The organism is Dickeya dadantii NCPPB 898, assembly GCF_000406145.1.
GTDB classification, from domain to species: Bacteria; Pseudomonadota; Gammaproteobacteria; order Enterobacterales; family Enterobacteriaceae; genus Dickeya; species Dickeya dadantii.
In genome coordinates this window covers 2,039,832-2,155,174 of sequence record NZ_CM001976.1, presented here as the reverse complement: position 1 = coordinate 2,155,174, position 115,343 = coordinate 2,039,832, and the positions used below count along the sequence as shown (strand labels likewise).

Genomic DNA, 115,343 nt, shown 5'->3' with positions numbered 1-115,343 from the left:
GGGAAATCAGCTCATAACTTTTATAGAAATTTATTATTGATATTTAATGATTTTTTATATAGTCACCCGACTGTGCACATACCACGCCTAGATCAGGCTTAATGATTAAATTATTCTTTTTTATGTATCGCCGTATAGGGGAAACATGTGGGCCGGACAGAAAAAGCGCATCAATGAAAAGTACGTCAGGCAAGAAGCCGTGGGGAAATGATCGATAACACATTGTTGTGACAAAAAATAGCACCCGGCAGGGTGCTATCTATGAAAAAGGCGTTACAGCTGGTTAATCAGCCATAAATGTTGGCGCGATCGCGTAATTCTTTACCTGGTTTAAAATGAGGAACGTATTTACCTTCCAGTTCCACTTTCTCACCAGTTTTCGGATTACGGCCCACACGCGGTGCACGGTAGTGGAGTGAAAAACTGCCAAACCCGCGGATTTCGATGCGATCACCGCTGGCCAACGTTGTGGCCATCTGTTCCAACATCTCTTTTACCGCATCCTCAACCACCTTGGCCGGGATATGAGATTGCTGTCCAGCAAGTCTTTCGATAAGTTCAGACTTGGTCATGATTCCTCCAAGCATGTGGTTAGTTAATGCCACGTTAACTTACTACCGTTTGAGGCCGAGCGGCAAGCATCGCCGCCGCCCAACCCACCATCATTACTCGCCTTTTGCAGCTTTGAAAGCTTCCGCCATGGCGTTAGAGAAATTGCCTTCTTCCTGTTTGTTGTTAACAGAAGCGATAGCATCTTTCTCGTCAGCTTCATCCTTGGCACGGATGGACAGGCTGACAACGCGGTTTTTGCGATCAACGCCAGTGTATTTGGCTTCGATCTCATCACCCACGCTCATAACCAGCGTTGCGTCTTCGATGCGGTCACGGGAAGCTTCAGAAGCGCGCAGGTAACCTTCAACACCGTCAGCTAATTCAACTGTAGCACCTTTGGCGTCAACCGCGGTGACTTTACCTGTAACAATTGCACCTTTCTTGTTAACAGACAGGTAGTTGTTGAACGGGTCTTCAGCCAGCTGTTTCACGCCCAGGGAGATACGCTCACGCTCGGCATCAACCTGCAGAACCACAGCAGCGATTTCGTCGCCTTTCTTATATTCGCGAACGGCTTCTTCGCCAGCTACGTTCCAGGAGATGTCAGACAGGTGCACCAGACCATCGATGCCGCCATCCAGACCGATGAAGATACCGAAGTCAGTGATGGACTTGATCTTGCCTTCTACGCGGTCACCCTTGTTGTGGGTTTCAGCGAACTGCTGCCACGGATTGGCTTTGCACTGTTTCAGGCCCAGGGAGATACGACGACGTTCTTCGTCGATGTCCAGAACCATAACTTCCACCACGTCGCCCACGTTAACCACTTTGGACGGATGGATGTTCTTGTTGGTCCAGTCCATTTCAGATACGTGTACCAGACCTTCAACGCCTTCTTCGATTTCTACGAAGCAGCCGTAATCAGTCAGGTTGGTTACGCGACCAGTCAGCTTGGTGCCTTCCGGATAGCGTTTAGCGATAGCAACCCACGGATCTTCGCCCAGCTGTTTCAGGCCCAGGGATACACGGGTACGCTCGCGGTCGAACTTCAGCACTTTAACAGTGATTTCGTCGCCCACATTGACGATTTCGCTCGGATGCTTAACGCGTTTCCAGGCCATGTCGGTGATGTGCAGCAGGCCGTCAACGCCGCCCAGATCGACGAATGCACCGTAGTCAGTGAGGTTCTTGACGATACCTTTGACTTCCATGCCTTCCTGCAGGTTTTCCAGCAGCTGATCGCGCTCGGCGCTGTTTTCAGACTCGATAACGGCACGACGGGAAACAACAACGTTGTTGCGTTTCTGGTCCAGCTTGATCACTTTGAACTCAAGCTCTTTGCCTTCCAGATGCAGGGTGTCACGTACCGGACGGACATCAACCAGAGAACCCGGCAGGAATGCACGGATACCGTTCAGCTCAACGGTGAAACCGCCTTTCACTTTACCGTTGATAACACCGGTAACAGTGGCGGATTCTTCGTAAGCTTTTTCCAGCATCAGCCATGCTTCGTGACGTTTAGCTTTTTCACGGGACAGCAGAGTTTCGCCGAAGCCGTCTTCTACCGCATCCAGAGCTACGTCTACTTCATCACCAACCTGGATTTCAATTTCACCCTGCGCGTTTTTGAACTGCTCTACCGGAATGGCAGATTCAGATTTCAGGCCGGCATCAACCAGGACAACGTCCTTGTCAATAGCAACCACAACGCCACGAACGATGGAACCCGGGCGGGTTTCAATTTCTTTCAGGGATTCTTCAAAGAGTTGAGCAAAAGATTCAGTCATGTTGATAATCTTTGGGTTTTTAAATTTAACGTCCATCTGGCTTCCTGCTCGATGGGGTTGTTTCACATCCCCGCCACATCCTTGCGGCGAGGTAAAAAAACAGTATCAGGCCAGTTGAGGCAATATCTGGCGCACATACGCCAACGCCTGCCCGACCACTTCGTCCAGTGTCATATGCGTGGAATCCAACACCAGTGCTTCCGGTGCCGGCACCAGCGGCGCAACCGGTCGATTGCGGTCACGCTCGTCACGCTCTTTAATCTCGGACAAAAGACGTTCAAAGTTAACATTAAAGCCTTTCGCCTGCAACTGGAGCATGCGACGTTTAGCGCGTTCTTCCGCACTGGCATCCAGGAAAATTTTCACTGGCGCGTCAGGGAACACCACCGTTCCCATATCGCGGCCATCGGCAATCAGCCCCGGCATTTCGCGAAACGCTCGCTGACGACGCAACAGCGCCTCACGCACCCGCGGAAATACGGCCGCCTGAGACGCCGTATTGCCCACTTCCTGAGTACGAATCTCATTGCTGACATCTTCGCCTTCCAGGATAACTTTCAGTTGCCCGTTTTCCGGCACAAACCGCACATCCAGATGCGACGCTATCGGCACCAGCGCCTCTTCGGAGGCAATATCCACCTGATGATGCAATGCTGCCAACGCCAGCACACGATAAATCGCGCCTGAATCCAACAGATTCCACTGCAGCGCGTTAGCCAGCGCCTTGCACAGGGTTCCCTTGCCCGCACCTCCTGGCCCGTCAACCGTAATTACCGGTGCAGTCACCGCCATCTCTTACTCCTTACCAAACAGGGAAATCGCATGTCATTGCAGACAATACAATAAGTCATTATACCCCGCCGTGGCAGCAAGCGTGAAATTAAAGACTTATTACTGCAAGAAGATCGGGCAAATATTGTGATACTCAGAGTATAACGCTAAATGTTGACGCACAGAGCCATATCGCGGACCTGCGCGTCAGAACATCAACAGAGTCAGAACATTAGCCGTATCAAAAATCAGCCGTGCTGACTCAGACGCTCCAGTTGCAGGAAGTAATCCGGGAACGTTTTGGCGGTACATTTAGGGTCGAGAATGGTGACCGGCGTGTCAGACAACGCCACCAGCGAGAAGCACATCGCCATACGGTGGTCATTGTAAGTGCCGATTTCAGCGGCTTTCAGCTGCGTTGGCGGCGTAATGCGGATGTAATCATGCCCTTCTTCCACCTCGGCGCCGACCTTGCGCAGTTCCGTCGCCATAGCTGCCAGACGATCGGTTTCTTTCACGCGCCAGTTATAGATGTTACGCAGCGTCGTCGTCCCACCCTCGGCAAACAGCGCGGCAGTGGCGATGGTCATTGCCGCGTCGGGGATATGGTTCATGTCCATATCGATGGCGTGGAGATTACCGCGCTGACATTCGATATAGTCGTCACCCCAGCGGATCTCCGCGCCCATTTTCTCCAGCACGTCGGCGAAACGGATATCGCCCTGCACGCTATGACGGCCGACGCCGGTCACACGTACCGTTCCCCCCCGAATAGCCGCTGCCGCCAGAAAATAAGATGCGGACGAGGCGTCGCCCTCCACCAGATAGTGCCCAGGCGACTGATAATGCTGATTACCGGCGACCACGAAAGTCTGGTAATCGTTATTGATCACCGTGATGCCGAAGGTTTCCATCATATGCAGGGTGATGTCGATATAAGGTTTGGAAACCAGATCGCCTTTAATGCTGATGCGCGTATCCTGCACAGCCAGCGGCGCCGTCATTAGCAGCGCAGTGAGAAACTGGCTGGATACCGAACCATCTACACTGATATCTCCACCTATAAAGCCCCCTTGCAGGCGCAACGGCGGATAATTTTCCTGCTCCAGATAGTCGATACGCGCGCCCCCCTGCCGCAACGCATCCACCAGGTGACCAATCGGACGTTCTTTCATACGCGGTTCGCCGGTCAACACGATATCGCCATCAGTCAGGCACAGCGCGGCGGCCAGCGGGCGCATCGCCGTCCCGGCATTCCCTAAAAACAGTTCCAACGGCGTAGACGCCGTTAATGCGCCCCCCACCCCGACGATTTCGCACTCTGTGCGGCTGTCCGACAGGCGATATTCAACACCCAGCGCGCTCAGCGCATTGAGCATATGACGGACATCGTCGCTGTCCAGCAGGTTGGTCAGGCGAGTGGTGCCTCTTGCCAATGCCGCCAGCAACAACGCACGGTTGGAAACACTTTTGGAACCCGGCAGATTGATCGTGCCGTTAATCAATGAAATCGGTTGTAGGGTCAGGGATTCCTGCATGTGAAACATGTTCTCCAAGAGTTAACACAAAAACCCCGGCCAGATAACCGGGGTTTAAAATCAGAAGCAGCACGTTATCGCGCTATATTTATCAGCCGTGGCGACGCTCAAAGTCGACCATGAATTCCGTCAGCGCTTTTACGCCATCCAGCGGCATAGCATTGTAGATGGACGCACGCATACCGCCTACGACACGGTGGCCTTTCAGCGCGTGCAAACCGGCAGCCTGGGCTTCCTGCAGGAACACCGGATCCAGGGCGGCATCAGCCAACTGGAACGGCACGTTCATACGGGAACGGTTGGCCCGCACCACATCGTTACGATAGAAATCACTGCCGTCGATCGCGGCATACAACAGATCGGCTTTGGCCTGATTACGTTTTTCCATCTCCAGCAGGCCGCCCTGCTCTTTCAACCACTTGAACACCATACCGGACAGATACCAGGCAAAGGTCGGCGGCGTGTTGAACATGGAATCGTTATCAGCCAGGGTTTTGTAATCCAGAATCGACGGCAGTTCACGGCGCGCCTTGCCGAGCAGGTCTTCACGCACGATAACCAGTGTCAGACCGGCTGGCCCTACGTTTTTCTGCGCACCGGCGTAAATCACGCCATAGCGACTGACATCCAGCGGGCGGGAAAGGATGCTGGATGAGTAATCCGCTACTACGATTTTGTCGCCGAAATCCGGCGTTTCTTCAATCGCCAGGCCGTCAATGGTTTCATTCGGGCAATAATGGACATAGGCGGCGTCATCCGACAGCGCCCACTCACGCATCGGTTGCACGCCGCGCAAACCGTCAACGCGGGTTTTCACGTCAATGACGTTAGGGGTAAGGTATTTTTCAGCTTCCTTGACCGAGCTGTGCGCCCAGTAGCCGCCATCGATATAGTCGGCTTTGGTGCTATCGCCCAGCAGGTTGAGCGGAACCGCCGCAAACTGCGCACGCGCACCGCCATGACAGAATAGCACTTTATAATTCGAGGGGATTTTCAGTAAATCACGCAAATCCTGCTCAGACTCGCCGGCCACTTGCATGAACTCTTTACTGCGGTGGCTGATCTCCATTACCGATGTACCCAGCCCATGCCAGTTGCACAGTTCCTGCTCTGCACGACGCAACACTTCTACCGGTAACATGGCCGGACCGGCACTAAAATTAAAAACCTGAGTCATTTCCCCTCACCACCTATAAATAGCGACCTGTCTAAGTCGCATCAGTTTACCCTGCTATCGGTTTTATCACTCGTTTTTCCTGCCTGCAACGCTTATTGCCCCTGATGTCCGAAAACTTGCGCACTGGTTCGCCTGTTATCGTCCCCGGCGATACATCTGTTACATCGTCGTCGGAACGCGCCGCGCAATACGCAACATGCAGGATAGAGTCAGCACACAAAACCACGTATGATGCAGCCTTCTCATCACACATTCAGGTTCGAACCATGACCCAAACGTTTATCCCAGGCAAAGACGCCGCCCTGGAAGATTCCATCGCCCGTTTTCAACAGCAGCTCCTCAACCTGGGGTTCAACATCGAAGAAGCCTCCTGGCTGAATCCGGTGCCCAACGTCTGGTCGGTACATATTCGTGACCGCGACTGCGCTCTGTGCTTCACCAATGGCAAGGGCGCGACCCGGAAAGCCGCGCTGGCTTCCGCGCTGGGCGAGTACTTCGAACGTCTGTCCACCAACTACTTTTTTGCCGATTTCTATCTGGGCCAGCAGATCGCTGAAGGTGACTTCGTGCATTACCCTGACGAGAAGTGGTTCCCGCTTCCCGAGGACGACAGCCTGCCGGAAGGCATTCTGGATGCACGTCTGCACGCCTTTTATGACCCGGAGCAGCAGTTGATCGCCAGCGATCTGGTGGACCTGCAATCAGGCAATCACCACCGCGGTATCTGCGCCCTGCCGTTTACCCGTCAGTCCGACCAGCAGACGGTTTATATCCCGATGAACATCGTCGGCAACCTGTATGTGTCGAACGGCATGTCCGCCGGCAATACCCGTAATGAAGCGCGGGTTCAGGGCTTGTCTGAAGTATTCGAACGTTATGTGAAGAATCGTATTATCGCCGAAGCGATTAGCCTGCCGGCGATTCCGGCCGAGGTGCTGTCACGTTATCCAGGCGTGGTGGAAGCCATTGCCACGCTTGAGCAGGAAGGTTTCCCGATTTTCGCCTACGACGCCTCTCTCGGCGGCCAGTACCCGGTGATCTGCGTTGTGCTGTTCAACCCGGCCAATGGCACCTGCTTTGCCTCGTTTGGCGCCCATCCGGATTTCGGTGTGGCGCTGGAGCGAACCGTCACCGAATTACTGCAAGGCCGGGGGCTGAAAGACCTGGACGTGTTTACGCCGCCAACCTTCGATGATGAGGAAGTGGCGGAGCACACCAATCTGGAAACTCACTTTATCGATTCCAGCGGTCTGATTTCCTGGGATCTGTTTAAAAATCAGGCAGACTATGCGTTCGCCGACTGGAACTTCAGCGGCACCACCGAGCAGGAGTTCGCAACGCTGATGGCGATCTTCAATAAAGAAGACAAAGAGGTATATATCGCGGATTACGAACATCTGTCGGTTTACGCCTGCCGTATTCTGGTTCCGGGTATGTCGGACATCTACCCGGCGGAAGACCTGTTGCTGGCGAATAACAGCATGGGTGCGCATCTGCGCGAAACCCTGCTGTCCTTGCCAGACAGCCAATGGGAAAAAGCGGATTATCTGGCCCTGTTGCAACAACTGGACGACGAAGGACTGGATGACTTTACCCGCGTACGCGAACTGTTAGGAATAGCGACCGGCAAAGACAACGGCTGGTTCACACTGCGTGTTGGCGAACTGAAATCCATGCTGGCCCTGGCAGGCGGAGACCTGGAGCAGGCATTGAGCTGGGCGGAATGGTCACTGGATTTCAATCAGTCGGTCTTTGCGCCGGCGCGCAGCAATTATTACCGTTGTCTGCAAACGCTGCTGCAACTGGCACTGGAGCCGGAACGCGATCCCGCCCAGTACTACGATGCGTTCGTACGCATGTACGGGCAGGACGCCGTCGGCGCAGCAAGCGCCGCCATTGCCGGCGAGCAGTGCTTTTACGGCCTGTTCACCATCGATGCCGACCTGAAAGCACTGCCGGCCCACCAGTCGTTGCTGGCTGCTTATGAGAAATTGCAACGCGCTAAGCGCCAGCACTGGCAGGTAAAATAAGCCTGAACTGTAGACGACCGGATGATCTTTCGTCATCCGGTCAGTCCTGCCGCCCAGGCAAAGGCTGCATTCCCTATCTGTTTTTTCACAGCATTACCATTAAACAGCCAGATTGATGTTATTCGAAGCCTCGCCAATTCCCTTATTTTTATATGGATATAGGGTATCGCTACGTAATATATATTTTTATAAAAGCCTCATTGTTACCAAATAGTAAATGGCAAATTAAATAATATAAAACTCACGTATAGAATCACTACAAAAACTTATTTTATTTAACGCTAAATAGGTAAATCTCGCCCCTCAATTCAACTGTTTTTGTAATTTTTAAAAAATATTTTTTAATATAAATCAAAAATTTAAATCAAAAACACCCTATAAACCCGCTCCTGATCAGCCTAATAAATTCCAGCGGTATGATCCACGTCAAATTATGCCGAATAACCCTTTGTTAGTATCTCACCGTAGATAAATTTTAAGAGAGAGTTAGTGTGAAAGCTGACAACCCCTTCACCCTGTTATTACCGCCGGCGATGGCGAAAGTCGCTGAAGATGCCGGTGTCTATAAAGCAACAAAACAACCGCTTACTGCGTTTTTTCTGGCGATCACCGCCGGCGTGTTCATCTCAGCTGCATTCGTTTTTTATATCACCGCCACCACAGGTTCTTCATCCATGCCGTATGGTATGGCTAAACTGGTAGGAGGCATCTGCTTCTCTATGGGGTTGATGCTGGTGGTTGTCTGCGGCGCAGATCTGTTTACCTCTACCGTGCTTACCGTGATTGCCAAGGCCAGCGGCCGTATTACCTGGAAACAGTTAGGGTTAAACTGGCTCAACGTTTATTTCGGCAATCTGATCGGAGCCTTATTTTTTGTGGCGCTGATCTGGTTTTCCGGTGAATACATGGTGGCGAATGGGGCCTGGGGGCTGAATGTACTGCAAACGGCTAACCACAAGCTGGAGCATACGTTTGTTGAAGCGTTGTGCCTCGGGATACTGGCGAACCTGATGGTCTGTCTGGCGGTCTGGATGAGCTACTCTGGTCATACTCTGACTGACAAAATGCTGGCCATGATCCTCCCGGTCGCTATGTTCGTCGCCAGCGGCTTCGAGCACAGTATCGCCAACATGTTCATGATTCCAATGGGAATTATAATTAAGGACTTCGCTCCGGATGCATTCTGGCATGCTGTCAGCATGACGCCGGGCCAGTTTGAGCACTTAACCGTCAGCAACTTTATTGTCGATAACCTGATTCCTGTCACGATCGGCAACATCATTGGCGGTGGATTGCTGGTAGGGTTGACTTACTGGGTCATCTATTTGCGCGGTGGAGATCAGCACTAAGCTGCTGTCGGCCGCAACGTCGGGTTATAAAAATCCAAATCAAAGGTAGGTGTAATATGACCGAACTTAATCAGAAACTCGCCCAGGCTTGGGAAGGTTTTAGCAAAGGCGAATGGCAGAATGGCGTCAACGTACGTGACTTCATTCAGAAAAACTATGCGCCGTATGAAGGTGATGAATCCTTTTTGGCTGGTGCTACCCCGGCAACGACTAAACTGTGGGATGCCGTTATGGAAGGCATCAAACAGGAAAACCGCACTCACGCGCCGGTTGACTTCGATACCAATGTAGCGGCCACCATTACCTCTCATGATGCCGGTTATATCAACCAGAAACTGGAACAAATCGTCGGTCTGCAGACCGATGCGCCATTGAAACGTGCGCTGATTCCGTTCGGCGGTATCAAAATGGTTGAAGGCTCCTGTAAGGTTTATGGCCGTGAACTGGATCCGCAACTGAAAAAAATCTTCACCGAATACCGTAAAACCCATAACCAGGGTGTATTCGATGTTTATACACCGGATATCCTGCGCTGCCGTAAATCCGGCGTACTGACCGGTCTGCCGGACGCTTACGGCCGTGGCCGTATCATCGGCGACTACCGTCGCGTTGCTCTGTACGGTATCGACTACCTGATGGCGGACAAATTCGCCCAGTTCACTTCCCTGCAGTCCAAACTGGAAAACGGTGAAGATCTGGAAGCGACTATCCGCCTGCGTGAAGAAATCGCTGACCAGCACCACGCTCTGTCGCAAATCAAAGAGATGGCAGCGAAGTATGGCTGCGATATCGCCGGCCCGGCAACTAACGCCAAAGAAGCGGTTCAGTGGACTTACTTCGGCTATCTGGCTGCGGTGAAATCTCAGAACGGCGCCGCCATGTCCTTCGGTCGTGTCTCCACCTTCCTGGATATCTTCATCGAACGTGACCTGAAAGCAGGCAAAATCACCGAACAGGACGCTCAGGAACTGATCGACCATCTGGTGATGAAACTGCGTATGGTGCGTTTCCTGCGTACCCCGGAATACGATGAACTGTTCTCCGGCGACCCGATCTGGGCAACCGAGTCTCTGGCGGGTATGGGTCTGGACGGCCGCACGCTGGTTACTAAAAACAGCTTCCGTTTCCTGAACACCCTGTACACCATGGGGCCGTCTCCGGAACCGAACATGACCATTCTGTGGTCTGAAAAACTGCCGCTGAACTTCAAGAAATTCGCCGCTAAAGTGTCTATCGACACCTCTTCTCTGCAGTATGAGAACGATGACCTGATGCGTCCGGACTTCAACAACGACGATTACGCGATCGCCTGTTGCGTCAGCCCGATGGTAGTCGGTAAACAAATGCAGTTCTTCGGCGCCCGCGCTAACCTGGCGAAAACCATGCTGTACGCCATCAACGGCGGCGTGGACGAAAAACTGAAAATGCAGGTGGGTCCGAAATCCGAACCGATCAAAGGCGACGTGCTGCACTTTGACGAAGTGATGGATCGTATGGATCACTTCATGGACTGGCTGGCTAAGCAGTATGTCACCGCGCTGAACATCATTCACTACATGCACGACAAGTACAGCTATGAAGCTTCACTGATGGCGCTGCACGATCGTGACGTGTTCCGTACCATGGCGTGCGGTATCGCCGGGCTGTCCGTAGCGGCTGACTCCCTGTCCGCTATCAAGTATGCCAAAGTGAAACCGGTTCGTGACGAAAACGGTCTGGCTATCGACTTCGATATCGAAGGCGAATACCCGCAGTTCGGTAACAACGACTCGCGCGTTGATGACCTGGCTTGCGACCTGGTTGAACGTTTCATGAAGAAAATTCAGAAACTGAATACCTACCGTGGTGCTACGCCGACTCAGTCCGTACTGACCATCACCTCCAACGTGGTATACGGTAAGAAAACCGGTAATACCCCGGATGGTCGTCGCGCTGGTGCGCCGTTCGGACCGGGTGCCAACCCGATGCACGGTCGTGACCAGAAAGGCGCTGTCGCTTCTCTGACTTCTGTGGCTAAACTGCCGTTCGCCTACGCGAAAGACGGTATTTCCTACACCTTCTCGATTGTGCCTAACGCGTTGGGTAAAGACGACGACGTGCGTAAAACCAACCTGGCAGGCCTGATGGATGGTTACTTCCACCACGAAGCCAGCATCGAAGGCGGTCAACACCTGAACGTCAACGTGATGAACCGTGAAATGCTGCTGGATGCGATGGAAAACCCGGAAAAATATCCGCAGTTGACCATCCGTGTATCCGGTTATGCCGTTCGCTTCAACTCGCTGACCAAAGAACAGCAGCAGGACGTCATTACCCGTACTTTCACTCAGTCTATGTAATTACATGTCTGTCTGAAAAGGCGTAAACTAAAGGCTCCACATCGGTGGGGCCTTTTTATAGCGGGTATCCTGCCCGTCTCCCTTGTGGGCCGCCGCAAGCGGCGTTAAAAATTTCTCCCGGAAATTTTTTCACCACTCCCGCCGGAATAATCAGAACCTGTTTTGTCAGCCGGCTACCGAATCCCGGCTGGCGGGCTGACAAAACAGATTCGACGCAGAGCGAATGCTGTGGCCGTCCGCGCCGCAGCTCCGCTACTGCGCTCACGAAGGCCGCTATTTCTCGGCCCAACCTGGAGAAACCTTGCATGTCAGTTATTGGTCGCATTCACTCTTTCGAATCCTGCGGTACCGTAGACGGTCCCGGTATTCGCTTTATCACTTTTTTTCAGGGTTGCCTGATGCGTTGCCTCTACTGCCACAACCGCGACACCTGGGATACCCATGGCGGCAAGGAAGTTACCGTAGAAGAATTGATGAAGGAAGTGGTGACCTATCGCCATTTTATGAATGCGTCCGGCGGCGGCGTAACGGCATCCGGCGGCGAGGCCATTCTGCAGGCAGAATTCGTTCGTGACTGGTTCCGCGCCTGTCACGAGCAAGGTATTAATACCTGTCTGGACACCAACGGTTTTGTCCGCCGTTACGACCCGGTTATTGACGAACTGCTGGACGTGACGGATTTGGTGATGCTTGACCTTAAGCAACTCAACGATGAGGTGCACCAAAATCTGGTCGGGGTATCTAATCACCGTACGCTGGATTTTGCCCGTTATCTTGCCAAGCGTAACCAGAGAACCTGGATTCGCTATGTGGTGGTCCCCGGCTGGAGCGATGACGACGCTTCCGCTCACCAGTTGGGGGAGTTCACTAAAGACATGCACAACATTGAAAAAATCGAGCTGTTGCCTTACCACGAACTGGGCAAACACAAGTGGACGGCTATGGGCGAGGAGTACAAGCTGGACGGCGTCAAACCGCCCAAAGCAGACACCATGGACCGCATCAAGTCTATTCTGACCAGTTATGGTCACAAAGTGGTGTACTAACCCCCCCTGTCCTCGGTGAAGAATGGCGCCGGTTGAATCAGCGCCGAATGCGCCTCTCTACCGAAGCTATTTTTTCGCCAGCCAGCGTTAACGTCAGCCGCAAACGATCACCGGCTGGCGTTGATCATCGACACCCTGCAATCTACCCGCCAAATATCGGCCGATAACTCGTGACCAAGCCGCCTTTCTAAAATATCCATGCTTACCACGCGCCACAATCAGCGAGATAGTATGTCTGAAATTCCACGCCTTTTGAGGCACAGTGTTTTATGTTCATCGCTCGCGTGGAATGACTGGCCTTGCTTTACTGTAACCTTGTTTTGTCGTGCTTTTTTCTTCCCGCAACAATCAGAAGCAAACTCACGGCGGAGAAACAAATAATCATAGATATTATATGGCAGGCAATAGTATACCCAGCCCGATGCGGCATACTGAAAAAGAACCTAGGTGTCGTGCATAAGCCACATTATTGCAGTGCGAATACCGCCCAAATCGAGCGGCTTGCGCGTACCATAAAGGGAAAATACATTGAATAAAATCGATTTATTTCAATGCTAACAGTTAAAATGGCTATGTGTTCAGGGGCACATTCATTATGCGGCTCGACAAACTGGAAATTCGCTGGCTGAAACTATTCTGCAAAATTGTTGAGAAAAAAGGCATCACCAACGCACAAGACGCCACCGGGCTGAGCCAGCCGGTACTAAGCCACTACCTTTCCCGGCTGGAAGACACGTTGGGGTTGATTTTGTGTGAACGCGGCCGCGGTGGTTTCTCGCTAACTACCGAAGGTGAAGTGGTCTATCAGGAAGCGCGATCGGTGATTGCCACGCTGGATGACTTCGCCAACCGTCTGGCCCGCATCAAACATGAACTGATAGGCGAGGTGCGGATTGGTTGTCTGGATAATATCGTTTCTCATCCGGATCAAGCCGTTGCGCTGGCAATTCGCCGCCTGTTCGAGCTAAGTCCCGATGTCTCAATGAACCTGAGCATCAGCGACCATCATGCCCTGATGGAACGACTGCGCAACAGCGAGCTGGATGTGGTATTAACGGTTCTGCCGGCCGATGCGCCGCCGGATCTTTTCTTCCAGCCCGCATTTATTGAGCACAGTTCATTTTACGCCGCCGTTGAACACGCCGAACGCATCGAACAAGAGTGGCGCAACGGCACTCTGAACCCGAAACGGCTGCTGATTAGCGGTTACCCCATAAGTGAAGTCTGCAAACAGCTGGGGCCAGTAGCCAAACAGGGGCAACAGAGCATAGTCTGTAACGAGGAAGGTTGCATGCTACTGATTCTGGCCGGCACCCATGTAGGTTTTCTGCCGGACCACTACGCTTCTCGCTGGGTACAGGAGGGGAAACTGACCGCCATCGCGCCGGATAGCCTGCAACTCAGCAGTATTTTTTATCTGGTCCGCAATGCCAAACAGCGGCTGAGCCCGGTCGCCGAAGTATTGTGGAACAATATCGTTGAGGCCGGGCAACTTTCCCTGACCGGCCGTCGTCGCCAGTCATGAAGTAGTCGGACCTGAAATCACGCGCTCACACCGCCAGCGGCCGGGGATGATGATCGGCTTTCTTCATCAATATGATCAGGTATCCCAGCGATACCGCCGCAATAAGTACGAACAACAACTGGTCGGAATAAGTCTGCATCAGCATTGCCGCCAGGCTCGGGCCACACAGGCTGCCGATGGTATAACTGAGCAACAACGCCTGATTCATGGCTACCAGCTCGCTGGGCGCCACCTTTTCACACGCCCACGACATCGCCACCGGATATAACGTGAACCCGGCGGCGCCGAGCAGAAACAGCGACGGAGCCATGCTGTATCGCCCCGGAGCCAGCATGACCAGCGAGCCGAGAATGACGGCGAAAACCAGCACCCGCAGTACCGATAATCGCCCATAACGATCCGCCATCCGCCCGACCGGCCACTGCCCGAGGATGCCGGCGCTGATCAATAACGCCATCCAGTAGCCGACGTTAGCATCGCTCATGCCCTGATGGGCCAGATATAGCGGCATCAAGCCATACAAGGAGCCAAGAATGATCCCGGAAATCACGCATCCCTGAATGCCTAGTCGGGCGGTACGATAACGCAACATGCGCCAGACATTGACGCGCTGAGTGACGGGCTGCGGCGGCGGAATGCGGGCAAACAACAGCGGCAGCACCGCCAGCAGCGTCAACGCCACCAGCCAGGGCAAAATGCTGAATAATGCGGTTGGCACCATCCCCAACAGCAGTTGCCCTACTACGCTGCCCAGATAGTAGGCCATCATGTAAGCAGCCAGCAGTTGCCCCCGGTTGAGCGCATTACCACTGCACAACAGCGCGCTTTCCACTATCACCCAAATCAGCGCGCAAGCGACACCGGCGACAAAGCGCCACAGCATCCAGCTCCCGACATCCGGCGACAACGCCAGCGCTGCGGTCGCCAGCCCAAACATCAGGGTAGCCAGATAATAACTGCGGTTAAAACCATAGAGCCGAATCAACCCGCCAGCCACCAGCGTTCCCAGCAAGTTGCCGCTAAAATAGGCCGAACCTACCACGCCGACCTGCCAGACCGGCAATTGACGATCATTGAGCCATAACGGCACCAGCGTATTCAAAACGGCCAGACAAACAGTAAGCAGCAACAGCCCGCAGAGCAGCAGTAACACCGGGCGCGTATAGGTTGACATGGAGAGACAAACCGGAAAGAGAGGATATTTTGCGCGCATCATGCCACTGGCAATGGCAAAGTCAATCGCCTTGTTATCCGCTGCCGCACAATTTGCTCATCTGTCGATACAGGTTCGTTTCAGCGGCGAGAAACCCGTTTCCATTCCAGGTTGCTATCGAACCATTCCGCCAGAAAATCCACCAATGCCCGCAGTGCGGACGGCATACGTTCACGGGAGTGATAAACCGCATAAATGTCCAGTTCCTGTGGTTGTACTTCGGGAAACAGGGCAATAAGCCGCTTGCTGGCGATCAGATCCGTGACGGAATAAACCGGTTGCAGACTTACGCCTGCGCCATTCAACGCCGCCTCCAGCAACATCAGCGAGTCATTGGCGCTGAAACTGCCGCTGACCGGTATCGCCACGGCCTCAACTTTGCGGGTAAAACGCCACAGGCTCTTGCCAAAAAAGGAATAGGTCAGGCAGTTATGCACCGCCAGATCCTCCACACGCTGCGGCGTGCCATGTTCGGCCAGATAGGATGGCGCCGCGCACACCACCGACGGGCATCCCCCCAGCCGGCGGGCGATGAGCCCCGAGTCCAATTGGCTGGTAATGCGAATCGCCAGATCGATACGCTCCTCGATCAGATTCAGGGTCTGACTCGCCACCTGCAGGTCAACGGCCGTCTTGGGATAACGCCGCAGATAGGTGGTGATCGCCGCCACCAGCGTCGTTTGCGCCAGTGACGGGGAGCAGGTCAATCGCATTAGCCCGGAGGGTTCCTTTCTACCGCGGGAAGGCATCTCCAGTTTTTGCGACACCGCAATCAATTCACGGCAGTGCCGCAATACCGCCTCACCCTCGCTGGTCAGGCTCAGTTGCCGGGTGCTGCGATGTAATAATCGGGCTTCAGCCCAGCGTTCCATTTCGGCCAGATAGCGCGTCACCATGGCGCGCGACATCTCCAGCGCCTGCGCCGCCCCCGTTAGGCTACCCTGCTCGGTTATGGCGACAAAGACCTGCGCAGCGGTAATTCTATCCATCATTCGTCCGTTTTATGCAACAAAGCTGTCCGGCAGACAGAGTTTTTCTTTACTAAAATGAAATTTACCATGACGCCATCTTATTCAGAAAGGTGTATTACCATGTTAAAACAAACCCTGCTCGCCACCCTATTCGCTTCCATGGCGTTTTCCGCCTCCGCTGCCCTGAAGATGGAGGTTTACAACCCCGGTGAAAAATCAGTCTTCCCGGTATCGTCTGAAATCATTACCGGTGAACATGATGCCTTGCTGATCGACGCCCAGTTCCAGCGTAACGATGCCGAAAAGCTGGTGGAAAAAATCCGCGCCACCGGAAAGAACCTGAGAACCATCTATATCAGCCACAGTGATCCGGATTTTTATTTCGGACTGGATGTGCTGAAAGCCGCATTCCCTACCGCGCAGATCGTCGCTACGCCGCAGACCATCTCCGCCATCAACGCCACCAGGGACAAAAAGGTGGCTTACTGGGGACCGATTCTGAAAGAGAACGCGCCAAAACAGGTCGTGGTGCCGCAGGCACTAAACGCGGACCATTTGACACTCGAAGGCAACGCGATTGACATCGTTGGCCTGAAAGGCGCAACGCCGGACCGCACTTTCGTCTGGATTCCTTCGCTGAAAGCCGTCGTCGGCGGCGTGCATACCGCGGCGAATATCCATGTATGGGCAGCGGATACCCAGACGGTTACCTCGCGTCAACACTGGCTGGCGGATCTGGACGCGATCGATAAGCTTAAACCGACTACCGTAGTGCCGAGCCACTATCTGCCGAATAAAGACGGCTCCGCGCCCTGGTCGCCGAAAAATGTGAAATTTACCCGCCAGTACCTGAAGACCTTCGAGAAAAACGTCCCATCATCGGCCAACAGTACAGCGCTGGTCGAAGCGATGAAACGCGCCTACCCGGACCTCGGCGAGGCCGCCTCGCTGGAGCTGGGCGCCAAGGTCATCAAAGGCGAGATGCAGTGGCCCTGAGAACCAACAGGCAAAAACCAGAGGCGACCGTCAGCGGTTCGCCTCTGGCTCGGGGCGGGTCACTTTTCTTTCAGGTTTGCGATCCCTGATCGCAGAACGGGTGCAGAAAATTACGTCATCGCCTGCTAACTCTCAGGAAATAGACAATAATTAAGGCAGAGCGCCACACGGCGATAATAACGGGCTGCCATTCCCACACTCTCTCGGAAAGGCGCGTGGCGCGATAACCAGTCTCTTTCCCTTTTCTGATGTGCCCGACACCCCGGGCAACATACGGAGCGTATGAATGAACAGGCTACACTACATCTTCGACCCGCTGTGCGGTTGGTGTTACGCCGCAGCGCCGTTAATCCATGCAGCCCGTAAAATCGAAGGGTTGCCTGTTGTGCTGCACGCCGGCGGCATGATGACCGGACCGAACCGACGCCGCATTACCCCGGAATGGCGGGATTATGTTCAACCGCATGACCGCCGCATTGCCCAGATGAGCGGTCAACCGTTTGGCGATGGCTATTTCAACGGCCTGCTCTGGGACGTGACGGCAACGCTGGACTCTGAACCGCCAACGACAGCGATTCTGGCGGCGGAGGAACTGGGCGGCCGGGGACTCGACCTGCTTGAACGCCTGCAACGCGCCCACTATGTCGAGGGTCTGCGCATCTCCGACCCTCCTGTCCTGATGAAAATGGCGGTAGAAATCGGTCTGTCGCTGGACGATTTCGAAAACGCGTGTACCCACTGGCGCGGTCTGCCGACTCGCAAACATATCGAAGAGAGCCGCCAATGGCTTACCCAGTCGGGCGGTGCGGGTTTTCCGACGCTGGTCTTCGCGGTAGACGATATCTTCACCACGCTGAATATTGCTCCCTGGCTGGGTCGCCCTGACGACTGGCATGACTACCTGGTAAAACTGGTGGCAGACAATCAGTAAGCTGCGCCCAACCCGCTTTTCCACCACGACCACGCGATTGGAAACAGCGGGTTGCCTGTACCGCTGGCAAAAAAATACAGCCACACGGCAGAAAGAAAATGGGTTTTAGTCCTCTCTTTTTGTCGCCGCCCGCGGTGTGACATCGCAGTATTTCCCCCCTGCCGACAGGACGTTCCCCATGATTCGTGTTCATCATTTGAATGGCTCCCGCTCACAGCGGGTTTTATGGCTACTGGAAGAGCTGGATGTCCCTTACGACGTCATCAATTATCAGCGCAACAAAGCCACCCTGCGCGCCCCACATGCCTTGCGGGATATTCATCCGCTGGGGAAAGCGCCGGTAGTTGAACACGATGGTCAGGTGCTGGCGGAAACCGGTTTAATCCTGGAATATTTGGTGGCCACATTTGGCCCGCAGCTGGCTCCGCCGAGCGACAGCCCAAACATCTGGCGCTATCGCTACTGGATGCACTACGCTGAAGGTTCGCTGATGTCGGCCATGCTGCTGAAACTGGTCGCTCACAAAATGGGACCTTTTGGCTGGCCGATTCGCGGCATGGTCAGCACCCAACTCAATCTGCACTATGGATTTTTGGAACAGGAAGTCGGAAAATTTCCCTGGCTGGCAGGCGATGCGTTTTCAGCCGCGGACATCATGATGGGATTCCCACTGGATATTGCCGCCCAGCGCGGCTGGCTCACCCCGTCACACGCCAATCTCTGGCGCTTACTCGAAGCGATGCGGGCGCGGCCTGCCTGGCAGCGCGCCGCCCGCTACGGTTAACAGCGACATACCGTGACTGTCCCTATTCGTCATGGGATGCGCAGCGAGCCGTGTATTTCTGCAAACCAGACGCCGACTCGCCATCAGACATTGTACCGACGGTATTGCCAGCAGGCTGTAAAGACAACATTCAATCAAGCACAACCCACTCCAAAAACACCGTTCGATAACAACGCTATTCAATAAAACAATGCTTTTTCCATCTGGATTAGCTGGAAGCGTGCCTGCCAATCCTGCAGCGTGATGCGGGTTAACCGCGCCACGCCCTGATAAAACGGGTGACGACAGTGACACTCCAGCAAATCCAGATAGCGCATCGCCCAGGGAAGCAAATGCTCGGTAAGCAATTCCGACAGGCTGTCCGGCTGATTCTCCGCACACCACGCTGCCAGCATCAGCATCAGGCCAATATGGTCCTCCGGCTCGTGCCGATCGCAACGCGGCTCTATCCCCAGCTCTCGCAACCAGCGGCGCAACGCCAGTGTCGAATCACCAAACAACACGTTTTGCCGGTCAAGGTATACCGACCCCCAGGGCGGCGCCGGCACGCCCTCGCCGCTGTTGAATAATCGCCGCCAGGCCACCGACAACGTTTCATCGTAGCCCGGCTGCAAGCCAAGCTGAATTTGCCGGGCGGCAATGGCAATATCAGCCCGGTTTCCACACGGCCATGTCTGTTGCCACATCTGATGTCTCAGGCGTTCAATACACGCTACGTTGTGTTCATCATCCGGCGCGTAATAGAGTAAAGCGCCTAGCAACCGCCCGGTCAGGCTAACGATATGTCTTGGCATAAATCACCTCGTTGACTCTGTCTTCAGGAGGTTTCCCCCCTTGCTCTCATCCTGCCACCACCCGTTCTTTCCTCAGTTGAGTCAGCTCCGGCCAGTGCAACGACAAAAAACTTAGAACCCTGCGAGCCGGCGCTCCATAAGAGGATGCCTGAATCCTCTTATCCATACCGATATCCGCGCGGAATCAGACAATTCCGCGCGCTATGACCGCGGCGAGGTGTGATTTCAGCCATAAAAAAAGCGCCCCGAAGGACGCTTTAACGAGAGAGTAAACGCTGTCGAGGTTGATGGCGTTACCCGATAAACTGCAGGCCATTCATATACGGGCGCAGCACTTCCGGCACTTCAATTCGGCCATCAGCCTGCTGGTAGTTTTCCAGCACCGCGACCAACGCGCGCCCGACCGCCAGACCGGAACCGTTCAGGGTGTGCACCAAACGGGTTTTCTTATCACCCTTGCTGCGACAGCGCGCCAGCATGCGACGCGCCTGAAAATCCCCACAGTTAGAGCAGGAAGAGATTTCACGGTAGGTATTTTGCGCCGGCAGCCAGACTTCTAAATCGTAGGTTTTGCAGGCGCCAAACCCCATGTCGCCGCTGCACAGCAGCACCTTGCGATACGGCAGTTTCAGCAGTTGCAGCACTTTCTCCGCATGGCTGGTTAATTCCTCCAGCGCCTGCATGGAATCCTCCGGACGGACGATCTGCACCATTTCCACCTTATCAAACTGGTGTACACGTATCAGACCGCGCATATCCCGACCATACGACCCGGCCTCAGAGCGGAAACACGGCGTGTGTGCGGTCAGTTTGATCGGCAGCGACTCTTCATCCAGAATTTCGTCACGCACCAGATTGGTTAACGGCACTTCCGCGGTAGGAATCAACGCGTAGTTACTGCTTTCCGCTTCTTCTTCCAGCGGGCGGGTATGGAACAAATCCTCTTTAAACTTAGGTAACTGCCCCGTGCCATACAGCGTGGCATGGTTGACCAGATAAGGAACATACGCTTCCTCATAGCCATGCTCGGCGGTATGCAGGTTGAGCATGAACTGCGCCAGTGCGCGATGCAGGCGGGCAACCTGACCTTTCATCACCGAGAAACGGGCACCGGTCAGTTTTACCCCAAGCGCCATGCTCAGGCCACCGGTCAGTTCCCCTAAATCCACATGGTCGCGCACCGGAAAGTCAAACTGACGCGGTTCGCCCCAGCGCATCACTTCCTGATTTTCCGAATCATCTTTACCAGGCGGGACACAATCATCCGGCATGTTGGGAATCATCAGGGAAATCGTTTCAATGTCATTCAGCACCTGCTGCAATTCAGCTTTGGCTGCGTCCAGTTTCTCGCCCAATTCATTTACGTCGCGTCGCAACGGTTCAATGTCTTCCCCACGCGATTTAGCCGCTCCGATCTCTTTCGATCGGGAGTTACGTTCTGCCTGCAAATTTTCTGTTTCAACCTGAAGCACTTTACGGCGTTCTTCCAGCGTACGCAGCGCTTCCACATCCAGTTTAAAATTTCGGCGAGCCAGTAATTTTTCGGCAACTGCGTCTAGCTCATTACGCAGTAAATTGGGATCGAGCATGCTAGTCCTGTGCTTGTATTATTAAGGGGATATTGATAATTACAGGGCGCCGACAGCGGCGCCGTGCAGCAGAAAATCTCGGAATAACCTTACCGCAACGTTAATGCTAGCGGTAGCGTTTTGTCGGGCTATTTTGATCCTGAGCAGCGAGCCAGGCCAGCTTTTCGCCAATCTTGGCTTCCAAACCCCGCGAAGTCGGCTGATAGTAGTGCGTTTCTGCCATTTCAGGCGGGAAATACACTTCACCGGCGGCGTAAGCGTTATCTTCATCATGCGCATAGCGATATTCGGCGCCCAGCCCCATCTCTTTCATCAGGCGGGTTGGCGCATTGCGCAAGTGCTCCGGCACGTCGTAATCCGGCTTCTCGCGGGCATCATGCATCGCCGATTTAAACGCGGTATACACCGCATTACTCTTCGGCGCACACGCCAGATAGACTATCGCCTGAGCGATGGCGCGCTCTCCCTCCGCCGGACCGACGCGGGTGAAACAATCCCAGGCGGCAATCGCTACCTGCATCGCCCGTGGATCGGCGTTGCCCACATCTTCAGACGCGATAGCCAGCAAACGCCGCGCGACATACAAAGGATCGCCACCGGCGGTGATGATACGGGCATACCAGTACAAGGCGGCATCCGGCGCCGAACCGCGCACCGATTTATGCAGCGCGGAAATCAGGTCGTAATAGCGATCGCCTTTGTTGTCGAAACGGGCGCTACGTTCACCGGATACTTCCTTCAGCAAGGCCGATGTCAATACGCGTTGGCCGCTGGCGTCCACTTCCGCCATATCGGCCATCATTTCCAGTAGATTCAGCGAGCGCCGGGCATCGCCGTTTACCAGCTCAGCCAGCAGGCGGCGGGTGTCGTCCGGCAGAACAATCTGCTGCCCGCCCAGCCCCCGTTCCTTGTCCTGCAACGCCTGATCCAGCACCTGCTCGATATCGTCGGCGCTCAGCGCCTTAAGCAGATAGACACGAGCACGGGACAACAGCGCCGAGTTCAGTTCAAACGACGGGTTCTCAGTGGTGGCGCCAATAAAGGTGATGGTGCCGTCTTCAATGTGCGGCAGAAAGGCGTCCTGCTGGCTTTTATTGAAGCGATGCACTTCGTCCACAAACAGGATGGTACGGCGCCCGGCATCCCGGTTCTGGCGCGCACGCTCAATCGCCTCGCGAATTTCCTTGATGCCGGAGGTCACGGCGGAAATCCGCTCCACATCGGCCTGCCCGTAACGACCAATCAACTCGGCCAGCGTCGTTTTTCCAGTCCCCGGCGGCCCCCACAGAATCATGGAGTGAAGTTGCCCCGCTTCAATCGCGCGCGGCAGCGGTTTGCCAGGCCCCAACAGATGCTGTTGACCGATATATTGCGCCAGCTTGGCCGGCCTCATCCGCGCGGCCAGCGGCTGGAACTGATTACTGGAAAAATCGAGTGACAGGTTGCTCACACACGCCTCACTGACGCTGGTCGTCCACCGCTACGCCTTTCGGCGGCGTAAAGCGGAACTTCGCGGCATCCGCCTCGCCATTTTGCTGATTCTTCAGCGTATAGGCGCTGCGCTGCCCATCCTGTTCGGTGGCGGTAAATCCATGGATCGTGCCGTCGCTGCTCACGTTGATGGAAAACTGTTTCAGATTGCCGTTAGCCGCGCGGGGAGTCAGGTCGAAGTCATCCCCTTTCTGGCTCACATTGTATTTACCCCAGTCTTTCGGATCGTTGCGGGTAATCAGAATGAACGGCGTATTGCCAGTCGCATCCTTCACCCAGGTTGCCGTCACCTGTTCGACGAACGGGTTATAAAACCACAGTGTTTTACCATCGGACACCAGCGTACTTTCGTCCGGTGAGGTAGTTTTCCAGTTAAACAGATTCGGGCGTTTTACCCACAGTTCACCAGCGCCTTCCTGCACCGCAGCACCATCATTGGCGGTGACTTTTTGCGTGAAGCTGGCGTGGAAGCTGTTCACTTTACTCAAACGACTCTGTAAATCACCGGCCGCATCGGCATAGACTACGCCGGAAACCAGGCTGGTCAGTAAACAACCAGCTATCAATCCTGTTCTTATCATACAAAAAATCCTTTGCGTGCTCTTACCGCATCGCGGCTCCCGACGGGAGCCGATTTCAGTTGAACGCTACTTCAGTTAAACGCTGCTTCAGTTGAACGCTAATGTAGCCCAGCCGGGCATGGCATGACAGGCGAATTGTCTGTTATCCAATATTTTTACGCTTCTTTGCAGGGACATACACCGCGCCGAACATTACTCCATCGGCGGCGGCGCCAGCACCTCGCGATTGCCGTTATGGCCAGGAGCGCTGACAATGCCCTGCATCTCCATCTGCTCGACAATGCGGGCCGCGCGGTTATAGCCGATGCGGAACTGACGCTGCACCCCGGAAATCGAAGCGCGACGTTTTTCCACCACAAAAGCCACCGCCTGATCAAACAGCGGATCCAGATCTTCGTCGCCATCAAAGCCAAGGCTGCCGCCCTCGCCGTCGTCATCGCCGCTGATAATGTTATCGATATACTCCGGACGACCGCGCGCCTTCCAGTCCTGTACCACGGCATGCACTTCCTGATCGCGTACGAACGCGCCGTGAACACGAATCGGAATTGAGGAGTTAGGCGCCATGTACAGCATATCCCCCATCCCAAGCAGCGACTCCGCACCGCCCTGATCGAGGATAGTGCGTGAGTCGATCTTGCTTGATACGGTAAAAGCGATACGGGTAGGAATATTGGCCTTGATAAGGCCAGTAATGACATCCACCGACGGGCGCTGCGTCGCCAGCACCAGATGAATCCCGGCGGCGCGCGCCTTCTGAGCCAGACGAGCGATCAGCTCTTCCACTTTTTTGCCCACCGCCATCATCAGGTCGGCGAACTCGTCCACCATCACCACGATATACGGCAGCTTTTCCAATACCGGCGGCTGAGTATCCATGCTGTCACCCGGCTTCCAGAACGGATCAGGCACCGGACGTCCCATCGCTTCCGCCTGCATCACGCGCTCGTTATAACCGCTGAGGTTACGCACGCCAAGCGCCGACATCAGCTTGTAGCGACGCTCCATCTCCCCCACACACCAGCGCAAAGCATTGGCGGCGTCTTTCATGTCCGTCACGACTTCGGTAAGCAGATGCGGAATCCCCTCATACACCGACAGTTCCAGCATTTTCGGGTCGATCATAATGAAACGCACATCCGCCGGCGTCGCCTTGTACAGCATGCTGATAATCATGGCGTTGACGCCGACCGACTTACCGGAACCGGTGGTACCCGCCACCAGCAGGTGCGGCATTTTCGCCAGATCGGCCACCACCGGCTGCCCGGAAATGTCCTTACCGAGCACTATCGCCAGCGGCGAAGCGTTGTCGCGGAATCGGTCGCAATCCAGCACTTCCCGCAGGAATACCGTCTGGCGATGACGATTTGGCAGCTCAAGACCGACGTAGGGTTTGCCGGGGATAACCTCAACAATACGCACCGCCACGACCGACAATGAACGCGCCAGATCTCTGGCCAGATTGGAGATGCGGGCCGCCTTGACGCCCGGTGCCAGATCCAGCTCAAATCGCGTGATCACCGGCCCCGGGTGGTAATCCACCACCGTGGCTTTGACGCGGTAATCCGCCAGCCGGGTTTCGATCAGGCGCGCCATGTCATCCAGCGCGTCACGGTCCACCGGCGCGTCGTTCATGGAAGGCGGCGTCAGCAGGTCCAGCGACGGCAATGGCGTCGTCGGTTTATGCAACGGCTGATCATTACGCATCAGGAACGGGTGAATCAGGCTGTCCATAATTGACGACGGCGATTCGGCTTCCGCTTCATATTCAATCGGTGCGACGGTCTGCAACGCAGACGATTGAACGTACCGCGGTTCATCCGGGAAACTTTCCTGCGGCGGCAGCGTAAACAGCGGCTCTACCGGACCGTCATCCACCAGATCGGCAAAGGGCGAAATGGCGAAGGCGCTGTCCAGCGGGGACTCGGTTTTAGGCTTCAGGTCAGGCTGTCTGGTTTCTGCAACAGCGGGCGTCAGCGCGGGCGGTTCAGCCGCAAAAATCGCCGGCTCATCCTGCTTCGTATCCAGCTCACGCTCTTCTGCGTAGCGGGAACGCTGCATGTCGGCAAAATCACGCGCCAGCTGTGCCTGCAACAGCGTTTCCTCATCTTCTTCATGATCGGGATAGCTCTCGCCGTAGCGTTCGCGTTGCTGGTCGGCAAACGCCTGCCGCAACGCCGCGTCTTGTATCAACGCATCTTGCTCATCCTCAGGCAGCGCCGTCTGCGCGGTCTCGTCGTCCGGCAAAGGCGCGTGCGCGGCAAATGGCGTCAACGCGCCGGTTTGCTCAACGTGGGTGGACTGCGCCTGTTGCTCCGCCTCACGGGCCTGCTGTTCGGCCAGTCGCTGCGAAGGCAGTTTGATCCCGTACGATGCCAGTTCACGGCGGGTGGGAATACGCACCGGATTTGGTCGCGGCAATTCCGGCCCCATACCACGCTTGACCTGCGGGTTGTTGTCTTCATCGGTGGTAAACGCCGGCATGAACAGCGTCGCATTCTGCGATTCCGATTTCGGTGCCGGGGCAGCTTCAGCGCTTCCCGAAACGATCGTCGCCGCCGTGACCGCCGCAGCAGCCGTACGGGCGATGCGATCGTCAGCCTGCACGGTCAGCGGTTGCCAGTCAGGCAATGGTTCAGACAGTGATGAAGCAAGGTTAACTGGCGCGGGCATGATTCCCGCGGACGCCGGCGTCAACGGCGATACCGCCGAGATATCAACCCCCGGTCTGAATTCAGGCGCAGGCGTTGCAACCGGCGGAACATAGGATTCAGGCTCGGCGAACGGCGTAACGGCTATCGGTTCAGGATGTGGCTTCAATACCGGCTCCGCATCAGGCGCTGCCGCAGTGGCAAATGCACGCTCACTCGCCTCGTCTGCAGTCGGCATCTCGGCGGCTACTGATGCGGCGGCGGCAACCGCGCCTGACGTCGCCGTCACGCCCGGGGCGGAAAACAGCACGTCATCGTCATCTTCCTCTGCCGATGACGATGATGACGATATAGCAGCGGGTTCTGTTTCGTGAGGCGCGGCTGTACGATGGGCGTCTTTTCGCGCCTCTGCCGGTGATTCATCAATATCTTCGTCGTCATCGTCGTAAAGATAGTCATCTTCACGCCGACGGCCGGAAAACAGCGTCAAACACCCCATCACCCCGGCGCCGAGTTTTTCTGCGATCGTCAACCAGGACCAGCCGGTGAACAGCGTCAGCCCGGCGGCCCAGACGCACAGCAGAATCATGGTGCCGCCAATGTTATTGAAGCGCGGAATCATCGAGCTACTGAGCAAACTGCCCAGCACCCCGCCGGAGGCAAAATAGTAGATGTCATCCACGTTGAGCGCCGCCAGCCCGCACGAGGTCAGAATCAGGGCCAGCGTGCCGATCAGGCGCAGTGAAAGGGTAAAGTAATCCAGCGTGGCGCGTTGGCCGCGCTGGCGATGAATCACCCAGCACAACGACACCATCACCACGGGAATGGCATATGCCAGTACGCCGAAAATGAAAAACAGGGTGTCCGCCAGCCAGGCGCCTACCCCGCCCCCCAGATTGTGAATCGGTTCATGCCAGGCGGTTTGCGACCAGCTAGGATCCGAGGGACTGAAACTCAGCAGCGCCACCGCCAGATAAATGGCAAAAAGCACCACAACGATTAACATCGCTTCCAGTAAACGTCGACCCGCGCTGAGTTTTTTCAGCGTGACGTCTTTATCTTCTGTATATTCCTGGCTCAAGCGTCTCTCCAGGTTCCCTGTAAATGTTTCATGATAAAGCGCCGAGTCTTCCCCGGCGCCATACTGTACATATTCACAGGAGTGTAGCTGAATTTATCGGGTTATGCACCCTTGCCGTCAGCGGGTCTTGATGACCAGCCGGTTGCTTTGCTTCACTTCTTCCATCACCACATAGGTGCGGGTATCGTTTACGCCCGGCAGACGCAACAGCGTTTCTCCCAGCAACTTACGGTATGCCGACATATCCGGCACGCGGGTTTTGAGCAAATAGTCAAAATCCCCGGAAACCAGATGACACTCCTGAATTTCCTCAAGCTTCTGCACGGCTGCGTTGAACTGTTCAAACACATCCGGCGCGCCGCGGTTGAGGGTGATCTCGACGAACACCAGCAATGACGCATCCAGATAATGCGGGTTCAGCAGCGCGGTATAACCATTGATAAAACCCTGTCGTTCCAGACGACGAACGCGCTCCAGACAAGGAGTTGGCGAAAGGCCGACTCGCTTGGAAAGCTCCACATTGGAGATACGTCCATCTTTTTGCAATTCGTTCAGGATATTGCGATCGATACGATCAAGATCTTTTCCCGGACGTTTTTTCGTGTCTACCATTCTTATTGTCTCTCTTCATCCTTCCCTGTTTAACCGCTGTCTCTGACCAACCTCAATGTACCAGAGCCACCCCTAAAGAAGACCCCTGCCTTTTGTAGTGTGTTCATTAACTGTTCCGACCGCGCCTCCCGGAAACCTCGTGAAACGCCGGTTATCCATCGGCAGACAACGCCGCCGCTCTAGACCCCAAACGCATAAAAGCCGGAGCATTTAACTATTCACATACAAAATATTTCCTCTTCCAAGGATGTTTTCGCAAAAGCGCAGCCGATTGTCAAAGTAAAACAATTAAAATCAGAAGAAAGTGCCAGATTCGCGCCTGACGGTCTATTCGGGCAGCGTTTTCACACGTTACCCGCCCGCCGTCAGGTTATAAGCGGTCCCCTGTCAACCTTTCGTAACGATTGAACCGATAGCCAACAACATTCCGCCACACTTTTTTTACGCAGGTAATTTCCTTACAATTGGTTATGTCGTCCGTTCGAGTGAATGAGGAACTCATGAGCACTGCCAAACACCGTAAATTATTGATTCTGGGTTCAGGCCCGGCAGGCTATACCGCCGCGGTCTACGCTGCGCGGGCAAACCTAAATCCGTTACTGATCACCGGTATGGAAAAAGGCGGTCAGTTGACGACCACCACCGAAGTGGAAAACTGGCCCGGCGACCCGGACGATCTGACCGGTCCGTTGTTGATGGAGCGTATGCACGCCCATGCCGCCAAATTTAATACCGAAATCGTCTTTGATCACATCACGCGCGTCGACCTGCAGACCCGCCCGTTCCACCTGTTCGGCGACAGCGATGAGTACACCTGCGATGCATTGATCATCGCCACCGGCGCGTCCGCCCGCTATCTGGGATTGCCGTCCGAAGACGCGTTCAAAGGGAAAGGTGTTTCCGCCTGCGCGACCTGCGATGGTTTTTTCTATCGTAACCAGAAGGTCGCGGTAGTCGGCGGCGGCAACACGGCGGTGGAAGAAGCGCTGTATCTGTCCAACATCGCCGCCGAAGTAAATTTGATCCACCGTCGCGACAGCTTCCGCGCGGAGAAAATCCTGATCGACCGCCTGATGGCCAAGGTCAGCAGCGGCAATATCGTGCTGCATACCAATCGCACGCTGGATGAAGTGCTGGGCGACGATATGGGCGTGACCGGCGTGCGTCTGCGCGACGCCGCCGGCGACGCAACCGAGCAGTTGGATGTCGCGGGTGTGTTTATCGCTATCGGCCACAGCCCGAATACCGCCATATTCGGCGATCAGTTAGAACTGGAAAACGGCTACATCAAGGTGCAATCCGGTATCCACGGTAACGCGACTCAAACCAGTATTCCCGGTGTGTTCGCCGCCGGGGACGTCATGGACCACATCTATCGCCAGGCGATTACCTCCGCCGGCACCGGTTGCATGGCGGCACTGGACGCCGAACGTTATCTGGACGCCCTCGTCAAGTAAGCTCTGATTACCGTTAATGCCAACCCGGACGTGATCGCGTCCGGGTTTTTTATTGCCGTTGGTCATTGCAAAAATTGATCGACACCCTATTCCGTCGTCTGCTTTTCGTTTGCACAACCCCGCCGCCGCGGTAACATGGCGCATCGCAGCCGTTACGCTCACAATTGTGTTAAGTGGCGGTTATATAAGCGTTATTTTCATGTATCAACTGGAAGCGATCGGCACCTGATGAAAGATACCCGACAACGAGAACTGACCCGCTGGCTGAAACAGCAAAGCCGTCTGGCGCACCGCTGGCTACGACTATCACTGATGCTCGGCCTGGCAAGCGGCCTGCTGATTATGGCGCAGGCCTGGTTACTGGCCTCACTGCTGCACGCCCTGATTATCGCCCACACGCCGCGCAACGAATTGACCACAACGTTTTTGCTGCTGGCGATGACATTCGTACTCCGGGCATTGATCAACTGGATACGGGAACGCGTCGGTTTTCGTTGCGGTCAGACGATTCGCCAGCATATCCGCCAGCAGGTGCTGGACCGGCTGCAGCAACTGGGCCCGGCCTGGATTCAGGGGAAACCGGCCGGCAGTTGGGCCACGCTGATACTGGAGCAGGTGGACGATATGCACGATTACTACGCCCGCTATCTGCCCCAGATGTATCTGGCCGTGCTGATTCCGGTGCTGATCCTGATTATCGTGTTTCCGGTGAACTGGGCCGCGGGGGTGATTCTGTTCGCCACCGCGCCGTTGATTCCGCTGTTCATGGCGATGGTCGGCATGGGCGCCGCCGACGCCAACCGCCGCAATTTTCAGGCGCTGGCCCGGCTGAGCGGTAATTTTCTTGATCGACTGCGCGGTCTGGATACCCTGCGCCTGTTCTATCGCGGCGAGGCGGAAACCGAACAGATTCGTCAGGCGTCGGAACAATTTCGCAACCGCACCATGGAAGTGCTGCGCATGGCCTTTCTGTCTTCCGGCGTGCTGGAATTCTTCGCTTCAATTTCGATCGCGGTGGTAGCGGTTTATTTCGGGTTCTCCTACCTCGGCGAATTGAATTTCGGCAGCTACGGCGTCGGCGTCACGCTGTTTGCCGGTTTTCTGGTGCTGATTCTGGCGCCGGAGTTCTTTCAGCCGCTGCGCGATCTCGGTACGTTTTACCACGCTAAAGCCCAGGCGGTCGGGGCGGCGGAAGCCTTGCACCGTTTCATGACGGCCGAAAACGAGGAAACCGGCGCCGGCACCCGCCCATTTCAAAGCGATACGCCGGTCACACTGATAGCCCATGAGCTGATTATTCTGTCACCCTCAGGCAAAACGCTGGCAGGGCCGCTTACCTTCAAACTGGACGCCGGGCAACGGGTCGCGCTGGTCGGTCCCAGCGGCGCCGGGAAAAGCTCGCTACTGAACCTGCTGCTGGGTTTCCTGCCCTATCGCGGCTCGCTGACGATCAATGGCGAAGAGTTGCGTACCCTGTCGCCCGCGTCATGGCGGCAGCACCTGAGCTGGGTGGGACAAAATCCCCATCTGCCGGAACCCACGCTGCGCCAGAACGTACTGCTGGGTCGCCCGGAAGCCAGCGACCATGCACTGCAACACGCGCTTGAGCGTGCCTACGTGCATGAATTTCTGTCACTGCTGCCGCAAGGGCTGGACACACCGTTGGGCGACGGCGCCGCACGGCTGTCAGTCGGTCAGGCCCAGCGAGTCGCCGTGGCTCGCGCCTTGCTGCATCCATGCCGATTATTGATGCTGGACGAACCCTCAGCCAGCCTTGATGCACACAGCGAACAGCGGGTCATGAGCGCGTTGAGTGAGGCGTCGCGCGCTCAGACCACGTTGCTGGTGACCCATCAACTGAGCGAAATTCGGGACTATGACGAAATCTGGGTCATGGCCAACGGCCAGTTGGTCCAGCAGGGTGACTACCTCACCCTAAGTCAGGCCGCCGGGCCGTTTGCCGACTTACTGGCGCAGCGCCGGGGAGAACTGTGAGATGGAAAAGATTCGGGCAATGCAGGTACTAAAACCCTTTCTGGCGCTGTATCGCCGCCACCTGTTCCGGCTTGGACTCGGTGTTGTGCTGGCCATTCTTACTCTGCTCGCCAGTATCGGTCTGTTGACGCTGTCAGGCTGGTTTCTGGCGGCCTCGGCCGTCGCCGGTCTGGCCGGGCTGACCACGTTCAACTATATGCTGCCGGCGGCCGGGGTACGCGGCGCGGCGATTCTGCGTACCGCCAGCCGGTACTTTGAGCGACTGGTGAGTCACGACGGCACCTTCCGCGTTCTGCTGCATCTGCGTGTGTTCACCTTTAGCCGCATCCTACCGCTGGCGCCCGGCGGGCTGATTGGTTTTCGTCAGGCCGAGCTGCTCAACCGGCTGGTGGCGGATGTGGATACGCTGGACCATCTCTATCTGCGGGTAATCTCGCCGCTGGTAAGTGCGCTGGCCGTGATTCTGGCGCTGGCTTATGGTTTGAGCTGGCTGGATACCTCACTGGCGCTAACGTTGGCCGCCATTATGCTGGCGTTGCTGGTGCTGCTGCCTCTGACGTTTTATCGTGCGGGACAGCCGATCGGCGCCGACCTGACCGCACTGCGCGCCCACTACCGGGTACAACTGGCCACCTGGATTCAGGGGCAGGCCGAACTGGCGGTATTCGGCGCACTGGCGCACTTCCGCCAGCAGTTGGAAGTCCTGGAGCAGCGCTGGTTTGAGCGACAACGCCAGCAGGCCGGGCTGAGCGCGCTGTCGCAATCCATCATGATTGCCGCTGGCGGCTTGACCGCCACCTTATTGCTGTGGCTGGCCGGCGGCGGCGTTGGCGGCGATCATCAGCCGGGCGCGCTCATCGCGCTGTTCGTGTTCGCCTCCCTCGCCGCTTTTGAAGCGCTGGCACCGGTCGCAGGCGCATTCCAACACATCGGGCAAGTCGTCGCGTCGGCGGCACGAGTCGATCAGCTACTGAAATTGCATCCGCCGGTTGTCTTTCCGTCTCAGGGCCCCGCGCAATTGGAACAGATTCAGCTTACGCTGGATAAAGTGAGCTTTACCTACCCGGAACAAACTCAACCGGCGCTGAGCGATATTTCGCTGACGCTTGCGCCGGGAGAGCATGTCGCGCTACTGGGACGTACCGGTTGCGGCAAATCGACACTGCTGCAATTGCTGACCCGCGCCTGGGACTGCAGCGCCGGCGAAATCCGCCTTAATGATACGCCGATCGCCGCCTACCCTGAGTCTGCGCTACGCGATGCCATGAGCGTGGTGCCGCAGCGGGTGCATATCTTCAGCGCGACGCTGCGAGAAAATCTGCGGCTGGCGGCTCCCACGGCCAGCGACGAGCGGTTGCAGGCGGTGCTAACGCAGGTCGGGCTGGAGAAATTGCTGGAGGATCAAGGGCTAAACGCCTGGCTGGGCGAAGGGGGTCGACAATTGTCCGGCGGCGAACAACGCCGTATCGGCGTGGCGCGCGCGCTGCTCCACCCGGCGCCGCTGGTATTGCTGGATGAGCCGACCGAAGGGCTCGACGCCGATACCGAACAGCGCATACTGCAGCTATTGCGTCAGCATTGTCTGGGTAAGACCCTGATCGTCATTACCCATCGGCTGAACGGGCTGGAAAGTATGGACCGGCTGTGCGTGATGGATGGCGGACAATTGGTGGAACAGGGGTCGCATCATAGCCTGATGGCGTTGCAGGGACGCTACTGGCAATTTCATCAACACCTGTAGGCCGAGGTGCGCATGCTGTTGTATGAGCTGTCCCCGTTTTCGCTGCAGTTTCCTAACCCGGAAACCGCGCTGCGGGATCCCAACGGTCTGCTGGCCTACGGCGGCGATCTGTCGCCCGAACGCCTGCTAAGCGCCTACCGTCAGGGTATTTTCCCGTGGTTTTCACCGGGAGAACCAATCCTGTGGTGGTGTCCGGATCCGCGTGCGGTGTTGTTCCCGGCACAGTTCCACCTCAGCCGCAGCATGAAAAAGTTCATGCGCCGCACCGATTATCGGGTCACACTGAACCAGGCGTTTGAAGCGGTGATTTCCGCCTGTGCCAGCGAGCGCGAGGAAGGCACCTGGATTGGCAGGGACATCGTGCACGCCTATATTCAGTTGCACCGGTCCGGGCTGGCGCACTCGGTCGAGGTCTGGCGTGGCGCCGAGTTGGTCGGCGGCTTGTACGGCATCGCTCAGGGCGCGCTGTTTTGCGGCGAGTCAATGTTCAGCCGGGCGGATAACGCCTCCAAATACGCGCTGGCAGCGTTTATGCAGCATTTTGTGCGCCACGGCGGGCAGTTGATTGATTGCCAGGTGCTCAACGACCATACTGCCTCGCTGGGTGCCTGTGACATTCCCCGACGCGAGTTTCTGCACGCATTGGATCGGCTGCAACAGACCGCATTAATCGACGGTTGCTGGTATCCGCAACCCCTTGATGCTCCGGTTGTCGACACCCCTCCCGCAGGGGATAAATGAGCGGCAGCCACTTACGCGCCTTTACATAATGAGGGTTTTTCGGCATTATCTTGCCGGTTAAAAACTAAGGTAATTAAACCTAGAGGATTCGATGGCCAAAGAAGACAATATTGAAATGCAAGGCACCGTGCTGGATACGCTGCCCAACACCATGTTCCGCGTTGAGCTGGAAAACGGGCACGTGGTTACCGCTCATATCTCCGGTAAAATGCGTAAAAACTATATCCGCATCCTGACGGGTGACAAAGTGACTGTGGAACTGACCCCGTACGACCTGAGCAAAGGCCGCATTGTCTTCCGTAGCCGTTAACAGCCACGTCATCGCCTGAGGCGATGCGTCCGGATGTTTGCCTTTCTGCCCTTACCTTTCGGTGAGGGCGTTTGCATTTTAAGGGTATTCGTTACTTACCCGCCTATCAATTCAGACGATGCGACGCGCCATCGCCGAATTCAGTGATGAACGATTCAGTGATAAACGACATGAAAAAGGGCATCTGACGATGCCCTTTTGCGTTGTTAGCGTGACGACGTATTCAATTCACTCAGTGAACCGCGCCTTCGGTTTTGGTCTTCTGTGCGCTCAGGAAGCGATAAGTCAGCTGCTGGGCAGCTTTATCCAGTTCTACCTTCACGGAGCCGCCGTCTACCAGCGAGCCGAACAGCAGCTCATTGGCCAGCGGTTTCTTGAGGTTTTCCTGAATGACGCGCGCCATCGGTCGCGCGCCCATCGCCTTATCGTAGCCTTTTTCCGCCAGCCAGTTGCGCGCTTCTTCGCTGACTTCCAGTGATACGCCTTTGGCATCCAGTTGCGCCTGCAGCTCGACAATAAACTTGTCCACCACTTGCTGAATCACTTCAGCAGACAGGTGGTTGAACCAGATAATGCCATCCAGACGGTTGCGGAATTCCGGCGTGAAGACCTTTTTGATCTCTTCCATCGCATCGCTGCTGTTGTCCTGCTGGATAAGACCAATAGACTTACGCTGGGTTTCCCGCACCCCGGCATTGGTCGTCATCACCACGATCACATTGCGGAAGTCCGCCTTGCGGCCGTTGTTATCGGTCAGCGTGCCGTTGTCCATGACCTGCAACAGCAGGTTGAACACATCCGGATGCGCCTTCTCGATCTCATCGAGCAGCAGCACCGAATGCGGATGCTTGATCACCGCATCGGTGAGCAGGCCGCCCTGATCGTAGCCCACGTAGCCCGGAGGCGCGCCGATCAAACGGCTGACCGTATGGCGCTCCATGTATTCAGACATATCGAAGCGCAGCAGCTCAATATCCAGCGCTTTCGCCAGTTGTACCGTGACTTCCGTTTTCCCGACCCCGGTCGGACCGGCGAACAGGAACGACCCGACCGGTTTGCGTTCATGCCCCAGACCGGCACGGCTCATCTTGATGGCTTCAGTCAGCGCCTCAATGGCTTTATCCTGCCCGAACACCAGCATCTTCAGACGATCGCCCAGATTGCGCAGCACATCACGGTCGCTGGCGGAAACGGTTTTCTCCGGAATGCGAGCGATGCGGGCGACAACCGCTTCAATATCCGCCACATTGACGGTTTTCTTGCGTTTGCTCGCCGGCAACAGACGGCAGCGGGCGCCGGCTTCATCGATCACGTCGATCGCTTTGTCCGGCAGATGGCGGTCATTAATGTATTTCACCGCCAGTTCTACCGCCGCACGAATCGCCTTGGCGGTATAGCGCACGTCGTGGTGCGCTTCGTATTTCGGCTTCAGACCGTTGATGATCTGCACCGTCTCTTCCACGCTCGGCTCGGTGATGTCGATTTTCTGGAAGCGACGCGCCAGCGCGCGATCTTTTTCGAAGATATTGCTGAATTCCTGATACGTGGTGGAACCAATCACGCGAATCTTGCCGCTGGACAGCAACGGCTTGATCAAGTTGGCCGCATCCACCTGGCCGCCGGAAGCCGCGCCAGCGCCGATAATAGTGTGGATTTCGTCGATAAACAGAATGCTGCTCTTATCCTGCTCCAGTTGCTTGAGCAGCGCTTTAAAGCGTTTTTCGAAGTCGCCGCGGTATTTGGTACCGGCCAGCAGCGAACCGATATCCAGCGAATAGAGCGTACAGTCGGCCATCACCTCCGGCACGTCACCCTGCACGATACGCCAGGCCAGCCCTTCGGCGATAGCCGTTTTCCCTACGCCGGATTCGCCCACCAGCAACGGGTTGTTTTTACGGCGACGGCACAGTACCTGAATGGTGCGCTCCAGTTCGCTGTCGCGGCCAATCAGCGGGTCGATGCCTCCCACCCGGGCAAGCTGGTTGAGATTTGTGGTGAAGTTTTCCATACGCTCCTCCCCGCCAGCCTGTTCTTCGTTAACCGGATTTTCCGGGTTTGCCGCCGGACCGGACTCCTCTTTGCGCGTACCGTGGGAAATGAAATTCACCACATCCAACCGGCTGACGTCGTGTTTGCGCAGCAAGTAGGCCGCCTGAGACTCCTGCTCGCTGAAGATGGCGACCAGCACGTTGGCGCCGGACACTTCGCTGCGCCCGGACGACTGCACGTGGAACACCGCGCGCTGCAGCACCCGCTGAAAACTTAGCGTCGGCTGGGTATCCCGTTCTTCATCATTTTGCGGCAGCGTAGGCGTGGTCTGTTCGATGAAAGTTTCCAGTTCCTGACGCAGAACCGTCAGATCAACCGTACAGGCTTCCAATGCCTCTCGTGCGGAGGGGTTGCTGAGCAGCGCCAGCAACAGATGTTCCACGGTCATAAACTCATGCCGGTGCTCGCGCGCTCTGGCGAAAGCCATGTTGAGACTGAGTTCCAGTTCTTGATTGAGCATAGGCACCTCCCCCAATAAATTGCCCTATTCAGGCTTTTTCCAGCGTACAAAGCAATGGATGCTCGTTCTCCCGGGCATAACGGTTCACCTGCGCTACCTTGGTTTCAGCCACCTCGGCGCTGTAGACGCCGCAGATGGCCTTGCCCTGATAGTGAACCGTAAGCATCAGTTGCGTTGCACGTTCAATATCATAAGAAAAGAACTTTTGCAGAACGTCAATAACAAATTCCATCGGCGTGTAATCATCGTTGTTAAGTATCACTTTATACATCGATGGCGGCTGTAAGGCTTCAGCATTATGTTCTTTGGTCAGGTCGTCGGTCTGTGTCCCGATACTATGATTTCCCATCTTCTATCCAAATCAGTTCTGATACTTATCCGCTGACTGTTTTCACAGCAGCATGCCTGATTTTTATTGTATCACCGCCCGGTCAAAATCGCTCAGCCCCCCCAAACGCGCCCTTCCTGATATTAACGGCAATAAAAGCCGCCGATAGCGTTACCTGTATCAAATTTTCACAAACCTGCAGCAAAGTGTCGGATTTGGATGCTTGACGGCAAGGGCGATTTCACTAGAGTGTAGAATTGGATTGATGCTGATTTAATCAATTTGGTTTTGCCTTAACCCAATAACCTCACCTTAGAGAACACTCTAGCGAAGGATGAAGATGCATGGAGACAGGTACTGTTAAATGGTTCAATAACGCCAAAGGCTTTGGCTTTATTTGTCCCGAGAGCGGCGGTGAAGATATCTTCGCCCACTATTCAACTATTCAGATGGACGGCTACAGGACGCTGAAAGCAGGCCAGGTGGTGCAATTCACCGTGCACCAGGGGCCGAAAGGAAACCACGCCAGTCTGATCGTGCCGGTAGCCGGCGAAACGGTCGCCTGAATGTTCACCCCACGCTTTCCGGTCTTTCTCCTTTAATTACTGTGACCAGGTCAAACGAGTCCAATGCCGGTCGCCGGGCGACCGGCATTCTTTATTTCCTCTTCACGCGACAGGTCTGTTCAGTCGTTTAACATGCCTAATCCGCCCGCCCACGCGCCAACCACAATACCCGCGAAAACATACCGCGAATCAATGGCGGGATGGCTGACTCCCCCAGAGACGCCGCCTCCAGCGCCACTTCAATCGCCAGATCCGGTTTGGATGTTCGGTGAATCGCTTTGGTGATGACTTTGGCCGCCGACAGCGGCACCGGTTCAGGTAACTGCGCCACCCGGTGATAAACCTGACTAAAGCCGTTACGATACATGAAATGCTCCATATCTAGCGCCGGCAGCACGGTCAAATGGTCGCGTTCGGACTCATTCTGCGCTTGCAGCAGGCTACGGGCCGTGGCGGCGTATTTTTTCCCGGCGTCATCGCCATCCACCAGCACATGCCATTCGATGCCCATACGATAGGCGAATTTCAGCAGCGGTTTCAGCCCCACCTGAGCAAACTCGATCACCCTCACCCCTTCCGCTTCGAAGTGATGCCCGCATTGGCGCGCCAGTTCATTGAGCATCCAGACTTCGGTTTCGCCTTCCACCAACAGCCAGCAACGCGCGAATAGCGACGCCGGACGATTAAACCGAATGTGGAAGGTAATGCGGCGGCTATCTTCCTGGGTCATGCCCTGACGGCCGATACGGTAAGTAGCGACCTTCGCCGATTCGCGCACCAGACGGCAAACCTGTTCTACCGGCACCAGCGACAGCAGTTCGCCGGAATTGGTAGTGGTGATTTTTTGCAGCGGCAACTGCGTCAGCAGCCCCCACGCCACCGACAGCATGATCGGGTGCAGCCGGGTTTCCGGGTCTTCAATCAGCAGCAACGGACGGGCGTGCGGATCAAGCGCCGCGGAACCCTTGGCCTGCAGCAGGGTAGAAAACAGCTCCAGCAGGATAATACGGCGACTACGGCTGTTGGGGCCGGAAATCATGCGGTTGATGTTATCCAGCGAGCGCCATGCCCGACCATTGCCTGCGCGCGCGTGGCGATGGTGGCGCCGATCGTTCGGATCCGCGCCCTGTTCGGAAAAATAGTGCTCGACCAGTTGGCGCATCGCCACCAGCCCCTGTCGCAACTCTTGGTTAGTCAGCCGGTTGGGATTTTGCGCCAGCTCACGCACCAGCGTCTCAAACTGGCGCGATAGCCGATCGTTATCATCGATTTGCGGCATCAACGTGCCGGTGCGGAAACGGCGAATAAAACGGGCGTCGCGTAGCCGCAGCACCGGATGCAGGCGAATCACTTCACCGGCCAGCCAGTCGATATTGTCCAGCGGCAGCGCCTGACCATTGGCATCAAGAAAGCTGCGCCAGGTAAAGATCGCCTGACTTTCATCCATTTCCCCTTCCAGCCGATAGAAAATGCGATGCAACCGCCCTTCGCCCTTGATCCAAACCGGCGATAACGAACGGTAACGGGGAGCCAGATGGTGGCCGGGCGCAGATTCACAGAACGTGAAGATTACCTGCAGGTGACGCTCGCGGCTGGTTTCGTCACCCGGCGTAAAATGAAAATCCTGCAAATCGAAGTGATAAAGCGGCGGCGACGGCGTCAGCAACAGCGAGAGCGCATCCAGCAGGCTGGACTTACCCCAGGCGTTTTCGCCTATCAGCACGGTATTCTCGTCCAGCGTCAGCGACAGTCGGTTAATACCACGGAATCCAAGAATCTCGACTCTTTCCAGATACATCCGTGCCTCCTGATCTGTGGTCTTCTCACGAGAATGACGATAAAAACGCGGCAGGGTCAAGCCCTACGCCTCGGATCTGCCTCGCGACGCATAAAAATGCCCTGTGAATGCGAGTGATTGTCATCCACAAGTAAAATTGCGCTAAATCAACTTCGCCTTAAATTGCCTATAAAAGATCTTTTTAGACATCGGCAACCGTTCTATGCTTTTAAACAAGCATTATAAATGCAACTTTAAAAAAGGAAGCCATTATGTATTGTGTGCAATGTGAACAGACCATCCGGACCCCGGCCAGTAACGGCTGCGCCTACGCGCAAGGCATGTGCGGCAAGACCGCCGAAACTTCTGACCTGCAGGATCTGCTGGTCGCCGTACTCCAGGGGTTGTCTGCCTGGGCGTTGCAGGCACGCGCACTGGGCATCATCGACCACGAGATCGACAGTTTTGCTCCCCGCGCCTTCTTCTCTACTCTGACTAACGTGAACTTTGATTCACCGCGTATCATCGGCTATGCCCGCGAGGCGATTCGTCTGCGTCAGGGGCTGGCAACCCGCTGCCGGCTGCTGGACGCCGCTATCGCGGTCGACCATCCGATGGCGGAACTGCAACTGGCCGGCGACGACATCCCGACGCTGCAGCAACAAGCTGCCGAGTTTGCGCTGAATAAAGATAAAGCCGCTATTGGCGAAGATATCCACGGGCTGCGCATGCTGTGCTTGTATGGCCTGAAAGGCGCCGCTGCTTATATGGAACACGCGCATGTGCTGGGGCAGCACGATGACGCACTATATGCCGACTACCACGCGTTTATGGCCTGGCTCGGCACCGCGCCCACCGATGTCGATACCCTGCTCGGCAACGCGCTGGCTATCGGCAAAATGAATTTCGGCGTGATGGCGATACTGGATCAGGGGGAAACCTCCGCCTACGGTCATCCGCAGCCGACTCAGGTTAACGTACGCCCGGTGGCGGGCAAAGCGATTCTGATTTCCGGCCATGACCTGAAAGACCTGCGTATGCTGCTGGAACAGACCGAAGGCACCGGCATCAATATCTACACCCACGGCGAAATGCTGCCGGCGCACGGCTATCCGGAACTGAAGAAATTTTCCCATCTGGTCGGCAACTACGGCAGCGGCTGGCAAAATCAGCAAACCGAATTCGCCAAATTCCCCGGCCCGATCGTGATGACCTCCAACTGCATCATCGATCCGAATGTCGGCCAATACACCGACCGTATCTGGACCCGCAGCATCGTCGGCTGGCCGGGCGCGCAGCACCTCGAAGGCGATGATTTCAGCACGGTGATCGCGCAGGCGCAGCAACTGCCGGGGTTCCCGTACAGTGAAATCGAGCACCTGATTACCGTCGGTTTCGGCCGCCAGACCCTGTTGAGCGCCGCCGATACGGTGATTGATCTGGTCGCCAGCAAGAAACTGCGCCACGTCTTTCTGGTCGGCGGTTGCGACGGCAGCCGCACCGAACGCAGCTACTACACCGATTTTACGCTCAACGTACCGCAAGACTGCCTGATCATGACGCTGGCCTGCGGTAAATACCGCTTCAATAAACTGGACTTCGGCACGCTGGAAGGCTTGCCGCGTCTGCTGGATGTCGGTCAGTGCAACGACGCCTACGCCGCCATCATGCTGGCGGTCAATCTGGCGGAAAAACTGGGCTGCGGCGTTAACGACCTGCCGCTGAGTCTGGTGCTTTCCTGGTTTGAACAGAAAGCCATTGTCATCCTGCTGACGTTGCTGGCGCTGGGCGTGAAAAATATTTATACCGGTCCGACGGCACCCGGTTTCCTGACCCCGTCGCTGCTGGCGATTCTGAACGAGAAGTTCGGCATGCGCGCCATCACCACCGTGGAACAGGATCTCAAAGACATCCTCACCGCCTGATTTTTTGTTGACCTTCGCCTTCCGCCGCCGTATGGCGGAAGGTTGTTATGGAGACCGCCATGACCATGCCTACCCCGCAGTGCCCTAACCGCATGCAGGTGCACTCTCTTCATCAGGAAACGCCGGATGTATGGACGCTTTCCCTGATCAGCCATGACTTTTATCCCTGGCAGCCCGGCCAGTACGCGCTGGTCAGCATCGCCAACAGCAGTGAAACGCTGCGCGCTTATACCCTGTCTTCTTCGCCCGGACTGAGCCCGTTCATCACCTTCACGGTACGTCGGCTGGAAAACGGCACCGGCTCGCGCTGGCTGACCGAACAGGTGAAGCCCGGCGACTATCTGTGGATCTCCGATGCGCAAGGTGAATTCACCTGCACCCGCGCCGTCAGCGACCGTTACCTGATGCTGGCGGCAGGCTGCGGCGTTACGCCGATCATGTCGATGACGCGCTGGCTGCTGGTCAATCGACCGCACACGGATATTCAGGTCATCTTCAATGTCCGCTCCCCGCAACACGTGATTTTCGCCGATGAATGGCAAGCACTCCGCCAGCGTTACCCACAGCAACTACGGTTGACCCTGATGGCGGAACAGCAGGCTGAAGCCGGTTTTCTCAGCGGCCGCCTTACTGAGTCAGTACTGTCGCAACAGGTGCCGGATCTCGCCACTCGCACCGTGATGACCTGCGGCCCGCAACCCTATATGCAGCAGGTGGAAACGTTTTGCCTGCAGGCCGGCGTTCCACGCGATCGTATCTTCAAGGAACAGTTCGGCGCGCCGGATAGCACCGTGGACGGCGATGGCGAACAGCTCACCATGACTATCCGCCATACGTTACAGCAGTTGAAAGTTCCGGTCGGCATCAGCCTGCTGGCTGCGCTGGAAAGCCACCAGTTGCCGGTGAACGCCGCCTGTCGCGCCGGCGTGTGCGGCAGTTGCAAAACCCGTATTCTCAGCGGCAGTTACACCACCACCAGCACCATGACGCTGACGCCCGACGAAATTGAAAGCGGCTATGTGCTGGCCTGCAGTTGCCAGTTACAAGGCGATGTCGAACTGGTCTGATTTTCCCGCCCATCCTTGCCATGCGGCATACATCACGCCCTGAATCCACCCCGCATTTTCGTTAAGAAATCGTTAAAGCGGGGTTTTTCCTCCTTCTGCTTCCAGTTATATTAGGCTGTGTCATGTATATTACGAGGCACAGCCTACGCTGTATTAAATGTGCATAGCCAAAATAATTCGAGTTGCAGGACAACACGCTGGCGTATTGAAAAACGCCAGGCGTTGGCCCTCTAGGGCAAGGCTCATTTTGAGCCTTGTAACGCGGCAACCGAGTGAATCCCCAGGCGCTTACATCAGTCAGTGATGGGGGAACGTGGACAGCCAACGTACCTGCAACTTGAAGTATGACGGGGATATTGTGGGTGTGAACATCGACAGGGACACCGCTGCAGTTTCAATCGCGCTGTTGTAGCAGGAGCAAACACCATCATGACCATCAGACCCGCCCCGATTCTTATCCTTGGCGCCAGCGGCTACATTGGCCGTCACCTCCTCACACGCCTCAGCCAGCAGGGTCAAACGGTGATTGCCGCCTCGCGTCACATCGATTCGCTGGCGGCCCTGAATCTTCCCGGCATACGCTGTGAATACGTTGATCTGATGAAACCATACACGCTGCCTGAAGGATTATGGCAGACAGACACGCTCTATTATCTGGCGCACAGCATGGGCGACGGCGCCGATTTTCTGGAGCGGGAATACCAGTCGGCGCAAAACCTGCGTCAGGTACTGCGCACCAGCCGGATCCGGCAGATCATCTATCTCGGTTCGGCGCAGGCTGAGAGTCACCCGTCCACCCATATGCAGGCGCGCAAACTGACCGGCGACATACTGCGCAGCAGCGGCATTCCGGTCACCGAACTGCGCGCCGGCATTATCGTCGGTCCCGGTTCCGCCGCATTCGAAATCCTGCGCGATATGGTGAACAATTTGCCGGTGCTGACGCCGCCGCGCTGGGTGCGGTCGAAATCCGCGCCGATTGCACTGGAAAACCTGCTCACCTACCTGACGGAACTGAGAAATTACCCGGCACAGAGCCATCGGGTTTTTGATGCCGCCGGACCGGAATACCTCAGCTATCAAGCCCTGTTTGAACGTTTCATTCGTATTACCGGCAAACGTCGTCTGTTGCTGCCGATTCCGGTGCCGACCGGGCTGGTATCGGCCTGGTTTCTGAGTATGGTGACCTCGGTTTCCGGTTCCACCGCACGGGCGCTGGTGCAGGGGTTGCGACACGATCTGCCGATGGACGACGGCGAACTGCGCCGCCTGATTCCCCAACGGTTGATTGGGTTTGATGAAGCGGTGCAGACCACGCTGGCCGATGAAAAGGCCGCGGCGCAACACCCTGACTGGGGATATGACCCGGATGTTCAGGCGCGCTGGCAACCTAATTACGCGTTCTACCCCAAGCAGGCGGGTTACAGCCACAAAACCGGCGCCAGCAGTCAGGCACTGTGGCAAATCATCCAGCAGGTCGGTGGCCGGGAAGGCTATTTTTACGCCAACCTGCTGTGGGCTGTTCGCGCCCGAATAGATGATTTATGCGGCAATCAGGTAATTTACCGCCGTCCGGAGCGAACCGAGTTGATGGAAGGCGACTTCGTCAACGGCTGGAAGGTGATCCGGGTCAGGCATCATCAGCAACTGGTACTGCTGTTTGGCATGAAAGCACCCGGACTGGGGCGACTGGCTTTCTCTATTGACGATCGTGGCGCGTATCGGGTGCTGGACGTTCGCGCCTGGTGGCACCCTGCCGGCAGCAGCGGGCTGGGTTACTGGTTCCTGATGATGCCCGCGCATCTGTTTGTGTTTCGCGGCATGGCGCGCCGTATCGCCGCACTGGCGCAGGAGGCCGAACATCGGGACATCGTTCGTCTCCCCCACAGCGATTAAACCCTTCGTCTTCTTCTTTCAACTTCTTATTTCTACAACCTCAACCTCGGGGGGCAGGTTATCGAGCGGCCCCCACGCCACCGCGGGGCGCTGCGCCGTATTTCTCCAGCAACGCATCGGCAATCGCTTCGGTTTCCGCATCCGCCTCACCGTCATAGCGCTGCTGCCGGAAGTGCATCTGAAATGCCGCCACCACCTGTTGCTGCTGGCTCGCGGTCATCTCCGGGCTAACCTCATAACCATAACGCGCCAGTTTATCCAGCAGTACATTTCTTTCCACCGGTGCATATTCCTGCCGCCCCTTAAGATAAAAATGGACCCGCTGCGGTTCCGGCCAGGCGCCAATCCCCGCCATCGCCAGTTGATGCCAGGGAAACAGCGGTCCCGGGTCGACCTTGCGCTGGGGAGCAATATCGCTGTGCCCTACCACATCCTGCGGCGCAATATGGTAACGGGCGATGATGTCCCGGGCGAGGTGGGTCACCAGCGTAATCTGTTGCGGGGTATAAGGCTGCCACCAGCGTGTACCGGACGCCGTTTGCCGCCAGCCGGGGTTTACCTGCTCGATGCCGATAGACGTCGCGTTCAACTGACTGTAGCCACGCCAGTAACTAGTGCCTGCATGCCAGGCCGTCTGCGACTCCGGAACCAGTTTCCACGCCACGGGCTTGCCATTAACCTGCAGCGGATAAGCCGGCACCAGATAATGTGCGCTGACCCGTTCGGTAGTGAGCTTTTTCAGCGAATCGCCAAGATTTTCCGCCGTATAGTGAAACACCAGAAAGCGGACCCGCTCCCCCCGACTGACAGCCGGAGACGACTGATCCAACAGGTAATCGCCCTCATCGACATAGCGTTCGCGGTTTTGGCAGCCTGCCAGCAGTGTCAGCGCCATCAGCGCCACGCTCCGCCATACCAGCCTGCGGGTCATGATCGGCGCACCACAACCGCGGTGCCGCTGACGGACACCATCAGCATGCTGGCGTCCTTACCCACGGTTTCATAATCGATGTCGATGCCGACCACGGCATTCGCTCCCAATTCCTGCGCCTGCTGTTGCATTTCACGAAACGCAATCTGCCGGGCGTTGCGTAACTCTTTTTCATAGGCGCCGGAACGGCCGCCGACGATATCGCGGATGCCGGCAAAGAAATCCCGAAAGATATTGGCGCCAAGGATCGCTTCGCCCGTCACCACGCCGCAGTAGGTTTCAATGACTTGCCCTTCCAGGGTTGGTGTGGTGGATAATTGCATCATGCCTCCTCGCATCAGATGTTCGACAGACAGATTGGTTACTACATTTTCACAGCCTTATTACGCTTTTATAGCAACGCCTGCCACTAAAAAACCTTTTCAAAACACAACCGTCATTAATCACACTTTTCAGCAACGCCACCCCGCTACCGTCGAGGTTTGTTATGCCTGAAGATTGTCCGCCGCAGGGCGGCTGTCACCCTGACAAATCCGCCCGCCGCTGCGGCAAAGCGCGATTTTGTGCTAAAATATCAACAATAAGTCGTGTATTCGCAAATTTTAACCCACGACGATTGCATAACTATTCTGCCGAAGCTACCATTTGCGGCATCAATGTCTATTCAATTATTGCGCATGAGTATTCAACTAAACAGCATTAACTGTTTCTATGGCGCACATCAGGCGCTGTTCGATGTCACCCTTGATTGTCCATCCGGCGAAACGCTGGTGTTGCTCGGCCCCAGCGGGGCCGGTAAAAGTTCGTTATTGCGGGTGCTGAACCTGCTGGAAACACCCCGCTCCGGCACCCTGAACATCGGCGGCAATACCTTTGACTTCAGCCAGACGCCCGGCGAAAACGCCATTCGCGAACTGCGCCGCAATGTCGGCATGGTGTTCCAACAATACAATTTGTGGCCGCATCTGACGGTGCAGCAGAATCTGGTCGAAGCACCCTGCCGCGTACTGGGTCTGGGCCGTCAGGAGGCCAGTGAACGAGCGGACAAACTGTTGCGCCGCCTGCGACTGAGCGACTTCGCCGATCGCTACCCGTTACATCTCTCCGGCGGCCAGCAGCAGCGCGTCGCCATCGCCCGCGCGCTGATGATGGAGCCGCAGGTGCTGCTGTTTGACGAGCCGACCGCCGCGCTCGATCCGGAAATTACCGCTCAGGTCGTCAGCATTATTCAGGAACTGAGCGAAACCGGCATCACCCAGGTGATCGTCACCCACGAAGTCGATTTCGCACGTAAAACCGCCAGCCGCGTGGTGTACATGGAAAACGGCCGCATCGTGGAACAAGGCGACGCCTCGCATTTTACCCAACCACAGACCCCGGAATTTGCTGGCTATTTATCTCATTGATAGATAAGGATAATAATATGAAAAAGTTGTTCGTTGCCGCCCTGCTCGGCGGATTAAGCCTTTCCGCTGGCGCAGCTGAAACTATTCGTTTTGCCACTGAAGCGTCCTACCCTCCGTTTGAGTCGGTGGACGCCAGTAATCAGATCGTCGGGTTCGATATCGACCTGGCCAACGCGCTGTGCAAACAGATCCAGGCCACCTGTACTTTCAGCAATCAGGCATTCGATAGCCTGATCCCCGGTCTGAAATTCCGCCGTTTCGATGCGGTGATCGCCGGTATGGACATCACGCCGGAACGTCAACAGCAGGTGAGCTTCACCCAGCCGTACTATGAAAACTCGGCGCTGTTCATCGCTCAGAAAGGCAAACTGGCCGATATCGCCGCGCTAAAAGGCAAGCGCGTCGGGGTACAGAACGGCACCACCCACCAGAAATTCCTGCTGGACAAGCATAAAGACATCACCGTAGTGCCGTACGACAGCTACCAGAACGCGGTGCTGGACCTGAAAAACGGTCGTCTGGATGCCGTCTTCGGCGACACCGCCGTCGTGAACGAGTGGTTGAAACAGAACGAGAATCTGGCGTCGGTAGGCGACAAGGTGACCGATAAAGACTACTTTGGCATCGGTCTGGGCATCGCCGTTCGTCAGAACAACGACGAGCTGGTGAAGAAATTCAACGATGCGCTGAACAACATCAAGCAGGATGGCACCTACCAGACCATCTACAAGAAATGGTTCCAGCAGTAAGCCGACTAAGACCTAATGACTGAATTCCAACCTCTTGCAAGCGCCGCCGGGATGACCGTCGGCCTTGCCGTTTGCGCCCTGGTGCTGGGGCTGCTGCTGGCGATGCTGTTTGCCCTGTGGGAAACGGCGCGCTGGAAAGCCGTCAGCGCCTGCGGCACCGCTGTCGTCACTCTATTGCGCGGCCTGCCGGAAATTCTGGTGGTGCTGTTTATCTATTTTGGCTCGTCGCAGTTGCTGTTGATGCTCTCTGATGGTTTCACGCTTCATCTCGGCTTGACGCAGGTGCCGGTCAAACTGGCTATCGATAACTTTGAAGTCAGCCCGTTTCTGTGCGGCGTCATTGCGCTGTCGCTGCTGTATGCCGCTTATGCCTCGCAGACGCTGCGTGGCGCACTGAAAGCGGTGCCGCGCGGCCAATGGGAGTCCGGGCAGGCGCTGGGGATGAGTAAAAGCGTGATTTTCCGGCGGCTAATCATGCCGCAAATGTGGCGTCATGCGCTGCCGGGGCTGGGCAATCAGTGGCTGGTGCTGCTAAAAGACACCGCGTTAGTCTCGCTGATCAGCGTCAACGACCTGATGCTGCAAACCAAAAGCATCGCCACCCGCACTCAGGAACCTTTTACCTGGTACATGATCGCGGCCGCTATCTATCTGGTGATTACCCTGTTGAGTCAGGCGATCCTGAACAGGATTGAAGTACGCGCCACGCGCTTTGAACGGAGGCCGTCCTGATGCTGGGCTACATTCCTGAACTGCTGAACGGGTTGCATACCAGCCTGCTGCTGACGCTGGCCGCGCTGCTGCTGGCGTTGGTGCTGTCGCTATTGCTGACGGTGATCCTGACGCTGAAAACTCCGATAGCGTCGCAGATAGCTAAAGGCTATATCACCCTGTTTACCGGCACCCCGCTGCTGGTGCAGATCTTCCTGATTTACTACGGTCCCGGTCAGTTCGCCGCGATCCGCCAGATCGACTGGCTATGGAATCTGCTGTCTCAGCCGTGGCTGTGCGCGGTCAGCGCGCTGGCGCTTAACAGCGCGGCCTATACCACGCAATTGTTCTACGGTGCGGTACGCGCGATTCCAGACGGACAGTGGCAGTCCTGCGCCGCGCTGGGCATGAATCAGCGCCAGACGCTGCGCATTCTGCTGCCGTTTGCGTTCAAGCGCGCGCTCTCTTCATACTCCAACGAGGTGGTGCTGGTGTTCAAAGGCACCTCGCTGGCTTACACCATTACGTTGATGGAAGTGATGGGCTACGGCCAGTTGCTGTACGGTCGCACCTATGACGTGCTGGTATTCGGCGCGGCAGGTATCGTCTACTTATGCGTCAATGGCCTGCTGACGCTGCTGATGCGTCTGGTCGAACGGCGCGCGTTGCGTTTCGAACAGCGTAATACCTAAATCATCAGCGAGCATGACCTAATTACTGATTACGCCGGCGTTCATGCCGGCGTTTTTTATGCATAAAATTTATTTTATTCAGCCGGTTCGCTGATTTAAATTTGCTTTATTTTTATTTAATTATCCTAACCACGCGTCGTTACCGCTATTCACCCACAAACCAAAATGAATTTATAATCATATTATTTGCATATAAATACATTTAATGGCATGGTATCGTCATCCTTTTCAACGACCATGACGTTGATAAACATAAGTTAATCTGGAGTACTCCATGAAAAAACTCGTCCTTGCTGCGCTGCTGGCCGGCACCGCTTTTAGCACAATGACCTTGAGCGCCATGGCGGCTGACACCATCCGCTTCGCTGCGTCGGCGACGTATCCGCCGTTCGAATCGCTGGATGCCGGCAACCAAATCGTCGGGTTTGATATCGATCTTGCCAACGCGCTGTGCAAACAATTACAGACGACCTGTAGCTTCACCAATCAGGCGTTTGACAGCCTGATCCCGGCGCTGAAATTCCGCCGTTATGACGCCGTTATTTCCGGAATGGACATCACGCCGGAACGCAGCAAGCAGGTGGCGTTTACCCAACCGTATTATGCCAATTCGGCGATCGTCATCGCTCAGAAAGGCAAGTTTCACTCGCTGGCTGACCTGAAAGGCAAACGCATCGGCATGGAAAACGGCACAACCCACCAGAAATTCCTGCAAGATAAACACCCTGAAGTGAAAACCGTCCCGTACGACAGTTACCAGAATGCGCTGATCGACCTGAAAAACGGCCGTCTGGACGGCGTGTTCGGCGATACCGCCGTGGTGAACGAGTGGCTGAAAACCAACCCGGACCTGGCTACCGTGGGCGAAAAAGTCACCGACCCCACCTATTTCGGCATCGGGCTGGGTATTGCGGTGCGCCCGGACAATCAGGCGCTGCTGGAAAAACTGAACGGCGCGCTGAACGCCATCAAAGCCGACGGGACCTACCAAGCCATCAACGACAAGTGGTTCCCGCAGCAGTAAACCTGCCCTTATTTTCATGCTGCTGTTTTCACGCTGCCGGTTGCCGCCGGCAGCATGTCGCCACGCCGCTTCTCGATTTTCGCCCGTCTCGCATTTTGTACTTATCAAATCCTCTGCAGATTGATTTAATAGCGTTTTCCTCTTACCAGCCCTTCACCTTCAGGCAGGAAAACGATGTCGCTGGATTTTTCAACATTGAAACGCATCCCGAAAGGGGTATGGGTATTGGGCGGCGTCAGCCTGTTGATGGACATTTCATCGGAAATGATCCACAGCCTGCTGCCGTTATTCATGACCACGGTTCTCGGCACCAGTGTGGTCTTCATCGGATTGATTGAAGGGTTGGCGGAAGCGACCGCGCTGATCATCAAAGTGTTCTCCGGCGCGCTCAGCGATTACCTCGGTAAACGCAAAGGGCTGGCGCTGCTCGGATATGGTCTGGGCGCGGTCAGCAAGCCCCTGTTTGCGCTTGCGACCTCATCCGGTCTGGTGCTGGGCGCCCGCCTGCTCGACCGGGTAGGCAAAGGCATTCGCGGCGCGCCGCGCGATGCGCTGGTCGCAGACGTCACGCCGCCCGATATTCGGGGTGCAGCGTTTGGCCTGCGTCAGTCGCTGGATACCATCGGCGCCTTCGCCGGTCCGCTGCTGGCGGTCGCGCTAATGTTGCTGTGGCAAGACGATTTTCGCGCCATCTTCTGGGTGGCGTTCATCCCCGGCGCGATGGCAATTGCCCTGCTGTTTTTCGGTCTGCGCGAGCCCGAACACGCCGGTGCAGCCAAACGCACCAACCCGATCCGGCGCGATAACCTGAAACGCCTGTCCGCACAGTACTGGTGGGTGGTCGGCCTGGGTGCGGTATTTACGCTGGCGCGCTTTAGTGAAGCCTTTTTGGTGCTGCGCGCGCAGCAGGTCGAGATTCCCATAGCGTTGATTCCGCTGGTGATGGTGGCGATGAATCTGGTTTATGCCTGTTCCGCCTATCCATTCGGCAAGCTTTCCGACCGGATGGATCATCATAGCCTGCTGAAAATGGGCCTGCTGGTGCTGATTGCCGCCGATGTGGTGCTCGCCATCAGCCAGCACTGGCTCGGCGTAATAGTCGGCGTCGCGTTATGGGGCGTACACATGGGAATGACGCAGGGGTTGCTGGCCGCCATGGTGGCGAACACTGCGCCGGCGGACCTGCGTGGAACCGCCTACGGTGTCTTCAACCTGATAAGCGGCGTGGCGCTGCTGCTGGCCAGTCTGGGCGCCGGGATCCTGTGGGACGTCTGGGGCGCGGCCTCTACCTTTTACGCTGGCGCGCTGATCTGCCTGATCACGCTGGCCGGTATGGCGCTGATGCCGCGCTCCCTGTTATCACGTTAAGCGGTCATCACGGTAAACTCTCATTGAGTTAAACACGTCGTTGCAGCAGAGCCAGCACCTCATAGTGCGCGGTATGCGGGAACATATCGAATAGCTGCGCCTGCTGTATCTGGTACGCCGGCAGGCGCGCAATATCTCTCGCCATACTCTCGGCATTGCAGCTGGAGTACAACAGATACGGCGGCGCCATACGGCTCAGGTAATCGCACAATTCGGCGCCGATGCCGCGCCGCGGCGGATTGACGATCACCAGATCCGGCGTCTGGGCTTCGCCAACGGCAAAGCAGGTAGAGTCCAGCGCGGCAAAACTGACGTTGGTCAGCCCCAGTTGCGCCGCCGAACGTCGGGCACAGGCGATGGCCTCCGGGCTGATCTCAATGCCGGTGAGCGGCGTATCCGTGCTGGCGCAATGCAGACCGAATCCGCCCACCCCACAGAACAGATCCCACAGACTGCGCATCGGCAAGCCCGACACCCACTGCCGGGCGGTGTCATACAACGCGACCGCCACCTGTGGATTGGTCTGGAAGAAACTTTGCGGCCGGATATACAGCGGTACCTGATTGAAGCGCTCTTCCAGCGCCTGCGCCTCCGTCAGCGGAATCTCCTGCTCCCCTTCCAGTATCGCCTGATGGACAGGCTGAATATTCGCCGATATCACCGCCAGCTGCGGCAACTGCTGCTGTAGCCAGGGCAGCGCGGCGCGCAGTTGCGCCAGCTTGGTTTCGGAGCGCAGCACAACGCGCAGCATGAAGCGACCGCTCAGAGTGCTTTGCGTCAACAGTAGGTACTTCAGTTCCCCCCGACGTCGGGCGACGTTATACGGGGTCAGCCCGGCGCGGGCGATGAACGCTTTCAATACGCTAAACACCGGCGCAAAACTGTCGGGATACAACGGGCAGTCGCAGAGATCCACCGCCGAACCGTCACGGTGCAACATCCCCAGCAGCGGGCGTTCGACGCTGCCGCTGACCACCATCTTGGCTTTATTGCGAAAAGCGGCTTCCGCCGAGGTTACCGGCGCCAGCCAGCGCTGAACCGGATGCGCGGCCAGCAACCCGAGCAGATGCTGCTGCTTATCGGTTACCTGCTGCGGGTAGGCGGTTTCCAGCCATTGACAGGAGCGGCACGAGCCGTCGTTATAGCGGGCACATTGCATGGAAAATCTGAAATCTATCGTCAACATCAAAAGGGGCGCTGATTGTATCACCCCCGCGCGGGAAAGTTAGCGATAGCGCATAAAAGTTAGCGATAGCGCATAAAAGTTAGCGATAGCGCGTAAAAGTTAGCGATAGCGCGTAAAAGTTAGCGATAGCGCATAAAAGTTAGCGACAGCGAATAAACGTTAGGGATGGCGCGTAAAAAAACGCTGGCTGCGCCGGGGTAGAAACAGGAGCAAAATCAGCAGAAAGTCCGGCAGCCGCTGCATCAGCAAATGATGCAGAATTTCACCGACGCCGTCGCCGCTGACATGAAAGATCGGCGGCAGAAACTCCACCAGCGACGCCGTCAGCATGTAGATTGTCACCAGACACTGGGTCAACAGGAAACACCAGCGCCCCCAGTTCAACCCGCTAAGCACCGCGAATCCACAGCGGATTTCAAGACACACCACCAACAGCGCGGCCAGCAGCACCAGCGTGCTGTCCCACTGTTTGGCGCTGCTGCTGAGCCAACCGCCAAAGCCGCTTAGCCCCAGTTCGCTGATGGTCAGGACGATACCCAGACAGCGGGTGGCGATAATCGCCGAACCCGCCACCATGATGGCAACCGGGGCGAACATGCCCCGCTGCAGCAGCTCCCGCTTACCGTACAGTATGATTGCGCTCCCCCTGAAATCACCACGTCACCAGAAAGTATGGCGGCGTGGCGAAAATTGGCAAATCCAGGACGGAAGCGCCGCTGCCGTCAGCCGCGTCTTGCTTTTTGCAAATCGCGCTGACGCTGCTTTTCCGCCCGGGCCATAAACCACCAGGCAATCAGACCGATAATGCCTACCACCAACAATATCAGGGATGCCAGCGCGTTAATCTGCGGGTTAACGCCCATTCTTACGCTGGAAAAGACCAGCATCGGCAAGGTGGTGGCGCCGGGACCGGAAACGAAGCTGGCAATCACCAGGTCATCCAGCGACAGCGTAAAGGCCAGCAGCCAGCCGGAAACCAGCGCCGGCGCAATCATCGGCACGGTAATGATGAAGAACACTTTCAGCGGCGTCGCGCCCAGATCCATCGCCGCTTCTTCAATCGAATGATCCATCTCGCGCAGACGGGCGCTGATAACCACGGTGACATACGCCGAACAGAAGGTGACGTGCGCCAGCCAAATGGTCAGCATACCGCGTTCCGCCGGCCAGCCGATGGCCTGCGCCAGCGACACAAACAGCAGCAGCAGCGACAGCCCGGTGATCACGTCCGGCATCACCAGCGGCGCGGTCAGCATGAAGGCAAACCCGTTGGAGCCGCGGAAATTGCCGAAACGCACCATCACCACCGCCGCCAGCGTTCCCAGCACCACCGCCATGGTGGCCGACGCCGCCGCGATAGTCAGGCTGAGCACCACCGCGCTGATCATCGCAGAATCCTCGAACAGCGCGCTGTACCACTGGGTGGACCAGCCGGCCCACACCGTCACCAGACGGGAGCTGTTAAAGGAATAAATCACCAGCATCAGCATCGGCGCATACAGGAAACTGTATCCCAGCACCAGAATCAGTGTCCGCCACGGCGAACGCACGACCGGTAAATTGTTCATGCCTGATCCTCCGCGGCTTTATTCTGGTGTTTATGGAACCAGATGATCGGAACAATCAGCAGGAACAGCATCACCATCGCTACCGCCGACGCCACCGGCCAGTCGCGGTTATTGAAGAACTCCTGCCACAGGATACGGCCGATCATGATGCTGTCCGGCCCGCCCAGCAGCTCGGGAATCACGTACTCGCCGACGGTTGGAATAAACACCAGCATCGACCCGGCGATGATGCCGCCTTTAGTGAGCGGCACAATCACGCTAAAGAAGGTCCTTACCGGGCGCGCGCCCAAATCCAGCGACGCCTCCACCAGCGAATAATCAAGGCGGGTCAGCGCGGTGTAAATCGGCAACACCATGAACGGCAGATAGGAATAGACCACGCCGATGTATACCGCCAGATTGGTATGCAGAATTACCAGCGGCTGATCGATAACCCCCAGCCAGAGCAGGAAATTGTTCAGGATGCCGTTGTCTTTCAGAATCCCCATCCAGGCGTACACGCGGATCAGGAACGAGGTCCATGACGGCAGGATCACCAGCAACAACAGAATATTGCGGGTGGACGACTTGCTGTGTGCCACCGCCCAGGCCATCGGATACCCTACCGCCAGGCAGCATAGGGTAGAAATCGCCGCAACCTTCAACGATTGCAGGTAAGCGTCGATGTACAGCGGGTCGGACAGCAGTTGCAGGTAGTTGCCGATATTCAGGCTGATTTGCAGCCGGTTCTCCGCCCACTCCAGCAAATCGGTATAAGGCGGCACGGTGCGCGCCATTTCCGCGAAACTGATCTTAAAGACGATCAGGAACGGCAGCATAAACAGGCACAATAACCACAGATACGGCAGCGCAATCACCAGTTTACGGCCATGCGCCAGACGCAGCCGCGCCAGCGTGGCCCGCAACGGGCTCATCGGCTGACCCGGCGGTTCATGTTGTTCAGATAACATCGCCATTGCGTCTTCCCCCGTTATACCGTCAGCACCACACAGCTGTCCGCATCCCAGCACAGGCGGACTTCATCCCCCCAGGTGGGCGAACCTTTGCGGAACCGGTCGGCGTTTTGCAACTGGGCGCTGATGGTCTGACCGCTGTTCAGCCGGACATGGTAAATAGAGAGATCGCCCAGATAAGCGATGTGCACCACTTCGCCCACGGCGAAGTTGCAGCCGTCCGCCGGCACGTCGTCGCACAGCATGATCTTTTCCGGACGCAGCGCGATATAGACCGGCACGCCGTCCACCACCGAAACATCCGAGTTAACTTTAAGCGGATGCACCAGCCCCGGACTCTGCAAAATCAGCGCATCGTCCTGACGCTCTTTCAACAACCCGTCGAACATATTGACCGAGCCGATAAACTCGGCGCTGAAACGACTGTTCGGGTTTTCGTAGATCTCTTCCGGCTCGCCGATCTGCACGAATTTTCCGCGGTTCATGATGGCGATACGGCCCGCCATGGTCATGGCTTCTTCCTGATCGTGCGTGACCATCACGCAGGTCACCCCTACCCGCTCCAGGATGTCGACCACTTCCAGTTGCATACGGTCACGCAGTTTTTTATCCAGCGCGCCCATCGGTTCGTCCAGCAACAGCAGCTTAGGGCGTTTAGCCAGACTACGCGCCAGCGCCACGCGTTGACGCTGCCCGCCGGAAAGCTGATGCGGCTTACGCCCGGCAAATTCCTGCATGTGTACCAGCGTCAGCATCTCTTCCACGCGATCTTTGATTTCGCCGCGCGACAGCTTGTCCTGTTTCAGGCCAAAGGCGATATTCTTCTCCACCGTCATGTGCGGGAACAGCGCGTAAGACTGAAACATCATGTTGATCGGGCGCTGGTAAGGCGGCACCAGAGACAGGTCCTGCCCGTCCAGCACAATCTGCCCCTGAGTAGGCTGCTCAAAACCCGCCAGCATACGCAGCAGCGTGGATTTGCCACACCCCGAGGCGCCCAACAGGGCAAAAATCTCGCCTTTATAGATGGTCAGGCTGACATCATCAACCGCGAACTGGCCGTCATAAGATTTGGTCAGGTTACGCACTTCCAGCAACGGCGTGGCCGCTTTCTGAGGCTTGGGCTGGGGGCGGGGAATCGCTTCGTTCACTTAATATTGCTCTCCGGCAGAAGCAGAACAAAGTCGCAGCCACATGACTGCGACACAAATAGCACAAACAGGCGGGGTTGAGCCGCCTGTTGCATGAAGTGGAATCAAAGGTGGCGGTTATTTCCCGCTTTTTACCTTGGTCCACGAGCGTGTAATCACGCGATCGATTTTCGGTGACTGCACCTTGAGCGTAAACAACTTGGCACGAATATCCGCAGGCGGATAGATGTTCGGGTTGTTACGCACCTCTTCTTTCACCAGCGCCGTCGCTTCCTTGTTAGGGTTAGCGTAATACACATGGTTACTGACGTTGGCAATCACGTCCGGTTTCAGCAGATAGTTGAGGAACTGATAGGCTGAATCCAGGTTTTTGGCGTCTTTCGGAATCGCGAACACGTCAAAGAACGCCAGCGCCCCTTCCTTCGGAATGCTGTAGCTGATGTTTACGCCGTTTTTCGCTTCTTTGGCACGGTTGGCAGCCTGCATGACGTCGCCGGCCCAGCCGATAGCTACGCAAATATCGCCATTAGCCAGATCGTTGATGTACTGGGACGAGTGGAAATAACGCACGCTCGGACGCAGTTTCAACAGCAGGTCGGTGGCGTCTTTGGTGTAATCGGCTTCATTGGTGCTGTTCGGATTTTTGCCCTGGTAGTTGAGCACCGTGGCGTAAATCTCAGCCGGTGCGTCCAGGAAGGAGACGCCGCAGCTCTTCAGCTTTTCCAGGTTTTCCGGTTTCAACACCAGATCCCAGCTGTTGACCGGCGCGTCTTTGCCCAATACCGCTTTGACCTTATCCACGTTGTAGCCGATACCGGTGGTGGCCCACAGATACGGCACCGCATATTTATGGCCCGGATCGTGTTCCTCGATCAGCTTCATCAGCTCGGGATCGAGGTTTTTGTAGTTCGGCAGTTTGCTTTTATCCAGCGGCTGGAAGACACCGGCGCTGATCTGGCGCCCCAGGAAGCTGGCGGAAGGAACCACCAAGTCGAACCCCGTGCTGCCGGCCATCAGTTTGCCTTCCAGCACCTCATTGGAGTCAAACACGTCATACACGACTTTAATACCGCTCTCTTTCTGGAAGTTTTCCAGCGTGTCCGGCGCGATATAATCAGACCAGTTATAGACGTGCAGCGTTTTCTCTTCCGCAGATGCGGTGACGGACGCGGCCATCATTAAGCCGGTTAACACACCCGAAAGCCATTTTTTACGTTGGGTGAACATCCGTTCCTTCCTCCATACCAGGGGGTAAATATAGGGGGGTGAATGTACGGTGCCCGGGAACAACACCGCTCTTTGTTGCTCCGGACGCAGAATCACGACGCGATGAATGGCTATGCACCCGCTTTTTCATCGTTAAAACACAACCAGCCGCGACGTTATTCTCTGAACCATACAGAAATAAAGCATAACCGCACAGTTACGCCTGTTCCATACCGGAACACAAAAAACAGGTTTTATCGATTATTTATTCACAATTTATCTATGTGCTGCGTCTTGAAACCATAAATGCAGAAAAACATCTGGGTTAGGCGATAAAAAACCGCATTAAATGCGGTTTATCAAAAATAAGAAAAGCTGATGGTCGGCTATTGATTCATAACGCAATCAGTGCAGGCTTGAGGTGTTAAAATGCTCAGCAGGGCTCTCTTCCTCATCCCCCAAAAACAGCAGATTATTGGCGCTGGCTTCCATGATCACCATAGAGATTTGCTGCTCGGCCTGCTGCATGAAATGGCGAAACTGCTCCAGCGTGATACCGGCACCGGCGCTGAATGTCTGGCAGACGATCAATTTAGGCAGGTTGTCGTCCTGAATATCGAGAAACGCCTTGGCGGTCAGCGAGCTGGCGTTGATCTGGCTCAGGTTGCCCACCAGCGGAATCAAGGCGGTCGGCTTCACTTCCGCCAGCGCAGAGAACAGGATGACGCTGTCGGCCATGTCGATCTTAGCGTCGAACACGCCGTCGAAATTCTGCATGTGCGGCAAATGCAAAGCCTCACAGGAGTCGCACTCGAAGTAAATGATGCCCAGTTGATCCAGCCATCGCCGAAGCAAATTCAAATCAGGGACGATGATTGAATCCATCTTGACCGCCTCATATTTCATGGATGATAAAAACCCTGACCTACGCAATGCCTAACCCAGGAATAGCGGGTCAATCCTCATCGCTGACTGACCACGACGGCGCGCCTGCGCACCGCAAAGACTGCGTTTACGCCGGCATTCAACCGGCCCTGACTGAACGGGATGCCGCACGGTGATGGTGTTCAATGTAGTCGATCATCATCCCTGCGATATCCAACCCGGTAGCGGTTTCAATGCCTTCCAGCCCGGGCGAGGCGTTGACCTCCATAACCAGAGGCCCGCGCGCCGACCGCAGTATATCAACACCCGCCACATTGAGTCCCAATGTTTTTGCGGCCTTGACCGCAATTGCGCGCTCCTGTGGCGTGATCCGCACCCGGCTGGCTGACCCACCACGATGCAGGTTGGAGCGAAAATCGCCCGGCTTAGCCTGTCGTTCGATAGCCGCCACCACCCGTTCGCCGACCACCAGACAGCGAATATCCTTACCGTGCGCCTCACGGACATATTCCTGCACCAGAATATGGGCGTTGAGGCCGCGAAAGGCATCAATGACGCTTTCCGCCGCCTGATGGGTTTCCGCCAGCACCACCCCGATTCCCTGCGTACCCTCCACCAGTTTCACCACCAGCGGCGCGCCGCCGACCATCTTGATCAGGTCGGCGGTATCGTCCGGCGAGTGCGCAAAACCGGTAATCGGCAAATCAATACCCTGACGGGCCAACAATTGCAGCGAATGCAGTTTATCCCGGGCGCGGATCACCGACATGGCGTTATTCAGCACGACGCTGCCCAGCATTTCAAACTGACGCAACACGGCCGTGCCATAAAAGGTAATCGCGGCCCCGATACGCGGAATCACCGCGTCATAATGGTCCAACTGGCGCCCCCGGTAATGAACCGACGGCGCGGCCGAGTTAATGTTCATATAGCACGATAGCGGATTGATCACCTCGATGCTGTGCTGTCGTTCCTCCGCCGCCTCGCATAACCGCTTGCAGGAATAGAGAGAACCGTCCTGTGACAGAATGGCGATTTTCATAGCGCTCCAGTGCTATCGGGTGGCCCAGCCCTGCTGTCGCAGGTAGTCCAGCATGAACGGGCGACGCTCCTTGCTCAGGGTGCGTCGGATTTGGTCGCTCCAGCTTTCCATACGCTGATTGCTGTCACGTTGACGATAATACTCGACGATATGCTGGTCATAGTCCGCCAGCAGGGCGCGATCCAGCGGCTGATAGCGGTTCTCATGCACTATCAGCGCCGCCGGCAGACGCGGTTTGAGATCGGGCTGCGCGGCCGGATACCCCAGGCATAATCCGAACAGCGGCAATACCTGCTGAGGCAACGCCAGCAACTGAGTGACATCGGCGATCTGGTTGCGAACGCCGCCGATGAAGACACCGCCCAACCCCAGCGATTCGGCCGCCACCAGCGCATTCTGCCCCATCAGCGCGGTATCGACGCAGCCGAGCAACAACTGCTCCGCCAGCCCCAGTTCGGCTTGCGGATAAATCTGCTGATGGCGATGAAAATCGGCGCAGAACACCCAGAACTCAGCCGCCTGTCCGACCCAGGGCTGTTCGCCAGTCAGGCGCACCAGTTGCGAGCGTAATGCCGGCTCGGTAATGCGGATAATCGAACTGCATTGCAGGAAACTGGAGGTGGATGCGCTCTGTGCGGCGGCGATAATGGCATTGCGCTGTTCGTCGCTGAGCGGCTGGTCGGTAAACGATCGGATGGAGCGGTGCTGGCGTAACAGTGAAATGGTTGGCGTCACGTTGAATATCCCTGAAACACAATGTTGAGATGACACAACACCGGCGGCGGTCATCCGGCGGCGCCGGTCTGTTGATAAGCGACCATTCGGCATAAATGGCAAGTATATGTCAGACAGTCAGACAGACCAATGCCGTCGGCGATTTTAGGCCATGTCTGGTATCGAACCCGGTTGCAATAGATGGAGCTAATCGTTATGACAGGCAATGACTGCTTCAGATCACCCCTGATTGCAGGCATAGTAGCGCGGTTGGCTAAAAACCGTTTACCACGTAGGTATCTCCCTGATGGCAGGAAGAACCAGACAAAATTAGAAAGTAAGGAGTTCACATGTACGCAGTTATTTTCGGTCGCCCCGGCTGTCCTTATTGTGTCCGCGCCAAAGAGCTGGCTGAGAAACTGACCGAAGAGCGTGACGATTTCAATTACCGCTATGTCGATATTCACGCGGAAGGCATCACCAAAGCCGATTTGTCCAAAACGGTCGGTAAACCGGTGGAAACCGTCCCTCAGATTTTTCTGGATGAAAAACACATTGGCGGCTGCACCGATTTCGAAGCTTACGCCCGCGAACACCTGTTCCAGTAATCCCGGTTACCGGCAAAAAAGGCGCCAACGGCGCCTTTTTGTTTTTCTACCGTAGTTAGTTTTTTTACCGTAGTCAGTTTTTCTGCCATAACCACAATGGTTTTTTCTACTCATAAATAGAGGCTAGCGCGCCGCCGCGCAGTTATAGGGTGCAGGGTAACGACTCGCTGGCAAAAACATCGCTGACAGAAACATTTCTAGCGCAAATAGTACCGGCTGACCGCTCGCAAGAACAGAAAAGCCAGCCCGCCCATCAGACACCAGAATACCGCGCTGCTGACATAGGCCAGTTCCTGCCAGAACGACAGGCTGGAAAACTGCCACAGTTGCAGCACCAGTAGGCAGAGCGGCATCGCCGCCAGCGCCCCCATTAAGGGATAATGCAACCGTCGGTTGCGCGACAGGTAGCTCGATACCATTCCCGGCAGCAAAAACAGCAGCATGCCGGGGTCGCCCCGGAAACCGTCTTCCAGCGATGTGCCGACGATACGCATCTTCTGACTTAGAAACACCAGCGTAAACAAGACAAAACAGCTAACCACACCCAACCAACCTCTGTTGTTGCCTGTCATGTGAGCCTCCCCGAAATAGACTGAAGCCGCGCATGACGAGCGACGATCGTCGCCCACATCAATCATGGCGCGGCAGGTATCCCTGATGGGACGAAAAGCCAGCGATGAGATGATTTATCAGCATCATCAGCTGGTTGTCCGCTGGAGAAATCACTAAAATGGCGTTGCCATACCAGACGATGCCGCCGTTCTTTCAGGGCATTGCCGGATAATGAGTAACGGGGCCGATCCTTTCTTATCATCATGTTGTCGTCCAGACATGGCCGGAACCCCTATAATGGGGTAAATTTAGTCTAAATTATTTTTTATATCAATAATTTACCAGTAAACAACAAGTTACATTTCATGAATATAAACGTCGCTGATTTGTTAAACGGGAATTACATTCTGCTGTTGTTCGTGGTTCTCTGTTTAGGTCTTTGTCTGGGAAAATTGCGGCTCGGTTCGGTTCAACTCGGCAATTCCATTGGTGTTCTGGTGGTATCGCTGTTGCTCGGGCAGCAGCATTTCGCCATCAATACCGACGCGCTTAACCTCGGTTTTATGCTGTTTATTTTCTGCGTCGGCGTGGAAGCCGGCCCCAACTTCTTCTCGATTTTTTTCCGCGACGGCAAGAATTATCTGATGCTGGCGCTGGTCATGGTCAGCAGCGCATTGTTGACAGCCCTGGTGCTGGGCAAGGTATTCGGCTGGGGCATCGGCCTGACCGCCGGTATGTTGGCGGGCGCCATGACCTCAACGCCGGTGCTGGTAGGCGCCGGGGATACGCTGCGCAACACCATCAGCATCGGACCACAGTTGTCGATGACGCAGGAGCAACTGAGTCTGGGCTACGCGCTGACCTACCTGATCGGTCTGGTCAGCCTGATTTTCGGCGCCCGCTATCTGCCCAAACTGCAGCATCAGGATCTGCCGACCAGTGCCCAACAGATTGCCCGCGAACGCGGGCTGGACGCCGACAGTCAGCGTAAGATTTACCTGCCGATCATTCGCGCCTATCGGGTCGGCCCGGAGCTGGTGGCATGGGCTGACGGCAAAAATCTGCGCGAACTGGGTATTTATCGTCAGACCGGCTGCTACATTGAGCGCATCCGTCGCAACGGCATTCTGGCGACGCCGGATGGCGACGCCGTGCTGCAACTGGGAGATGAAATCGCGCTGGTGGGATATCCAGACGCTCACGCCCGCCTCAACCCCAATTTCCGCGATGGCAAGGAAGTGTTTGAGCGCGACCTGCTGGATATGCGGATCGTGACCGAGGAAATCGTGGTGAAAAACCACAACGCCGTAGGCAAACGTCTGAGCCAATTGAAACTGACCGACCATGGCTGTTTCCTCAACCGCATCGTCCGCAGCCAGATTGAAATGCCGATCGACGACGGCGTGGTGCTGAATAAAGGGGACGTTTTACAGGTCAGCGGCGACGCTCGCCGGGTGAAAAGCATCGCCGACCGCATCGGTTTTATCTCCATTCACAGCCAGGTCACCGACCTGCTGGCTTTCTGCGCCTTTTTCATCATCGGCATTATGGTGGGGCTGATCACCTTCCAGTTCCGCAATTTTTCCTTCGGTATCGGCAACGCGGCGGGTTTGCTGTTTTCCGGCATCATGCTCGGGTTTCTGCGCGCCAACCACCCGACCTTCGGTTACATCCCGCAGGGGGCGCTGAATATGGTGAAAGAGTTCGGCCTGATGGTCTTTATGGCCGGCGTCGGGCTAAGCGCCGGCAGCACCATCAACCACAGCTTCGGCGACGTAGGCATCCAGATGGTGCTGTCGGGGCTGATCGTCAGCCTGCTGCCGGTGGTTGTCTGTTTTTTGTTCGGTGCTTATGTACTGCGCATGAACCGGGCGCTACTGTTCGGCGCGATTATGGGGGCACGCACCTGCGCCCCGGCGATGGAGATTATCAGCGATACCGCCCGCAGCAATATCCCCGCGCTGGGATACGCTGGGACCTATGCCATCGCCAACGTATTGCTGACGCTGGCCGGGTCGCTGATTGTGATTATCTGGCCGCAACTACCCGGCTGAGTCACTTTGTAAATCAACGTCAATTTTTTTTCGAAAAGCACAGAACTTTTTTCCAAAGGTAAAGTCTGAATTAGTGCCACTGCTTTTCTTTGATATCCCTGAATTGAGGAGCCCGTCGTTCACGCCGGTTAGGTTCAAGAACGACGGGCATTTTCTTTTTTATAATTCAGCTCTTATTTTTCTGTCGGCGTCACGCGAGTTACCCATTGGTTTGTTTACGTTAATTAGCCGATCTAATAAGGCCCGGTGCGTTATAACATTTTCATGATGGATTTGCGCCCCACCTTTCATGAAGGTTATATTAATGTCCCATCTGCTGAGCAGTCAGCGCACATTGCCTGCGGTTAACCATCCCCGGTGCATTTCACTTTCATTCCTATCACGTATTCCGATTCAGGCATTTGCCATGAAGGATGGCGTAGTGCATGGTGAATATTCTGCATCGGAGCTAGTCTGACCGGCATTATCGAGGAAAAACATGGAAACGCGTCGCGCAGCACGGCTCAACAAACTGGCTCAGGCTTTAAAAAAGGCCGACAAACTGCATCTGAAAGATGCGGCGCTACTGCTTGGCGTCTCCGAGATGACAGTCCGACGCGATCTGAACGCCCAGCCGGAGGCATCGGTGGTACTGCTGGGCGGCTACGTGGTGTGTGATCTGAAAGCCAACGGCGCCACCAGCTATTTTGTCTCCGACCAGCAGGCAAAACACGTGGTGGAAAAAAGCATCGTGGGCGAACTGGCCGCCGCCAGCATCGAACCGAACGATACCCTGTTCTTTGACTGCGGCACCACCATCCCTTTCATAATCGCCGCCATTCCGGATGACCTGCCGTTTACCGGCATCTGCTATTCGCTCAATACCTTTCTGGCGTTACAGGGCAAACCGAACGGCCGGATAATCCTGTGCGGTGGGGAGTTCCATCCTGACAACGCCATTTTTACTCCGCTGGGACGTCAGCATGAACTGGATCAGATCTGCCCGACCAAGGCGTTCATCTCGGCGGGAGGAATCGACCCGGAGGCAGGCGCTACCTGTTTTAATTTCGCCGAGCTGGCGATGAAACACCGCGCCATGGCCTTATCCCAGCGCGTGATCCTGGTAGCGGACGGCAGCAAGTTCGGCAAACGCAAGCCCGCACGCATCGGCGCGCTAACCTTATTTGATACGGTAATCACCAACCGCACACCGGACGCCGACTGCATACACTATCTCAAATCCAACAACATCCGGCTGCTGACGCCCTGACGCTGGCACCCTGTCCATTGCGACAGATGGCCCGACCGGGCCATCGGCTCACGGCGTCAGGAAGACTAACCGAATATTCCGCCAAACCAGCCGGACAACGTCATCAGCACCCGATCCCACAGACGGCTGAAGAAACCGGCTTCCGGTATGTCTTCCATCACCACCAACGGCCGCTGGCCGATACTGTTGCCATCCAGTTGGAAATCAATGGTGCCAACCACCTGCCCTTTCTTCAACGGCGCTTTCAACTGCGGCTGCGCCAGCGTGAAGCTAGCCTTCAGGTTTTTCATTTGCCCTTTCGGCGCGGTCAGCGCAGCGTCCTGCGCGACGCTCAGTCTGACCTGTTTTTCAGTGCCGAACCACACTCGCTGAGTGGTGAATGGCGCATCGCTGCGCACCGGCGTCACGGTTTCAAAGAAGCGGAACCCCCAGGTCAACAGCTTTTCACTTTCCCGGAAGCGTACCGCGTCCGACGGCGCGCCCAGCACGACCGAAATCAGCCGCATGTCGCTATCAACGGCGGACGCCACCAGACTGTGGCCCGCGCCGCCGGTATAGCCGGTTTTCACGCCATCTACGCGCAAATTGCCGCTCCACAGCAGGCGGTTACGGTTGGGCTGGCGGATATTATTGAACGTAAATTCTTTTTCGCTGTGCAAGGCGTATTCGCCCGGCACATAGCGGATCAACGCCTGAGTCAGGCGCGCCATATCGCGTGCGGTGCTGTACTGCCCCGGCGTATCCAGGCCGTGCACAGTGAGAAAATGGGTATTCGCCAGTCCGAGAGTAGCGGCGTACTGGTTCATCAGGCTGACGAACGCATCCTGGCTGCCGGCGACATAGTCCGCCAGTGCAATGCTGGCGTCATTGCCGGACTGGATCACCATGCCTTTATTAAGTTCGGACACCGGAATCTGGTCACCTGGCTTGAGAAACATCAGCGACGAGCCGCGCAGCGCCGGATTACCGGTCGCCCAGGCGTCTTTCCCAACGGTTACTTTATCTTCCGGCGTAATCTTTCCCACCTTGATGGCCTGACCAATCACATAGCTGGACATGATTTTAGTCAGGCTGGCGGGATCCAGTCTGGCATCGGCATTTGACTCCGCCAGCACCCGGCCACTGGCGTAATCGATCAGAATAAAGGCTTTGGCCTCAATTTGCGGAGGCGGTGGCGTCTGCTCAGCCCGAAGTCCCGGCGAAACCGTCATCAGCGCCGTGGCGGCCGCCACGACTACGCGTCCCCAGGAAATGCGAGGTGTCACTATCTTCATGCGCACTGTCCATAAATTGTTAAAAGTGAAGAGGATCAATCAGTTTACCCAGCCCAGTCTGTACTAAGGTAGCCCGGCATACCTGAGAATAAAATCGTTCACTCTGTAAAGTTCGTCAAAGAAAATAAAAAAATCAGCAGAATCTGTCTGAATACACAGTCAGATTCACTATCAACAGGCAACAAACACCCTCGTTTACACCGCCATAGCGTGGACACACCCACACATCTGTCGAAATCATTAAAATTTTTTATTAAAAATTCTTCATATACCGCTTAGTTCAACATTTTTAATTCATTATTTCTTTTTAGAAAGCTTAATAGTGCGAATAAATTAAGTGGCATTTATCTCATCCCAAATAATGTGATAAATTAACGATGTCAATATATTAACAACAAAGATAGAAACGGTATTCCTTCGGTCTTTTTCAGAGGGAGAATTATTAATTCGGTTAAATCTCACTACTAAAAACGCTCTAACGATAGCGCCATGCCTTGGCCGGGCAAACAAAAGGGAATTTATCATGTCCATAGAAAAATGCATTGTCACATATGACTCATGGAAAATATATGTTGAAAAGCATATTTCCGATCCTGCACATGAAACCATTATTATGGTTAACGGAGCACTATCGACAACGGCAGCATTCAAAAACACCGTCAAAAACCTGTCCAGCAGGTTTAATATAATTCTTTTTGATTTGCCGTTTATTGGCGAATCATTGCCTCACAACACGCTGGATAGAGTCATAACCAAAAACGATGAAGTCAATATCCTGCTTCATCTCATCGATACGCTTGAACCGGACCATATCCTGTCGATTTCCTGGGGCGGGCTCTCTTCAATGCTCGCCTTGTCAAACAAGCCCAAACGGATCAAGAAAGCCGTGATCGCGTCGTTTTCAGCACATCTTAACGATAAAATGCGGGATTATATCCAACGCGCCAGGCATTATATCCACTCGAAGGAATTCGAACATGCGGCAGAGTTGCTCAATAATGAAGTAGGTAAATTCCTGCCGCCATTATTGAAGCACATTAATCTGAAGCATATCTCCTCCATGAGCGAATTTGCGTTTCAGCAGGTCAATTTCCATATAGATCAGGTTCTCACCCTTAAGGAAGAGCAGTATATCGAGATATTCAAAGATATTAATGCTGAGATACTTTTTTTGAATGGCGAAAATGACGAATACACTACCGCCGACGATATCAAAAAAATGGAAAAGTATATCAGGCTCTGTGAATTCAGCACGATTCCTGAAGCGGGTCACTTCCTTGACCTCGAAAACCGGAAGGCCGCTAAACAGGTAGCGGAAAGAATAATAACGTTTTTCGCATAACTAAATGCTTATTCGCCAGGCCCCTGAATAAAGATCAGCGGCCTGGCTTTCGCATGGATTATCAAAAAATATTTAATTATCGACGACGTTCGCGCTTGTCAGCGCGTTTTGCCAGCCAGTCACCCAACGTTTGTACAATCTGTACCAGAATAACCAGCGCTATCACGGTAATCACCATCACCTGGGTTTCGTAACGGTAATAGCCGAAACGAATCGCCAGATCGCCCACGCCGCCGCCGCCGACAATCCCGGCCATCGCCGAGTACCCAATCAGGCTGACCAGCGTAATGGTCAATCCTCGCAGCAGGCCGGCGCGCGCTTCCGGCAGCAGTACCGTACCGATGATGCGCAGTGGGCTGGCGCCAAACGCCTCCGCCGCTTCCACAATCCCCGGATCCACGTCACGCAGGGCGCTGTCGACCAGACGCGCATAGAACGCTATTGCGGCCACCGACATCGGCACAGCCGCCGCTACCGGGCCGATGGTGTTCCCCAGCAGGAACTGGGTCAACGGCAGCAACAATACCAGCAAAATGACGAACGGAATCGAGCGGATGATATTCACCAGCACGGTGCCAAACAGATAGAAGAAACGGTTTTCCCAGAACAGATGACGGTCGGTCACATAGATTAGAAACCCAAGCGGTAAACCACCCAGCACAGCGAACAGCGTCGAAATGCCTACCATCTGGAAGGTTTCGTTGAAAGCATTGAACAGATCGGTCAGCAACTCAGCCATGCAGCACCTCCACCTGAGCCGTGCGTTGTTGAATGTGTTTCACCGCATCCGCCACCACCCGCTTGTCGCTGGGATGGGTGAGCAATGCGACCAGAACGCCTAACGCCCGATGGCCGATATACTCGATTTTGCCGTGCAGGATATTGACCGATACGCCATAGCGGGTCGCCACATCCGACAGCACCGGCTGTTCGGCCGACTCGCCGATGAACAGGATTTTCAGCAACGTGCCGCGCAGTTCCTGCTTCAGGCGCGCCGGCAGCTCCAGGTTAAGGGTGTGCGACACCAGTTGTCGGGTAAAGGCATGTTGCGGCGTGGCGAAAATATCGAACACCTCACCCTCTTCCACCACGCGACCGCCGGTCATCACCGCTACCCGATCGCAAATCGTTTTTATCACGCTCATTTCGTGGGAAATCAACACAATGGTGATGCCCAGTTTCTGATTAATCTGTTTCAGCAAATCCAGAATCGCCGCCGATGTTTCCAGATCCAGCGCCGATGTCGGTTCATCACACAGCAGCACCTCCGGGTGATTAGCGATGGCGCGGGCGATGCCCACACGTTGTTTCTGACCGCCGCTCAACTGTGACGGATAAGCGTCGGCTTTATCCGCCAGCCCCACCAGCGCCAAAATTTCCGGGACCCGCTGATTAATCACCGGCGTTGGTTTACCGGCGGCACGCAGACTGAACGCCACGTTCTGCGCCACGGTACGCGTCTGCATCAAATTGAAGTGCTGAAAAATCATGCCAATTTTCTGACGTTCGGCACGCAGCGCCTGACCGCTCAGGTCACTGACCCGCACGCCGTTGACCCGCACCTGGCCCGAAACCGGGCGTTGCAATAGATTAATAGTGCGCAGCAGCGTACTTTTCCCCGCCCCGCTGGCGCCGACAATCCCGTAGACCTCTCCCTGACGAATGTGCAGGCTGACGTCATCGACCGCCCGCGCGCCCGCGCCTTTTCCCTGAGGAAATTCTACGCAGATATTTTCTAACTGAATCATTATCCGCATGACTCCTGATAACCAATGGAAGAAAAACAGAAAGCCGGTCGAAGACCGGCTCATACTGATACCACGCGATCCTGGTTCTGAATCGGCGTACTGCCGATGGCTTTCAGGCCGCCAACCACCATCGGCTTTTGATCGTTATTATTGGGCCGGCGTCGGCGTTTGCGCCCTCATCCAGTCAGGACGCTGGAACTGGCTGAACATCGTGGCCGGATCGTTAATCACCGCGGCATACGCCGGGGATTCCACCACCGCTTTAATCTCTTTCACGAACGGCTTGTCCAGATCGTCGGTACGAACCGCAATCACGTTTTTCAGATTTTCATCCAACGTTTCCAGCTTCAACGCGGACGAGAGTTTCAACCCGGCGGCAATGGCGAAGTTGCCGTTCACCAGCGACGCGGTCACGCTATCCAGCGTACGCGGCAATTGCGCGGCCTCCAGCGGCTTGAACACCAGTTCGCGCGGGTTGTCCTGAATATCTTTTTCCGACGCTTTGGTCGGATCGATATTCGGTTTGATGGTGATCAACCCCAGCGATTGCAGAAAACGCAGGCCGCGCGCCAGATTAGTCGGGTCGTTGGACAGGGTGATCACATCCCCTTTCTTCAATTGATCCAGCGAGGTGATTTTACGGGAGTAGAACCCCATACTGGCAGTCGGCACCGTGATCAGGCGGGTGAGTTTCAGCCCTTTGTCGGCGGAGAATTTATCCAGATACAGCGTATGCTGGAACAGGTTGGCGTCGATGCTACCGTTAGACAACGCCAGATTGGGCTGCACATAGTCGCTGAATTCGCGTACCACCACGTTGTAGCCTTTTTTGGTCAGCTCCGGCTTGATCGCCTGATTAACCATATCCCCGTACGGCCCTGGCGCTACGCCAAATACGATAGTATGCGGGTCGCTCTGTGCTAACGCCTGCGAAGTTCCAGAAGCCAAAAGCGCCACCGCCAGCACGGCGCGAATCGAACGAGTTAATGTCATAGGTTGGGTGAATATCATAGATATAGTTATCCCGTCTGCTAATAAATAGCGGTTATTATTGGAAATATCAGCCTGATTGGTAAATAGAAAAAAGCTATATCAATATTTCCTGTCTGTCTGTTATACCAAATGACGGATAAATCGCCATCGCAGAAGCGGTTACATCCAACCGCGGCGGTGGGTATAGTGATAAACAGCGTTATTTAAAGCACTGACATTATTTAAGACACTGACATTATTTAAAACACTGACATTGGCATGAGCGCCAGACGGCACGATAAACCGCCGGCTTCATTGCATAAAAAACCATCAGGAAGGAGTGATGTGATGCTGATAATCTGGGGTCGTGAAAACTCGACTAATGTGAAGAAAGCGCGCTGGTGTGCGGCAGAACTCGGGCTGGCGTATGAACTGGTGCCGGCGGGTGGGCAATTCGGCCGCAACCGCGACGCGGACTATCTGTCCATGAACCCCAACGGGCTGGTGCCCTGCCTGCAGGATGACGAGCTGGTATTGTGGGAGTCGCACGCCATCGTGCGTTATCTGGCCGCGCAATATGGTCAGGGCCGCTTCTACCACGCCGACCCGAAGATACAGGCCGGCATCGACAAATGGCTGGACTGGGCCGCAGGGCTCACCGAACCTTATAAACAGGTGTTTATCAACCTGGTGCGCACCGTGCCGGAAAAACGCAACATGCAGGATGTCGAGACCGGTATCGCCGGCTGCGAAAAGCTGTTTGCTATCGCCGATGCGGTACTGGCAAACCAACGCTGGCTTTCCGGCGATGAATTTGGCATTGGCGACATTCCGTTAGGATGCATCGCTTACAGCTGGTTCAACCTGCCGATTAGCCGCCAGCCTCGCCCGCATCTGGAACGCTGGTATCAGCAATTGACCGAACGGGATGCCTTCCGCCAGACCGTGATGTTGCCGCTGACCTGATCTTACGTGGAGCGCCCGGCGCAGGCGCTCCGTCACACCGGATATCGTCACTCCGCCAGCCCAACTTTCAGCAACTTGCCGTTATCCTGATCGGTCAGCACATAGAGATAGCCATCCGGCCCGACCCGCACATCACGGATGCGCTCGCCCCGATCGGCCAGCAAACGCTCTTCCGACACGACCCGATCCCCTTCCAGGGACAGCCGGATCAGGCTGGTGCCCGCCAGCGCGCCGATGAATAACGAATGACGCCAGGCCGGGAAACGGCCGCTGTTGTAAAACGCCATCCCGCTGATGGCCGGCGAAACTTTCCAGTAGTAAACCGGGTTGGCGGTACCGGCTACTTCCGTTCCCTGAAATTCCGGAATATTTTGCCCTGAATAATCGATACCGTACGTCGCCAACGGCCAGCCGTAATTTTCGCCCGGCCGGGGAATATTGACTTCATCGCCGCCTCGCGGTCCGTGTTCGCTTTCCCAGATATCGCCGGACCACGGATTCAGCGCCAGCCCTTGTGGATTACGTAACCCGTAGGACCAAATCTCCGGCCTGGCGCCCGAGTGGTTAACGAATGGGTTATCAACCGGCGCTTCACCCTCTGGGGTGAGGCGCACCAGTTTGCCCTGCAGGCTGCCCAGATCCTGAGCCAGCATACGCTGCTGATTTTCACCCAGCGCGATAAACAGATGCCCTTGCCTGTCAAACGCCATTCGTCCGCCGAAATGGGCGCCGGTCGAACGCTTCGGCAGTTGCCGGAAAATCACGGTGAAGTTGTTCAGCCGCCGCAGATCATCCGACAACACGCCAAATCCTGCCGCCGTTCCCGCCAGCCCGTCCGGGCCCGATTCGGCATAACTCAGGTACACGCGGCGATCCTGGCGGAAATTCGGCGACAGCACCACATCCAGCAACCCGCCCTGCGAACGGGCAAACACCACCGGAACGCCGTCGAGCGGCGCCGACAATCCTTTCCCGGCCTGCCAGTGCCGCAACTGACCGGAACGTTCCGTCAGCAACAAGCCCTGATCGTCCGGCAAAAACGCCAGTGACCACGGGTGATCAAGGTTATCCTGCAACACCGTGACTGTCGGTGCGGCAAACAAACTCATGGAAAACAGCCAGCCTGCCGCCAGTAGCGGCAAGGTAAGAAAATGAACGCGGGGAAAAAACATGCAGGTTCTCCCTGTTATTGGTCGTGGCGATAAAACCACCACATGTAAAACGACAAAGAATAACGACACAGAATGTAAAACTAATAGCATGTTGAACCAAACCGTCAGGTAAAATTTACTCAAATTTGCATCTTGTTCCACCAAACCGTGCCAGCCGTCGGCTGTCGGTTCTCGCTGATTATTTTATAATCATGCGGGACTGTTTCCTGACGATGATTCAGGTATAATCCGCCGCATTTTTCCGCCCCAACCCGATGTATGAGACGCTATGACTGTTAACACCTTCGATCCATCCCAGACCACCACGCTGTCGGCACCGCAAAAAGCCCTGAGCGATCAATCCAGTGGCGCCGGCAAAGACCTGTCCCGCAAGATTGGCTTTGTCAGCCTCGGTTGCCCGAAAAACCTGGTGGATTCGGAGCGCATCCTGACCGAACTGCGTACCGAAGGGTATCAGGTGGTGCCAAGCTACAATGACGCCGATCTGGTGATCGTCAATACCTGCGGTTTCATCGACAGCGCGGTGCAGGAATCGCTGGAAGCGATCGGCGAAGCGCTCAACGAAAACGGCAAGGTGATCGTGACCGGCTGTCTGGGCGCGAAAGATAATCAGATCCGTGAAGTGCACCCCAACGTACTGGAGATCACCGGCCCGCACAGCTACGAGCAGGTGCTCAATCATGTGCATCACTATGTTCCCAAACCGGAACATGACCCGTTCACCAGCCTGATCCCGGCGCAGGGCGTGAAATTGACGCCGCGCCACTACGCCTATCTGAAAATTTCGGAAGGCTGCGATCACCATTGCACTTTCTGTATCATTCCGTCGATGCGCGGCGATTTGGACAGCCGTCCGATCGGCTCGGTGCTGGATGAAGCCAAACGGCTGGCGGATGCGGGCGTGAAGGAACTGCTGGTCATCTCTCAGGACACTTCCGCCTACGGTGCAGACGTCAAAAACCGCACCGGGTTCTGGAACGGTCAGCCGGTGAAAACCAGCATGGTCAGCCTGTGTGAACAACTGTCGACGCTGGGGCTGTGGGTGCGCCTGCACTATGTTTATCCCTATCCGCACGTGGACGACGTCATTCCGCTGATGGCGGCCGGCAAGGTGCTGCCGTATCTGGATATTCCGCTGCAACATGCCAGCCCGAAAATCCTCAAGCTGATGAAACGCCCCGGCGCGGTGGAACGGACGCTGGAACGCATCAAACGCTGGCGCGAGATTTGCCCGGAACTGACGTTGCGTTCTACGTTTATTGTCGGTTTCCCCGGCGAAACCGAAGAAGATTTCCAGATGCTGCTGGATTTCCTGCAGGAAGCGCAGTTGGATCGCGTAGGCTGCTTCCGTTACAGCCCGGTAGAAGGCGCGGCGGCCAACGACCTGCCGGACCAGGTGCCGGAAGAGGTAAAAGAAGAGCGTTACCATCGCTTCATGCAGATACAACAACGGATTTCCAGCCAGCGACTGCAGGCAAAAGTGGGCCGCGAGCTGAAAGTGCTGATCGATGAAGTCGACGAAGAAGGCGCTATCGGCCGCAGCATGGCGGATGCGCCGGAAATCGACGGCGCGGTCTATCTGAACGGCGAAAACCGGGTCAACGTGGGCGATTTGGTTACCGTGAAAATCGAGCACGCCGACGAATACGACCTGTGGGGCAGCCTGGTCTGATTCCGTCCAAACCAGTCGGGTCGATAACCCGGCTGGTGTTTTCCCTTCCCCCGTTATTCTGACTAAAAAACCGGCAACGCTTACCGCTTCCAGACAGTTCGCCTTGCGTCGTTACGGCGCCTCAAGTAGCCTTGCCTCATGATTATCTACTCCATGCGGACGAAGGCAGCAGCATGTGGAAACGCCTGATATTCGGTCTTTTCACCGCCATTCTGGTGATGGCCTGCGGCGCTTTTCTGCTCGACCGCTGTATCAGCTGGCGCACCGCGCCCTACATTTACGAGGATGTGCAGGATCTGCCGCCGCGTCAGGTAGGAGTGGTGTTGGGCACCGCCAAATATTATCGCGCCGGCGTCATTAACCAGTATTATCTGTTCCGGATTCAGGGCGCGCTCAACGCTTACAACAGCGGCAAGGTCAGCTACCTGCTGCTGAGCGGCGACAATGCCCAACAAAGCTATAACGAACCCATGACCATGCGGCGCGATCTTATCGCCGCCGGGGTTCCGCCCACCAATATCGTGCTGGACTATGCCGGTTTCCGCACGCTGGACTCCATCGTGCGGACCCGAAAAGTGTTCGATACCAACGACTTCACCATTATCACCCAGCGATTCCATTGCGAACGCGCGCTATTTATCGCGCTGCACAAGGGCATTCAGGCGCAGTGTTTCGCGGTGCCGTCGCCCAAGGATATTTGGCAGGTGCGCCTGCGGGAGTTCGGCGCCCGATTGGGTACGCTGTTCGATCTCTACATCCTCAAACGCGAGCCCCGTTTTCTGGGGCCGCAGGTGCCGATTCCGTCCGAGTACAAGGTTTCGGATGACGAGCCCAGTTACCCGGCCGTACCGCCGGAATTCATGAACGACCAGGATTCGCGCGTGGAGCCGCCGTTGCGACAGAAACCGGCGCCGTCGACATCTCGCTAATCAGGGTTCGTGCGCGGATTGTGCCGAAATCGGCCCGGCAACCCGAGCCGTCAGCCAGCGCCATACCCCCTCTAGCGGCCCTTGCCGGAACGCGCCCAGCCAGATGCGCGCCGCCAGCAGATTGCATAGCCATACCGGCGGCACCACCAGCAATAGCTGCCAGCGATCCAACTGCATGAACCAGCCGAGGCGGTTGAACAGCGCGGTGCAAATCAGGGTCTGCAACAGATAGCTACTTAACGCCATACGCCCGACATCGACAACCCAGCGCGTCAACCGCCAGTTCGCCAGCGTCGGCCAGAAGCCGTAGCACAGCGCCAGATACGCAATCGCCTGTAGCGGCGCCCCCACCTCCCGCGGGATTTGCAGCAGTAAACCGCACCAGCGATATTCCCACTGCAGTTGCCACTGAGCCATAACGCCCAGTCCGTTAATCAGCAGCGCCGACGGCAGCAGCCAGAACGCAACGCGGCGATAATGCCGCTGGCTGAACTGCCCCCGCAACCAGCCGCTGCGCATTAGCGCCGCGCCCATCAGCATCGACCCGGCCAGCAACCAGCCATACTGGATACCCAGCGATAACAAGCTTTCGTTTAGCAGCGACAGACGATTGTGCCAGGCTTCCGGTCCGCCTTGCGTCAACCACCAGGCTTCATAGGTGACCTCGGCCGGCCCCGGCTGCCAGAAGTTGCCGCCGTCCGGGCTCAGCACCTGGCTCAACACCACCAGCATCGCCAACCCCATCAGGTACAACACCACGCCGGTACGCAGCAGCATGCGGGTGCTGTCGGCGTGCCGCAACAGGCCGTAGCACACCAGACCGATCAGGCCATAATCCAGCAAAATGTCGCCGTCCCACAGAAAGATACTGTGCAACAAGCCAAATACCATCAACCAGAACAGCCGGGCATGAATCCAGCGTTTGCCGCGCTTCAACAGCAATTGCAGCCCGCCGCCAAACAGCAGGGCAAACAAGGTGAGAAATTTTCCCTGTGCGACCATGTCCATCAGTGCCCACGCCCAGGCATCGGCAGCCGGAGGCGGCCCCTGCCACGCCGGGTTGAGATAGGCAGCGTGCGGCAAACCGAACGAGACAACGTTCATTAGCAAAATGCCGAGCATCGCCAGGCCGCGGGCAAAGTCCAGCATGGGAATACGGGATGAGGAATGGGGCGGTAACGACATGGCTTTCAGCAAATACAGGGAAGTATCAGCGAATTGTAGTGACTGGCGCGGCAAATGCCCATGATTTTATGGCGGCCGACGCCGACCGCTAAAAGACGACCAACAACACCGATCAGTTGTGGTGGTGGCGCACCGCGCGCAGGAATTCCTGCCGGGTATTCTGACTGGATTTGAACAGGCCGCCCAGTGACGTGGTCGTGGTGGCGCTGGTGGCGTCACGAATGCCGCGCGCCTTGACGCAATAGTGCACCGCGTCAATCGACACCGCCACATTGTTGGTGCCAAGCAACGTCTGCAACGCCACCAGAATCTGCTGGGTCAGACGCTCCTGCACCTGCGGTCGCTGAGAGAAGAACTGCACGATGCGGTTGATTTTGGACAACCCGATCACGCCCTCTTTCGGGATGTACGCCACTGTGGCTTTACCATCGATAGTTACAAAGTGGTGTTCACAGGTGCTGGTCAGGGTGATGTCGCGTACCGTCACCATTTCGTCCACTTTCATCTTGTTTTCGATAATGGTGATTTTCGGGAAATTGGCGTAATCCAGACCGGAAAAGATCTCTTCCACATACATTTTGGCGATGCGGTGGGGGGTTTCCGCCAGACTATCGTCTGCCAGATCGAGATTCAGCAGGTTCATGATTTCCGTCATGTGCTCCGCGATGAGGCGCTTACGGGTTTCACTTTCCAGCATTTTGCCGCGCAGTGGGGTTTCCAGGCCACGCGCCAACAGCGCCTCGTGAACCAGGGCCGCTTCTTTTGTTAATACAGCCGACATTTTTTTCTCCAGCAGGTGTCTCTCAGTCTGACGTTGCCCAGAGCCAACGCCGGCCACAACTCTAATTGAGTGTCTGACGATTATCCAGTGATTGTGCGTCATGGCTGATGAAAAGAGTTCAACTTGCCACCGTTAACACAACGCCCGCCGTATCCGTTGAGACGAACACGGCGGGCGATTGCACAGGATCAGAATTTTTCCCAGCTACCCTCGTCACTGGCTGTGCGGGCAGGCGGCAGCGCGCGAGCCATTCCACTCAGCGCCGGGCGCTTCAGTGCCATATTGCCCGCCGGGCGCGGGCGATTGGTGGCCGTCTGGTATTCAGAACCGAGGTGGAACACTTCCACCGCCTTCGTCAGTTGCTGCGCCTGCTCTTCCAGCGAGGCGATCGCCGCCATCGCCTGTTGCACCAACGTGGCATTCTGCTGGGTTACGCCGTCCATTTCGTTGACGGCCTGCCCAATTTGCGAAATCCCCCGGCTCTGTTCGTCCGATGCCGAAGCAATCTCGCCAATCAGGTCGCTAACATGCGATACGGCGGTGATAATCGTGCCCATCGCTTCACCCGCCTGTTTGACCTGTGATGAGCCAATGTCCACTCGGGATACCGACTCGGCGATCAACCCCTCGATCTCTTTGGCCGCCTGCGCGCTACGCTGCGCCAGACTGCGCACCTCTCCCGCCACCACCGCGAATCCCCGGCCCTGTTCGCCGGCCCGCGCCGCTTCCACTGCGGCATTCAGCGCCAGGATATTGGTCTGGAAGGCAATACCGTTAATTACCGAGGTAATATCGGCAATCTTGCGGGAGCTGGCGGTAATACTGTCCATGGTTTCCACCACGTTATCGGTAATTTTCCCGCCCTGTTTCGCCGCATCGGTGGCTTCATGAGCCAGTTTGGTCGCCTGATGTACGTTTTCAGCATTGTGTTGCACGGTGGAGCTAAGCTGTTCCATACTGGCGGCGGTTTCCTGCAGCGCCGACGCCTGCTGCTCGGTACGGCTGGATAAATCGTTATTGCCCTGCCTGATTTCGGTCGCCCCTTGATAAATCGCCTCGGCGGTACTGCTGATCAACGCCACAGTATCTTTTAGACTGTGCTGCAATTGCTTGATATCAGGAATAATACGCCCGGCACAGTTGCGGCCGAACTCGGCCAGATGTTGATCGAGTCGACCGGCGATCAGTTTTCCAAGGTGTGCTTTGATCACCGCGATCGGATTAACCAGATATTTGGTCAGGTAGCGTTCGCTGACCAGGAAAATCACCACGCTAATAACCAGCGCCAGAATCAATACATTTCGGGTCCAGCTATTATGAGAATTAACCGTATCAATATAATCCGAGTTGGTCACCACAGCGGCATATTTCTGCGCTACTTCGCCAAACGCCACACTGGCCGGCGGATAGACGGTGCGAAAAACACGCCGAAATTCATCCAGATTATTGCTTTGCAATGCCCGATACATAGGATCAATACCATTACTGATCAATGCTGACCAGGTGGTAATCATATTATCTACCAGCGCTTTATCCACACCTACCTGGTCGGCTGCTTTAAATTTCTCCAGCGCGCCTTTCGTGTTATTGATGGCTATCAGTGCCGAATCCAGTGTTTTTTTAGCATTCTCGGTATCGCTAAACTGCGAATAATCCATCACTCGCGCCATACGGGTGACCGAGCGGAAATACTGGTCATTGCCATAAACCAGATAAGTATAGGTACGCCCCTGCATCGAACTGTCGTGCAATAATGTGGTGACCTGCTTTAAAGAATAAAGGCTGAATCCGGATACTCCTCCCCATAACACCACGAAAAACCCCATAATAAATAACATCATCACTCTTATACTGATATCTCTTAGAAAAGACATAGTTAACTCCCGAACGTTATTTGACGTTTTTCCACGATTCGCTGATTAGCAGAGCATCCTTCACCCATTAATACGGCAGTGCATCAATATCAGAGCGCCATTCTTGCCAAAATATGTCGGTATGGCGGCATAGAGAAACCAGAAATAACACCGGCCAGCGTTTATAAGCTGGATAGTCACTGGCGGTACGTTATCTGATTATCAGCAAGTATAGGCAGGGTAAAAAAAATGAGATGACTCACCCAGTTATTCATCAAAAAACCGCGCCGACAACCTGCGTTAATCCCCATCTATCCAACGAAGCGATAATAAAAAATGCACCGGCAAGCCGGTGCATTCGGGATAATGCGAGATACGCGGAAAACCTCAGAACGTTTCCCAGTCGCCGTGGGATGAACTGGCCGGCAGAGACGCTTTCAGCGCCGGTCGTTTCAGCGCCGGCACGGCGGCGCGAGGAGCAATCAGCACGCTTTGCCTGTCGCCCAGATCAAACGCCGTCACCGCTGCCGCCAGACTCTGCGCCTGCTCTTCCAGCGACGCCGCCGCCGTGGTGGCTTCCTGCACCAGCGCCGCGTTCTGCTGCGTCACGCCGTCCATTTCCGTCACCGCCTGACCGATTTGCGCGATGCCCCGGCTCTGTTCCTCGGACGCCGCCGAAATCTCGCCCATCAGGTCATGCACCCGCGACACCGAGGAGATGATCACTTCCATCGCGCTACCGGCTTCCCGCACCAGTTCAGAGCCGGTACTCACCCGGCCGACCGATTCGCTGATCAGCGACTCAATCTCTTTGGCGGCCTGCGCGCTGCGCTGCGCCAGATTGCGCACTTCCCCGGCCACCACCGCGAAACCGCGACCCTGCTCGCCGGCCCGCGCCGCCTCCACCGCCGCGTTCAGCGCCAGGATATTGGTCTGGAAGGCGATGCCGTTAATCACGCTAGTAATATCGGCAATCTTGCGGGAACTGTCGGAAATACTCTGCATGGTGGATACCACGCTGTCGGTAATGTCGCCGCCCTGTCGGGCCATCCGCTGCGCTTCTTCCGAAATCTGCCGCGCCTGGCGCACGTTATCCGCGTTGTTTTTCACCGTCGAGGTCAGCTCTTCCATGCTGGCGGCGGTTTCCTGCAAGGCCGACGCCTGCTGGTCGGTACGGCGCGACAGTTCATCATTGCCCTGGCGGATTTCGCTGGTGCCGGTATGGATCACCGACGAGCTGGTATGAATGGTTTGTACGGTGTCGCTCAGACTGTGCTGCATCGCCCGGATATAGGGGATCAGCTGGCCGGCGCAGTTGCGGCCGAATTCATCCAGTTCCACGCCGAGTTTACCGCTGGTCAGCAATTCCAGATGGCGTTTAATCTGACCAATCGGTTTTACCAGATAGTTGACCAGATAACGGTCGCTCAGGAACAGCACGATAACGCCGATAATCAACGCGGCCAGCAGAACATTTTTATTGATGGTGATATGCGCCTTTAGCGCCACGATGGTATTGTCCGACTGGATGGCGTTGACGTATTTGTTCGCCACATCGCCAAACTCCACGCTCAGCGGCATATATTGTTGGCGGTAAAGCTGCTGAAAATCATCGTTCCGGCCTTCGTTAACCGCCGCCAGCATCGGCGCCATGCCGTTTTGCAGCAGCCGACCCCAGACATCAACCATCTGTTTCGCCAGCGCCTCGTCCACGCCAACATGCTCACTGCTTCTAAACTGCGCCAGCGCCTCTTCGCTATTTTTCAGTGCGGTGGTCGCCGAGGTCAGGGTTTTCTGCGCATTGTCGGTATCGCCGGACTGCCGGTAATCCACCACCCGCATCATCCGCGTTACCGCACGGAAATACTGATCGTTGCCTTTGACCAGATTCGAATAACTTTTCTTTTGATCTATCGTGTCATCCAGCAGGTTGTTCATGCTGCTGAAGGAGTTCAATGTATAAATAGAGGTGATACCCCAGATAACGGTAAACATTGCCAGAATCATCAGCATCATTCTTCTGACAGTAATATTTCTTAAAAAAGTCATAACAGGCTCCGGACAATTAATCATGCGTTAAGCACGTGTTTGATAGTAGCCACCTGCGTTTGGTTGACCCCGACGGTAGTCAGACGCCGTCCGCACCACTGCTATCCACTTCGCATCGTGACAAGAAAACCCCTGACTCAGCACACATTATCGGGAAAGTGTCAGTAATAACATTGATGTTTCTGGTACAAACGATTACTGAAAAAATCAAAACAACACGCCAGCGTTGACAACGATCTGTTTAGTCAGCCATGACCGATAATACCTTCAACGGTTTTCACGTTTCTAAAACTGTGCCTTTAAAACTATAAGACAAAAACAAAGAGAATCCGGTCCTAAACCAAACAAAACTATCCAGGATCACCCCCTTTCAATTCCGTTCCGGCATTTTAATCGCCCATTACCGAATTAAAGCAATAATCACCAACAGAAATTATTAGAACTTATACCGTTCTCCATCCCGTATCAAAGACCATCAGAACTCGGATACGCGTTAATCTGATGTGCGTTAAGACAAGCCGTGTATCGCCATTAAGGCAGTTGACGACAGGCGTTCGCTATTTAACGAATACGATGTTAAACAGCGCGATAACCGTTTCAATCGAGTATAGAAGCGATAGCGAATTATTAAAGTGCAGCAATGAACATAACGACAAATCGTCGTGATGGCCCGCGTCGGGCTGACAGAAGGGAATAGCGGTATAAAACGGAGTAAGCCGAAGGCACCGGTAACCCGATGCCTTCGGCGATAACGTGAGAGGTTAAAAACGCGTCAGAAGGTTTCCCAGTCGCTGTGAGACGAACTGGCCGGCAGCGACGCTTTCAGTACTGGTCGCTTCAGCGCCGGAGCGCTAGCACGCGGGGAGCGCAGCGCCGTCGGCGTATCGCCCAGGTCAAACGCCGCCACCGCCGCCGCCAGACTCTGCGCCTGATCGTCCAGCGACGCCGCCGCCGTCGAGGCTTCCTCCACCAGCGCCGCGTTCTGCTGCGTCACGCCGTCCATCTCCGTCACCGCCTGACCGATTTGCGCGATGCCCCGGCTCTGCTCATCAGATGCCGCCGAAATCTCGCCCATCAGGTCATGTACCCGTGATACCGAGGAGATAATCACTTCCATCGCGTTGCCCGCTTCCCGCACCAGTTCAGAGCCGGTACTCACCCGGCTGACCGATTCGCCAATCAGCGTCTCGATCTCTTTGGCGGCCTGCGCGCTGCGCTGTGCCAGATTGCGCACTTCCCCGGCCACCACCGCGAAACCGCGACCCTGTTCGCCGGCCCGCGCCGCCTCCACCGCCGCGTTCAGTGCCAGGATATTGGTCTGGAAGGCGATGCCGTTAATCACGCTGGTGATATCGGCAATCTTGCGCGAGCTGTCGGCAATCCCCTGCATGGTGGTCACCACGCTATCGGTAATGTCGCCGCCCTGACGCGCCATCTGCTGCGCCTCTTCCGAAATCTGCCGCGCCTGACGTACGTTATCGGCGTTGTTTTTCACCGTCGAGGTCAGCTCTTCCATGCTGGCGGCGGTTTCCTGCAAGGCCGCCGCCTGCTGGTCGGTACGGCGCGACAGTTCATCATTACCCTGGCGGATTTCGCTGGTGCCGGTGTAAATCACCGACGAGCTGGCATGGATAGTCTGCACCGTATTGCGCAGGCTGTGCTGCATCGCCCGGATGTAAGGGATCAGTTGGCCGGCGCAGTTGCGGCCGAATTCATCCAGCTCCACCCCGAGTTTGCCGCTGGTCAGCAATTCCAGATGGCGTTTAATCTGACCAATCGGTTTCACCAGATAGTTGACCAGATAACGGTCGCTCAGGAGCAGCACGATGACGCCGATAATCAGGGCAACCAGCAGCAGATCCTTGTTGATGGCAATATGTTTTTCCGCTGAGATAATGGCATCATCGGATTGAATAGCCGTCACGTACTTGTCCGCCACGCCACCGAATTCCACGCTCAGCGGCGGATACTGTTTGCGAAACAGTTGGCGGAAATCGTCCATCCGGCCGTCTTTAACCGCCGTCAGCATCGGCTCCACGCCACTTTGCAGCAGCCGACCCCAGACATCGGTCATCTGCTGCACCACATCTTTGTCTACACCGATATGCTCGCTGCTTTTAAACTGTGCCAGCGCTTCTTCGCTATTTTTCAGTGCGCTGGCGGCTGAGCTCAGGGTTTTCTGCGCATTGTCGGCATCGCCGGTCTGCAGGTAATCCACCGCACGCAACATCCGGGTTACCGCACGGAAATATTGATCGTTGCCTTTGACCAGCGTCGAGTAACTCTTCTTTTGTGCCATGTTGTCATTCAGCAAATCACTCATGCTGCTGAATGAGTTCAGAGTAAAAATGGATGCCATTCCCCAGATAACGGTAAACAGTGTCAGGATAATTAACAGCATTCTTCTGACAGTGATGTGTCTTAAGATATTCATAACAGGCTCCGGATAATTAGTCGCGCATTCAGCGCTTGCTTAGTCATAGCCACCTGCGGTTGGTATTCCCCAGTGTAAATAGTGCATCGATCACCACTGTGCACCTGCTGCGCCTTGTGACAAGAAAAACCCTGGCTCAATAAATTATTTTCAACAATGTAATAACAATATTTTTATTCCGGCATAGATAGCGGTTAAATAAACCGCATTCCTTTTTAGCGACCCGTTTCTCTTTCATAACCGGCAACACGTTCAATGTGTCTTCATCGTTAATACTACCGATTGAAAATTAAGTGAGCCTTAAAATAAAAAGGTAAAGCTGACCAGGATCACGTTATTTCATTTCAGCCTTGTTTATTTTTTAATTCCCTTAGTTATTGAGTCCCGGGTAATCATCCCAGCGGCAACCACCCGGATAAAAACCTGCCACCATCGCCATAAAACAGAATGCACCGGCAAGCCGGTGCATTCTGAGCTAACACAAGAGAACCAGAAGCCTGTCAGAACGTTTCCCAGTCCCCCTTAGCGGAAGCCGTGACCGGCCGCGCGCCCAGCGAAGAGGCCGATACAGGCCGTTTCAGCGCCGCAGCGCTAGCACGCGGGGAGTGCAGCGCCGTCGGCGTATCGCCCAGGTCAAACGCCGCCACCGCCACCGCCAGACTCTGCGCCTGATCTTCCAGTGACGCCGCCGCCGCCGAGGCTTCCTCCACCAGCGCCGCGTTCTGCTGCGTCACGCCGTCCATTTCCGTCACCGCCTGACCGATTTGCGCGATGCCCCGGCTTTGCTCATCAGACGCCGCCGAAATCTCGCCCATCAGCCCATGCACCCGTGACACCGAGGAGATAATCACTTCCATCGCGTTGCCCGCTTCCCGCACCAGTTCAGAACCGGTACTCACCCGGCTGACCGATTCGCCAATCAGCGTCTCGATCTCTTTGGCGGCCTGCGCGCTGCGCTGCGCCAGATTGCGCACTTCCCCGGCCACCACCGCGAAACCGCGACCCTGTTCGCCGGCCCGCGCCGCTTCCACCGCCGCGTTCAGCGCCAGGATATTGGTCTGGAAGGCGATGCCGTTAATCACACTGGTGATATCGGCAATCTTGCGTGAGCTGTCGGCAATCCCCTGCATGGTGGTCACCACGCTGTCGGTAATGTCGCCGCCCTGACGCGCCATCCGCTGCGCCTCTTCCGAAATCTGCCGCGCCTGACGCACGTTATCGGCGTTGTTTTTCACCGTCGAGGTCAGCTCTTCCATGCTGGCGGCGGTTTCCTGCAAGGCCGCCGCCTGCTGGTCGGTACGGCGCGACAGTTCATCATTACCCTGGCGGATTTCGCTGGTGCCGGTGTAAATCACCGACGAGCTGGCATGGATAGTCTGCACCGTATTGCGCAGGCTGTGCTGCATCGCCCGAATGTAAGGGATTAACTGGCCGGCACAGTTGCGGCCGAATTCATCCAGCTCCACCCCAAGTTTGCCGCTGGTCAGCAATTCCAGATGGCGTTTAATCTGACCAATCGGTTTCACCAGATAGTTGACCAGATAACGGTCGCTCAGGAGCAGCACGATGACGCCAATAATCAGGGCAGCCAGTAACACGTTTTTGCTAATCTCGATGTAGCGCCCGACATTCGTAATAGTACTGTCGGCCTGGATAGCAGCGGCGTATTTTTCCGTCAATTCGCCGAACTCCACGCTCATCGGCGGATATTGTTTCAGGAAAACTCGTTTAAATTCGTCTATTCGCCCGTCTTTCAGCGCGCTCATCATTGGCTCGACCGCATTGCCGAGAACCTGTTCCCATGAGGCAATCAGTTGCTGGACCTGTTCATCGCTGACGCCAACCTGCCGGCTATGCTTAAACTGCGTCAACGCCTCTTTGGTATTTTTCAGCGCGTCCGTCGCAGAGATCAACGTTTTCTGGGCATTATCCATCTCGCCTTGCTGTATAAACTCCGGAATGCGCGACATACGCGTTACCGCACGAGAATACTGATCGTTGCCGCGAACCAAAATGGAATAACTTTTTTTCTGGTCCTGATTGTCACTTAATAAACTATTGACATTACCAAGTGAATACAAGGTAAACGAAGATGCCATTCCCCACACGACCGAAAATAGCGCCAGAATAATTAACATCATTCGTCTGACGGTAATATCTTTTAAGAAATTCATAACAGGCTCCGAATCATTTTCTGCGTGCATGGCACGACTATTAATCATAGTCACCTGCGTTGGTTGTCACCTATGTAATCAGAGGTATTATTTACCGCTGCTTACTTATCTTCGCATCGTGACAAGAAAAACCCTGGTCAAACCGGTAAAGCTGTACTGAAAATCAGTCACGGCACTAATCTTTCCGGTATAAACTATTGCCAATTAAACAAATGGAATAGCACTTCAACTTACCGTTCTCGTTGCTCAGAAAAATAACCCGAGAGCCCGACAATCTTCATTTCAAAGATTACTCAGAGAAAATTAAGCGAGCCTTAAATTTAAAAATACAATACCGTCATCGATCACATTATAAAATACGCATACGATTTCCCTTTAATATTACTGGTTATTTCCCCTTCATTAATAATATCTATCACTGCCATCGTTATAACCTAAATTATGCGAGTGACAGGAAAGCCATAAGCGAACGTGCCGTGATGCTGTAAGAGCAAGCAGAGAGGGCCAGTCGTCGCGCCGACGACCCGCAATATGGCAGGGACATAGTTCAGGTGTGCCAGCGATAAAAAAACCACCGGTAACGAAACCGGTGGTTTTTATTATGCGATGGGTGAAAGCGCAATCGCGTCGTTCACGACACGGCAATTAATCTCAGCGGGATGCTGCTGCGCCCAATGCCAGTCGTGACGCAGGCAGCATGCTGTTGGCGGAATACCGGTGCTCCTCCTCCGACAGGCTGAACACGGTGACGGCGTCCGCTAGTTGTCGGGCCTGAGACTCCAGTGATGCCGCCGATGATGCCGCTTCTTCCACCAGCGCCGCATTCTGCTGGGTCACGCTGTCCATTTCCGTCACGGCCTGGCCCACCTGCATGATGCCGTGCTTTTGCTCTTCAGACGCCGACGCGATATCGCGGATCAACGCATCCACGCTCATGATGCTGTTAATAATATCGCCCATTGCCGCGCCGGCCTGCTCCAATTGGATGGATCCCGCTTCAACGCGCTGAACGGAATCGCCGATCAATGCGCTGATATCTTTGGCGGCCTGAGCGCTGCGCTGAGCCAGATTACGCACTTCGCCCGCTACTACGGCAAAGCCACGTCCGGCCTCACCGGCACGCGCCGCTTCCACCGCCGCGTTCAAGGCCAGGATATTGGTCTGGAACGCAATACCGTTAATCAGGGTAATAATGTCGTTGATTTGACGTGAACTGTCAGAAATCCCCTTCATCATCGACTCCAGCGATTTACCCACTTCGCCGCCGCTAAGCGCACGCTCGGTCGCTTCCTGCGCCAGTTTGCTCGCCTGCTTAAGGTTATCCGCGTTCTGAGTCACGGTCGCGCTCAACTGCTCCATGCTGGCGGCCGTCTGTTGCAACGCCGCCGCCTGTTCTTCCGTCCGGCTGGCCAGCTCGTCGTTGCCGCTTCTAATCTCGCTCGCACCGACATGCAACGCCGCCGAGCTATCGCGGATCACGCTCACGGTATCGCGCAGGTTGCTTTGCATCTGTCGGATATAGGGGATCAACTGCCCGACGCAGTTGCGACCGAATTCTTGTAGATCCGCGCCAAGGCGCCCTTCCGTCAGGGCAGTCAGATGACGTTTGATATCCCCGACCGGTTTAACCAGATAGTTGACCAGATAGCGATCGCACAGAAGCAACGCCAACACCCCCAGAATCAAGGCGACGCTCAGCACATCCCGGCTAATAGAGGCCAGGCGATTCGCCCGGGTCAATGAGTCGTCGGCCTGTATCGCTTCACCGTACTGCGCCACGTTGTTGCCAAACGCCTGCGCCAGTGCGGGGTAAACGTCCAGGTAAAAATGCTGGTATTCATCGAAACGGCCGGCGCGGCTGGCGTTCAGCATCGGCATCAGCGCCTGGGAAATGGCGTTATCCCACGAGTCGGCGATTTGCCCCGCCAGTGTGGCATTGATGCCGTCATGGCCGGCGGCGCGGAAAGCCGTCAGCAAGGTGCGGGTGTTGTCGAGATTACCTTGTACTTTTTGCAACAGCGCCTGAGCCTGAGCGCTATCCCCCCGCTGCTGGAATAACGTACTGCGATTAATCAGCGCGATGGACTGGGTAAAGGCTTCCCGGCCGTTGGACAGAATAGTGTAATTTTTTTTCTCGGTCTGATTGGTGTCCAATAAGGACTCGACTTTATTTAATGACACGATAGTAGTAATCGCGCTGACACCCCAGATTAAGGTGAATCCGGTGAGTATGATCAACAGCATGGCCCTGATGGTGATATTTTTTAAAATGCGCATCATGATATCCAGATAGTATGAGTCTGATTTGAATAATGTTTCATCCACGGCACAGTAAAACGCGATGGCGCCAGGATGCATCAAGCTATTTACCCTAAATAATTCAAGTCGTGTGCAAGCTGCAATCCACTGAATCCCGGTCGCTTACACCGGTAAGAGACGGAAATCAATGAAAGCGACCAGCGCATCCGCAATTGAAGCACGGCGGGTATAACGGGTAGGAGATCGGTCAGTAATGACCGTCTGTGTTGTCCATAGGATGTCGCAAAGAAAAAAGAAGAATTAAGCAGGCTCCGTGCCAAAACCCGAATGCCATCTTATCCTTACTTAACGATAAAAAAAAAGCCGCGCTATTACCCGACGGCTGATTTAAATGTCACAAAAAATAAAAACAGCCGTCGACGTACGCCCGACATTTTATAGATATAACCTGATAGCCAAATATTGGCTTTCAATATAACTATTATCACCTGATTTTCACTACCGATGATACCCATCAGGCCGTATCCGGCACGGTGATGTCGCTGTACGTCTTTCCGCCCCATTCCTGACGGCCAGCGAACGGATAAACAACCGGGTTGCCAGTAGCAGATACAACCGTTACACTCACCATAAATAAACAACTCAACAAAAGTTATTCACTTAAAGAGAATATATGGACCTGACCCAACTGCGTATGTTCTGTCTGGTGGCGGAAACCGGCTCACTGGTGCGCGCGGCCGCGCAGCTTGGCCGCGTGCCTTCCAACCTCACCACCCGGCTGCGTCAGTTGGAGCAGGAATTGGGTACCGATCTGTTTATTCGTGAGCGCCAGCGCGTTCGCCTTTCACCCGCAGGCCATAATTTCCTGTGCTACGCCCAGCGTATTCTGGCGTTGAGCGATGAAGCGCTGGCGATGGCGCACACCAGCGAACCGGCCGGCCTGTTCACGTTAGGGGCGGTGGAGAGCCTGCTGATCGCTTCGTTGCCCACTCTGCTGGCGCTGTACCACCGCCGCTATCCGCAGGTTCAGTTAGCGTTGCGCGGCGACACCTGCAACGCGCTGCTGGATGCCGTGAACGCCGGCGAACTGGCGGCAGCGCTGGTGACCGGGCCGATTAATCATGACGCCATCAACAGCTGCCGGGTCTTTTCACAGCAGCTGGCGCTGATTACCGCCGCCGGCATACCGCCGGTTTCTCAAGCGTCGCAGGTGCGCCACCTGCCGTTGCTGGCCTTCGCGTCCGGCTGCGGCTACCGCCAGCGGCTGGAAGGCTGGTTTCGCGGACAGGGCATCTCCCCCGCCGCCGTAGTAGATATGCCGTCGTATAGCGCCCTGCTGGCGGGCGTGGCCGGCGGCAGCGGCGTAGCGATGGTGCCGCTCAGCGTACTGGAAGCCCTGCCTGCCGGCCAGCAGGTCCAGGTCCATCACCTGCCGACCGATATCGCCTCGGTCAGCACCTGGCTTATCTGGCGGCGGGACGCCTTCGGTCCCAATGTCGAGGCGCTGAAAAAACTGATGATTGAACTCGGCGTCTGATGCATTCCCTGTCGGCATTCGATGTCAATGCCGCATTATCCCTGGCAGCCGCCGCGTCATTCCGGCGGCTGCGCCACTATGAATATGAATAAGGAGCTTCACCATGCAAATGATCAAAACCCGCGCCGCCGTCGCCTGGGGCCCCAACCAGCCGTTGTCGATTGAAGAAGTAGACCTGATGCCGCCGCAGAAGGGCGAAGTGCTGGTGCGTATCCTCGCCAGCGGCGTCTGCCATACCGATGCCTACACCTTATCCGGCAAAGATCCTGAAGGCGTTTTCCCGGTGATCCTCGGTCATGAAGGCGCCGGCATCGTGGAAGCGGTGGGCGAAGGCGTGACCAGCGTAGCGGTCGGCGACCACGTCATCCCGCTGTACACCCCGGAGTGCGGCGAGTGCAAATTCTGTCGTTCAGGTAAAACCAACCTGTGTCAGGCTATCCGCGCCACCCAGGGCAAGGGCCTGATGCCGGACGGCACCCACCGTTTCTTCAAAGACGGCAAGCCGATTTTCCACTACATGGGCACATCGACCTTCGCGGAACGCACCGTGGTGGCGGAAATTTCACTGGCGAAAATCAGTAAAGACGCCCCGCTGGAAGAAGTGTGCCTGCTGGGTTGCGGCGTGACCACCGGCATGGGCGCCGTGACTAACACCGCCAAGGTGAAGCCGGGCGACACCGTGGCGGTGTTTGGTCTGGGCGGCATTGGCCTGTCCGCCATCATCGGCGCGAAAATGGCAGGCGCTGGTCGCATCATCGGTATCGACCTCAACACCAGCAAGTTCGATCTGGCTCGCAAACTGGGCGCCACCGACCTCATTAACCCGAAAGATTACGACAAACCGATTCAGGACGTGATCGTTGAGATGACCGACGGCGGCGTAGATTTCTCCTTCGAGTGCATCGGTAATGTCAACGTGATGCGTTCCGCGCTGGAGTGTTGTCACAAGGGCTGGGGCGAGTCGGTCATCATCGGCGTGGCGGGCGCGGGCGAAGAGATCGCCACCCGACCGTTCCAGCTGGTGACCGGACGCGTCTGGCGCGGTTCCGCTTTTGGCGGCGTCAAAGGCCGCAGTCAGTTGCCGGGGATCGTGCAGCGCTATCTGGACGGTGAATTCCAGCTCAACGACTTCATCACCCACACTATGCCGCTCGACCAGATCAACGAGGCGTTTGATCTGATGCACGAAGGTAAATCCATTCGTTCCGTGGTTCATTTCAACTGATGACAGGAAATCCGCACACCATGACCGCGTCACTGGAATTACTGGAAGAACACCGGTTGTTCGGCGGCTGGCAGCGGCGCTATCGCCATGCCTCCGCCACGCTGAATAGCGACATGACCTTCAGCGTGTTTTACCCTCCCCTCGCCGGGGAGGCTCCGCCGCCGGTGCTGTACTGGCTGTCGGGGCTGACCTGCAACGACGAGAATTTTACCATCAAATCCGGTGCCCAGCGGGTGGCGGCGGAACTGGGGCTGGCGCTGGTGATGCCGGACACCAGCCCGCGCGGCGATGACGTGCCGGACGACGCCCAGTACGACCTGGGCAAAGGCGCGGGCTTTTATGTCAACGCCACGCAAGCGCCCTGGAACCGGCATTTCCGAATGTTCGACTATATCAGCGACGAACTGCCGGCGCTGGTACGCCAGCACGTCAGCTCCAGCGATCGGGTGTCCATCAGCGGTCATTCGATGGGCGGACACGGCGCGCTGATGCTGGCGCTGCGTCATCCGGGGCGTTTCTGTTCGGTGTCGGCCTTTGCGCCGATCGTCAACCCGTCACAGGTGCCCTGGGGGCAGAAAGCCTTCAGCGCCTATCTGGGCGACGACCGGCAGCAGTGGTTGCAGTACGACAGTTGCCACCTGCTCGCTCACAGCGACGCGCCGCTGCCGACGTTAATCGATCAGGGAGACGGCGACAGCTTCCTGCCCGTCCAGCTGCAGCCCGATCAGTTGGAAGCCGTCGCCAGCGCGCGGCAATGGCCGCTGACGCTGCGTATTCAGCCGGGTTATGACCACAGCTACTACTTCATCGCCAGCTTCATCGAAGATCATCTGCGTTTTCATGCAAAGCACTTGCAGTCGAACTGATCGGAGTTGTTTAATAATGCGATAAACCCGGCACAACCGACGGTTCAGATTGAATCATCGTCAATGTGCCGGTATGACATTAAAAACGTGATCGCCGCCAAAACGGGAATCTATCCTGACGACCAATCATTGACTGACGGATGGATTCCTGCAACCGTGGCACCATCTGCCGATGTGCAGATGAAATAGGGAAATAATAAGATTTTCTTGCATTCTTTCGTCTGTTTCGCTGACGATTTTTCGGCCCTCTGGTGTCGACATTGACCAAAAAAGCACAGCAAGTAACATTGCCGTTACATCGCAACCATTAACACAGGGAGCAATTTGTTTTGCAACGCAAGCGTGTATCTTCCACCGAGCTGTTCGCCGTAGGTTACGATGCGGAAACCAGCACATTAGAAGTAGAATTACTGAACGGAAGTTTGTATCGGTACAGAAACGTAGCACGAATGATTTACGAGGAGTTGATGGCCTCCAACGCCAAAGCGCGTTATTACGCCCGTTACATCAGGAATTCCTTTCCGTATGACAAACTGCAATAACCTAGCCCGTCATGACGGGGCGGTTTAAAAAACCGCCCCGTCGTTTCATTAGCCGTTCGCCAGTTCCACCGTCCGAAACGCGGTCAGCAGCGTATCAGCGTCCAGCGGGCCGGGCAGATAATGAATGGATTCGCCAGCCTGTAACGTCCGGGCGATAACCGCTCGCAACGCCGTCTCATCGGTAATATCCACATCCAACTCGGCCAGCGACACCGGTAACCCGAACACCCGAAACGCCACTTTCAACTGACGCAACGCCTCGGTTTGCCCCAGCAGCGCGCACTGCACCAGAATGCCGTAAGCCACTTTGGTGCCATGCAGAAAATGCGCCGTCTGCGGCAGCACCGTCAAACCGTTGTGCACCGCATGCGCCGCCGCCACCCGGGTGTAACGCTCGCCCAACCCGCCCACCATACCGCCGCCGGCGATAATCGCGTCGACAACATCCAGAAAATCCTGGTTCAGTGTGGCATTACGCGCCGCTTTCAGCGCGGATTCGCTCTGGTTCAGCAACACGTCACGAATATCCTGCGCGGTTTGCAATCCCAGACGCACGGTCAGCGACAGAGTTTCCGGCTGCGGGCTTAACACCACCGCTTCATACCATTTCGCCAGCGTATCGCCGATCCCCGCCAGCAGGTACTCCACCGGCGCCGCCAGCAGAATACGCGGTTCCACCAGCACCAGATGGTTGGCATCATTGAAAATCTCGAACCGTAGCGCCTGCCCGGCGTCGTTGTACCAGACCGAGAGCGGCGTCCAGGCGGCGCAGGTCGCGGCAATGGTCGGAATCGCCACCAGCGGCAAGCCAAGACGTCGCGCCACCACCTTGGCGGTGTCCAGTACCGCGCCGCCGCCAACGCCAATCACTACGGAGCGGTCACCGCCCGCCGCTGCGGTTAAGCGTGCAATCTCGCTTTCGCTGCAATGCGCGGAGAAGCTGGCCGACCGGGCCGTCGGCGCAGAAAACGCCGCCGGCAGATAAGCGCGCGTCGCCGCCAGCGCCCGCTCGCCGTGTATCCAGAACGCGCGGGCCAGCACCTCGTCCGGATAAAATTCGCTCAGTTTGTCAATCGCCCCGGGAAAAGAAAAATAATTGGCCGGTCCCACCTGGACCCGGATATCAGTTGTGCTCATTACGGATGCATTCCTGTCTGAATCGATTTTTGTCTATCCCCACCATACTTCACGTTGCCGGTGCATTGTTCAACACGCCAGCCGGTTATGCCGCACCTCGAATGATGTTGGGTCTGGATAATGTTCTGTTTAATCTGGAACTCTGCGCGGAAAAACCATAGTTAAGGATAACCGGCGTCGGTCTTAATAACGTTTTTGCTTAAGTTATGCTTTTTCATTTCTTCCCCGAGGCGTCCGGCAACCCATTCAGGCATGCCATTCTGCGGTTAATATGATATTTTTCAACGTCAAGTTCCCGTCATTATCGCTGTTAAGAACCCGTTGTTGTCAATTATGTCCATAAACCCGCGTTCGCGTCTGGAAATGCGCTACATTTCCATCTCTTTTGCCGGATTCCCGGCGCTCAGACAGGTGAATTTCACGCTGGAAGGCGGCTCTATCCACGCGTTGACCGGCGCCAACGGTGCGGGAAAATCCACGCTAATGGCGGTTCTTTCTGGATCTTATGACCATTACAGCGGAGATATCCTGCTGGATGGTGAAAAAGTCGCAATTCATTCCCCCCGAGACGCCAAACGCCACGGTATTCATCTGGTGCAGCAGGAAGTGGACGCCGCGCTGGTGCCTACGCTGTCGGTGGCGGAAAATATCATGCTGGATCAACTGGCGGAAAGCGGCCACGTGCTCAACTGGCCGGCGCTCTATCAGCAGGCGCAGGCGCTGCTGGCGCAACTGGGGGTCAGCATCAATGTTCGCCAGCGGCTGGAGCGGTGCTCGCTGGCGGAAAAACAGCAAATCCTGCTGGCGCGCGCGCTCTCCCACCGCTGCCGGTTTCTGATTCTTGACGAACCCACCGCTCCGCTCGATCAGGAAGAAAGCGCCCGGCTGTTCGCGGTAGTGCGTCGTTTGCAGCAGGACGGTATCGGCGTCGTCTTCATTTCGCACCGTATCCACGAGCTGAAAGCCATCTGCGACACCCTGACCGTGCTGCGCGACGGGCAATTTGTCAGCAGCGGCCCGATGCAGGGGCTGAGCGGCGGAGAAATTGTCGAGCGGATGCTGGGCCACCGGCTGGATGATATTTTTCCGCCGCGCCGCCCACATCTCGACAACGACATCCTGTTGCAGGTAGACGGCCTGCATGACGACACCCTACTGCACAACATTTCGCTGCGGCTACGTCAGGGCGAGATTCTCGGCATCGCCGGTCTTGCCGGCGCCGGCAAAACCGAGCTGTGCAAGGCGCTGTTCGGCGCTGCCCGCAGCCGCATCGAATCCGGGCGCTATCAGGGCCGGCCCTGGCACCCCACCTCGCCGGCCGACGCGGTACGACAGGGTATTGCGCTGGTGCCGGAAGAGCGGCGCAAAGAAGGCATTTTTATCGACGAATCCGTCACCATGAATCTCAGCATCGGCGCCAGCGACAGCTTTTCCCGCTACGGCGTTTTCGGGCACGGTCAGGCGCTGGCCTGGGCCCGCGAGCTGATCCAGCGGCTGACCATCCGCACCAGCGGGCCGCAGCAGCGATTGCGCCGTCTGTCCGGCGGTAATCAGCAAAAGGTGGCGATCGGTAAATGGCTGCGCAGCGACGTGCAGGTGCTGATTCTGGATGAACCCACCAAAGGCGTGGATATCAAAGCCAAACAGGATCTGTTTACCCTGATCGATTCCCTGGCGCAGCAGGGCAAAGGCGTGATTTACGCCTCCGGCGAGTTCTCCGAACTGGTGGGCCTGTGCGATCGAATCTGCGTGCTGTGGGACGGGCGTATCGTCGCCGAACTGGACGGCGCCGACGCCGACGAAGAGACGTTGTTACTTTATTCAACCGGAGGAACTCCCGCGTGAGTCAGCCACTTGCATCCAACGGGGCGCAGCCCTTTCATCACCGTCTGTTTGACCTGTTCTACAAATGGGGGATGCTGATTACCGTCGTGGCGCTGATCGCCCTGTTCGGGCTGGCGTCGGACAATTTTCTCGATCCGAACAACATCATCAATATCCTGCGCTCCATCGCTATCGTTACGGTGATCGCGATAGCCGTTTCCATTTCGCTGTCGGTTGACGGCTTCGACCTGTCGGTGGGGTCGACCGCCTCGCTGGCGAACGCGCTGGTGATTTCGCTGTTTGTCTGGCACGGGCTTGGCGCCACCGCCGCCATCGCGCTGACGCTGACGCTATGCCTGCTGGTAGGGCTGTTCAATGCGTTTCTGATCGTGGTGCTACGCATTCCCGACATGCTGGCGACGTTGGCCAGCCTGTTCGTGATTCAGGGCGTCGCCATGACCTACAGCTACGGCGGCTCCATCACCCAGAATATGCTGCTGCCGAGCGGCGATATGGCGGAAGGCGTGATCCCCGAGGTGTTCGCCACGCTGGGACAGGTGCCGGTGATTGTGGTGATCATGCTGGTGGTGACGGTGCTGGTGCAGCTGTATATGTCGCTGACCAAGCACGGCCGACGCATGTACGCGATTGGCGGCAACCCGGAAGCGGCGCGACTGGCCGGGATCCGTACCGCGCGTTACCGTGTGCTGGCCTATCTGCTCTCCTCGTTGCTGGCGGCGCTGGGCGGCATCCTGCTGGCATCGCGCATCGGCTCTTCTCAGGTCAATGCGGGTGGAGGTTATCTGATGGATGCGGTCGCCGCCGCTTATATCGGCTTTTCGCTGGCGGGTTCCGGCAAGCCCAACGCGCTGGGAACACTGATCGGCGCGGTGATCCTCGGCGTGTTGCAAAACGGTCTGGTGATGTTGTCCGTCCCCTACTACGCCATGGATATCATCAAAGGGTTGGTGCTGGCACTGGCGCTGGCGATGACCTACTTCCAGAAACGCTGACGCCGGCGCCGTCTCGTCTCCCTCACGCCGACCGACGAGACGGCGCGGCACATAAAAAAACGGGGCCGGTATCACCACCCCAAACTGACAAAAGGCCAAACGGTTTACAGACTAAAAGGCTATGCACGGTGCTCCGTACGCCGATTACCGCGTTTGGGATCCGCGTCAGCACGCGGAATCATAGCGAGACGCCGCCTATCGCTTCAGACGCCGCAGGACGCGAAACCCCAGCCTGGCGACACCGAGCAGAACCCGCGACAGGCGCAACGAATCCAGCAACGACCACAGTAAATAAACCCGCACGGTTTTGCCGTATCCGGGCGATCCATGCACGTCATCCAGCGACAGAATATGGTGCTGCCGGGACAAACGGCGGATCGCGTCCGCTTCGACGTTAGGGATCACTTCGTCGCGCAGGCTCTGAACGTAATACAGCCTGACGTTATGGTTGATATCCTCCTGGCGCATCACGAAGGTGTTATCGAGATAACGAAATACCTTGTCGTCGTCATCCAGTTCCGGGTGCGTTTTCCCCACGTTATGCCCGATAACCAGCCGTGTAACGTAAGGCAACCGCCGATAGACATCCCGATCGTGGTACAGCGAATCCAGCGGCGTGCCCGCCATGGTGATGCCCACGATGCGGCTATCGGTCAGGCTGTTCTTGTACGCGATAAACCCGCTGAAGCTCAGGCCGAAAATATGGCACCGGATGTCGGAGCGATCCTGTGCGAGATAATCCAACACATCGCTGTACATGCGGAAAGATTGTTCGTTATAGGGCAGTTGGTTTTCCCCCACCCCCGGCATTTCCGTCAACACCACGGTAACGTCGAAACGTTCGAACAGCCCCACCAGGTTCACCCACTGCTCTTTCAGCGAGATGATGCCCCCATTAATAATGACGACATTGCGGGTGTTCTTTTTTCTGACGTAGCACACCTGGCGCCCCTGCGACAGACTGACCCTCGTCACCGTGCCGCTCTCGATATATTGCCGGCGGAACAAGCGCTGACAATGCCGGTTGCACTCATGCTGGAGCGGTGTTTCCGGATAGGGAAAACGCGCCAGATTGTAAAGCGAACACGCCTTGAGCAACTCGCCTTGGTTTTCATGGTATTGCGCCTGACGGTAAAACACCTGGCTCCAGCTATGCGGCAAATCGTCGCCCAGATGATGAATATCCGACAGGATGGAGCGGGTTTCCGCGCCGACATTCAGCACATTGCTGTGCAGCAGCACAAAATTCTTGAGTTCATCAAGCATCATGATGATGACTCCAGTGCAAAACCTTCCATGTTGCTTTTTATCTGCGCCAGAAATTCCGACGCCAGCCGGCCGTCCAGCACGCGGTGGTCGAAAATCATCGATAGATTCGCCACCTGCGACATCGTCACTTCATGCACGTTTCGCGACAACTTTTCGTTAATCAACCCCAGCGTAAACGTGAACGTGGAACCGGATAGGGGGATACAGGCGTCGGGGCTGTTTTTCCCCAGTGATGTCACGGTGAAGCTGCCCCAGGTTTCCGCCTGCAGCGCCGGCGACAGCATCGCCAGCCGCAACAGCAGACCGGCCAGTAACGGCGGCAAACGTTGAATAAAGCGAATCTTCTTGTAATGCTCGCTGGTAGCCGCGTCCTCCTGCTTGAACTGCTGCAGAGTCCGTTCGATATCAGCGACAGATAGCCGATCCGTATTTTTGATCACCCGTGAATACACCCCGGAGACGCCGTTCAGCGCCTTTTCCAGCGTCACCCGGGTACTGATGTTATCCGGGCAAATCAGCGTGCTGTCGCTGCCGAATCTGATCATCGTGTTCAGTTGCGGAAACTGACGCAGCGCCTCGCTGATCGCTTTGATGGTAATCGCCGTCATGCTGCGCTGCAGCCCGCCCGCCACAATGCGCGAGACATCGATCTCGCGCATGACGGTAATGGCCGGGATGCCCCTGGATATCGCCAGAAAAGAGAGCGTCTGGCGCCTTTCCCTAGAAACTTTCAGCAACTTCATGGCTCACGACCCTGTAAATGTCATTCAGCGTGGTGCACTGCAATACCTTCTCGACATCGATTTTGACGTCCTGTTGCTTTTCGATTTCCATCAACAGATAGACGAAGGTCAACGAGTCCCACTCCGGAAGGTTGGTCAAATCTTCCTGCGCCTGTTCGGCCGCCAGCGCCATGCCGGTTTTGGTGTTGATAAAGCCGATAAAATCGTCCAGTTTCATGGTCATTCCCCCTCTTTGACAGTGACGGTATTACTGTTCTCGGCCAGCAACGCAGGCGCCGGGTCGATAACGGTGAACACATTGCTTGCGGTTTCGGCGAACCCGCAATCCGGATAAAAACGCTGGAATTTTCTATTTTTTTCGGTCGGGCCGTACGCGGCGGTAATCCGGTCGACACCCCGCGCCCGGCATAAGCCGAACAGCCAGCGCATCGCCGCGAACTCGACCTGACGCCCGAAGATACGGCAGCTCATGATGAAGTTGTCGATGTGACAGCCGTCGCCGTCGAAACGCAGGAATATCGCGCCAATGGTGCCGTAGTCGCCGATTCGGTCGCGGCACGCCAGCGTAACCGCCAGATGCCCTTCCCGCGCGAGGTAGCCGGCCACGTCCTGCGTGGTCATCCGTTGCGTCGTCATATTGAACTGGTTGGTGCGTAGCGTCAGTTGCGATACGCGATCCAGCGTGGACGCTTCCACCGGCAGGATAGTCAGCGTCATCCCCAGGCTGGCCAGAAAGGCGTGGTCATCCGCAAAATCTTTCTGCAGCTCCGTGCGGAGTTTGTTCTGCGCATAACTCAGATTGCGCATACGGTCATCGCTGCTGATGCTCGGACGCAGGAAATAGTCGGCGGCAATCAGCGCGGCGAGGTTCTCCGCCACGTCGCCGGAAAATTCCAGCACGGTGATTGCCGGAATACGGGCTTTGACTTCCGCACATTCGAACGCCGAGTCGTCAATAAAAAGCATGTGTTCCGGGGAGATGTTCAACTCGTTGGCGATGTTCTGGATGTTGCCGCTTTTCCCCTGCCAGTTGGCGCTAACCACGGAAAACTTGTCCAGCGAGATACGCATCTCGTCGGCGCGGCGTTTAAACGCCGCCTCCACATTCTCCCGATCGTTTTTGCTACAAATGGCCAGAATGATGCCCTGATCGTACAGATTGCGCAGATACTCCTGATAGCGTAGGTGCCCCGTGCCGATATGTTTATCCGCCATCAGGATGCCGTCGACGCCATCGTCCGCCAAAATGCCCTTCCACAAGGTGTTATCCAGATCGCTGACCACACATTTCAGCGTTTTCCCCAGCGCGTGCCGAATAGCGGCGACGCCGACGCGCGCAATGACGTCCAGCGCATCCAGACCAACGCCCAGCCCCAGTAACTGCGCCGTTCGGCGGGTGGCAGCATCCTCCACTGCCCCGCCGGTTTCCTGCAGATCGACCACCGTCACGCGATCTTCCGTTTGCCCCAACGCCAAAAGATACGCGTTGAACTCGCCGATCAGCTGCTTCAACGCCGCCCGCTGATCCTGCGCGATAATCTGTTTGAACTGCGATTCAGCGATATGGACGGTGTTCAGCACAACGTGGGCATCGCAGCCGGTAGCGGAAAAATTCAGCAGATACGCCAGCCGACTTTTGTGTTCCTGGATATTTTCGCGGATATCGTCCGCCGGCAGCAGTGAACCAATGTCATTTTCGATAAAGGAGGAATCAAGGACATAAAAATGAAACTGCGCCCCGAACGTCTTAATGTCGGCGGCATTACCCAAAACGTGGGGAAAGTAGTCGCTGTAAACACCGTCATAAAAGGATGGATAACAACCCAGGTCATTCAAACTGAACGTAATCAAGTCATTCAATGCTTTATGATTGAAATTACTGAAAGTGGCGATATTAACGACGCGCTTTCCTTCCGCCGTGATTTTTTTGGAGGCGGCGATCCGACTTAATGCATTATTCGGTTTCATAAATGTCCTTATTCTCTTTATCCCGTCAGATTTCAGGTTGCAGGCGTATCCGCTTCACGGCTCGGCCCATTGGTGTACCTACGGGCCTGTTCTTTTTGGGCCGCAGTAGATTTCATTCCACATGGTTTACGGCCGCATTGCGTTGCGCGCCACGCCTGTCGGTTGGCCTGCGCCTAAAATTCTTTTGGGTACAGATAAAAGTCCTTTTTACATGATGTTATAAAAGACCTTTCCTGTTTCTTAGAATCAGACCACCTGCCAGCCAACGCGACGACTCAACAGAAATACCAATGCCGCATTCATTGGCAAGGGAGATATCGCTGAATTCTTTTATCTGAAAAAATAACGCGGCATTAGCGGTATTACCGATTTCAGCCACCAGGCTGAATATTTCATCTACCGTATAACCGATATCGGATAAAATTTTCTCCAGCATCGAGCCGGAAAGTTGCGGCGGCAACAGCCAGTCCGGACGCCCACCTAATTTATCCGTCAATGCATTGATCGTATCCTGGGTAATGACCGGCACCAGTTTTTCAATCAACTTATATTCCTCGTTCAGCAAAGCGCCATAATCAATATCATTACGGGAGCCACGCCAATTAGCCAATTGCCCGACAGCTTCATCAACGCCCAGATATTTAAAAGAAATATGTTCAATCTCAATACTGGATGCTGATGGCTGATTGGAAATCAGGCATCCGCCTACACCGTCGCCAAACAGAGTATAATTCACCAGTTCCTTCGTTTCTTTCTTAACGGCATGTTCATCAAAGACATCCAGGAATTTATAGGCTGTCTCAACCCCGATGACCAGGCCGTTGTCCAGGCCATTATCCGGCGTCGCCACCAGCTCACGAGCCAGCTTGAGCGCCTGTACCGCGCCGGAACACCCCGAAATAATCTGGTAAGTTTCAATCTGCCGAAACCCCATCGCATGACATGCCTGATTGACACTGCTTGGCAAGAGCGTATCCGGCGTGGCGGACGCTACAATAATAAAATCGATGCGTTCTTTATTGATACCGGCGCTGGAAAGGAGTTTCTTGATTACGATGGTAATTAATTCCGCTGACGACGCGATAGGTTTACCGGTATTCATATTAACTGAAAAATGCCGACCAGTATTCCCAAAAAGCTTTTTAATTAACTCAGGTTTAAATCCGATTTTATTCCCTAACTCCTGATTACTAATAACCGGACCAGGCAAATAGGTTTCCACCGCATTAATATATATGCTCATTGCTGTTCCCTCATCGAAGCTTGTGATAAAGCTCTCACACCTGCTTTTCTTTTGCAACTGCAATTTCACCCATTATTATAAAAACCTATTTCACCTTATGCACGTTACCGCTCCGTAAAATATAATAATTATCAGGGTAATTTTTAGGCACACCAATTTCTTTTTCTATGGACAGGAATAAAGAAATAGTTAAAGAAATATAAAATAAATGAAAATAATGTTAACCAAGAGCGATAAGCTCCTGAAAAAAGCAAAATTCCCGGCATTCCTCCTTAAAATAGAAAACATAAAAAGCACCATGAATTTGCGCCAAAAATATATTCATAAATAATATTTTCTTTGCGCTACAAATAACCAGTCATCAAAATAAACAAATAATCTTTATTTATGTATTTTATTTAAAAACAAACGCAACGAACTAAGAATATTCATTCTTTCTCATAATTTCCAACACCAATTATTGGCAGCGTAATTCTATCCACAATAATATTAAATATTAGGCGGTATCCTGCAATGAATCGCGACATCGGTACCGCCCAAAGCCGCCATCATGCCTTCATTGCATCCCGGCATGGCTCGCCGATAGGTAAGCCCTCAAACCTCACCGCTCACGATAGCGAACGCGGCGCCCCTCGCCGACGACGGTCTTCGCGACTGTGCCGGCCATCGGCGCGGACGCTAAACGTCCGTCGAAAGCAGCGCGCCGAATCACAATTCAGGCCCTGTGCCTCTCGGCTGAAATGTGATCGTAATCGCATTTTGACTTGCGATTGGCTACAATAGAACGCCCGTCACACCCGTTCAGGATCCTGTTATGACATCCGCATCACCCTCGCGCTCCACCGCCTGGCTGCGCGTGGTCACATTGGCTATCGCCGCGTTTATTTTCAACACCACGGAATTTATTCCGGTGGGGCTGTTGAGCGACATCGCCAACTCCTTTGCCATGAAAACCGAAGATGTCGGGCTGATGATCACCATTTATGCCTGGATCGTGGCGGTGGCTTCGCTGATCTGCATGTTGCTGACCAGCGGTATTGAGCGCCGTAAATTACTGATTGGCCTGTTCAGCCTGTTTATCCTCAGCCATCTGCTGTCCGCCGTCGCCTGGAACTTTACCGTGCTGGTTATTTCCCGCGCCGGGGTGGCGCTGGCGCACTCGGTATTCTGGTCGATTACCGCCTCGCTGGCGATTCGCATGGCGCCCCCCGGTAAACGCGCGCAGGCGCTGGGGCTGATCGCCACCGGGTCGTCGCTGGCGATGGTGCTGGGGCTGCCGCTGGGGCGGGTCATCGGTCAGTATCTCGGCTGGCGCGTAACCTTCCTGACCATCGCCGCCGGCGCCACGGTCGCCATGATCCTGTTGGCGCGCCTGCTGCCGTTGCTGCCCAGCGAGCATTCCGGTTCGCTAGGCAGCGTGCCGAAGCTGTTCCGTCGCCCGGCGCTGGTCGGTATCTACCTGCTGACCGTGGTGGTGGTGACCGCGCATTTCACCGCTTACAGCTATATTGAGCCGTTTATCCAGACGGTCGCCGGTCTGCCGGAAAACTTCACCACCCTGATTTTGCTGTTGTTCGGCTGCGCCGGGATCGCCGGCAGTATGCTCTACAGCCGCTACAACGACCGTTTCCCGATTGGCTTTCTGGTGACCGCTATGCTGCTGTTGCTGGCCTGTCTGACGTTGCTGATGCCGTTGTCCGGTTATCCGTTCGGCCTGACGCTGCTGTGTCTGGTGTGGGGGCTGGCGATGATGTCCATCGGGCTGGCAATGCAGGCCAAAGTGCTGTCGCTGGCGCCTGACGCCAGTGACGTCGCCATGTCGATTTTCTCCGGCTTGTTCAACCTCGGCATCGGCGGCGGCGCGCTGCTGGGTAGCCAGGTCAGCCTGCATCTGGGGATGGATAAAATCGGTTATGTCGGCGCGCCGCTGGTGCTGGTGGCGCTGTTCGCCACCCTGCTCAGCGTCTACCGCAGCGTGCGACTGGTACATTCCCGCGTTTGAGTTCCACCGCTTTCGTTCATAAAACGCGCTCATAAAAAAGCCAGTCGATAATCCGACTGGCTTTTTTGTTTACGAAACGGCTACTTATGTTCCGGGAAAGTATGTTCCGGGAAGGTCATGTCGCGGTATTTCACCACCCGCGAACTTTTTACCAACCGGTAACCGAGCCAGATCACCAGAAATAGCGGAATGCCGATGTAAGTCGCCGTCACCGCGTACCAGTCGATCTTGTCAGCCAAAAACGCCTGATAGTTCTGGCCCAGCGTAATAATCAGGCACAGTACGAAAGCAAAGATCGGCCCCAGCGGGAAGAAACCGGAGCGATACGGCAGCGCGTTCAGGTCGAGTCCCTGCATAACGTAACCGCGACGGAAACGGTAGTGGCTGATGGCAATCCCCAGCCAGGCGATAAACCCGGTCATGCCGGAGGTATTCAGCAGCCACAGGTACACGGTCTGGTTGCCGAACATCGACGACAGAAAGCACAGACCGGCCACCACCGTGGTGGCGTACAGCGCGTTGCGCGGCACCCCGCCTTTCGACAGTTTGCCGAAACAGGCCGGCGCCTTGCCTTCCTGCGCCAGCGTAAACAGCATACGGGTCGACGCGTACATGCCGGAATTGCCTGCCGACAGCACCGCGGTCAGGATCACCGCATTCATCACCGCCGCCGCCGACAGCAGCCCGGCGTTCTCGAACACCAGCGTGAACGGACTGACGCTGATGTCTTTCACATCATTACGCAGCAGGTTCGGGTCGGTGTAAGGGACCAGCAGGCTGATGATCAGGATGGCGAAAATATAGAACAGCAGAATACGCCAGAACACCTGACGAACCGCGCGCGGGATGTTGGTCTGCGGGTCTTTTGATTCCCCCGCCGCCACGCCGATCAGTTCGGTGCCCTGGAACGAGAAGCCGACAATCATCGCCACGCCGATCATGGCCGAAAAACCGCCGGCGAACGGCGCATCGCCAATCTGCCAGTTATGCCAGCCGGCGTGCTCGCCGCCGCGCAGAATACCGAACATCATCAGCAGCCCGACCGCGATAAACAGGATGACGGTGGTGACTTTAATCAACGAGAACCAGTATTCCGCTTCGCCAAACCCTTTAACGGAGATGTAGTTCAGCAAAAACATCAGCGACAGGAATAGCGCGCTCCACACCCAGCCGGGCACCGACGGGAACCAGTATCCCATCACCAGTTGCGCCGCCACCAGGTCGACCGCGATGGTCACCGCCCAGTTGTACCAGTAGTTCCAGCCCAGCGCGAAGCCGAACCCTTCTTCCACATAGCGCGCGCCATAGGTGGAGAACGAGCCGGAAACCGGCATGAATGCCGCCAGTTCGCCAAGGCTGGTCATCAGGAAATAGACCATCAGGCCGATCAGCGCATAGGACAGCATCGCGCCGCCCGGCCCGGCCTGCGACACCGTCGCGCCGGATGCGACAAACAGCCCGGTGCCGATCGAACCGCCAATGGCGATCATCGTCAAATGCCGCGCTTTCAGCTCACGGCGCAGTGTGGTTCCCCGCTGTTCGGCGGAGTGAGTTTCATGTTGAGCCATTACAATTCATGCCCTTGAAAATTTGAGGGCGGATTGTAGGCAATCCGCTACCCGCTGAATAGCGCATAGCGCGGATTATAAGAGAGCTTCATAACTCAGCCGGCATCATAAGAAATCCCTCTGGATTGACGCCCGGTTGGTTACGCCGATGTTGCCAGTCTGTTTATATACCGTCATCGTCCTGACAATACCCGAGAAAGCATTGCAGCACGCCGGATAAATGTTTCTGACGGTGATGCACCAGATACAACGTGCGGCTCAGCGGCGGCAAAGGAACCGGCAGTTCCACCAGCGCGCCGGTGGCAAGCTGGTCGGCGATCACATGACGCGACAGACAGCTGATGCCGATGCCGTGCCGCACCGCGTGCTTGATCGCCTCCGAGTTGCCCAATTCCATCACCAGCCGGAAATGCGGCAGGCGTGCCAACAGCAAATGGTCCAGCACTTCGCGTGTCCCCGAACCGTGTTCACGCAGGATCCAGGGCGCGTCCGCCAGCATCTGCAACGTAAACTCATGATCGATCAGCGGATTTCCCGGCGCGCAAAACACCACCAGTTCATCTTCCCGCCAGGGCTGGGTGATTAAATCGGGATGGTGGCACGGCCCTTCAATCAGCCCCAGATCGACCCGGAACTCGGAAACGGCATTCACCACATCCAGCGTATTGCCCACGTACAGCTCCAGCGGAATGGCCGGAAAATCCTGCCGGTAGCGGGCGATCATCGCCGGCATCAGATAGTTGCCGATGGTACTGCTGGCATAAATACGCAGCGCGCCGTTATCGCGCCGGAACAGTTGCTCGATTTCCGCCGACTGCTCCAGCAGCGCCAGCGCTTTGGGATACAGCAGACGGCCGTGTTCATTGACCACCAGCCGTTTACCGACGCGGTCAAACAGCTGCACCCCCAACTGACTTTCAAGATCAGCCAACGCCGCGCTGACGGCCGACTGTGACAGCGACAATACCACCGATGCCTGGGTCGTTGAACCACTTTTCAGGACTTCGGTAAACACTTCCAGTTGACGTAACGTAATATGCATAGGGGCTCTTATCGTAAATATCTATAGGTTATAAATATATAATCAATTTCTATTTTAAGTGCGCTGATCATAGGCTGTGCCCTCAACCTCCATTCAGAGCGGGTATGACTATGTTTTCATTTTCTTCCAGGGTACAACGTTTTTCCCCTTTGTCCGCCGCCGGCCACCTGCTGACCGGCATCATCCTGACCGGTCTGCTGACCCGAGGCGTATTATGGTTATCCGGCCAACCGACGATAGCCGGATTAGGACTGGGTTCCCTGACGCTGGCGATACTGGTTGGCATGGTGCTGGGCAATACCGTCTACACACATCTGCAACCCCGGTGCGACGCCGGCGTTCAGTGGTCCCGGCATCATCTGCTGCGCTGGGGCATCATCCTGTACGGTTTCAAACTCAGCTTTCAGCAAATCACCGCCATCGGCGCCGCTGGTCTGGTGATCGACCTGCTGACGCTCACGTCCACCCTGCTGCTCGCCTGCTGGCTGGGACAGCGCTGGTTCCGGCTGGATCGGCACACCGTATTGCTGATCGGCGCGGGCAGCAGCATTTGCGGCGCCGCCGCCGTGCTGGCCACCGCGCCGGTGCTGAAAAGCTCGGCCGACAAGGTGGCGGTGGCGGTATCGACCGTGGTGCTGTTCGGCACCACCGCCATGTTTTTTTACCCGTGGCTGTACCAACATTTTATCCAGTATAGCGGCTGGTTATTTACCCCGCAGACTTTCGGACTCTACCTCGGCTCAACGGTGCATGAAGTCGCACAGGTGGTAGCCGCCGGCCACGCCATCGGCCCGGTGACCGAGAATACGGCGGTCATCGGCAAGATGCTGCGTGTCATGATGCTGGCGCCGTTCCTGTTTCTCCTCGGTCTGTGGCTGAAGCAGCGTCAGCCCGCGCATCAGGCCGCCGCGCCCGCCACCGCCGGTTATCCGTGGTTCGCGCTGGGTTTTGTGTTGATGTGCGGGGTCAACTCGCTCAACTGGCTGCCGGCGGGCTGGGTCGCCATGCTGACGCAACTGGATAATGCACTGTTGACCATGGCGATGGTGGCGCTGGGGCTGGCTACGCGCCTGAGCACGCTGCGACAGGCCGGTATCAAGCCGCTGCTGCTGGCGGCGGTCCTGTTTCTCTGGCTGGTGGCGGGCGGCGCGGCCATCAATCTGGGGGTACAGCATCTCTTCGCCTGAACGAAGCTACATAGATGAGATGACATGGGTGAAATAACATGAGTGAAACAAGGCTACAGCCGGCTAAGCGGTAATGTCATAATGCGCGGGTATAAAAAGGAGAAAAGCATGAAATATGTCGGAGCCCACGTCAGCGCCTCGGGCGGCGTGGATCAGGCGGTGGCCCGCGCCCATGACATCGGCGCCACCGCGTTCGCGCTGTTTACCAAAAATCAGCGCCAGTGGCAGGCCCCGCCGTTGGCGGCGGACGTCATCGATCGCTTCCAGGCCGCCTGTGCGCAGTATCAGTTCGCCCCGGCCCAGATTCTGCCGCACGACAGCTACCTGATCAATCTGGGGCACCCGGACGACGACGCCTTGCAGAAATCCCAGGCGGCGTTTATCGACGAAATGTCGCGCTGTCAGCAACTGGGGCTCACGTTGCTGAATTTCCATCCCGGCAGTCACCTGCGCCAGATCGACGAAAGCACCTGTCTGAGCCGCATCGCCCAGTCTATCAATCTGGCGCTGGACGCCACCGCCGGCGTGACCGCCGTGATTGAGAACACCGCCGGTCAGGGCAGCAACCTGGGGTTCCGCTTTGAACATCTGGCGGAAATCATCGATCAGGTGGAAGACAAAAGTCGGGTCGGCGTCTGTATCGACACTTGCCACGCCTTTGCCGGCGGCTATGATCTGCGTACCGAAGCCGATTGCGAGCACACCTTTGCCGAGCTGGAGCGCATAGTCGGTTTCCGCTATTTGCGCGGTATGCACCTGAATGACGCCAAAAGCGAATTCAACAGCCGGGTAGACCGCCACCACAGCCTGGGAGAAGGCAACATCGGCAAAACCGTGTTCAGCTATATTATGCGCGACCCGCGCTTTGACGGTATTCCGCTGATTCTGGAAACCATCAACCCGGATATCTGGGCGCAGGAAATCGCCTGGCTGAAGTCACAGCAGTCGCCCGTCAGCGTCGTCTGAGCACTCACTCGCCTAAATATTCACGTGGCGGCCAGCGTTTAGGCCGCCCGCTTATTCGACTTCCTGCCGCCTCAATTGCCCCGCCAGTTGGAAGAGTTTGTCCGACACCGTGCGCGGCTTATGCCCTTGCCCGCTGGGCTGAACCACACACTGAAAGGCATCGCGCAATTGCATCGGTTTGCCGTGCGCATCACGCCCAATCGCGTATTTATCGTGGAAGGGAGAAATCGCCAGCGCCAGGTTCTCGACGATAGTATCGCGATCTGCAAAGGCATTCTTTTTTAGCGACAGCATCTGATTGATGATGGCGCAGTCAATCAGCGTACCAGTCAGCCATTCGGTTTCTGAGGCGTATCCGGCACACCAGCGCAAATGATTGCCGCTGGTGAACGTTTCCATTAGATCGGTATGCGCGCCCACGAAACAAGCGCCGAGTAGCAGCCCGGTAATATTGAAACGATGGGACAATTCACCTACCGGTATGAGCACATCCCGGATATGCGTGCCGCCAAGCTCCTTTCCCTGACCGTGCGCGGCGACATAAATAATGATGTTTTTGAACGGGATCTTGCACAGGCAATGCAGTGCGGTACGAAAACTCTTCTTATCGTAGAAATTCGCGTAATACACCTCGGTATCACCGGCGACTTTGGCGATACCTTCAATAAACGGCACCACGGATGAGCGGTTGGCATCGTGCTCATCCAGCTCCCAGGGCGATTCCAGCACCAAAATTCCACGACTGGCATGGTGACGCGGCATACGGTTCTCCTTTCTCTTCCCCCAAAGCGAGGCAAAATCATACCGCTATTACCCGACCCGGCGGAAAAAACGTAAAAAAAAACGCCAGTCGCAAGACTGGCGTTTGTCATCAGGTTATAGCGGCAATCAGGCTTTGACCAGTTGCTCTTCCGGACGTTTCAGCACGGCGTACAGCACGCCAGCCACCACCGTACCGGCGATGATGGAGAACAGGTAGCCCAGTACCGGTGTAATCGCACCCGGAATCAGCAGCACGAACAGACCGCCGTGCGGCGCCATCAGCTTCGCGCCAATCGCCATGGAGATAGCACCGGTCAGCGCGCCACCCAGGATACAGCACGGCAGCACACGCATCGGGTCGCGGGCAGCGTAAGGAATGGCTCCTTCGGAGATGAAGCACAGACCCAGCACCACCGCCGCTTTGCCGCCTTCGCGTTCGTTGGCGGTGAATTTCTTGCCGGCAATAAAGGTCGCCAGACCCATCGCCAACGGCGGCACCATACCGGCAGCCATGACGGCGGCCATCGGCGCATACACCTGGCTACTCAACAGCGTGGTGCCGAACACGTAAGCCACTTTGTTCACCGGGCCGCCCATGTCGGTACACATCATACCGCCGAGAATCGCGCCCAGAATGACCGCATTGGCGGTGCCCATGGACTGCAGCCAGCCGGTCAGACCGGTCAGGATTTTCGCGACCGGCGTACCCACCACGTAGATCATGATCAAACCGGTGATCAGCGTGGCGACCAGCGGAATAATCAGGATCGGTTTCAGCGCCGACATGCTCTGCGGCAGCGTCACATGGTTGCTGATGGCGCGAGCCAGATAACCAGCCAGGAAACCGGCGATGATACCACCGAGGAAGCCGGCGCCGGTGCTAACCGCCAGCATACCGCCGACCAGACCCGGCGTCAGACCCGGACGGTCGGCAATCGAGAACGCGATATAACCGGCCAGTACCGGCACCATCAGGGCAAAGGCAGACCCACCGCCAATCTTCATCAGCGCGGCAGCCAGCGTCCCCTCTTCTTTGAACGCGGTAATCCCGAACACGAACGACAGGGCGATACACAGGCCGCCAGCCACCACCATCGGCAGCATGTAGGACACGCCGGTCAGCAGGTGACGGTATGGGCCTGCGCCGCCTTTCCTGGCGGACTCGCCGCCGGCCGCCGCGCTGCTCTGGGCGGACGGCTGGAACACCGTCGCCTCGGACAGCGCCTTGTCAAACTCCTGCGCCGTCTTCTTCAGCGCCAGACCGGTGGAGGTGCGGTACATCTTTTTGCCGGCGAATTTGCTGAGGTCAACTTCAATGTCCGCCGCCACGATCACCAGATCCGCCTGCTCGACTTCTTCCGGGCTGATCGGGTTGCCGGCGCCCACGGAACCGCGGGTTTCCACTTTCACCCACCAGCCGCGTTTTTTCGCTTCGCTTTCAATCGCTTCCGCCGCCATGAAGGTGTGCGCCACCCCAGTCGGACAGGCGGTCACCGCCACGATGCGTTTGGCGGTAGCCGGAGCCGCCGCTGCGGCGGCAGGCGCCTGATACGGCTGCGCTTCCGCTTTGGCTTTTTCCAGAAACGCCGCCGGTTGACTCAACGCCAGCTCACTATCCCCGGCAAACACTTTTTTGCCATTCAGACCACTGTCTGCCTGTACGGGCGCACCCAGCACGATGGCCAGCTCCGCGTCGGCAAACTGCTCAGTGAGGGTAAGTCCTGCGTTAGCGGCAGCAGCACCGAGCAAATTTTTCACCAGACGGCTTTTCGCCAGTCCCAGTGATTTATCAAGTATCAGCAGCGTTTTCATTGTTTATCTCCTGCTGTCAGTTAAATGGTTTGAGATCGACACGCGCCATCATCGCAGCCAGCTGCGGACGATCGCTAATGCCTACGTTGCTCTGGCTGACGGCCAATGCTGCCACCGCGGTGGCCAGGCGCAACGTGTGTTCACTGGACTCACGCATCAATAAGCCATAAATCAATCCCCCCACCATGGAGTCACCCGCACCTACCGTACTGATCACTTCACAAGCCGGCGGTTTTGCCAGCCAGGCACCAGACGCATTGACCCACAGCGCGCCTTCCGCTCCCAGCGAAATCACGACATGGGCAATACCCTGTTCACGCAGCGCATGCGCCGCATCGACCACATCCGCCAGCGTAGGCAACTTGCGTCCGGCCCAGATTTCCAGCTCCCGGCGGTTGGGTTTCACCAACCACGGCGAGGCTTTCAGGCCAGCCACCAACGCTTCGCGGCTACTGTCAAAAATAATGCACGGACACTGGCTGCGCAGGCGCGACATCCAATCGGTAAACGCGTCCGGGTCAACGCCGCTCGGCAGACTGCCGCTAACGGCGACCATGTCAAACTGCCCCAGCCAGCTCAGCGAATCGTTGACGAAACGCTGCCAGTCCTGCTGGGTTACCTCAAAACCGGAGAAATTCAGGTCGGTCACATCACCACTCTGCTCGGTGAGTTTGACGTTAATGCGAGTACGCCCCGACACCACCTGAAAACGGTTGGCGATGCCCAACTCGCTGAACAGCTGCTGAAAACCGTCCTGATTGTCTTTGCCCAGAAAACCGCCCACGGTGACATCGATACCGAGGTCTTTCAGCACCTTGGCGACGTTGATGCCTTTGCCCGCCGCATGCAGGCCCGTGGTCTGAACCAGGTTGACTTCGCCGTGTTCAATTTCCGGGCAGTACCCTACTAAATCATAGGCGGGATTCAGGGTGATGGTGGCAACGCGTCTGCTCATGCTGCGCCCTCCCCAAGGCCGGACTGAATAGCTTCGCCGATGGCTTTCAGCGCCGCTTCAGCATCGCCGCCTTTGGCGGTGAAGCGCAGACGGTGGCCGCTCTTGACGCCCAGCGCCACCACTTTCATCAGGCTACGGCCGTTGGCCGGTTTGCCGGTGCCATCGAGGTTCGCCACGGTGATCTCGCTGGAGAACTGTTTGATGACGTTAACCAGCATCGCCCCCGGACGGGCATGCAGACCGTGCTCGTTGCGAATGGTAAACTCCGCCGTCAGCACGTTGCCCTCTTCTTCTTCCTCTTCTTCGCTGGTCAGCAGCGCCAGTAGCGTGGTTTCGTCAGCGGACAGCAAACTATCTGCCTTGCCGGCGATCAGCAGTGTGCTGAGGTAATCCATCGGCGCGAACACCTGCTCATCCGCCGCCGAAACCGTCAGCAACAGCCCTACGCTTTCGCCATCCACCGCGAAAGGTTCCGCCGGGCGGCTCACCGCCAGCGCGCTCACCAGATTGCCGGTCAGGCTATCGCTCAGCCAGATACCCTGCCCCAGATACGCCGGCTTGTTGCCGACCACATGGCTGACAAAGCTGGCGTCGACCGCGCCAATCTGTTGCAGACGGCCGGCGTTCAGCGCCTGCAGCGTCATCAGGTTGTCGGTCGCCACATTCAGGCTAATCAGCGAGGTATCAAAACGGAACGCGCCCGCCAGTTGTTCGCCCATCAGTAACCCGCGCAGTTCGTCAGCTGACGTGGTGCTGGCCAGACGAGCCGCGACGCGATCATCGCTCAGCACGTGGGTCAGTTGACGCAGCAGCGCCAGATGTTCGTCGGAACGGGCGGCAATCCCCAGCACCACATACGCGGTCTGGTCTTCGCCCCATGCGATCCCCTGCGGGAACTGGAACACCTGAACACCGGTTTTCTGCACCAGATCGCGCGTATCGGTGGTGCCATGCGGAATGGCAATACCGCTGCCGAGATAGGTAGAGGTCTGCAGCTCACGCTGAAGCATCCCCTCGACATAGCCCTCGCTCACGCAACCAGCCTCGGTCAGTGCGGCGGCCACCTGACGAATGGCCTCTTCTTTACTGCCGGCGGAAGCACCTAAATGAATGTCGTGCTGTGACAACTGAAACATAACGCTCCTCTCTTGCTGAACTTGAATCGTTTCAGCTTTTATGAGAAAAAATTTGCTGACTCTCTCAGGGTAGTTTCAGCAAAACCTCGCTGAAACGTTTCAAAAATTCTGCGTTTTTCACTATATGTATGCAAGCATTCTGCATAGATAAAATGACAGATCTTAGAGGTCACGCACATTTTCACCACGAAACACCAGAATCCGTAACACTTTGACATACACATGCTGAATAGGTGCTGAAGAAAAAAAACTGAAACGGACTTTCGTTTCTACTCCATCAGCGTAAGATAGCGCGTTCAGTTTTCTCCCTGCTTCTTTTTTAACCTGAATTCAGCATGACAATTTCTTCTGCCCGCACGGCCCGACGCCTGCCCGATCTGACGTCTTCGGCGTTTCTGGTGATTGCTTTTCTGACCGGGATTGCCGGTGCGCTGCAGCTCCCCACGCTCAGTCTGTTTTTATCAATGGAAGTACAGGTACGCCCGTTCATGGTCGGGCTGTTTTATACCGGCAGCGCGGTGATCGGCATCGTCGTCAGCCAGATTCTGGCGACCTATTCCGATCGTCAGGGCGACCGCAAAACGCTGATATTGCAGTGCTGCCTGTTGGGCGCGCTGGCCTGCCTGCTGTATGCCTGGAACCGTAACTATTTCGTACTGCTGTTTATCGGCGTACTGCTGTCGAGTTTCGGCTCCACCGCCAACCCGCAACTGTTTGCGCTGGCGCGGGAACACGCCGACCGCACCGGCCGCGGCGCCGCCATGTTCAGTTCGGTAATGCGGGCGCAGATTTCGCTGTCCTGGGTGATCGGGCCGCCGGTCGCCTTCGCGCTGGCTCTGGGCTTCGGTTTCCCGGCGATGTACCTGACGGCGGCGGTGGTATTCGTACTGTGCGGACTGCTGGTGTGGCTGCTGTTGCCGTCAATGCCCAAAACCCGGGTTAAATCCGCCGCGACGCTGGAGTCGCCCCGGCAGAACCGGCGCGACACGCTATTGCTGTTTACCGCCTGCACGCTGATGTGGACCTGCAACGGCATCTATCTGATCAATATGCCGTTGTATCTGGTTAATGAATTGCGGTTACCAGAAAAACTCGCCGGGGTCATGATGGGCACCGCCGCCGGGTTGGAAATCCCGGTGATGCTGCTGGCCGGCTACCTCACCAGCCGGTTAGGCAAGCGCCTGCTGATGCGGCTGGCGGTGATCGCCGGACTAATTTTTTATACCGGGCTGACGCTGCTGAACGGTTCGTGGGCGCTGCTGGCGCTGCAATTGCTGAACGCGATTTTCATCGGCATTCTGGCTGGGATGGGAATGTTGTATTTTCAGGATCTGATGCCGGGCCAGGCGGGCGCCGCCACGACGCTGTTCACCAACACCACCCGCGTAGGCTGGATTATCTCCGGCTCGCTGGCGGGCATCGTGGCCGAAGTCTGGAGTTATCATGCGGGTTTTGTTATCGCCATCGCCATGCTGGCCGGCGCCGCCGTCTGCATGTGGCGCATCCGCGACGTTTAACCTTGTCACGGCGCGGTGGCGCCGGCAAATAAAAATGCACGAAGAATGGCCTGGCACTAATCAAGACAGAGCATGCTGTCGCTTCGCTGTTACTGATAACTGACGGCAATAATTACCGGCTGTGGATTCCCAAAGAGGTATAAATGCTGTTATAACTTTTTCCCGACATTGTTATCTAAAGCATTCATTACAGCTAGCGTCATGGCTTCAACTCCCGTGCGAATAGTCGGCTCTGGCACTGGTGCAAACAGAGGAGAATGGTTGCTGGGTATTTCAACACCTTCGCGCTCCCATTGTTTAATCTGCTCTGGAGAATATATGCCAATATTAAAATACACGGCAGGAATTCCAGCATTGACGAATACAGAAAAATCTTCACTGGCGGAGCTAGGTTCTTTAGCTTCCGTAAAATGGTTGCCAAATCGCTCCTTAAACACTTTAGCGGTAGATTCTGATAGAGAACTATCATTAACAATTGAATCCACCTTATTTTCACCAATTATTATTTCCGGGAGTGGTGCCTTAGACATATCCGCGGATGCTTTCGCAAAACGGGCAATGCCATCAATTAAGTTCTTACGTACATTATCATCGTAGGTACGCAGCGTTCCCTGTATTTTTGCCATATCAGGAATAATATTGCCGGATGTCCCTGAATTAAATGCACCAATAGTTACAACGCCGAATTTGTTAGGAGAGGTTTCTCGACTAATCAATGTCTGTACATCGGTAACGAACCTTGCGGCAATCAAAATAGGATCGATGGTTTTTTCCGGCATTGAACCATGGCCGCCTTTTCCTTTAAAAGTAATAGAGAATGAATCGCCGTTGGAGGTCTGAACTCCGGGCTTAAAGGAAACAAGTCCGTATTCCATCGGTGAAGTATGTAATGCGAATGCATAGTCCGGTTTGCCGAATTTTTTGAAAATACCATCGTTGACCATTGCACTTGCGCCAGTAATTTTTTCCTCAGCCGGCTGGGCGACAAACATCAGGGTTCCTTGCCACTGATCCTTCATGTTAATCAGTGCGGAGGCGCTCCCGAACCAGGATGCCATGTGTATATCATGGCCGCAGGAGTGCGCAACATATGTCTCTTTCCCATCTTGATCTTTCTGCTTTACCTTACTTGCGTACGGCAAACCGGTTTTTTCCTGCATGGGAAGCGCATCCAGTTCAGTTCTCACCATTACGGTTGGCCCATCACCATTTTTGTATATAGCAACAAATCCTGTGCCGCCGAGATTATCCATCACCTGAAAACCAATCTTACGCATATTATTAGCAAGTATTTTAGTCGTTCTGACTTCCTGATACCCGAGTTCAGGATTTTGATGAATATCTTTGTATAAGTTATCCAGTTGAGAATAATTGATATCGAGATAGCTATCTGTCGCCTTGCTAGCCTTCTGGATATCAAATGCATAGGCAACATTCGATAAATAATTCATTGACATTATGAGACATAATGCAGAGTTAAGTTTCATGCTATTGCATCCTTTACAATTTAATTTGTTAAAAGCAATCTAGCGGCATGCCAGCATGCGTAGATTAAAAAGCATAATTACTGGTATTTAACACATGCAGTGTATCACAATGCAATACAGTTACTGTACCACGATATGATACAGGGTGGGTTGTTATGATTGAAAAATCGAGAGGCGGTATCCAGGTTATATCGCGAGCGGCGGCTATTTTACGTGAAATCTGTGAGAGCCCTGACGGCCTCAGTCTGGGACAGATTGCATCATTGACGGGGCTTGCCAGATCCACTGTTCAGAGAATTGTGGATGCGCTTGAAGGTGAACACCTGGTACAGGCCGGAGCAAAAGGGGTACGCCCTGGTTGGGGGTTGAGACGTTTGGGGGAAATATCCAATCCAGAACCCTCTCATAACCTTCGCCCTTTACTTTATCGCTTATATGAAAGAACAAAAGAGACCGTTGATTTATCAACACTAGATGGGACATCCGTTTTGTTTATGGATCGTTTTCTTTCTGAGCAGCGTATCCGCGCCGTACCTGATATACGGGTCAGATACCCCGCGTAC

General features: G+C 55.8%; 94 protein-coding genes (1 of these 94 only partly in view). 41 read left to right on the top strand and 53 right to left on the bottom strand.

All coding sequences use genetic code 11. The annotated features are described in order from the left end of the window. Positions 1 to 287: 287 nt before the first annotated feature. From ihfB to serC, 5 genes are all read right to left on the bottom strand, one after another. Complete coding sequence (ihfB, locus tag DDA898_RS09950; RefSeq protein WP_012884945.1) at positions 288 to 572, bottom strand: integration host factor subunit beta; 285 nt, start codon at positions 570 to 572, stop codon at positions 288 to 290. Positions 573 to 665: 93 nt separating this feature from the next. Beyond that, the gene (rpsA, locus tag DDA898_RS09945; RefSeq protein WP_071604526.1) at positions 666 to 2,375 is read right to left on the bottom strand and encodes a 30S ribosomal protein S1; all 1,710 of its coding nucleotides are present in this window, start codon (positions 2,373 to 2,375) and stop codon (positions 666 to 668) included. Between the two features lie 69 nt (positions 2,376 to 2,444). After that, positions 2,445 to 3,131 (bottom strand): (d)CMP kinase, encoded by a 687-nt coding sequence (gene cmk / locus DDA898_RS09940; protein WP_013317721.1) that lies wholly within the window; start codon positions 3,129 to 3,131, stop codon positions 2,445 to 2,447. A gap of 227 nt (positions 3,132 to 3,358) precedes the next feature. Then, the gene (gene aroA / locus DDA898_RS09935; RefSeq protein WP_038912525.1) at positions 3,359 to 4,648 is read right to left on the bottom strand and encodes a 3-phosphoshikimate 1-carboxyvinyltransferase; all 1,290 of its coding nucleotides are present in this window, start codon (positions 4,646 to 4,648) and stop codon (positions 3,359 to 3,361) included. Between the two features lie 91 nt (positions 4,649 to 4,739). After that, positions 4,740 to 5,825 carry a 3-phosphoserine/phosphohydroxythreonine transaminase gene (gene serC / locus DDA898_RS09930; RefSeq protein ID WP_038911113.1) on the bottom strand — a complete coding sequence of 362 codons (1,086 nt, stop codon included), beginning with the start codon at positions 5,823 to 5,825 and terminating at the stop codon, positions 4,740 to 4,742. 266 nt (positions 5,826 to 6,091) lie between these two features. Here serC and ycaO point away from each other — a divergent pair, with 266 nt between their 5' ends. The 5 genes from ycaO to DDA898_RS09905 all read left to right on the top strand — a co-directional run bounded on the left by ycaO (position 6,092) and on the right by DDA898_RS09905 (position 14,114). After that, positions 6,092 to 7,855: a 30S ribosomal protein S12 methylthiotransferase accessory factor YcaO gene (gene ycaO / locus DDA898_RS09925; RefSeq protein ID WP_013317718.1), complete on the top strand. Its 1,764-nt coding sequence runs from the start codon at positions 6,092 to 6,094 to the stop codon at positions 7,853 to 7,855. A 491-nt stretch (positions 7,856 to 8,346) separates the two neighbouring features. After that, positions 8,347 to 9,204: a formate transporter FocA gene (gene focA, locus DDA898_RS09920; protein ID WP_038911112.1), complete on the top strand. Its 858-nt coding sequence runs from the start codon at positions 8,347 to 8,349 to the stop codon at positions 9,202 to 9,204. A 56-nt stretch (positions 9,205 to 9,260) separates the two neighbouring features. Next, entirely contained in the window at positions 9,261 to 11,543 is a 2,283-nt protein-coding gene (gene pflB / locus DDA898_RS09915) for a formate C-acetyltransferase (protein ID WP_013317716.1), read from the top strand. Between the two features lie 305 nt (positions 11,544 to 11,848). Then, positions 11,849 to 12,589, top strand: coding sequence for a pyruvate formate lyase 1-activating protein (gene pflA / locus DDA898_RS09910; RefSeq protein ID WP_013317715.1), 741 nt, complete (start codon positions 11,849 to 11,851; stop codon positions 12,587 to 12,589). Between the two features lie 595 nt (positions 12,590 to 13,184). Next, complete coding sequence (locus tag DDA898_RS09905; protein WP_038911111.1) at positions 13,185 to 14,114, top strand: LysR family transcriptional regulator; 930 nt, start codon at positions 13,185 to 13,187, stop codon at positions 14,112 to 14,114. A gap of 25 nt (positions 14,115 to 14,139) precedes the next feature. Here DDA898_RS09905 and DDA898_RS09900 read toward each other — a convergent pair whose 3' ends face one another. Both DDA898_RS09900 and DDA898_RS09895 read right to left on the bottom strand, forming a co-directional pair. Continuing rightward, positions 14,140 to 15,288 carry an MFS transporter gene (locus DDA898_RS09900; RefSeq protein ID WP_038911110.1) on the bottom strand — a complete coding sequence of 383 codons (1,149 nt, stop codon included), beginning with the start codon at positions 15,286 to 15,288 and terminating at the stop codon, positions 14,140 to 14,142. A 119-nt stretch (positions 15,289 to 15,407) separates the two neighbouring features. Further along, positions 15,408 to 16,316 (bottom strand): LysR family transcriptional regulator, encoded by a 909-nt coding sequence (locus DDA898_RS09895; RefSeq protein ID WP_038911109.1) that lies wholly within the window; start codon positions 16,314 to 16,316, stop codon positions 15,408 to 15,410. A 102-nt stretch (positions 16,317 to 16,418) separates the two neighbouring features. Between DDA898_RS09895 and DDA898_RS09890 the strand changes: the two genes are divergently transcribed. The 3 genes from DDA898_RS09890 to DDA898_RS09880 all read left to right on the top strand — a co-directional run bounded on the left by DDA898_RS09890 (position 16,419) and on the right by DDA898_RS09880 (position 19,009). Next, positions 16,419 to 17,294, top strand: coding sequence for an MBL fold metallo-hydrolase (locus DDA898_RS09890; protein WP_038911108.1), 876 nt, complete (start codon positions 16,419 to 16,421; stop codon positions 17,292 to 17,294). Between the two features lie 286 nt (positions 17,295 to 17,580). Continuing rightward, complete coding sequence (locus tag DDA898_RS09885; protein ID WP_013317709.1) at positions 17,581 to 18,225, top strand: DsbA family protein; 645 nt, start codon at positions 17,581 to 17,583, stop codon at positions 18,223 to 18,225. Between the two features lie 178 nt (positions 18,226 to 18,403). Beyond that, on the top strand, positions 18,404 to 19,009 hold the full coding sequence (locus tag DDA898_RS09880; protein WP_038911107.1) for a glutathione S-transferase family protein: 606 nt from the start codon (positions 18,404 to 18,406) through the stop codon (positions 19,007 to 19,009). Positions 19,010 to 19,188: 179 nt separating this feature from the next. Here the strand turns inward: DDA898_RS09880 and dmsD are convergent, their stop codons facing one another. From dmsD to lrp, 6 genes are all read right to left on the bottom strand, one after another. After that, a complete protein-coding gene (gene dmsD, locus DDA898_RS09875; protein WP_038901071.1) occupies positions 19,189 to 19,803 on the bottom strand; it encodes a Tat proofreading chaperone DmsD in 615 nt (204 codons plus the stop codon). A gap of 293 nt (positions 19,804 to 20,096) precedes the next feature. Next, the gene (gene serS, locus DDA898_RS09870) at positions 20,097 to 21,392 is read right to left on the bottom strand and encodes a serine--tRNA ligase (protein ID WP_013317706.1); all 1,296 of its coding nucleotides are present in this window, start codon (positions 21,390 to 21,392) and stop codon (positions 20,097 to 20,099) included. A gap of 106 nt (positions 21,393 to 21,498) precedes the next feature. Beyond that, the gene (locus DDA898_RS09865; protein ID WP_013317705.1) at positions 21,499 to 22,842 is read right to left on the bottom strand and encodes a replication-associated recombination protein A; all 1,344 of its coding nucleotides are present in this window, start codon (positions 22,840 to 22,842) and stop codon (positions 21,499 to 21,501) included. Positions 22,843 to 22,849: 7 nt separating this feature from the next. Next, positions 22,850 to 23,464, bottom strand: a complete 615-nt coding sequence (lolA, locus tag DDA898_RS09860; RefSeq protein ID WP_107768277.1) for an outer membrane lipoprotein periplasmic chaperone LolA — start codon at positions 23,462 to 23,464, stop codon at positions 22,850 to 22,852. 192 nt (positions 23,465 to 23,656) lie between these two features. Further along, a complete protein-coding gene (locus tag DDA898_RS09855; RefSeq protein ID WP_038911106.1) occupies positions 23,657 to 27,196 on the bottom strand; it encodes a DNA translocase FtsK in 3,540 nt (1,179 codons plus the stop codon). Between the two features lie 117 nt (positions 27,197 to 27,313). Beyond that, positions 27,314 to 27,808 carry a leucine-responsive transcriptional regulator Lrp gene (lrp, locus tag DDA898_RS09850; protein ID WP_010277211.1) on the bottom strand — a complete coding sequence of 165 codons (495 nt, stop codon included), beginning with the start codon at positions 27,806 to 27,808 and terminating at the stop codon, positions 27,314 to 27,316. Positions 27,809 to 28,308: 500 nt separating this feature from the next. Between lrp and trxB the strand changes: the two genes are divergently transcribed. From trxB to infA, 5 genes are all read left to right on the top strand, one after another. After that, a complete protein-coding gene (trxB, locus tag DDA898_RS09845) occupies positions 28,309 to 29,265 on the top strand; it encodes a thioredoxin-disulfide reductase (RefSeq protein WP_038911105.1) in 957 nt (318 codons plus the stop codon). Positions 29,266 to 29,493: 228 nt separating this feature from the next. Continuing rightward, positions 29,494 to 31,260, top strand: coding sequence for a heme ABC transporter permease/ATP-binding protein CydD (gene cydD / locus DDA898_RS09840; RefSeq protein ID WP_013317701.1), 1,767 nt, complete (start codon positions 29,494 to 29,496; stop codon positions 31,258 to 31,260). A gap of 19 nt (positions 31,261 to 31,279) precedes the next feature. Continuing rightward, the gene (gene cydC, locus DDA898_RS09835; protein ID WP_038912523.1) at positions 31,280 to 33,001 is read left to right on the top strand and encodes a heme ABC transporter ATP-binding protein/permease CydC; all 1,722 of its coding nucleotides are present in this window, start codon (positions 31,280 to 31,282) and stop codon (positions 32,999 to 33,001) included. A 12-nt stretch (positions 33,002 to 33,013) separates the two neighbouring features. After that, entirely contained in the window at positions 33,014 to 33,742 is a 729-nt protein-coding gene (aat, locus tag DDA898_RS09830) for a leucyl/phenylalanyl-tRNA--protein transferase (protein WP_038911104.1), read from the top strand. 91 nt (positions 33,743 to 33,833) lie between these two features. After that, a complete protein-coding gene (infA, locus tag DDA898_RS09825; protein WP_002211347.1) occupies positions 33,834 to 34,052 on the top strand; it encodes a translation initiation factor IF-1 in 219 nt (72 codons plus the stop codon). Positions 34,053 to 34,284: 232 nt separating this feature from the next. On the opposite strand, the gene clpA is transcribed toward infA, so the two are convergent. Both clpA and clpS read right to left on the bottom strand, forming a co-directional pair. Further along, a complete protein-coding gene (gene clpA / locus DDA898_RS09820) occupies positions 34,285 to 36,561 on the bottom strand; it encodes an ATP-dependent Clp protease ATP-binding subunit ClpA (RefSeq protein ID WP_013317698.1) in 2,277 nt (758 codons plus the stop codon). A 28-nt stretch (positions 36,562 to 36,589) separates the two neighbouring features. Then, a complete protein-coding gene (gene clpS, locus DDA898_RS09815) occupies positions 36,590 to 36,910 on the bottom strand; it encodes an ATP-dependent Clp protease adapter ClpS (RefSeq protein WP_038901067.1) in 321 nt (106 codons plus the stop codon). 323 nt (positions 36,911 to 37,233) lie between these two features. Here clpS and cspD point away from each other — a divergent pair, with 323 nt between their 5' ends. Then, on the top strand, positions 37,234 to 37,455 hold the full coding sequence (cspD, locus tag DDA898_RS09810) for a cold shock-like protein CspD (protein WP_012770072.1): 222 nt from the start codon (positions 37,234 to 37,236) through the stop codon (positions 37,453 to 37,455). A gap of 136 nt (positions 37,456 to 37,591) precedes the next feature. Here cspD and DDA898_RS09805 read toward each other — a convergent pair whose 3' ends face one another. Further along, on the bottom strand, positions 37,592 to 39,253 hold the full coding sequence (locus DDA898_RS09805; protein WP_038901066.1) for an ATP-dependent endonuclease: 1,662 nt from the start codon (positions 39,251 to 39,253) through the stop codon (positions 37,592 to 37,594). A gap of 251 nt (positions 39,254 to 39,504) precedes the next feature. Here DDA898_RS09805 and hcp point away from each other — a divergent pair, with 251 nt between their 5' ends. The 3 genes from hcp (at position 39,505) to DDA898_RS09790 (ending at position 44,120) form a co-directional block, all read left to right on the top strand. After that, entirely contained in the window at positions 39,505 to 41,157 is a 1,653-nt protein-coding gene (hcp, locus tag DDA898_RS09800) for a hydroxylamine reductase (protein ID WP_013317695.1), read from the top strand. A 59-nt stretch (positions 41,158 to 41,216) separates the two neighbouring features. Next, a complete protein-coding gene (gene hcr / locus DDA898_RS09795) occupies positions 41,217 to 42,224 on the top strand; it encodes an NADH oxidoreductase (protein ID WP_038912521.1) in 1,008 nt (335 codons plus the stop codon). Positions 42,225 to 42,653: 429 nt separating this feature from the next. Then, a complete protein-coding gene (locus tag DDA898_RS09790) occupies positions 42,654 to 44,120 on the top strand; it encodes a DUF2867 domain-containing protein (protein WP_038911103.1) in 1,467 nt (488 codons plus the stop codon). Between the two features lie 58 nt (positions 44,121 to 44,178). On the opposite strand, the gene DDA898_RS09785 is transcribed toward DDA898_RS09790, so the two are convergent. Beyond that, positions 44,179 to 45,051 carry an N-acetylmuramoyl-L-alanine amidase gene (locus DDA898_RS09785; RefSeq protein ID WP_038911102.1) on the bottom strand — a complete coding sequence of 291 codons (873 nt, stop codon included), beginning with the start codon at positions 45,049 to 45,051 and terminating at the stop codon, positions 44,179 to 44,181. After that, positions 45,048 to 45,374: a heavy metal-binding domain-containing protein gene (locus DDA898_RS09780; protein WP_013317690.1), complete on the bottom strand. Its 327-nt coding sequence runs from the start codon at positions 45,372 to 45,374 to the stop codon at positions 45,048 to 45,050. Before DDA898_RS09780 ends, DDA898_RS09785 begins: the two co-directional genes overlap by 4 nt. Positions 45,375 to 45,728: 354 nt before the next feature. On the opposite strand from DDA898_RS09780, the gene artP reads away from it, so the two are divergent. The 6 genes from artP (at position 45,729) to DDA898_RS09750 (ending at position 51,001) form a co-directional block, all read left to right on the top strand. Continuing rightward, positions 45,729 to 46,457 (top strand): arginine ABC transporter ATP-binding protein ArtP, encoded by a 729-nt coding sequence (gene artP, locus DDA898_RS09775; RefSeq protein ID WP_167401383.1) that lies wholly within the window; start codon positions 45,729 to 45,731, stop codon positions 46,455 to 46,457. A 17-nt stretch (positions 46,458 to 46,474) separates the two neighbouring features. After that, positions 46,475 to 47,206, top strand: coding sequence for an arginine ABC transporter substrate-binding protein (gene artJ / locus DDA898_RS09770; RefSeq protein WP_013317687.1), 732 nt, complete (start codon positions 46,475 to 46,477; stop codon positions 47,204 to 47,206). Between the two features lie 15 nt (positions 47,207 to 47,221). Next, positions 47,222 to 47,938, top strand: a complete 717-nt coding sequence (gene artQ, locus DDA898_RS09765) for an arginine ABC transporter permease ArtQ (RefSeq protein ID WP_013317686.1) — start codon at positions 47,222 to 47,224, stop codon at positions 47,936 to 47,938. Beyond that, the gene (gene artM / locus DDA898_RS09760) at positions 47,938 to 48,609 is read left to right on the top strand and encodes an arginine ABC transporter permease ArtM (protein WP_013317685.1); all 672 of its coding nucleotides are present in this window, start codon (positions 47,938 to 47,940) and stop codon (positions 48,607 to 48,609) included. Before artQ ends, artM begins: the two co-directional genes overlap by 1 nt. A gap of 274 nt (positions 48,610 to 48,883) precedes the next feature. Then, complete coding sequence (gene artJ, locus DDA898_RS09755; RefSeq protein ID WP_038911100.1) at positions 48,884 to 49,633, top strand: arginine ABC transporter substrate-binding protein; 750 nt, start codon at positions 48,884 to 48,886, stop codon at positions 49,631 to 49,633. 174 nt (positions 49,634 to 49,807) lie between these two features. Further along, on the top strand, positions 49,808 to 51,001 hold the full coding sequence (locus DDA898_RS09750) for an MFS transporter (protein WP_013317683.1): 1,194 nt from the start codon (positions 49,808 to 49,810) through the stop codon (positions 50,999 to 51,001). A gap of 28 nt (positions 51,002 to 51,029) precedes the next feature. Here DDA898_RS09750 and rlmC read toward each other — a convergent pair whose 3' ends face one another. The 9 genes from rlmC to nfsA form a co-directional block, all read right to left on the bottom strand. Continuing rightward, positions 51,030 to 52,160 carry a 23S rRNA (uracil(747)-C(5))-methyltransferase RlmC gene (gene rlmC, locus DDA898_RS09745; RefSeq protein ID WP_038911099.1) on the bottom strand — a complete coding sequence of 377 codons (1,131 nt, stop codon included), beginning with the start codon at positions 52,158 to 52,160 and terminating at the stop codon, positions 51,030 to 51,032. 186 nt (positions 52,161 to 52,346) lie between these two features. Further along, positions 52,347 to 52,784 (bottom strand): YbjO family protein, encoded by a 438-nt coding sequence (locus tag DDA898_RS09740; protein ID WP_013317681.1) that lies wholly within the window; start codon positions 52,782 to 52,784, stop codon positions 52,347 to 52,349. A gap of 125 nt (positions 52,785 to 52,909) precedes the next feature. After that, positions 52,910 to 53,755 (bottom strand): putrescine ABC transporter permease PotI, encoded by an 846-nt coding sequence (gene potI / locus DDA898_RS09735; protein ID WP_038911098.1) that lies wholly within the window; start codon positions 53,753 to 53,755, stop codon positions 52,910 to 52,912. Further along, complete coding sequence (gene potH / locus DDA898_RS09730; RefSeq protein WP_013317679.1) at positions 53,752 to 54,711, bottom strand: putrescine ABC transporter permease PotH; 960 nt, start codon at positions 54,709 to 54,711, stop codon at positions 53,752 to 53,754. Before potH ends, potI begins: the two co-directional genes overlap by 4 nt. A 14-nt stretch (positions 54,712 to 54,725) precedes the next feature. After that, positions 54,726 to 55,859 carry a putrescine ABC transporter ATP-binding subunit PotG gene (potG, locus tag DDA898_RS09725; protein ID WP_013317678.1) on the bottom strand — a complete coding sequence of 378 codons (1,134 nt, stop codon included), beginning with the start codon at positions 55,857 to 55,859 and terminating at the stop codon, positions 54,726 to 54,728. A gap of 117 nt (positions 55,860 to 55,976) precedes the next feature. Continuing rightward, positions 55,977 to 57,086: a spermidine/putrescine ABC transporter substrate-binding protein PotF gene (gene potF, locus DDA898_RS09720; protein WP_013317677.1), complete on the bottom strand. Its 1,110-nt coding sequence runs from the start codon at positions 57,084 to 57,086 to the stop codon at positions 55,977 to 55,979. Between the two features lie 384 nt (positions 57,087 to 57,470). Beyond that, positions 57,471 to 57,950: a YbjN domain-containing protein gene (locus DDA898_RS09715; RefSeq protein ID WP_013317675.1), complete on the bottom strand. Its 480-nt coding sequence runs from the start codon at positions 57,948 to 57,950 to the stop codon at positions 57,471 to 57,473. 139 nt (positions 57,951 to 58,089) lie between these two features. Next, the gene (gene rimK, locus DDA898_RS09710; protein WP_013317674.1) at positions 58,090 to 58,992 is read right to left on the bottom strand and encodes a 30S ribosomal protein S6--L-glutamate ligase; all 903 of its coding nucleotides are present in this window, start codon (positions 58,990 to 58,992) and stop codon (positions 58,090 to 58,092) included. Positions 58,993 to 59,004: 12 nt separating this feature from the next. Next, the gene (nfsA, locus tag DDA898_RS09705) at positions 59,005 to 59,727 is read right to left on the bottom strand and encodes an oxygen-insensitive NADPH nitroreductase (RefSeq protein ID WP_038911097.1); all 723 of its coding nucleotides are present in this window, start codon (positions 59,725 to 59,727) and stop codon (positions 59,005 to 59,007) included. Positions 59,728 to 60,056: 329 nt separating this feature from the next. Here nfsA and DDA898_RS09700 point away from each other — a divergent pair, with 329 nt between their 5' ends. Further along, on the top strand, positions 60,057 to 60,314 hold the full coding sequence (locus DDA898_RS09700) for a GrxA family glutaredoxin (protein ID WP_013317671.1): 258 nt from the start codon (positions 60,057 to 60,059) through the stop codon (positions 60,312 to 60,314). A gap of 197 nt (positions 60,315 to 60,511) precedes the next feature. On the opposite strand, the gene DDA898_RS09695 is transcribed toward DDA898_RS09700, so the two are convergent. Next, the gene (locus DDA898_RS09695; protein WP_013317670.1) at positions 60,512 to 60,886 is read right to left on the bottom strand and encodes an inner membrane protein YbjM; all 375 of its coding nucleotides are present in this window, start codon (positions 60,884 to 60,886) and stop codon (positions 60,512 to 60,514) included. A gap of 345 nt (positions 60,887 to 61,231) precedes the next feature. Here DDA898_RS09695 and DDA898_RS09690 point away from each other — a divergent pair, with 345 nt between their 5' ends. Both DDA898_RS09690 and deoR read left to right on the top strand, forming a co-directional pair. Next, positions 61,232 to 62,920 carry an aspartate:alanine antiporter gene (locus DDA898_RS09690; protein ID WP_013317669.1) on the top strand — a complete coding sequence of 563 codons (1,689 nt, stop codon included), beginning with the start codon at positions 61,232 to 61,234 and terminating at the stop codon, positions 62,918 to 62,920. Between the two features lie 478 nt (positions 62,921 to 63,398). Continuing rightward, on the top strand, positions 63,399 to 64,169 hold the full coding sequence (gene deoR, locus DDA898_RS09685) for a DNA-binding transcriptional repressor DeoR (RefSeq protein ID WP_038901059.1): 771 nt from the start codon (positions 63,399 to 63,401) through the stop codon (positions 64,167 to 64,169). 65 nt (positions 64,170 to 64,234) lie between these two features. Here the strand turns inward: deoR and DDA898_RS09680 are convergent, their stop codons facing one another. After that, positions 64,235 to 65,380 (bottom strand): serine hydrolase, encoded by a 1,146-nt coding sequence (locus DDA898_RS09680; protein ID WP_236616732.1) that lies wholly within the window; start codon positions 65,378 to 65,380, stop codon positions 64,235 to 64,237. 586 nt (positions 65,381 to 65,966) lie between these two features. Here DDA898_RS09680 and DDA898_RS09675 point away from each other — a divergent pair. Beyond that, a complete protein-coding gene (locus tag DDA898_RS09675) occupies positions 65,967 to 66,785 on the top strand; it encodes an alpha/beta fold hydrolase (protein WP_013317665.1) in 819 nt (272 codons plus the stop codon). A gap of 76 nt (positions 66,786 to 66,861) precedes the next feature. Here the strand turns inward: DDA898_RS09675 and DDA898_RS09670 are convergent, their stop codons facing one another. The 3 genes from DDA898_RS09670 to DDA898_RS09660 form a co-directional block, all read right to left on the bottom strand. Beyond that, complete coding sequence (locus DDA898_RS09670) at positions 66,862 to 67,524, bottom strand: methionine ABC transporter permease (RefSeq protein WP_013317664.1); 663 nt, start codon at positions 67,522 to 67,524, stop codon at positions 66,862 to 66,864. Next, positions 67,517 to 68,533, bottom strand: coding sequence for a methionine ABC transporter ATP-binding protein (locus DDA898_RS09665; protein ID WP_013317663.1), 1,017 nt, complete (start codon positions 68,531 to 68,533; stop codon positions 67,517 to 67,519). Before DDA898_RS09665 ends, DDA898_RS09670 begins: the two co-directional genes overlap by 8 nt. A 147-nt stretch (positions 68,534 to 68,680) precedes the next feature. Then, positions 68,681 to 69,526, bottom strand: coding sequence for a MetQ/NlpA family ABC transporter substrate-binding protein (locus tag DDA898_RS09660; protein ID WP_038911095.1), 846 nt, complete (start codon positions 69,524 to 69,526; stop codon positions 68,681 to 68,683). 327 nt (positions 69,527 to 69,853) lie between these two features. Here DDA898_RS09660 and DDA898_RS09655 point away from each other — a divergent pair, with 327 nt between their 5' ends. Then, complete coding sequence (locus DDA898_RS09655; protein WP_038911093.1) at positions 69,854 to 70,471, top strand: glutathione S-transferase family protein; 618 nt, start codon at positions 69,854 to 69,856, stop codon at positions 70,469 to 70,471. Between the two features lie 47 nt (positions 70,472 to 70,518). On the opposite strand, the gene DDA898_RS09650 is transcribed toward DDA898_RS09655, so the two are convergent. Beyond that, on the bottom strand, positions 70,519 to 71,643 hold the full coding sequence (locus tag DDA898_RS09650; RefSeq protein ID WP_038911092.1) for a PQQ-dependent sugar dehydrogenase: 1,125 nt from the start codon (positions 71,641 to 71,643) through the stop codon (positions 70,519 to 70,521). Between the two features lie 268 nt (positions 71,644 to 71,911). Between DDA898_RS09650 and rimO the strand changes: the two genes are divergently transcribed. Both rimO and sanA read left to right on the top strand, forming a co-directional pair. Next, on the top strand, positions 71,912 to 73,315 hold the full coding sequence (gene rimO, locus DDA898_RS09645; RefSeq protein WP_201765891.1) for a 30S ribosomal protein S12 methylthiotransferase RimO: 1,404 nt from the start codon (positions 71,912 to 71,914) through the stop codon (positions 73,313 to 73,315). Positions 73,316 to 73,488: 173 nt separating this feature from the next. Beyond that, entirely contained in the window at positions 73,489 to 74,244 is a 756-nt protein-coding gene (gene sanA, locus DDA898_RS09640; RefSeq protein WP_013317658.1) for an outer membrane permeability protein SanA, read from the top strand. Here sanA and yeiB read toward each other — a convergent pair whose 3' ends face one another. The 7 genes from yeiB to DDA898_RS09605 all read right to left on the bottom strand — a co-directional run bounded on the left by yeiB (position 74,245) and on the right by DDA898_RS09605 (position 86,997). Further along, the gene (yeiB, locus tag DDA898_RS09635) at positions 74,245 to 75,429 is read right to left on the bottom strand and encodes a DUF418 domain-containing protein YeiB (RefSeq protein WP_038911091.1); all 1,185 of its coding nucleotides are present in this window, start codon (positions 75,427 to 75,429) and stop codon (positions 74,245 to 74,247) included. It lies immediately after the preceding gene. 112 nt (positions 75,430 to 75,541) lie between these two features. Next, positions 75,542 to 76,210, bottom strand: coding sequence for a GTP cyclohydrolase I FolE (folE, locus tag DDA898_RS09630; RefSeq protein WP_013317656.1), 669 nt, complete (start codon positions 76,208 to 76,210; stop codon positions 75,542 to 75,544). Positions 76,211 to 76,398: 188 nt separating this feature from the next. Further along, entirely contained in the window at positions 76,399 to 78,084 is a 1,686-nt protein-coding gene (locus DDA898_RS09625) for a methyl-accepting chemotaxis protein (protein WP_038911090.1), read from the bottom strand. Between the two features lie 366 nt (positions 78,085 to 78,450). After that, a complete protein-coding gene (locus DDA898_RS09620) occupies positions 78,451 to 80,112 on the bottom strand; it encodes a methyl-accepting chemotaxis protein (RefSeq protein WP_038901053.1) in 1,662 nt (553 codons plus the stop codon). A gap of 772 nt (positions 80,113 to 80,884) precedes the next feature. Then, on the bottom strand, positions 80,885 to 82,546 hold the full coding sequence (locus tag DDA898_RS09615) for a methyl-accepting chemotaxis protein (protein ID WP_038911089.1): 1,662 nt from the start codon (positions 82,544 to 82,546) through the stop codon (positions 80,885 to 80,887). A 500-nt stretch (positions 82,547 to 83,046) separates the two neighbouring features. Continuing rightward, on the bottom strand, positions 83,047 to 84,720 hold the full coding sequence (locus DDA898_RS09610; RefSeq protein WP_038911087.1) for a methyl-accepting chemotaxis protein: 1,674 nt from the start codon (positions 84,718 to 84,720) through the stop codon (positions 83,047 to 83,049). 651 nt (positions 84,721 to 85,371) lie between these two features. Next, entirely contained in the window at positions 85,372 to 86,997 is a 1,626-nt protein-coding gene (locus DDA898_RS09605) for a methyl-accepting chemotaxis protein (RefSeq protein ID WP_038912519.1), read from the bottom strand. Between the two features lie 655 nt (positions 86,998 to 87,652). Here DDA898_RS09605 and DDA898_RS09600 point away from each other — a divergent pair. The 4 genes from DDA898_RS09600 to DDA898_RS09585 all read left to right on the top strand — a co-directional run bounded on the left by DDA898_RS09600 (position 87,653) and on the right by DDA898_RS09585 (position 91,149). Further along, positions 87,653 to 88,516 (top strand): LysR family transcriptional regulator, encoded by an 864-nt coding sequence (locus DDA898_RS09600; protein ID WP_013317645.1) that lies wholly within the window; start codon positions 87,653 to 87,655, stop codon positions 88,514 to 88,516. Positions 88,517 to 88,619: 103 nt separating this feature from the next. Further along, positions 88,620 to 89,741: an S-(hydroxymethyl)glutathione dehydrogenase/class III alcohol dehydrogenase gene (locus DDA898_RS09595; protein WP_013317644.1), complete on the top strand. Its 1,122-nt coding sequence runs from the start codon at positions 88,620 to 88,622 to the stop codon at positions 89,739 to 89,741. A 20-nt stretch (positions 89,742 to 89,761) separates the two neighbouring features. Beyond that, a complete protein-coding gene (fghA, locus tag DDA898_RS09590; protein ID WP_038911086.1) occupies positions 89,762 to 90,607 on the top strand; it encodes an S-formylglutathione hydrolase in 846 nt (281 codons plus the stop codon). A 329-nt stretch (positions 90,608 to 90,936) separates the two neighbouring features. After that, positions 90,937 to 91,149, top strand: coding sequence for a KTSC domain-containing protein (locus DDA898_RS09585; protein ID WP_038901050.1), 213 nt, complete (start codon positions 90,937 to 90,939; stop codon positions 91,147 to 91,149). A gap of 48 nt (positions 91,150 to 91,197) precedes the next feature. On the opposite strand, the gene DDA898_RS09580 is transcribed toward DDA898_RS09585, so the two are convergent. Further along, positions 91,198 to 92,286, bottom strand: a complete 1,089-nt coding sequence (locus DDA898_RS09580; protein ID WP_038911084.1) for an oxidoreductase — start codon at positions 92,284 to 92,286, stop codon at positions 91,198 to 91,200. A gap of 333 nt (positions 92,287 to 92,619) precedes the next feature. Between DDA898_RS09580 and DDA898_RS09575 the strand changes: the two genes are divergently transcribed. Both DDA898_RS09575 and DDA898_RS09570 read left to right on the top strand, forming a co-directional pair. Continuing rightward, positions 92,620 to 94,131 (top strand): sugar ABC transporter ATP-binding protein, encoded by a 1,512-nt coding sequence (locus tag DDA898_RS09575; protein ID WP_038911083.1) that lies wholly within the window; start codon positions 92,620 to 92,622, stop codon positions 94,129 to 94,131. A 71-nt stretch (positions 94,132 to 94,202) separates the two neighbouring features. Next, positions 94,203 to 95,123 carry an ABC transporter permease gene (locus tag DDA898_RS09570; protein ID WP_438830423.1) on the top strand — a complete coding sequence of 307 codons (921 nt, stop codon included), beginning with the start codon at positions 94,203 to 94,205 and terminating at the stop codon, positions 95,121 to 95,123. Positions 95,124 to 95,318: 195 nt separating this feature from the next. Here the strand turns inward: DDA898_RS09570 and DDA898_RS09565 are convergent, their stop codons facing one another. The 5 genes from DDA898_RS09565 to DDA898_RS09545 form a co-directional block, all read right to left on the bottom strand. Beyond that, the gene (locus tag DDA898_RS09565; protein WP_038911081.1) at positions 95,319 to 96,392 is read right to left on the bottom strand and encodes an alpha/beta hydrolase family protein; all 1,074 of its coding nucleotides are present in this window, start codon (positions 96,390 to 96,392) and stop codon (positions 95,319 to 95,321) included. Next, on the bottom strand, positions 96,389 to 97,135 hold the full coding sequence (locus DDA898_RS09560) for a 2-oxo acid dehydrogenase subunit E2 (RefSeq protein WP_038911080.1): 747 nt from the start codon (positions 97,133 to 97,135) through the stop codon (positions 96,389 to 96,391). Before DDA898_RS09560 ends, DDA898_RS09565 begins: the two co-directional genes overlap by 4 nt. Further along, on the bottom strand, positions 97,113 to 97,358 hold the full coding sequence (locus tag DDA898_RS09555; protein WP_236616725.1) for a phosphopantetheine-binding protein: 246 nt from the start codon (positions 97,356 to 97,358) through the stop codon (positions 97,113 to 97,115). Before DDA898_RS09555 ends, DDA898_RS09560 begins: the two co-directional genes overlap by 23 nt. Continuing rightward, the gene (locus tag DDA898_RS09550) at positions 97,355 to 99,103 is read right to left on the bottom strand and encodes an HAD-IIIC family phosphatase (RefSeq protein ID WP_038911078.1); all 1,749 of its coding nucleotides are present in this window, start codon (positions 99,101 to 99,103) and stop codon (positions 97,355 to 97,357) included. Before DDA898_RS09550 ends, DDA898_RS09555 begins: the two co-directional genes overlap by 4 nt. Positions 99,104 to 99,320: 217 nt before the next feature. Continuing rightward, on the bottom strand, positions 99,321 to 100,346 hold the full coding sequence (locus DDA898_RS09545) for a 3-oxoacyl-ACP synthase (protein WP_038901044.1): 1,026 nt from the start codon (positions 100,344 to 100,346) through the stop codon (positions 99,321 to 99,323). An 814-nt stretch (positions 100,347 to 101,160) separates the two neighbouring features. Here DDA898_RS09545 and DDA898_RS09540 point away from each other — a divergent pair. Then, on the top strand, positions 101,161 to 102,348 hold the full coding sequence (locus tag DDA898_RS09540; RefSeq protein ID WP_038911076.1) for a sugar transporter: 1,188 nt from the start codon (positions 101,161 to 101,163) through the stop codon (positions 102,346 to 102,348). Between the two features lie 80 nt (positions 102,349 to 102,428). On the opposite strand, the gene DDA898_RS09535 is transcribed toward DDA898_RS09540, so the two are convergent. Together DDA898_RS09535 and yieE are read right to left on the bottom strand one after the other, a co-directional pair. Continuing rightward, on the bottom strand, positions 102,429 to 103,916 hold the full coding sequence (locus tag DDA898_RS09535) for an amino acid permease (protein ID WP_038911075.1): 1,488 nt from the start codon (positions 103,914 to 103,916) through the stop codon (positions 102,429 to 102,431). Positions 103,917 to 104,079: 163 nt separating this feature from the next. Next, positions 104,080 to 104,958 (bottom strand): DNA-binding transcriptional regulator YeiE, encoded by an 879-nt coding sequence (gene yieE, locus DDA898_RS09530; protein ID WP_013317629.1) that lies wholly within the window; start codon positions 104,956 to 104,958, stop codon positions 104,080 to 104,082. 104 nt (positions 104,959 to 105,062) lie between these two features. On the opposite strand from yieE, the gene DDA898_RS09525 reads away from it, so the two are divergent. Continuing rightward, positions 105,063 to 106,145: a YeiH family protein gene (locus DDA898_RS09525; protein WP_038911074.1), complete on the top strand. Its 1,083-nt coding sequence runs from the start codon at positions 105,063 to 105,065 to the stop codon at positions 106,143 to 106,145. 108 nt (positions 106,146 to 106,253) lie between these two features. After that, on the top strand, positions 106,254 to 107,111 hold the full coding sequence (nfo, locus tag DDA898_RS09520; RefSeq protein ID WP_013317627.1) for a deoxyribonuclease IV: 858 nt from the start codon (positions 106,254 to 106,256) through the stop codon (positions 107,109 to 107,111). Between the two features lie 51 nt (positions 107,112 to 107,162). Here nfo and DDA898_RS09515 read toward each other — a convergent pair whose 3' ends face one another. From DDA898_RS09515 to fruB, 4 genes are all read right to left on the bottom strand, one after another. Further along, positions 107,163 to 107,873, bottom strand: a complete 711-nt coding sequence (locus DDA898_RS09515; RefSeq protein WP_038901037.1) for a hypothetical protein — start codon at positions 107,871 to 107,873, stop codon at positions 107,163 to 107,165. 126 nt (positions 107,874 to 107,999) lie between these two features. Then, complete coding sequence (gene fruA, locus DDA898_RS09510) at positions 108,000 to 109,685, bottom strand: PTS fructose transporter subunit IIBC (RefSeq protein ID WP_013317625.1); 1,686 nt, start codon at positions 109,683 to 109,685, stop codon at positions 108,000 to 108,002. Positions 109,686 to 109,701: 16 nt separating this feature from the next. Further along, entirely contained in the window at positions 109,702 to 110,640 is a 939-nt protein-coding gene (fruK, locus tag DDA898_RS09505; protein ID WP_013317624.1) for a 1-phosphofructokinase, read from the bottom strand. Beyond that, positions 110,637 to 111,776 carry a fused PTS fructose transporter subunit IIA/HPr protein gene (fruB, locus tag DDA898_RS09500; protein ID WP_013317623.1) on the bottom strand — a complete coding sequence of 380 codons (1,140 nt, stop codon included), beginning with the start codon at positions 111,774 to 111,776 and terminating at the stop codon, positions 110,637 to 110,639. Before fruB ends, fruK begins: the two co-directional genes overlap by 4 nt. A 335-nt stretch (positions 111,777 to 112,111) precedes the next feature. Here fruB and DDA898_RS09495 point away from each other — a divergent pair, with 335 nt between their 5' ends. Beyond that, positions 112,112 to 113,293 carry a sugar efflux transporter gene (locus DDA898_RS09495; RefSeq protein ID WP_038911073.1) on the top strand — a complete coding sequence of 394 codons (1,182 nt, stop codon included), beginning with the start codon at positions 112,112 to 112,114 and terminating at the stop codon, positions 113,291 to 113,293. 149 nt (positions 113,294 to 113,442) lie between these two features. On the opposite strand, the gene DDA898_RS09490 is transcribed toward DDA898_RS09495, so the two are convergent. Beyond that, positions 113,443 to 114,780: an amidohydrolase gene (locus DDA898_RS09490; protein ID WP_038911072.1), complete on the bottom strand. Its 1,338-nt coding sequence runs from the start codon at positions 114,778 to 114,780 to the stop codon at positions 113,443 to 113,445. 155 nt (positions 114,781 to 114,935) lie between these two features. Here DDA898_RS09490 and DDA898_RS09485 point away from each other — a divergent pair, with 155 nt between their 5' ends. Continuing rightward, positions 114,936 to 115,343 carry the 5' portion of an IclR family transcriptional regulator gene (locus tag DDA898_RS09485; RefSeq protein WP_050570245.1) on the top strand. It continues 360 nt past the right edge of the window, so 408 of the gene's 768 nt are visible here — the first part of the coding sequence; its start codon is at positions 114,936 to 114,938; its stop codon lies beyond the right edge, outside the window.

Coding starts and splice junctions, on each gene's coding strand:
- dmsD (WP_038901071.1), bottom strand. CDS start 19,803: ATGCCAAGACATATCGTTAGCCTGACCGGGCGGTTGCTAGGCGCTTTA.
- DDA898_RS09880 (WP_038911107.1), top strand. CDS start 18,404: ATGATTCGTGTTCATCATTTGAATGGCTCCCGCTCACAGCGGGTTTTA.
- DDA898_RS09885 (WP_013317709.1), top strand. CDS start 17,581: ATGAACAGGCTACACTACATCTTCGACCCGCTGTGCGGTTGGTGTTAC.
- DDA898_RS09660 (WP_038911095.1), bottom strand. CDS start 69,526: ATGACATTAACTCGTTCGATTCGCGCCGTGCTGGCGGTGGCGCTTTTG.
- serS (WP_013317706.1), bottom strand. CDS start 21,392: ATGCTCGATCCCAATTTACTGCGTAATGAGCTAGACGCAGTTGCCGAA.
- artQ (WP_013317686.1), top strand. CDS start 47,222: ATGACTGAATTCCAACCTCTTGCAAGCGCCGCCGGGATGACCGTCGGC.
- hcp (WP_013317695.1), top strand. CDS start 39,505: ATGTATTGTGTGCAATGTGAACAGACCATCCGGACCCCGGCCAGTAAC.
- fruK (WP_013317624.1), bottom strand. CDS start 110,640: ATGAGCAGACGCGTTGCCACCATCACCCTGAATCCCGCCTATGATTTA.
- DDA898_RS09690 (WP_013317669.1), top strand. CDS start 61,232: ATGAATATAAACGTCGCTGATTTGTTAAACGGGAATTACATTCTGCTG.
- DDA898_RS09700 (WP_013317671.1), top strand. CDS start 60,057: ATGTACGCAGTTATTTTCGGTCGCCCCGGCTGTCCTTATTGTGTCCGC.
- DDA898_RS09895 (WP_038911109.1), bottom strand. CDS start 16,316: ATGGATAGAATTACCGCTGCGCAGGTCTTTGTCGCCATAACCGAGCAG.
- aroA (WP_038912525.1), bottom strand. CDS start 4,648: ATGCAGGAATCCCTGACCCTACAACCGATTTCATTGATTAACGGCACG.
- ycaO (WP_013317718.1), top strand. CDS start 6,092: ATGACCCAAACGTTTATCCCAGGCAAAGACGCCGCCCTGGAAGATTCC.
- serC (WP_038911113.1), bottom strand. CDS start 5,825: ATGACTCAGGTTTTTAATTTTAGTGCCGGTCCGGCCATGTTACCGGTA.
- DDA898_RS09515 (WP_038901037.1), bottom strand. CDS start 107,873: ATGCCGCGTCACCATGCCAGTCGTGGAATTTTGGTGCTGGAATCGCCC.
- DDA898_RS09565 (WP_038911081.1), bottom strand. CDS start 96,392: ATGATGCTTGATGAACTCAAGAATTTTGTGCTGCTGCACAGCAATGTG.
- DDA898_RS09665 (WP_013317663.1), bottom strand. CDS start 68,533: ATGATTCAGTTAGAAAATATCTGCGTAGAATTTCCTCAGGGAAAAGGC.
- DDA898_RS09570 (WP_438830423.1), top strand. CDS start 94,203: ATGCTGATTACCGTCGTGGCGCTGATCGCCCTGTTCGGGCTGGCGTCG.
- aat (WP_038911104.1), top strand. CDS start 33,014: ATGCTGTTGTATGAGCTGTCCCCGTTTTCGCTGCAGTTTCCTAACCCG.
- yeiB (WP_038911091.1), bottom strand. CDS start 75,429: ATGTCGTTACCGCCCCATTCCTCATCCCGTATTCCCATGCTGGACTTT.
- DDA898_RS09780 (WP_013317690.1), bottom strand. CDS start 45,374: ATGCAATTATCCACCACACCAACCCTGGAAGGGCAAGTCATTGAAACC.
- DDA898_RS09905 (WP_038911111.1), top strand. CDS start 13,185: ATGCGGCTCGACAAACTGGAAATTCGCTGGCTGAAACTATTCTGCAAA.
- potH (WP_013317679.1), bottom strand. CDS start 54,711: ATGGCGATGTTATCTGAACAACATGAACCGCCGGGTCAGCCGATGAGC.
- DDA898_RS09715 (WP_013317675.1), bottom strand. CDS start 57,950: ATGGATTCAATCATCGTCCCTGATTTGAATTTGCTTCGGCGATGGCTG.
- DDA898_RS09680 (WP_236616732.1), bottom strand. CDS start 65,380: ATGACGGTTTCGCCGGGACTTCGGGCTGAGCAGACGCCACCGCCTCCG.
- hcr (WP_038912521.1), top strand. CDS start 41,217: ATGACCATGCCTACCCCGCAGTGCCCTAACCGCATGCAGGTGCACTCT.
- DDA898_RS09650 (WP_038911092.1), bottom strand. CDS start 71,643: ATGTTTTTTCCCCGCGTTCATTTTCTTACCTTGCCGCTACTGGCGGCA.
- DDA898_RS09625 (WP_038911090.1), bottom strand. CDS start 78,084: ATGTCTTTTCTAAGAGATATCAGTATAAGAGTGATGATGTTATTTATT.
- DDA898_RS09805 (WP_038901066.1), bottom strand. CDS start 39,253: ATGTATCTGGAAAGAGTCGAGATTCTTGGATTCCGTGGTATTAACCGA.
- cmk (WP_013317721.1), bottom strand. CDS start 3,131: ATGGCGGTGACTGCACCGGTAATTACGGTTGACGGGCCAGGAGGTGCG.
- clpS (WP_038901067.1), bottom strand. CDS start 36,910: ATGGGAAATCATAGTATCGGGACACAGACCGACGACCTGACCAAAGAA.
- ihfB (WP_012884945.1), bottom strand. CDS start 572: ATGACCAAGTCTGAACTTATCGAAAGACTTGCTGGACAGCAATCTCAT.
- lrp (WP_010277211.1), bottom strand. CDS start 27,808: ATGGTAGACACGAAAAAACGTCCGGGAAAAGATCTTGATCGTATCGAT.
- pflA (WP_013317715.1), top strand. CDS start 11,849: ATGTCAGTTATTGGTCGCATTCACTCTTTCGAATCCTGCGGTACCGTA.
- sanA (WP_013317658.1), top strand. CDS start 73,489: ATGTGGAAACGCCTGATATTCGGTCTTTTCACCGCCATTCTGGTGATG.
- DDA898_RS09790 (WP_038911103.1), top strand. CDS start 42,654: ATGACCATCAGACCCGCCCCGATTCTTATCCTTGGCGCCAGCGGCTAC.
- DDA898_RS09675 (WP_013317665.1), top strand. CDS start 65,967: ATGTCCATAGAAAAATGCATTGTCACATATGACTCATGGAAAATATAT.
- rimO (WP_201765891.1), top strand. CDS start 71,912: ATGACTGTTAACACCTTCGATCCATCCCAGACCACCACGCTGTCGGCA.
- artM (WP_013317685.1), top strand. CDS start 47,938: ATGCTGGGCTACATTCCTGAACTGCTGAACGGGTTGCATACCAGCCTG.
- DDA898_RS09575 (WP_038911083.1), top strand. CDS start 92,620: ATGTCCATAAACCCGCGTTCGCGTCTGGAAATGCGCTACATTTCCATC.
- DDA898_RS09490 (WP_038911072.1), bottom strand. CDS start 114,780: ATGAAACTTAACTCTGCATTATGTCTCATAATGTCAATGAATTATTTA.
- DDA898_RS09495 (WP_038911073.1), top strand. CDS start 112,112: ATGACAATTTCTTCTGCCCGCACGGCCCGACGCCTGCCCGATCTGACG.
- DDA898_RS09655 (WP_038911093.1), top strand. CDS start 69,854: ATGCTGATAATCTGGGGTCGTGAAAACTCGACTAATGTGAAGAAAGCG.
- clpA (WP_013317698.1), bottom strand. CDS start 36,561: ATGCTCAATCAAGAACTGGAACTCAGTCTCAACATGGCTTTCGCCAGA.
- rpsA (WP_071604526.1), bottom strand. CDS start 2,375: ATGGACGTTAAATTTAAAAACCCAAAGATTATCAACATGACTGAATCT.
- DDA898_RS09545 (WP_038901044.1), bottom strand. CDS start 100,346: ATGAGCATATATATTAATGCGGTGGAAACCTATTTGCCTGGTCCGGTT.
- DDA898_RS09580 (WP_038911084.1), bottom strand. CDS start 92,286: ATGAGCACAACTGATATCCGGGTCCAGGTGGGACCGGCCAATTATTTT.
- DDA898_RS09535 (WP_038911075.1), bottom strand. CDS start 103,916: ATGGCTCAACATGAAACTCACTCCGCCGAACAGCGGGGAACCACACTG.
- cydC (WP_038912523.1), top strand. CDS start 31,280: ATGCAGGTACTAAAACCCTTTCTGGCGCTGTATCGCCGCCACCTGTTC.
- DDA898_RS09525 (WP_038911074.1), top strand. CDS start 105,063: ATGACTATGTTTTCATTTTCTTCCAGGGTACAACGTTTTTCCCCTTTG.
- potF (WP_013317677.1), bottom strand. CDS start 57,086: ATGTTCACCCAACGTAAAAAATGGCTTTCGGGTGTGTTAACCGGCTTA.
- DDA898_RS09900 (WP_038911110.1), bottom strand. CDS start 15,288: ATGTCAACCTATACGCGCCCGGTGTTACTGCTGCTCTGCGGGCTGTTG.
- DDA898_RS09540 (WP_038911076.1), top strand. CDS start 101,161: ATGACATCCGCATCACCCTCGCGCTCCACCGCCTGGCTGCGCGTGGTC.
- DDA898_RS09750 (WP_013317683.1), top strand. CDS start 49,808: ATGTCGCTGGATTTTTCAACATTGAAACGCATCCCGAAAGGGGTATGG.
- trxB (WP_038911105.1), top strand. CDS start 28,309: ATGAGCACTGCCAAACACCGTAAATTATTGATTCTGGGTTCAGGCCCG.
- DDA898_RS09555 (WP_236616725.1), bottom strand. CDS start 97,358: ATGACCATGAAACTGGACGATTTTATCGGCTTTATCAACACCAAAACC.
- DDA898_RS09740 (WP_013317681.1), bottom strand. CDS start 52,784: ATGTTCGCCCCGGTTGCCATCATGGTGGCGGGTTCGGCGATTATCGCC.
- DDA898_RS09670 (WP_013317664.1), bottom strand. CDS start 67,524: ATGGCTGAGTTGCTGACCGATCTGTTCAATGCTTTCAACGAAACCTTC.
- DDA898_RS09610 (WP_038911087.1), bottom strand. CDS start 84,720: ATGAATTTCTTAAAAGATATTACCGTCAGACGAATGATGTTAATTATT.
- nfo (WP_013317627.1), top strand. CDS start 106,254: ATGAAATATGTCGGAGCCCACGTCAGCGCCTCGGGCGGCGTGGATCAG.
- artP (WP_167401383.1), top strand. CDS start 45,729: ATGAGTATTCAACTAAACAGCATTAACTGTTTCTATGGCGCACATCAG.
- rimK (WP_013317674.1), bottom strand. CDS start 58,992: ATGAAAATCGCCATTCTGTCACAGGACGGTTCTCTCTATTCCTGCAAG.
- folE (WP_013317656.1), bottom strand. CDS start 76,210: ATGTCGGCTGTATTAACAAAAGAAGCGGCCCTGGTTCACGAGGCGCTG.
- pflB (WP_013317716.1), top strand. CDS start 9,261: ATGACCGAACTTAATCAGAAACTCGCCCAGGCTTGGGAAGGTTTTAGC.
- fruB (WP_013317623.1), bottom strand. CDS start 111,776: ATGTTTCAGTTGTCACAGCACGACATTCATTTAGGTGCTTCCGCCGGC.
- DDA898_RS09600 (WP_013317645.1), top strand. CDS start 87,653: ATGGACCTGACCCAACTGCGTATGTTCTGTCTGGTGGCGGAAACCGGC.
- cspD (WP_012770072.1), top strand. CDS start 37,234: ATGGAGACAGGTACTGTTAAATGGTTCAATAACGCCAAAGGCTTTGGC.
- DDA898_RS09550 (WP_038911078.1), bottom strand. CDS start 99,103: ATGAAACCGAATAATGCATTAAGTCGGATCGCCGCCTCCAAAAAAATC.
- cydD (WP_013317701.1), top strand. CDS start 29,494: ATGAAAGATACCCGACAACGAGAACTGACCCGCTGGCTGAAACAGCAA.
- DDA898_RS09605 (WP_038912519.1), bottom strand. CDS start 86,997: ATGCGCATTTTAAAAAATATCACCATCAGGGCCATGCTGTTGATCATA.
- infA (WP_002211347.1), top strand. CDS start 33,834: ATGGCCAAAGAAGACAATATTGAAATGCAAGGCACCGTGCTGGATACG.
- DDA898_RS09695 (WP_013317670.1), bottom strand. CDS start 60,886: ATGACAGGCAACAACAGAGGTTGGTTGGGTGTGGTTAGCTGTTTTGTC.
- artJ (WP_038911100.1), top strand. CDS start 48,884: ATGAAAAAACTCGTCCTTGCTGCGCTGCTGGCCGGCACCGCTTTTAGC.
- DDA898_RS09785 (WP_038911102.1), bottom strand. CDS start 45,051: ATGACCCGCAGGCTGGTATGGCGGAGCGTGGCGCTGATGGCGCTGACA.
- DDA898_RS09890 (WP_038911108.1), top strand. CDS start 16,419: ATGTTAAAACAAACCCTGCTCGCCACCCTATTCGCTTCCATGGCGTTT.
- DDA898_RS09620 (WP_038901053.1), bottom strand. CDS start 80,112: ATGACTTTTTTAAGAAATATTACTGTCAGAAGAATGATGCTGATGATT.
- yieE (WP_013317629.1), bottom strand. CDS start 104,958: ATGCATATTACGTTACGTCAACTGGAAGTGTTTACCGAAGTCCTGAAA.
- artJ (WP_013317687.1), top strand. CDS start 46,475: ATGAAAAAGTTGTTCGTTGCCGCCCTGCTCGGCGGATTAAGCCTTTCC.
- lolA (WP_107768277.1), bottom strand. CDS start 23,464: ATGATAAGAACAGGATTGATAGCTGGTTGTTTACTGACCAGCCTGGTT.
- DDA898_RS09595 (WP_013317644.1), top strand. CDS start 88,620: ATGCAAATGATCAAAACCCGCGCCGCCGTCGCCTGGGGCCCCAACCAG.
- deoR (WP_038901059.1), top strand. CDS start 63,399: ATGGAAACGCGTCGCGCAGCACGGCTCAACAAACTGGCTCAGGCTTTA.
- potI (WP_038911098.1), bottom strand. CDS start 53,755: ATGAACAATTTACCGGTCGTGCGTTCGCCGTGGCGGACACTGATTCTG.
- rlmC (WP_038911099.1), bottom strand. CDS start 52,160: ATGCAATGTGCCCGCTATAACGACGGCTCGTGCCGCTCCTGTCAATGG.
- DDA898_RS09615 (WP_038911089.1), bottom strand. CDS start 82,546: ATGAATATCTTAAGACACATCACTGTCAGAAGAATGCTGTTAATTATC.
- fruA (WP_013317625.1), bottom strand. CDS start 109,685: ATGAAAACGCTGCTGATACTTGATAAATCACTGGGACTGGCGAAAAGC.
- fghA (WP_038911086.1), top strand. CDS start 89,762: ATGACCGCGTCACTGGAATTACTGGAAGAACACCGGTTGTTCGGCGGC.
- DDA898_RS09560 (WP_038911080.1), bottom strand. CDS start 97,135: ATGAAGTTGCTGAAAGTTTCTAGGGAAAGGCGCCAGACGCTCTCTTTT.